This is a genomic window from Rhodococcus sp. NPDC003383 (assembly GCF_053589115.1).
Genome location: NZ_JBSFRG010000007.1, coordinates 1 through 115,343 on the forward strand (window position 1 = coordinate 1; position 115,343 = coordinate 115,343).

At 67.4% G+C, this 115,343-nt stretch carries 103 protein-coding genes and 2 pseudogenes (1 of these 105 running past the window's edge); 68 read left to right on the forward strand and 37 right to left on the reverse strand.

Annotated elements, in window-relative coordinates; genetic code table 11:
• Positions 1–56: 56 nt before the first annotated feature.
• Positions 57–1,046, reverse strand: a complete 990-nt coding sequence (locus tag ACWDTS_RS08615) for a rod shape-determining protein (RefSeq protein ID WP_450117966.1) — start codon at positions 1,044–1,046, stop codon at positions 57–59.
• A gap of 244 nt (positions 1,047–1,290) precedes the next feature.
• Positions 1,291–2,061, reverse strand: a complete 771-nt coding sequence (locus ACWDTS_RS08620; RefSeq protein ID WP_450117967.1) for a replication protein — start codon at positions 2,059–2,061, stop codon at positions 1,291–1,293.
• Positions 2,062–2,321: 260 nt separating this feature from the next.
• Between ACWDTS_RS08620 and ACWDTS_RS08625 the strand changes: the two genes are divergently transcribed.
• From ACWDTS_RS08625 to ACWDTS_RS08635, 3 genes are all read left to right on the forward strand, one after another.
• On the forward strand, positions 2,322–3,341 hold the full coding sequence (locus tag ACWDTS_RS08625; RefSeq protein ID WP_450117968.1) for an excalibur calcium-binding domain-containing protein: 1,020 nt from the start codon (positions 2,322–2,324) through the stop codon (positions 3,339–3,341).
• Between the two features lie 192 nt (positions 3,342–3,533).
• Positions 3,534–3,803, forward strand: coding sequence for a hypothetical protein (locus ACWDTS_RS08630; protein ID WP_450117969.1), 270 nt, complete (start codon positions 3,534–3,536; stop codon positions 3,801–3,803).
• Positions 3,804–4,010: 207 nt separating this feature from the next.
• Positions 4,011–4,307, forward strand: coding sequence for a hypothetical protein (locus ACWDTS_RS08635; protein WP_138998024.1), 297 nt, complete (start codon positions 4,011–4,013; stop codon positions 4,305–4,307).
• A 20-nt stretch (positions 4,308–4,327) separates the two neighbouring features.
• Here the strand turns inward: ACWDTS_RS08635 and ACWDTS_RS08640 are convergent, their stop codons facing one another.
• The gene (locus ACWDTS_RS08640) at positions 4,328–4,924 is read right to left on the reverse strand and encodes a DUF2510 domain-containing protein (RefSeq protein ID WP_450117970.1); all 597 of its coding nucleotides are present in this window, start codon (positions 4,922–4,924) and stop codon (positions 4,328–4,330) included.
• A gap of 229 nt (positions 4,925–5,153) precedes the next feature.
• A pseudogene (locus tag ACWDTS_RS08645) lies at positions 5,154–5,428 on the reverse strand (transposase); the annotation flags it as partial.
• Positions 5,429–5,592: 164 nt separating this feature from the next.
• Between ACWDTS_RS08645 and ACWDTS_RS08650 the strand changes: the two are divergent.
• The 27 genes from ACWDTS_RS08650 to ACWDTS_RS08780 all read left to right on the forward strand — a co-directional run bounded on the left by ACWDTS_RS08650 (position 5,593) and on the right by ACWDTS_RS08780 (position 35,684).
• Entirely contained in the window at positions 5,593–8,076 is a 2,484-nt protein-coding gene (locus ACWDTS_RS08650; protein WP_450117971.1) for a hypothetical protein, read from the forward strand.
• Positions 8,077–8,174: 98 nt separating this feature from the next.
• The gene (locus ACWDTS_RS08655) at positions 8,175–9,356 is read left to right on the forward strand and encodes a pentapeptide repeat-containing protein (RefSeq protein ID WP_450117972.1); all 1,182 of its coding nucleotides are present in this window, start codon (positions 8,175–8,177) and stop codon (positions 9,354–9,356) included.
• Between the two features lie 21 nt (positions 9,357–9,377).
• Complete coding sequence (locus tag ACWDTS_RS08660) at positions 9,378–9,680, forward strand: antibiotic biosynthesis monooxygenase family protein (RefSeq protein ID WP_450117973.1); 303 nt, start codon at positions 9,378–9,380, stop codon at positions 9,678–9,680.
• Positions 9,681–9,695: 15 nt separating this feature from the next.
• Positions 9,696–10,037 carry a hypothetical protein gene (locus ACWDTS_RS08665; protein WP_450117974.1) on the forward strand — a complete coding sequence of 114 codons (342 nt, stop codon included), beginning with the start codon at positions 9,696–9,698 and terminating at the stop codon, positions 10,035–10,037.
• A 9-nt stretch (positions 10,038–10,046) separates the two neighbouring features.
• The gene (locus ACWDTS_RS08670; RefSeq protein WP_248675846.1) at positions 10,047–11,084 is read left to right on the forward strand and encodes a LacI family DNA-binding transcriptional regulator; all 1,038 of its coding nucleotides are present in this window, start codon (positions 10,047–10,049) and stop codon (positions 11,082–11,084) included.
• A 129-nt stretch (positions 11,085–11,213) separates the two neighbouring features.
• A complete protein-coding gene (gene rutA / locus ACWDTS_RS08675; RefSeq protein ID WP_450117975.1) occupies positions 11,214–12,299 on the forward strand; it encodes a pyrimidine utilization protein A in 1,086 nt (361 codons plus the stop codon).
• A gap of 75 nt (positions 12,300–12,374) precedes the next feature.
• A complete protein-coding gene (locus ACWDTS_RS08680) occupies positions 12,375–13,343 on the forward strand; it encodes a carbon-nitrogen hydrolase family protein (protein ID WP_450117976.1) in 969 nt (322 codons plus the stop codon).
• A complete protein-coding gene (locus tag ACWDTS_RS08685; protein ID WP_450117977.1) occupies positions 13,340–14,992 on the forward strand; it encodes an amidase in 1,653 nt (550 codons plus the stop codon). Before ACWDTS_RS08680 ends, ACWDTS_RS08685 begins: the two co-directional genes overlap by 4 nt.
• The gene (locus ACWDTS_RS08690) at positions 14,985–16,472 is read left to right on the forward strand and encodes an MFS transporter (RefSeq protein ID WP_450117978.1); all 1,488 of its coding nucleotides are present in this window, start codon (positions 14,985–14,987) and stop codon (positions 16,470–16,472) included. Before ACWDTS_RS08685 ends, ACWDTS_RS08690 begins: the two co-directional genes overlap by 8 nt.
• Positions 16,469–17,119: an isochorismatase family protein gene (locus ACWDTS_RS08695; protein WP_450117979.1), complete on the forward strand. Its 651-nt coding sequence runs from the start codon at positions 16,469–16,471 to the stop codon at positions 17,117–17,119. Before ACWDTS_RS08690 ends, ACWDTS_RS08695 begins: the two co-directional genes overlap by 4 nt.
• A gap of 127 nt (positions 17,120–17,246) precedes the next feature.
• Complete coding sequence (locus ACWDTS_RS08700; protein ID WP_450117980.1) at positions 17,247–18,425, forward strand: sugar ABC transporter substrate-binding protein; 1,179 nt, start codon at positions 17,247–17,249, stop codon at positions 18,423–18,425.
• Positions 18,412–19,947: a sugar ABC transporter ATP-binding protein gene (locus ACWDTS_RS08705; RefSeq protein WP_450117981.1), complete on the forward strand. Its 1,536-nt coding sequence runs from the start codon at positions 18,412–18,414 to the stop codon at positions 19,945–19,947. Before ACWDTS_RS08700 ends, ACWDTS_RS08705 begins: the two co-directional genes overlap by 14 nt.
• 22 nt (positions 19,948–19,969) lie before the next feature.
• Positions 19,970–21,001, forward strand: a complete 1,032-nt coding sequence (locus ACWDTS_RS08710; RefSeq protein WP_450117982.1) for an ABC transporter permease — start codon at positions 19,970–19,972, stop codon at positions 20,999–21,001.
• Between the two features lie 266 nt (positions 21,002–21,267).
• Positions 21,268–22,602, forward strand: a complete 1,335-nt coding sequence (locus ACWDTS_RS08715; RefSeq protein WP_450117983.1) for an NtaA/DmoA family FMN-dependent monooxygenase — start codon at positions 21,268–21,270, stop codon at positions 22,600–22,602.
• Between the two features lie 123 nt (positions 22,603–22,725).
• Positions 22,726–23,514 (forward strand): GntR family transcriptional regulator, encoded by a 789-nt coding sequence (locus tag ACWDTS_RS08720; RefSeq protein ID WP_349536449.1) that lies wholly within the window; start codon positions 22,726–22,728, stop codon positions 23,512–23,514.
• Between the two features lie 130 nt (positions 23,515–23,644).
• Positions 23,645–24,394 (forward strand): UTRA domain-containing protein, encoded by a 750-nt coding sequence (locus ACWDTS_RS08725; RefSeq protein ID WP_229581852.1) that lies wholly within the window; start codon positions 23,645–23,647, stop codon positions 24,392–24,394.
• A gap of 370 nt (positions 24,395–24,764) precedes the next feature.
• Positions 24,765–25,910 carry a sugar ABC transporter substrate-binding protein gene (locus ACWDTS_RS08730; RefSeq protein WP_248675835.1) on the forward strand — a complete coding sequence of 382 codons (1,146 nt, stop codon included), beginning with the start codon at positions 24,765–24,767 and terminating at the stop codon, positions 25,908–25,910.
• Between the two features lie 24 nt (positions 25,911–25,934).
• A complete protein-coding gene (locus ACWDTS_RS08735; protein ID WP_197252905.1) occupies positions 25,935–26,954 on the forward strand; it encodes an ABC transporter permease in 1,020 nt (339 codons plus the stop codon).
• A complete protein-coding gene (locus ACWDTS_RS08740) occupies positions 26,951–28,474 on the forward strand; it encodes a sugar ABC transporter ATP-binding protein (RefSeq protein ID WP_229581855.1) in 1,524 nt (507 codons plus the stop codon). Before ACWDTS_RS08735 ends, ACWDTS_RS08740 begins: the two co-directional genes overlap by 4 nt.
• 82 nt (positions 28,475–28,556) lie before the next feature.
• On the forward strand, positions 28,557–29,870 hold the full coding sequence (locus ACWDTS_RS08745) for an NtaA/DmoA family FMN-dependent monooxygenase (protein WP_197252903.1): 1,314 nt from the start codon (positions 28,557–28,559) through the stop codon (positions 29,868–29,870).
• Positions 29,870–30,706 (forward strand): alpha/beta fold hydrolase, encoded by an 837-nt coding sequence (locus ACWDTS_RS08750; protein WP_450117984.1) that lies wholly within the window; start codon positions 29,870–29,872, stop codon positions 30,704–30,706. Before ACWDTS_RS08745 ends, ACWDTS_RS08750 begins: the two co-directional genes overlap by 1 nt.
• Positions 30,688–31,575 carry an LLM class flavin-dependent oxidoreductase gene (locus tag ACWDTS_RS08755; protein WP_450117985.1) on the forward strand — a complete coding sequence of 296 codons (888 nt, stop codon included), beginning with the start codon at positions 30,688–30,690 and terminating at the stop codon, positions 31,573–31,575. The genes ACWDTS_RS08750 and ACWDTS_RS08755 overlap by 19 nt, the downstream gene beginning before the upstream one ends.
• Positions 31,572–32,840 (forward strand): LLM class flavin-dependent oxidoreductase, encoded by a 1,269-nt coding sequence (locus ACWDTS_RS08760; RefSeq protein WP_450117986.1) that lies wholly within the window; start codon positions 31,572–31,574, stop codon positions 32,838–32,840. The genes ACWDTS_RS08755 and ACWDTS_RS08760 overlap by 4 nt, the downstream gene beginning before the upstream one ends.
• Before the next feature lie 174 nt (positions 32,841–33,014).
• Entirely contained in the window at positions 33,015–33,515 is a 501-nt protein-coding gene (locus ACWDTS_RS08765) for an NADPH-dependent FMN reductase (protein WP_450117987.1), read from the forward strand.
• On the forward strand, positions 33,512–34,012 hold the full coding sequence (locus ACWDTS_RS08770) for a flavin reductase family protein (protein WP_197252899.1): 501 nt from the start codon (positions 33,512–33,514) through the stop codon (positions 34,010–34,012). The genes ACWDTS_RS08765 and ACWDTS_RS08770 overlap by 4 nt, the downstream gene beginning before the upstream one ends.
• The gene (gene ribB, locus ACWDTS_RS08775; protein ID WP_450110186.1) at positions 34,009–35,229 is read left to right on the forward strand and encodes a 3,4-dihydroxy-2-butanone-4-phosphate synthase; all 1,221 of its coding nucleotides are present in this window, start codon (positions 34,009–34,011) and stop codon (positions 35,227–35,229) included. Before ACWDTS_RS08770 ends, ribB begins: the two co-directional genes overlap by 4 nt.
• 89 nt (positions 35,230–35,318) lie before the next feature.
• Complete coding sequence (locus ACWDTS_RS08780; RefSeq protein WP_450117988.1) at positions 35,319–35,684, forward strand: VOC family protein; 366 nt, start codon at positions 35,319–35,321, stop codon at positions 35,682–35,684.
• Positions 35,685–35,774: 90 nt separating this feature from the next.
• On the opposite strand, the gene ACWDTS_RS08785 is transcribed toward ACWDTS_RS08780, so the two are convergent.
• The 8 genes from ACWDTS_RS08785 to ACWDTS_RS08820 all read right to left on the reverse strand — a co-directional run bounded on the left by ACWDTS_RS08785 (position 35,775) and on the right by ACWDTS_RS08820 (position 42,756).
• Positions 35,775–36,617: a mycofactocin-coupled SDR family oxidoreductase gene (locus ACWDTS_RS08785; RefSeq protein ID WP_138998041.1), complete on the reverse strand. Its 843-nt coding sequence runs from the start codon at positions 36,615–36,617 to the stop codon at positions 35,775–35,777.
• A 45-nt stretch (positions 36,618–36,662) separates the two neighbouring features.
• Positions 36,663–36,989: a putative quinol monooxygenase gene (locus ACWDTS_RS08790; RefSeq protein WP_197252894.1), complete on the reverse strand. Its 327-nt coding sequence runs from the start codon at positions 36,987–36,989 to the stop codon at positions 36,663–36,665.
• 103 nt (positions 36,990–37,092) lie between these two features.
• Positions 37,093–37,599 carry an Lrp/AsnC family transcriptional regulator gene (locus ACWDTS_RS08795; RefSeq protein WP_197252893.1) on the reverse strand — a complete coding sequence of 169 codons (507 nt, stop codon included), beginning with the start codon at positions 37,597–37,599 and terminating at the stop codon, positions 37,093–37,095.
• Positions 37,600–37,633: 34 nt separating this feature from the next.
• Positions 37,634–38,686 (reverse strand): NAD(P)-dependent alcohol dehydrogenase, encoded by a 1,053-nt coding sequence (locus tag ACWDTS_RS08800; protein WP_450117989.1) that lies wholly within the window; start codon positions 38,684–38,686, stop codon positions 37,634–37,636.
• The gene (locus ACWDTS_RS08805; protein WP_450117990.1) at positions 38,683–40,188 is read right to left on the reverse strand and encodes an APC family permease; all 1,506 of its coding nucleotides are present in this window, start codon (positions 40,186–40,188) and stop codon (positions 38,683–38,685) included. Before ACWDTS_RS08805 ends, ACWDTS_RS08800 begins: the two co-directional genes overlap by 4 nt.
• Positions 40,189–40,236: 48 nt before the next feature.
• The gene (locus ACWDTS_RS08810) at positions 40,237–41,418 is read right to left on the reverse strand and encodes an NAD(P)/FAD-dependent oxidoreductase (protein WP_450117991.1); all 1,182 of its coding nucleotides are present in this window, start codon (positions 41,416–41,418) and stop codon (positions 40,237–40,239) included.
• On the reverse strand, positions 41,415–41,618 hold the full coding sequence (locus tag ACWDTS_RS08815) for a ferredoxin (RefSeq protein WP_138998046.1): 204 nt from the start codon (positions 41,616–41,618) through the stop codon (positions 41,415–41,417). The genes ACWDTS_RS08810 and ACWDTS_RS08815 overlap by 4 nt, the downstream gene beginning before the upstream one ends.
• Positions 41,619–41,643: 25 nt before the next feature.
• Positions 41,644–42,756, reverse strand: coding sequence for an aromatic ring-hydroxylating oxygenase subunit alpha (locus ACWDTS_RS08820; protein WP_450117992.1), 1,113 nt, complete (start codon positions 42,754–42,756; stop codon positions 41,644–41,646).
• A 222-nt stretch (positions 42,757–42,978) separates the two neighbouring features.
• On the opposite strand from ACWDTS_RS08820, the gene ACWDTS_RS08825 reads away from it, so the two are divergent.
• Together ACWDTS_RS08825 and ACWDTS_RS08830 are read left to right on the forward strand one after the other, a co-directional pair.
• Complete coding sequence (locus ACWDTS_RS08825) at positions 42,979–43,338, forward strand: DMT family transporter (protein WP_197252891.1); 360 nt, start codon at positions 42,979–42,981, stop codon at positions 43,336–43,338.
• Positions 43,335–43,661 carry a DMT family transporter gene (locus tag ACWDTS_RS08830; RefSeq protein ID WP_197252890.1) on the forward strand — a complete coding sequence of 109 codons (327 nt, stop codon included), beginning with the start codon at positions 43,335–43,337 and terminating at the stop codon, positions 43,659–43,661. Before ACWDTS_RS08825 ends, ACWDTS_RS08830 begins: the two co-directional genes overlap by 4 nt.
• A 105-nt stretch (positions 43,662–43,766) precedes the next feature.
• On the opposite strand, the gene ACWDTS_RS08835 is transcribed toward ACWDTS_RS08830, so the two are convergent.
• Positions 43,767–44,186 carry a hypothetical protein gene (locus ACWDTS_RS08835; RefSeq protein ID WP_450117993.1) on the reverse strand — a complete coding sequence of 140 codons (420 nt, stop codon included), beginning with the start codon at positions 44,184–44,186 and terminating at the stop codon, positions 43,767–43,769.
• Positions 44,187–44,455: 269 nt separating this feature from the next.
• On the opposite strand from ACWDTS_RS08835, the gene ACWDTS_RS08840 reads away from it, so the two are divergent.
• Complete coding sequence (locus ACWDTS_RS08840) at positions 44,456–47,593, forward strand: AAA domain-containing protein (protein WP_450117994.1); 3,138 nt, start codon at positions 44,456–44,458, stop codon at positions 47,591–47,593.
• Between the two features lie 106 nt (positions 47,594–47,699).
• Here ACWDTS_RS08840 and ACWDTS_RS08845 read toward each other — a convergent pair whose 3' ends face one another.
• Positions 47,700–48,470, reverse strand: coding sequence for an 8-oxoguanine DNA glycosylase OGG fold protein (locus tag ACWDTS_RS08845; protein ID WP_450117995.1), 771 nt, complete (start codon positions 48,468–48,470; stop codon positions 47,700–47,702).
• A 188-nt stretch (positions 48,471–48,658) separates the two neighbouring features.
• Between ACWDTS_RS08845 and ACWDTS_RS08850 the strand changes: the two are divergent.
• A pseudogene (locus ACWDTS_RS08850) lies at positions 48,659–49,165 on the forward strand (dihydrofolate reductase family protein); the annotation flags it as partial.
• Positions 49,166–49,249: 84 nt separating this feature from the next.
• A complete protein-coding gene (locus ACWDTS_RS08855) occupies positions 49,250–49,648 on the forward strand; it encodes a PPOX class F420-dependent oxidoreductase (protein ID WP_450118032.1) in 399 nt (132 codons plus the stop codon).
• A 6-nt stretch (positions 49,649–49,654) separates the two neighbouring features.
• Here ACWDTS_RS08855 and ACWDTS_RS08860 read toward each other — a convergent pair whose 3' ends face one another.
• On the reverse strand, positions 49,655–50,353 hold the full coding sequence (locus ACWDTS_RS08860) for an SIMPL domain-containing protein (RefSeq protein WP_450117996.1): 699 nt from the start codon (positions 50,351–50,353) through the stop codon (positions 49,655–49,657).
• Positions 50,354–50,400: 47 nt separating this feature from the next.
• The gene (locus ACWDTS_RS08865; RefSeq protein WP_450117997.1) at positions 50,401–50,958 is read right to left on the reverse strand and encodes a TetR/AcrR family transcriptional regulator; all 558 of its coding nucleotides are present in this window, start codon (positions 50,956–50,958) and stop codon (positions 50,401–50,403) included.
• Positions 50,959–51,079: 121 nt separating this feature from the next.
• On the opposite strand from ACWDTS_RS08865, the gene ACWDTS_RS08870 reads away from it, so the two are divergent.
• The gene (locus ACWDTS_RS08870; protein ID WP_450117998.1) at positions 51,080–52,255 is read left to right on the forward strand and encodes an oxygenase MpaB family protein; all 1,176 of its coding nucleotides are present in this window, start codon (positions 51,080–51,082) and stop codon (positions 52,253–52,255) included.
• Positions 52,256–52,355: 100 nt separating this feature from the next.
• Here the strand turns inward: ACWDTS_RS08870 and ACWDTS_RS08875 are convergent, their stop codons facing one another.
• The 4 genes from ACWDTS_RS08875 to ACWDTS_RS08890 form a co-directional block, all read right to left on the reverse strand.
• Positions 52,356–53,978 carry a CHAT domain-containing protein gene (locus ACWDTS_RS08875; RefSeq protein ID WP_450110199.1) on the reverse strand — a complete coding sequence of 541 codons (1,623 nt, stop codon included), beginning with the start codon at positions 53,976–53,978 and terminating at the stop codon, positions 52,356–52,358.
• 61 nt (positions 53,979–54,039) lie between these two features.
• Positions 54,040–54,729 (reverse strand): matrixin family metalloprotease, encoded by a 690-nt coding sequence (locus ACWDTS_RS08880; RefSeq protein ID WP_229581879.1) that lies wholly within the window; start codon positions 54,727–54,729, stop codon positions 54,040–54,042.
• A 58-nt stretch (positions 54,730–54,787) separates the two neighbouring features.
• A complete protein-coding gene (locus tag ACWDTS_RS08885; RefSeq protein WP_197252883.1) occupies positions 54,788–55,132 on the reverse strand; it encodes a DUF1036 domain-containing protein in 345 nt (114 codons plus the stop codon).
• Between the two features lie 6 nt (positions 55,133–55,138).
• Positions 55,139–55,366, reverse strand: a complete 228-nt coding sequence (locus tag ACWDTS_RS08890; RefSeq protein WP_197252882.1) for a hypothetical protein — start codon at positions 55,364–55,366, stop codon at positions 55,139–55,141.
• Positions 55,367–55,603: 237 nt separating this feature from the next.
• On the opposite strand from ACWDTS_RS08890, the gene ACWDTS_RS08895 reads away from it, so the two are divergent.
• The 3 genes from ACWDTS_RS08895 to ACWDTS_RS08905 are packed head-to-tail and all read left to right on the forward strand — an operon-like array spanning position 55,604 to position 58,220.
• Positions 55,604–57,193, forward strand: a complete 1,590-nt coding sequence (locus tag ACWDTS_RS08895) for an FAD-dependent oxidoreductase (protein ID WP_450117999.1) — start codon at positions 55,604–55,606, stop codon at positions 57,191–57,193.
• Positions 57,190–57,546 carry a 4Fe-4S dicluster domain-containing protein gene (locus ACWDTS_RS08900; protein WP_197252880.1) on the forward strand — a complete coding sequence of 119 codons (357 nt, stop codon included), beginning with the start codon at positions 57,190–57,192 and terminating at the stop codon, positions 57,544–57,546. The genes ACWDTS_RS08895 and ACWDTS_RS08900 overlap by 4 nt, the downstream gene beginning before the upstream one ends.
• Before the next feature lie 17 nt (positions 57,547–57,563).
• Positions 57,564–58,220 (forward strand): NAD(P)-dependent oxidoreductase, encoded by a 657-nt coding sequence (locus tag ACWDTS_RS08905; RefSeq protein ID WP_450118033.1) that lies wholly within the window; start codon positions 57,564–57,566, stop codon positions 58,218–58,220.
• Positions 58,221–58,297: 77 nt separating this feature from the next.
• Here the strand turns inward: ACWDTS_RS08905 and ACWDTS_RS08910 are convergent, their stop codons facing one another.
• The 3 genes from ACWDTS_RS08910 to ACWDTS_RS08920 are packed head-to-tail and all read right to left on the reverse strand — an operon-like array spanning position 58,298 to position 62,459.
• The gene (locus ACWDTS_RS08910; protein WP_248675681.1) at positions 58,298–59,617 is read right to left on the reverse strand and encodes an LLM class flavin-dependent oxidoreductase; all 1,320 of its coding nucleotides are present in this window, start codon (positions 59,615–59,617) and stop codon (positions 58,298–58,300) included.
• Positions 59,614–60,912, reverse strand: a complete 1,299-nt coding sequence (locus ACWDTS_RS08915) for an acyl-CoA dehydrogenase family protein (RefSeq protein WP_450118000.1) — start codon at positions 60,910–60,912, stop codon at positions 59,614–59,616. The genes ACWDTS_RS08910 and ACWDTS_RS08915 overlap by 4 nt, the downstream gene beginning before the upstream one ends.
• A complete protein-coding gene (locus tag ACWDTS_RS08920) occupies positions 60,909–62,459 on the reverse strand; it encodes a rhodanese-like domain-containing protein (RefSeq protein ID WP_450110202.1) in 1,551 nt (516 codons plus the stop codon). Before ACWDTS_RS08920 ends, ACWDTS_RS08915 begins: the two co-directional genes overlap by 4 nt.
• A 287-nt stretch (positions 62,460–62,746) precedes the next feature.
• Between ACWDTS_RS08920 and ACWDTS_RS08925 the strand changes: the two genes are divergently transcribed.
• The 5 genes from ACWDTS_RS08925 (at position 62,747) to ACWDTS_RS08945 (ending at position 69,317) form a co-directional block, all read left to right on the forward strand.
• The gene (locus tag ACWDTS_RS08925) at positions 62,747–64,036 is read left to right on the forward strand and encodes an LLM class flavin-dependent oxidoreductase (RefSeq protein WP_248675680.1); all 1,290 of its coding nucleotides are present in this window, start codon (positions 62,747–62,749) and stop codon (positions 64,034–64,036) included.
• Positions 64,037–64,199: 163 nt separating this feature from the next.
• Positions 64,200–65,801, forward strand: a complete 1,602-nt coding sequence (locus tag ACWDTS_RS08930; protein WP_197250763.1) for an ABC transporter substrate-binding protein — start codon at positions 64,200–64,202, stop codon at positions 65,799–65,801.
• Positions 65,802–65,824: 23 nt separating this feature from the next.
• On the forward strand, positions 65,825–66,793 hold the full coding sequence (locus ACWDTS_RS08935) for an ABC transporter permease (protein ID WP_197250764.1): 969 nt from the start codon (positions 65,825–65,827) through the stop codon (positions 66,791–66,793).
• On the forward strand, positions 66,790–67,665 hold the full coding sequence (locus ACWDTS_RS08940; RefSeq protein WP_197250765.1) for an ABC transporter permease: 876 nt from the start codon (positions 66,790–66,792) through the stop codon (positions 67,663–67,665). The genes ACWDTS_RS08935 and ACWDTS_RS08940 overlap by 4 nt, the downstream gene beginning before the upstream one ends.
• A gap of 32 nt (positions 67,666–67,697) precedes the next feature.
• Positions 67,698–69,317 (forward strand): dipeptide ABC transporter ATP-binding protein, encoded by a 1,620-nt coding sequence (locus tag ACWDTS_RS08945; RefSeq protein WP_229581886.1) that lies wholly within the window; start codon positions 67,698–67,700, stop codon positions 69,315–69,317.
• 102 nt (positions 69,318–69,419) lie between these two features.
• Here the strand turns inward: ACWDTS_RS08945 and ACWDTS_RS08950 are convergent, their stop codons facing one another.
• Positions 69,420–70,781: an NtaA/DmoA family FMN-dependent monooxygenase gene (locus tag ACWDTS_RS08950; RefSeq protein ID WP_450118001.1), complete on the reverse strand. Its 1,362-nt coding sequence runs from the start codon at positions 70,779–70,781 to the stop codon at positions 69,420–69,422.
• 306 nt (positions 70,782–71,087) lie between these two features.
• Here ACWDTS_RS08950 and ACWDTS_RS08955 point away from each other — a divergent pair, with 306 nt between their 5' ends.
• From ACWDTS_RS08955 to ACWDTS_RS09010, 12 genes are all read left to right on the forward strand, one after another.
• Positions 71,088–71,972: an LLM class flavin-dependent oxidoreductase gene (locus ACWDTS_RS08955; protein WP_450118002.1), complete on the forward strand. Its 885-nt coding sequence runs from the start codon at positions 71,088–71,090 to the stop codon at positions 71,970–71,972.
• Positions 71,973–71,994: 22 nt separating this feature from the next.
• Positions 71,995–73,227, forward strand: coding sequence for an acyl-CoA dehydrogenase family protein (locus ACWDTS_RS08960; protein ID WP_450118003.1), 1,233 nt, complete (start codon positions 71,995–71,997; stop codon positions 73,225–73,227).
• A gap of 19 nt (positions 73,228–73,246) precedes the next feature.
• Positions 73,247–74,533: an LLM class flavin-dependent oxidoreductase gene (locus ACWDTS_RS08965; RefSeq protein WP_248675676.1), complete on the forward strand. Its 1,287-nt coding sequence runs from the start codon at positions 73,247–73,249 to the stop codon at positions 74,531–74,533.
• Between the two features lie 357 nt (positions 74,534–74,890).
• Complete coding sequence (locus ACWDTS_RS08970) at positions 74,891–75,997, forward strand: ABC transporter substrate-binding protein (RefSeq protein WP_197250770.1); 1,107 nt, start codon at positions 74,891–74,893, stop codon at positions 75,995–75,997.
• Positions 75,998–76,052: 55 nt separating this feature from the next.
• Positions 76,053–76,898: an ABC transporter ATP-binding protein gene (locus ACWDTS_RS08975; protein WP_197250771.1), complete on the forward strand. Its 846-nt coding sequence runs from the start codon at positions 76,053–76,055 to the stop codon at positions 76,896–76,898.
• Positions 76,888–77,739, forward strand: a complete 852-nt coding sequence (locus tag ACWDTS_RS08980; protein ID WP_450118004.1) for an ABC transporter permease — start codon at positions 76,888–76,890, stop codon at positions 77,737–77,739. Before ACWDTS_RS08975 ends, ACWDTS_RS08980 begins: the two co-directional genes overlap by 11 nt.
• 85 nt (positions 77,740–77,824) lie before the next feature.
• Positions 77,825–79,219, forward strand: a complete 1,395-nt coding sequence (locus ACWDTS_RS08985; RefSeq protein ID WP_197250773.1) for a SidA/IucD/PvdA family monooxygenase — start codon at positions 77,825–77,827, stop codon at positions 79,217–79,219.
• Positions 79,209–79,937 carry a YcnI family copper-binding membrane protein gene (locus tag ACWDTS_RS08990; protein WP_197250774.1) on the forward strand — a complete coding sequence of 243 codons (729 nt, stop codon included), beginning with the start codon at positions 79,209–79,211 and terminating at the stop codon, positions 79,935–79,937. The genes ACWDTS_RS08985 and ACWDTS_RS08990 overlap by 11 nt, the downstream gene beginning before the upstream one ends.
• Before the next feature lie 7 nt (positions 79,938–79,944).
• The gene (locus ACWDTS_RS08995) at positions 79,945–81,552 is read left to right on the forward strand and encodes a copper resistance CopC/CopD family protein (RefSeq protein WP_450118005.1); all 1,608 of its coding nucleotides are present in this window, start codon (positions 79,945–79,947) and stop codon (positions 81,550–81,552) included.
• A 9-nt stretch (positions 81,553–81,561) separates the two neighbouring features.
• Positions 81,562–82,491, forward strand: a complete 930-nt coding sequence (locus tag ACWDTS_RS09000) for a MetQ/NlpA family ABC transporter substrate-binding protein (RefSeq protein WP_197250776.1) — start codon at positions 81,562–81,564, stop codon at positions 82,489–82,491.
• A 56-nt stretch (positions 82,492–82,547) separates the two neighbouring features.
• Complete coding sequence (locus ACWDTS_RS09005; RefSeq protein WP_450118006.1) at positions 82,548–83,783, forward strand: acyl-CoA dehydrogenase family protein; 1,236 nt, start codon at positions 82,548–82,550, stop codon at positions 83,781–83,783.
• Between the two features lie 263 nt (positions 83,784–84,046).
• Positions 84,047–85,192, forward strand: a complete 1,146-nt coding sequence (locus ACWDTS_RS09010) for an LLM class flavin-dependent oxidoreductase (RefSeq protein WP_450118007.1) — start codon at positions 84,047–84,049, stop codon at positions 85,190–85,192.
• A 3-nt stretch (positions 85,193–85,195) separates the two neighbouring features.
• Here ACWDTS_RS09010 and ACWDTS_RS09015 read toward each other — a convergent pair whose 3' ends face one another.
• The 6 genes from ACWDTS_RS09015 to ACWDTS_RS09040 form a co-directional block, all read right to left on the reverse strand.
• Positions 85,196–85,993: an ABC transporter ATP-binding protein gene (locus tag ACWDTS_RS09015; RefSeq protein WP_450118008.1), complete on the reverse strand. Its 798-nt coding sequence runs from the start codon at positions 85,991–85,993 to the stop codon at positions 85,196–85,198.
• Positions 85,990–87,042 (reverse strand): taurine ABC transporter substrate-binding protein, encoded by a 1,053-nt coding sequence (locus tag ACWDTS_RS09020; RefSeq protein ID WP_450110211.1) that lies wholly within the window; start codon positions 87,040–87,042, stop codon positions 85,990–85,992. Before ACWDTS_RS09020 ends, ACWDTS_RS09015 begins: the two co-directional genes overlap by 4 nt.
• Positions 87,039–87,920 carry an ABC transporter permease gene (locus ACWDTS_RS09025; protein ID WP_450118009.1) on the reverse strand — a complete coding sequence of 294 codons (882 nt, stop codon included), beginning with the start codon at positions 87,918–87,920 and terminating at the stop codon, positions 87,039–87,041. The genes ACWDTS_RS09020 and ACWDTS_RS09025 overlap by 4 nt, the downstream gene beginning before the upstream one ends.
• A 178-nt stretch (positions 87,921–88,098) precedes the next feature.
• A complete protein-coding gene (locus tag ACWDTS_RS09030; protein ID WP_450110213.1) occupies positions 88,099–89,442 on the reverse strand; it encodes an LLM class flavin-dependent oxidoreductase in 1,344 nt (447 codons plus the stop codon).
• A gap of 216 nt (positions 89,443–89,658) precedes the next feature.
• On the reverse strand, positions 89,659–90,804 hold the full coding sequence (locus ACWDTS_RS09035) for a thiolase family protein (protein WP_450118010.1): 1,146 nt from the start codon (positions 90,802–90,804) through the stop codon (positions 89,659–89,661).
• Positions 90,805–90,823: 19 nt separating this feature from the next.
• The gene (locus tag ACWDTS_RS09040) at positions 90,824–91,240 is read right to left on the reverse strand and encodes a Zn-ribbon domain-containing OB-fold protein (protein WP_450118011.1); all 417 of its coding nucleotides are present in this window, start codon (positions 91,238–91,240) and stop codon (positions 90,824–90,826) included.
• 187 nt (positions 91,241–91,427) lie between these two features.
• Here ACWDTS_RS09040 and ACWDTS_RS09045 point away from each other — a divergent pair, with 187 nt between their 5' ends.
• The 6 genes from ACWDTS_RS09045 to ACWDTS_RS09070 all read left to right on the forward strand — a co-directional run bounded on the left by ACWDTS_RS09045 (position 91,428) and on the right by ACWDTS_RS09070 (position 97,313).
• Positions 91,428–92,588: an acid phosphatase gene (locus ACWDTS_RS09045; protein ID WP_450118012.1), complete on the forward strand. Its 1,161-nt coding sequence runs from the start codon at positions 91,428–91,430 to the stop codon at positions 92,586–92,588.
• 120 nt (positions 92,589–92,708) lie between these two features.
• Positions 92,709–93,644: a TauD/TfdA dioxygenase family protein gene (locus ACWDTS_RS09050; RefSeq protein ID WP_450118013.1), complete on the forward strand. Its 936-nt coding sequence runs from the start codon at positions 92,709–92,711 to the stop codon at positions 93,642–93,644.
• 2 nt (positions 93,645–93,646) lie between these two features.
• Positions 93,647–94,492 (forward strand): ABC transporter permease, encoded by an 846-nt coding sequence (locus tag ACWDTS_RS09055; RefSeq protein ID WP_420750217.1) that lies wholly within the window; start codon positions 93,647–93,649, stop codon positions 94,490–94,492.
• On the forward strand, positions 94,482–95,222 hold the full coding sequence (locus tag ACWDTS_RS09060) for an ABC transporter ATP-binding protein (RefSeq protein ID WP_248676673.1): 741 nt from the start codon (positions 94,482–94,484) through the stop codon (positions 95,220–95,222). Before ACWDTS_RS09055 ends, ACWDTS_RS09060 begins: the two co-directional genes overlap by 11 nt.
• Positions 95,223–95,245: 23 nt before the next feature.
• On the forward strand, positions 95,246–96,313 hold the full coding sequence (locus ACWDTS_RS09065; protein ID WP_450118014.1) for a PhnD/SsuA/transferrin family substrate-binding protein: 1,068 nt from the start codon (positions 95,246–95,248) through the stop codon (positions 96,311–96,313).
• A gap of 43 nt (positions 96,314–96,356) precedes the next feature.
• Entirely contained in the window at positions 96,357–97,313 is a 957-nt protein-coding gene (locus ACWDTS_RS09070; RefSeq protein WP_450111694.1) for a TauD/TfdA dioxygenase family protein, read from the forward strand.
• Here the strand turns inward: ACWDTS_RS09070 and ACWDTS_RS09075 are convergent.
• Positions 97,285–98,433, reverse strand: coding sequence for a serine hydrolase domain-containing protein (locus ACWDTS_RS09075; protein WP_450111695.1), 1,149 nt, complete (start codon positions 98,431–98,433; stop codon positions 97,285–97,287). The two genes, ACWDTS_RS09070 and ACWDTS_RS09075, sit on opposite strands and share 29 nt — an antisense overlap.
• A 141-nt stretch (positions 98,434–98,574) precedes the next feature.
• On the opposite strand from ACWDTS_RS09075, the gene ACWDTS_RS09080 reads away from it, so the two are divergent.
• Positions 98,575–99,486, forward strand: coding sequence for a pseudouridine-5'-phosphate glycosidase (locus ACWDTS_RS09080; protein ID WP_197252389.1), 912 nt, complete (start codon positions 98,575–98,577; stop codon positions 99,484–99,486).
• Positions 99,483–100,511 carry a DNA polymerase IV gene (locus ACWDTS_RS09085; protein ID WP_248675708.1) on the forward strand — a complete coding sequence of 343 codons (1,029 nt, stop codon included), beginning with the start codon at positions 99,483–99,485 and terminating at the stop codon, positions 100,509–100,511. Before ACWDTS_RS09080 ends, ACWDTS_RS09085 begins: the two co-directional genes overlap by 4 nt.
• A 4-nt stretch (positions 100,512–100,515) precedes the next feature.
• Here ACWDTS_RS09085 and ACWDTS_RS09090 read toward each other — a convergent pair whose 3' ends face one another.
• On the reverse strand, positions 100,516–100,941 hold the full coding sequence (locus ACWDTS_RS09090) for a PPOX class F420-dependent oxidoreductase (RefSeq protein ID WP_197252388.1): 426 nt from the start codon (positions 100,939–100,941) through the stop codon (positions 100,516–100,518).
• Positions 100,942–100,989: 48 nt separating this feature from the next.
• Positions 100,990–101,691, reverse strand: a complete 702-nt coding sequence (locus ACWDTS_RS09095) for an alpha/beta fold hydrolase (protein ID WP_197252387.1) — start codon at positions 101,689–101,691, stop codon at positions 100,990–100,992.
• A 324-nt stretch (positions 101,692–102,015) separates the two neighbouring features.
• On the opposite strand from ACWDTS_RS09095, the gene ACWDTS_RS09100 reads away from it, so the two are divergent.
• Positions 102,016–102,666 carry a hypothetical protein gene (locus ACWDTS_RS09100; RefSeq protein WP_197252386.1) on the forward strand — a complete coding sequence of 217 codons (651 nt, stop codon included), beginning with the start codon at positions 102,016–102,018 and terminating at the stop codon, positions 102,664–102,666.
• A 9-nt stretch (positions 102,667–102,675) separates the two neighbouring features.
• On the opposite strand, the gene ACWDTS_RS09105 is transcribed toward ACWDTS_RS09100, so the two are convergent.
• Positions 102,676–103,335 carry a YoaK family protein gene (locus tag ACWDTS_RS09105; RefSeq protein WP_197252385.1) on the reverse strand — a complete coding sequence of 220 codons (660 nt, stop codon included), beginning with the start codon at positions 103,333–103,335 and terminating at the stop codon, positions 102,676–102,678.
• Positions 103,336–103,525: 190 nt separating this feature from the next.
• On the opposite strand from ACWDTS_RS09105, the gene ACWDTS_RS09110 reads away from it, so the two are divergent.
• Both ACWDTS_RS09110 and ACWDTS_RS09115 read left to right on the forward strand, forming a co-directional pair.
• A complete protein-coding gene (locus ACWDTS_RS09110) occupies positions 103,526–104,020 on the forward strand; it encodes a beta-class carbonic anhydrase (protein WP_197252384.1) in 495 nt (164 codons plus the stop codon).
• Between the two features lie 9 nt (positions 104,021–104,029).
• Positions 104,030–104,716 carry an alpha/beta fold hydrolase gene (locus ACWDTS_RS09115; protein ID WP_197252383.1) on the forward strand — a complete coding sequence of 229 codons (687 nt, stop codon included), beginning with the start codon at positions 104,030–104,032 and terminating at the stop codon, positions 104,714–104,716.
• 13 nt (positions 104,717–104,729) lie between these two features.
• Here the strand turns inward: ACWDTS_RS09115 and ACWDTS_RS09120 are convergent, their stop codons facing one another.
• The 3 genes from ACWDTS_RS09120 to ACWDTS_RS09130 form a co-directional block, all read right to left on the reverse strand.
• Positions 104,730–106,793: an elongation factor G-like protein EF-G2 gene (locus ACWDTS_RS09120; RefSeq protein WP_450111697.1), complete on the reverse strand. Its 2,064-nt coding sequence runs from the start codon at positions 106,791–106,793 to the stop codon at positions 104,730–104,732.
• A 135-nt stretch (positions 106,794–106,928) separates the two neighbouring features.
• A complete protein-coding gene (locus ACWDTS_RS09125; RefSeq protein ID WP_450109831.1) occupies positions 106,929–108,680 on the reverse strand; it encodes a sulfite reductase subunit alpha in 1,752 nt (583 codons plus the stop codon).
• Positions 108,677–114,187 carry a glutamate synthase-related protein gene (locus ACWDTS_RS09130; RefSeq protein ID WP_450109832.1) on the reverse strand — a complete coding sequence of 1,837 codons (5,511 nt, stop codon included), beginning with the start codon at positions 114,185–114,187 and terminating at the stop codon, positions 108,677–108,679. The genes ACWDTS_RS09125 and ACWDTS_RS09130 overlap by 4 nt, the downstream gene beginning before the upstream one ends.
• A 280-nt stretch (positions 114,188–114,467) precedes the next feature.
• Here ACWDTS_RS09130 and ACWDTS_RS09135 point away from each other — a divergent pair, with 280 nt between their 5' ends.
• Positions 114,468–115,343, forward strand: the 5' portion of a protein-coding gene (locus tag ACWDTS_RS09135; RefSeq protein ID WP_450109833.1) for an aldehyde dehydrogenase family protein. The gene runs 549 nt beyond the window's last position; only the first 876 of its 1,425 coding nucleotides appear in the window; the start codon lies at positions 114,468–114,470; its stop codon lies off the right edge, out of view.

The window sequence follows — 115,343 nt, forward strand, 5'->3', positions numbered from 1 at the left end:
CCGGGGGGGTGTTGTCGGTAGCGGGTGCTACCGAAACCACGCACGAGGGGGAGCGGTCAGGAGGCGAAGGCCGCGACCACCTCGGGGTGGTCCATGCAGGCGGTCGCGCCTTCTGCGACGCAGGTGAGCGGGCGCTCGGCGGTCTTCACGGGGAGCCCGAAGGACTCTTCGATCATCTGCGACATGCCCCGCAGGATCGATCCGCCGCCGATCGCCAGAATGCCTTCGGCCATGATGTCGCTGATCGCCCGCGGAGGAAGATCGTCCAGGCATGCGGCCAGCGTCTGCGCGATGCCGGTCATGGCGGGCTTTACCGCATCCATGATCTCGTCGGTTTCGAGGGTGAGCAGTCGCGCCCGGCCGGTCGCTGCGTCGCGGCCCTCCACCACGAGCGTCTGTCCGTCGGTGGTCTCCGTAGTGCCCACCTTCGCCCGCTCGGCGGTGAGCTCGCCGACGATGATCTCGTGCTTCGCACGCAGATACCGGTGGATCGCCCTGGTCAGGTCCTCGCCGGCCATCCTGCAGCTGCGGTGCGACAGGACACCGCCGAAGCAGATGGCGGTGACTTCCGAAGTGCCGCCGCCGATGTCGACGATGAGATGGGTGCGCGGTTCGAGCGGGTTGATCCCGCATCCGAGGGCACCCGCAACCGGTTCCGGTACCAAGGCCACCTTCCGCAGACCGGCCTCGTGCCCGACCTCGAGCAGTGCCCGACGTTCGAGCGGGGTGGCGCCTGCGGGAATCGCGATGATGCCCGTCGGCCGCATTACGGACCGTCGGGCCGGGGCGGCCCGCTTGATGACGGCCGAGACGTAGGCCCGAGCCGATTCGAGATCCACGATCACGCCGTTGTGTATCGGGCGAACCGGCGTGATCCCGACCGGAGTTCGGTCGACGAGGGCACTCGCATCCTGGCCGATCGCGAGCGCGCGATGCGGATCCTTCGTTCGCACCATCATCAATGATGGCTCGTTCAGGACTATTCCGTCCTCGGGCGTCCCGACGACAGTGTTGGCAGTTCCGAGATCGATACCAAATCCACGCACGTCGGCCTCCGACCGGAAATCCCGCGAGATCGTCCAGATGGTTAACAGCGGCAGCGACATTGGGATGATGTCGCGTACCACAGATTACCGCCGACGAAATCTTTCAACGTGTTGTTGGCCGGAATATCGGGTGATATCGGGGCGAAATCTACCCACGGCCGGTGCGGTTGTGAGCCGAAGTGACGAAAGTGCCCTCTGTGCTGGGATGTTTGACTATTCTTCCTCCAATCGTGGTGCACGCAAGTCACGCCGCAGTAACGGCGCGGCACCTGCACCTGACGGCACGGCCGTGTTCGTCGTCGGGTAGCCACCCGTACTCGTCGCACGCGGCGCATTTCGGCTGCGTGGCAGAAGGTTCGGGGAGTGCCTGCCAGAGCGGAATCCACGCCTGCGCGAACCTCATCGGATCGTGGGCGCGGTGAACGGACTTCGCGGCCGTGACCAGTGGCGGGATCCCGTGTGTCTCGACGAGTCGGTCGATGGCTGCGGCGTCGTCGGGCTTGAGATAGGCGAAGGTCGCGGTCAATCCGGCAGCGCTGCATTCCGTGGCGAGCCGGCCGACCGCGGGACTGGTCACGGCCTTCCGGGCTCGTGACGAGCGGTTGGTTTTCGTCCTTGATCTATCAGTACTTACTAGAGCGCCGGGTTGTCCGACGTCGGTGCGTCCGCGGGTCGGTTTTCCAGGCGTCGGGCCGGTCGCGGGTTCCTCGTACACCGTCTGGATCGTGCTCCACCGGCCACGTTCGTCCTGGATCTTCTCGCGCACGAGGTAGCCGAGGTCGGCGAGCTCGCGCAGTGCCGAGCGGACGGCGTCGCGGCCTTCCTTCGGGGACTGCGCGGCGATCGATTCGGACCGGGTGTGCCAGTCGTCCGGCTTCGACAACAGCCACACGAGCACGCCACGCGCGCGGAAGGAGAGGCGCTCGTCGTTGATGACGGCATTGCTGAGAATGGTGAAGTTGCTGGCGAGGCGCGGTCCACGACGCACGCCGCCAGCCAGGGTATTCTGGCCCACGTTCGACTCCCTTACAGTCGGACATCCGGCCCGTCGGGAGTTGCAGCTCCTGGCGGGCCTTCTTCAGTTGTGACGCCACGGTCGTGACGATTGGGCCATTCTGGCACCGGGCTTACCGGCGGCGCAAGGATTCTTTCGAACACGCATTCGCTTCGGAGTCGACGGTGTAACGCCTGGCGCTCGCGGAACGACTACACCCTGTAGTACACCGTCCCGGGCTCTCCGGGCACGGAGTGGAAGCAGTGAACGGCAGGGGCAGCATGACCGCGCAGTTGACACCGAAGGAAGCGAAGGCGATCGCGGAACGCCACCTGAAGTCGCTGGGCTTCACCCTCGACGCCCAAGGATCGGCTCGGATGCAGATCAAGGCACGCGGGGTCGTGGCCCAGGTGACGGTGCGAGCAACTCCGGTCAACCGGTCCGAGCTGGCGAAGATGTACGAAAATCGCGGGTCCGGATCTCGTGACGCGATGGCCTACTTTGCACTCAACGGCTACGGAAAGACGGCCGTCGACTACGCGACCGCCAGGGGCATCCAGCTGTACGGATTCGATTCCTCGGGACGAGTGACGGAGCGGAATCGTGTCGGGCTTCGCGGCCCGGGCGCTGTGTCCACGACAAAGTCTGTGTCGACGACGAACGCTGTGCCCACAATATCGAGTGCGACGCTCAAACCGTTCGTGTCGACGTCGAGCAGCGCGAGTTCCGGGGTGTCGTTCACCAAGCCGGTGAGCCCGTCGCCGCGCACGCCCGCGGCCGCCTCGAGACCTCCGAGCGTTACGGCCGTCAACGCGTCGCCCGGTACCTCTGCAGGCCGGCGTACGAAGCGATGGATGGCCGGTGTCGGCGTCGCGTTGTTTTCCGTGGTGGCAGGCAGTCTGATCATCGGAACGAGCGGTTCGGACTCCGGATCCGACGTGGAGCCGGCCCGGGTGGTATCGACGACGGTTCGCTCGGCAGTGCCCGCAACCACGAGTGCGCCGAGGCGTGATCTGACGCAGCCACTTCCAGGGGGACAGCCCTCGAGCGTTTCGACGACGGCGCCGACCTACACGCCGCCCCCGCCGCCTCCGGTGTACACGCCCGCGTACACCCCGCCGCCCGTGTACACGCCCACCCCTGAGTACACGCCGCCGGCACCTGCGCCGCAGTCGAGCGCCTACTACAAGAACTGTGCTGCCGCCCGTGCGGCCGGCGCGGCACCTTTGTATATAGGTGAGCCCGGTTATCGGTCCAAGCTCGACGCCGACGGCGACGGTGTCGCCTGCGAGTGGAGCTGATGGCCCATATCGAACCAGGCTGTGGGTTGATGCTGTGTCGTGCAAACGGGTAATGCCCCCGGCATCGACCGAGGGAGTTTCCGCATGCAACCCACCGGCATCACGGCAACGCTGATCCTCCCTGACGTCGAGGAGCACGGAGGTCTACACCGACTACCTCGAGCTCTCCGTCGACGAGATGAACCTGGAGTGGTGCTCGTTCAAACCCCGGACAGGCGGGCCGTCGTCTCGCTCGTCCGCAGCGACGCGACCGCGCTGGTCGATTCCGTGCTGTTCGTCCACGTCGACAATCAGGTCGAAGGCGCGTATGAGGAGGCGCAGCATCCGGAAATCGACATCGTCACCTACTCGGACGATGCTGAATGGTTGGCAGCCCATAGGCGCCCCTTCGGTCAACGTTCCTCTTGTTATGCGGCGCCGACGTCAGCGGTCGAATCGAACCCCAACTCCGGGACGGCCTAGCGGTTACGATGGCACCATATGTGAATGAGGAGAACATTTTTCGCTCTTGCCTCGTCCGCGGTCATTGCCGTACTGGCAGCGTGCGGTTCATCGGATGAACAGGCAACGCCTCCCGAGTGGACGGAAGATAATCGGGCGACCACGACTTCGAGTTCTCCATTGCCGAGCCCAATCACAACGCAGCGCGCAACGCGACAAGCAGCGTCGATGGCTGAACAGTTCGACCAAATGACCTCGACGGCGTGCGCGGACGATGTGGATCCGGTGACCTGCATGTACGAGCGGAGAGCATACGTGGAGTTCTTCGAACGTTCCGCGATGCAATCCCTCGACCCCTCATATCACGACAGCCTGAATCAACTATTTGAAATTCTCTACACTCAGCACGATGATTTTGTCTCGAAGGGATGTGCGGCGAGTCTGGACTCGGAAGGGTGCTCGCTACCCCTCATGTTTTCGGATACTTCGATGAGAACCTTGGGCGTGATGTTCTCAGTCGAGTGAACTCAGCCCTGCTGGTTCGGTTACGGCGCGCCGAACCCGTAGGTGTAACTCCCTGTCTCCCAGTTCACGGTTGCGTGATACTTGTATCCGCTTCGGCTTCCGTTCGGGTTCTCCTGTGTGGCGGCAAAGCACTCCAAAACTGTAGTGGCAGCTAGTAGATCGTCGACGGATCCACCCGCTACGGGAGAACATGAAACCGAGAGGATCGGACCGTCGATGATCGATGAGTTTGCGTGACCCGTCGCCATCTCCATGATGCTGGCCTCGACCTGATGTACGCTTGCCTGCCTCATCGATCGCTCGGCTTCTTCTTTCCGTTCGCGATCGGCAACCTCCGCCGCCCGACGTTCGGCGCTCTGCCGAGCTGTCTCGGCGGCTGCCGCCTTTGCATCGACGTCTGTGTCGTGATTGACCTTCAGTACTGCAACTGCCGTAAGAGCCAGAATTGCGCAGCACGCGGCAATGCATCCGATCATGCCGCGGCTCAATCGCTTCCGTTGATCAGGTTCCGGTCCTGGAGGTTCAGGAAGTGACAGCCATTGCGTTCCATCCCAGTAGTGCTGCTTGCCTTGGGGATCTGGATACCATCCCGGGGCGGCACTGTGTGGCTCGCTCATGGCTCGCACCTCCCGAAGGAAACGGTCGATGATTCAAGTTTGTACTGAGGGTATCGCGCAGTGCGCCGGTAGGGGGTGATTCGTGAATGGTGGGGGCTGGCTCGGTGCCAGCCTCGTACCTCGGGAAGTTCCTGTCCTGCAAGAATTCACGAGCCGAACAGCGAGTACTTAGGGTCATCGCGACGAGCGGAGCTGCCTGGTGAGTGCTGTGATCACCTTACTGACCGTGTCAGAATGATCGCTGCAACGGCGTCAAACAGATGATGCTGCAAGCGAGCTCGAGCAGTCCGTGATATAGGTCAGCTCGTACTTCGGAACGAATACGAGGACGTTTGAACTGATGTAACCAGGCAAAAGTGCGCTCGACGACCCAGCGCACCTTCCTGGGCTCGGACCGTGAGCGGCGCTACGGCGAGCGATCTTCGGGGTGATACCCCGGGCGGACAGCAGGTTCCGGTACTTGCCCGGGTCGCAGCCGCGATCGGCGAACACCCAGCGCGGTCGCGACTGCACCACCGGCACGCGGGTCGAGTCCATGGCTACGAGTAGCGGATCATTCGCCGAACGGTGAAGCAGAAATCGAGTAGTCGACTACTCATGACGATCGAGCTGATCGAGGCGTTTGCTCGATATGGCGGCGACTCGGGCCGCGACTCGACGGTAGGCGGGTGATCGATATGTACGTGGTAGTGCGTCCGGTCTACGTGGCAGTGCATCCGGTGTACGTGGTAGTGCATCCGGACCTTGTTCACACGATCCTGCACACGGAGGTGCCGGCTGATCATGTCGAGGTGCTGTGCGGAGTCCTCGGCTGTGGCAAGAGCGCGATGCTCGAGCACATCGAGTTGAATGCTCAGCCGCGAGCAGCAGTGCGGATCGACCTTAGCGAGTTCGATCCCGGACACCGTGGCGACCAAGGACCCGACGCGTCCGTTGGGGCTATTCAGGCCAGCTACCTACAGTTCGTTCGGCTCCTGGAGGCACTGATCGGGCGGATCGGCACTGACGCCGACCGGCGAGAGATCCGCGAGCTCGACTTGAGTGTGCGTAATGCCGAGGTGTACGACGCGCGGATCATTCGGATCGAGGACTTCGTCGACGAGAGATTCCGCCCGCTCGACCCGATAGTGCTGGCTGATGCGTGGCGCAATGCCGCCGGTGACATCGCCCACAAGTTTGCGACGCGTTGGAACGCGATGACCGAAGATCACGGATGTTTCCTGCTGCTCGACAACGCCGACGATATCGCCGACCAGGAGATCGGGCTCTGGCTCGGTGAACTCGTACTCAGTCTCTCCACCACCGTGGTCGTATTTGCTCAGGAATCCGATACGTTGTTGTCTACCCTCGACCAGGAACGTACCCGGATCACCCGCATCTCACAGTTCGACGAGCCGACTGTCGAGGCCTGGCTGTGCGGGGTTTCGGGGCACCAGCCGTCATCGGCGATGGTTCGGCAGATCTGCGCGGCAAGCGGAGGTCATCCTGCAGTCCTAAAGCTCCTCTACCAGTTGCTGTCGAGGCGCGGCGACCTTCAGATGAGCACTTCCGATCCGGTCTTCGATGAGCTTGTTGCCATGCCCAGTGACCGCCGTCGCGCGGCGCACCTCGCGCAGTTGCTGGTCCGGTCGGTCAGCATCGGAGGCGTCGCCGTCGGCGACGATATCGACGAACTCATGGCGTCCACGCTCGATGTCGCCGCAGTGCCACGGCAGTTCGACGCTCCCTTGCTGCGGCACCTGCTCGGCCCAAAGACCGTGTCGGGCGGCCAGGTGCGGGCCCTGCTCACCTGCCTAGCCGACTTTCCCTTCGTCGAGGACCTGTCGGCGGACGGCTCCCGTCTGCGCGTCACGTCCTTGGTCAGAAGCGGCTTGCTGGAACTGATGCGGGTATCGGACCCGGATCGGTTTGCTGACCTCAACCGTTGGGCGACGAGTTACTACCGGGCGAAGGTGTCCGGCTCGAAGAACACCAGCTACGGTGAGTCCTTCGTCTATGAGGATCCGGCGTGGCAGCGAAACAAGCGTGAGTGGCTGGTCCACAGCGGTCTGGCATCGCGATCGTCAGACCGTTCCCAGGTCATCCGGGACATCTCGCTGGTTTTCCTCGACGCGTTCTGGTGGTGGGGGAACTACGTTCACTTCGACTTCTGCGATCAGCTCGTCGCCGACCTCGGTGTCCTCGCCGGACAGCACCGCGAACCGTCGGCCGGACAGAACCGCGCGTTGTGGGACGTCGACATCCTCCCCGATGAAGCCGTCTGGCCAGAACTCGACCAACTCCACGGGGCGCTGAGGACGATCTTGCAGTCCTACCCGCTGCGGTCTGCCAAACCTGAGAACGCCGACTGGGTTTCGGTCCGACAGGCACTGTTGCAGGTCAAGCACCTGTGTGGCCTGCACCGGCACGGCACAGGCCGCCGCGCCGAAACCCTGAAAGGCAAGAAACGTCGTCTGGCGGCGCTGTTGGACATCTTCATGGCGCACACCTACCGCTACGCCCACCCCGCCGACACGCGGGCCGACTTCTACTATCTTCGGGCACTACCTCTGCTCCCCGACGACTGGAACGCGGCATGGGTCGAGTTCGAGCTAGCGCAACTGCTGGCAGGCAGGACGGCGCCGGACCCGACCACGGTGGAGAAACACTTTCGGCGCAGTAGCAAACTCATCGACGAGGACGACGAGGAACTCGCCGCTAACCTGCTGCTCTTGCGCGCAGATATGGACTGGGAGCAACATCGGCACGATATCGCTGCGGACGAGTACGGCCAGGCCGTGCGGCACGCCTACCTCTTCCACGGTGTCGAACGGCCTGACGACTACACGATGCAGTTCTACATCGATGTCCGGGGGCGCGCGCTGAACCGTCTGCTCGAACTCGCCGACCACCCAGCCGACGCACTCGACTGCGCCAGCCGAATGGCCGGTGCGTTCCCGCCCGGAGAAATCGACCGCGACGCCGTTCTCGGCGCGATGGATGCATCGTCTCCCCGGCCTTTTCAGCTGGCGCGAGCGTTGTTTCCCCGCGGGCCGGAATCGTTCGAGCTCGGCAGCCTCCAGTCGCCTTTCATGGACGAATTCCGGCTTCGACACGACTGCTTGCACGGTGAATCGTTGTCTTCAGAACTAGCCAGATTGGTGCGGCGATGACTCAGAGTGCGTGGCGGTCCCAGCTTCGGCGTAGCGCGTTCCTTCGGTTCCTCCTTACAGGAGTTGTCACTGTCGTCGGACTCGCCATCGTGGTGTGGGTGATCCCCGGACTGATGGCACCGCCCTTTCCTCCGGAGCAGCAAGACGACGAGTACAAGGTCATGGCGGATATTCGAACCGGTTTGGTGGCTGCGCTCGTCGCCGTGGGTACGTCGTTCACCGTCTGGTTCGGTCACAAAACCTATCGCCTGACGGAGGCGGGGCACCTGACCGACCGCTTCGAGGGCGCGGCCAAGCAGATCGGAGACAACAACGAAACGGTGCGGGCCGCCGGTGTGTATGCGCTAGCTCAGCTAGCCGACATCTGGCCGAACAACCGGCAGGCCTGTATCGACGTGCTGTGTATGCACATTCGATCGGACGGACCGATTCCAGGAGCGACAAGCGAGGTACCCGACTCGCATAGTAAAGCGGTACCCCCGGCACCCGACTCGCGCAGGGCGGCGCTCGAGGCCATCGTGGACCGACTACGCGCAGGCAGCGCGACGAGCTGGTCGAATTCCACCTTCAACTTGAGGGGCGCACACCTCGACAGCGTGGATTTCCGGGACGTCCGGTTCGATTCCGGAAGGCTCGACCTCCGCAAGGCGGTCTTTTCGGGCACTTCCAACTTCGGCAGTTCTCGATTCAACGGCGCGGAGGTGTGGTTCGATGACGTCATTCTCGACAAAGGGGCCGACGTTCGGTTCACAGACACTCACTTTGTCCGCGGCGCAGTGCGATTCGACAGGATGTCTTCCCCCGAGCATGGGTCGCTGAGTTTCGAGAACGTGACATTTCATCCGGGATGTTCGGTCACCTTCGCCGGCGCGCAACTCGGTCAGGGCGAGGTTTCGTTCGATCACGCCACCATCGCGGCACCCGGACCCACGTTCGCGGGCGCGCGCTTCTGCGGCACCGGGTTCGTGACGTTCAATCACGCCATATTCGCCGGCACCGTCTCCTTCGCCGGCGCATTCTTCAACCAGGACGTCACCATGGCGTCTGCGCAGCTCGGCCGAGCGAAGCTTCAATTCGCAGGTGCGAACTTTCAGAGCGGCAGGTTGGATCTCAGCGGCGCCGATATCCACAACGCGACGCTCAGCTTCGACAAGACGCGAAGCGCGGGCGGCCACATCGACCTTCGCACAGCGGTTGGTACACCGCGGGTGGACGGTGACGTGCCGATGGGTCTTGTCCTTCACTCCGGACCGCTCGGTGCTCGGCATACCACCACCTAACGACACTCGACTGGAGGAGCCATGGAGATCGTCCTGTTCCACATCAAGACCCGCACCGACGTCGACCAGGAGGAATATCAGAGGACGTTCGAACGAATGTTGGACCTCGTCTCTCAGGTTCCCGGGTTCGTTTCCATCGAGGGATTCGCAGGGGAGGACGGCTCGGAGCTAGCGGTGGCGAGGTTCGAGTCCCGCGAGGCTATCGCTCAATGGCGGGAGCAGCCGGAGCACGCTCATACCCAGCAGCGTGGGCGGGACGAGTTCTTCCTGTCGTATGAGACCACAATCGCCACCGAGTGGAAGAACTACAGCTGGCCGGCGTGACCGCCGCTGCCCCGCTTGAACGACTGGATCGACGAGGCCCGCAGCAGCAAGATCCTCCCGCTGGTCCAGATCGCCCGCGCCATCCATACTCAGTCCAACGACATCGCCGACGTACCGGAGCATGTGCCCGGCATGTCCGAATGCGCCCTGGACCTGCGTGAGCTGGCCACTCCTGCTGGCTTTGCTGATGTGGGCATCGTCGACTCGAATAGTGAGACCACCTTCGTCGAATGCAATTCGCCTCCAACTCCGAACGCCGCCGCCGATGGGTCGGCAGTGTTCGGACTGCTGCGTCAGGGGTCATTGCGGCGGGTCGCGAAATCCGCTCGCCCGGCCGTCCTCGCCGGTTGCTCCTAGAATCCCGTCATGGGCAGCAAGTCGGTCACCAGTTACGACGTCGCACGCCGCGCAGGAGTGTCGCAGTCGACGGTGTCGCGTGCGCTCAGGAACGATCCGCGGGTCATCGAGGAGACGCGGGAGCGCATCCAGGCCCTCGCGGCGGAGATGGGCTACGTCCCGCACGTCACCGCGCGGAGCCTGATCACGCGTAAGTCGTCGACCATCGGCATCGTGAGCGGCGACCTGCGCAATCCGTCGTACCCGACGCTGGTGAACACCCTGCAGGACTGCTTCGCGCGCCACGACTACCGGGTGCTGTTGATGAGCGACCGCACCGAAGGCTCCCTCGAGAAGGACATCCTCGCGCTGCGCGGGGGCCTGGTCGACGGCGTTGTGTTCATCTCGTCGCGGCTCGATTCGCCGATGGTGTCGGAGATGATCGACTGGAAGATCCCGCTGGTGATCCTCAGCCGGGACGTCGACGACCGGCATGCAGGCAGGGTCGATCGCGTGACGTCGGACAACGTCCGCGGTGGCCGGCTCATCGCCGACCACCTGGTCGATCTGGGGCACACCCGGATCGGCCTGATCTCCGGTCCGTTGCAGAACCCCAGCATCCGGTTGCGCGAGCAGGGTTTCCGTGACGGCCTCGCGGCGCGCGGCGTCGAGCTCGACGAGAAGCGGGTGTATCGCGGCGCCGTGGATGCGTCGACCGGCCTCGAGGGTGGCCTTGCGCTGCTCGCCGGCGAGGACCGCCCGACAGCGGTGTTCTGCGCCACCGACTACATGGCCTACGGCACGCTGGATGCCGCGAAGCGTCTGAATCTGTCTGTGCCGAAAGATGTTTCCATTGTCGGCTACAACGACCTCCAGCAGTCCAGCTGGTCGATCTTCGATCTGACGACGGTGCGTCAGCCGCTCGAGGACATGGCGGTAGCGGCGGCGGAGTTGCTGCTGGCGCGGATCGACGGTGCGGCAGGCGCTCCGGTGCATCGGAAGTTCGATGTGGAGTGGGTGCAGCGGGGGAGTGCGGCGGTGTGCGCCGAGCCCGTTCATGATCGTTAACATAGGCAACAGGTCTGTTACCGGACGGTCCCGGACCGGCAATAACTCCTGCATACATTCGAAGTCACAGCGAGCCGGACAGCGCGGCCCAGTTCGCTTCCTCGAATCTCCCCGCCCGTCAGGAGTGATATGGAAATCGGCGTCTTCATCCCCATCGGCAACAACGGCTGGCTCATCTCCAAGAGCGCTCCGCAGTACATGCCCTCGTTCGAGCTCAACAAGGCGGTCGTGCAGAAGGCCGAGGAGCACGGACTCGACTTCGCGCTGTCGATGATCAAGCTCAAGGGCTTCGGTGGTGAAACCGAGTTCTGGGACCACAACCTCGAGTCCTTCACGCTGATGGCAGGTCTCGCCGCGGTGACCGAGAAGATCAAGCTGTTCGCCTCGACCGCGATTCTGACCCTGCCGCCGGCGATCGTGGCCCGCATGGCCTCGACGATCGACTCGATCGCTCCCGGCCGCTTCGGTGTGAACATCGTGACCGGTTGGGCCCCGAACGAATACACGCAGATGGGTCTGTGGCCGGGGGAGGAGTACTTCGGCTACCGGTACGCGCAGGCCACCGAGTACGTCACGGTCATGAAGCAGCTGTGGGCCGACGGCGTCAGCAACTTCAAGGGCGAGCACTACACGATGGACGAGTGCGTCCTCTCGCCGAGCCCGACCGGCGGCGGAGTTCCGATCGTCGCGGCCGGACAGTCCAAGAGCGGCATGAAGTTCGCGTCCGAGATGGCCGACTTCAACTTCATCATGGGCACCGGCATCAACACCCCGACCGCGATCTCCGACTCCGTCAAGACGCTGGCCGATGCCGCCGCGACCACGGGCCGGGACGTGGGCGCGCTGACCCTGTTCATGATCATCGCCGACGAGACGGACGAAGCGGCACAGGCGAAGTGGCAGGACTACCACGACAACGCCGACCTCGAGGCCCTCGGCTACATGGCCGACCAGTCCGCGGCCGACGCCACCGCCGACGACGCCTCGACCGCCAAGACCATCTCGCTGCCCGAGGGTGCGGTGAACTTCAACATGGGCACCCTCGTCGGGTCGTACGAGACGGTGGCGAAGATGCTCGACGAGGTCGCCGAGCTCGAGGGCATCAAGGGCATCATGCTCACCTTCGACGATTTCGTGCAGGGCATCGAGAACTTCGGTACCCGAATCCAGCCGCTCATGAAGAGCCGCAACGCCATCGCGGCCGAAGCGGCCTGACCCCGATCGACGGGTGGGAGCGCGTGCAGCACGCCGCGCTCCCACCCGTCCCCATTTCTCCCCGGAGGTTCCTCCTTGACTTCGCGCACCCTCGACGTCGCCATCGTGCAGGCCGGCGAACTGACCGAGGACCTCCTCGGCAACCTGGCCAGGCTCGCCGCACTCGTCCGCACCGCGGCGGCACCCGCAGACGACGGCAGCACCCCCGACCTGGTGGTCCTCCCGGAGCTGATCACCACCCCCTACTTCTGCACGAGCCACGACGTCGACCGCACCCCGTGGGCGCAGACGATCCCGGGAGACGCCACCGACCTGTTCGGCGAACTCGCGCGAGACCTGGGCTGCGCCATCACCTTCGGCATGTTCGAGCGCACCGCCCACGACGTCACCCACAACTCCGTGGTGCTGATCGACCCGACCGGCGAGGTGCTCGCGTGGCGCACCCCCGACGGCGGAAGCGTGCCGGCCTACCGCAAGCTGTCGCTGCCCGCGAGCAAGGTCGGCGACGTCGACATCGACGAGAAGTACCACTTCTCGCCCGGGCAGGCCCCGGCCACCGTCGACGCGTTCGGCACCCGCTTCGGCTGCGTCATCTGCTACGACCGCACCTTCCCCGAATGCTGGGCGGTCGCCCGCGCACTCGGCGCGGAAGTGATGCTCGCGATCGTCTCATCGCTCGGCAGCCGTGAAGACCTGTTCCTGGCCGAATTGCAAACCCGTGCACTGGAATCGCAGACCTGGATCATCGCCGCCAACCGCGGCGGCCCCGAAACCCTCAACGGTGTGACCGTCGACTACTTCGGGCTGTCCTGCGTGATCTCCCCGAGCGGTGAGATCGTCGCCCAGGCTCCGGCCCACAGTTCGGGGGAGACCCTACGCGTCACCATCGACCTCGATGCCGTGCCCGCGCGCCGGGCGTCGTTCCCGCTGGCCCGCGACCGCCGCCCCGACGTGCTGCGCCTGCTCGCCGACCTCACCGACGGGACCGTGCGCGCCGCGCCGCTCCCGCGTCCGTCCGCTGTCCCGAAGGAGGTGGTCGGATGACCGCGACCGACTATCCCGACCTGACCGCGACCGCGGCCACCACCGTCGACGACCTGCTGCCGCAGGCTCGCGTCGACATGGCGCCGCTGCTCGACGCGTCCCGGCTCGTGCCGCTCGAGCCGGTGCCGGACGGGCCGCCGTGCGAACCCGCGCATTCCGCGGCGCTGCTGGCGTCGAGCCCGGTCCCGCAACCCCCGATACCCGCCCCCGCGGACGCTGTGTCGGTGGACGCGCCACTGCATGAACTGGGGGTTCGCGACCTCCTGGCCGCGTATGCGTCCGGGAGCACCACACCGAGCGCGGTGCTCGCCGCCCTGCGTTCCCGCTGGACCGACCCGGCGCTCGTCGGGGGAGCGGTGCTCGCCGTCGTCGACGGCGCCGACGGTGCGGCCGCGGAATCCGACCGGCGCTGGACGGACGGGACCGCCCGCCCGCTCGAAGGAATCTTCTTCGCTGTCAAGGACATCATCGACGTCGCCGGTGCACCCGTCACCGCGGGATCGCGCACCACCGGCGACCGCGTCGCCGCCGCCGATTCGACCGCCGTGGCGCGACTTCGCGCCGCCGGCGCGATTCCGGTCCTGATCACCGCGACCACCGAATTCGCGTGCGGTGCACCGCACAACGCTCGGTACGGTCCGGTCACGAACCCGTGGGACCGCTCGCGCTGGACCGGCGGCTCGTCGACCGGCTCCGCGGGAGCCCTCGCGGCTCGGCTGGTCCCGCTGGCCCTCGGCACCGACACCGGCGGATCGATCCGAGTCCCGAGCGCGCTGTGCAACCTCACCGGCATCAAACCGACCTACGGTCTCGTCCCGCGCACCGGCGTCGCGTCGCTGTCGTGGACCCTCGACCACATCGGACCCATGGCGCGCTCGGCGGCCGACCTGCGGATCGTCCTCGACCTTCTCGCCGGATCCGACGGGCACGATCCCGCGGCCGCGCCTGCGCCGGTCGCCCAGGAGGTACGGGACGCTCTCGCGGCCACCGGCATCGCGACCGTCCCGTCGCTCGCCGGTGTCCGGATCGGCATCCCGACCGCGTGGTTCACCGACCTGTGCGACGCCGCGGTGCTCGGCGCATGGGACGCGGTCGTGGAGACCTTCCGCGACCTCGGCGCCGACGTCGTGGTCGTCGACATCCCCGACGCCCAGCGCATCCACGACGACGTGACGATCGTGATGACCAGCGAACTCGCCTCGAACCAGGAGGGGTCGCTCGCGAAGTTCGCGGACTACGACATCGGCACGCAGGTCCGCATCGCACGCGGACTCGTCCCCTCCGCGGTCGACTACCTGCGCGCGGTGCGCCGCCGCACCCTCGCCCAGCGGGCAGCGGTCGACGCGTTCGACGCTGCAGGCATCGACGTGCTCGTTACCCCCGGCATCGGCGCGACCGCCGCGCGGCTGTCCGACGTCACCGTCGAGATCGACGGCGTCCGCCACCCGATGCAGCCGATCGTGGGCCGCAACACGAGCCTGTTCGACTACCTCGGTTTCCCCGCGGTCATGGCACCGGCCGGATTCGTCGACGGACTGCCCGTCGGGGTGCAGCTGGTGGGGCGGCCGTGGGCCGACGACACGTGCCTGCGCCTGGCGCACGTGTTGCAGACCGTCACCGACGTCCACACCAGACGTGCCGATGGATAGCCTTGTCACACAGCGTCATCCGCGCCCGTGGCGGGTGTTCGCCGCCCTGAGCATCGGCGTGGTCGCGGTGTTCCTGAGCCTGAGCGGTCTGACGGTCGCGCTGCCGACCGTCGCACGGGAGCTGGACGCGTCCGGGGCGCAGTCGACGTGGATCCTGCTCGGCTACATGCTCGTCACCACGGCACTTATTCTGGTGTTCGGCCGCCTCGCCGACATCATCGGCCGCCGGCCGCTCTACCTCGCCGGGCTCGCCACCTTCACGGTGGCGACCGGGCTGTGCATGCTTGCACCGTCCGCCGGATGGCTCATCGCCGCCCGCGTCCTCCAGGGTGCCGGTGCAGCGGCCGTCGTCACCAACAACACGGCCCTGCTCACGGACACTTTCCCCCCTCGCATCCTGGGCCGGGCGCTCGGGTGGAACGCAACCGTCGCGGCCGTCGCCCAGGTGGTCGGACCGCTCGTCGGCGGGGCCGCGACCGCGGCGTTCGGGTGGCGCGGACTGTTCGTGGTGGTGTTGCCCGTGGGTCTGGTCGCGATCGCGGCGTCGGTGTGGGTGATTCCGCGCAGTCCCCGCAAGGCCGTCGAGCGGGAGCCGTTCGACATGGCCGGCGCGGTGCTGTCCACGGTCCTGCTCACCGCGGTGGTCCTCGCGCTGACCCCCGGCGTGAGTTCGTTGCCGTGGCTGCCGTGGGCATGCGGTGGCGTGAGTGTCGTTCTGGCAGTTGTATTCGTGGGCGTGCAGATCCGGCGCACGCATCCGCTGGTCGACGTGACACTGTTCCGCAACCGGGGCATCGCACTCGTGCTCGCCGCGGTGCTCGTCAACGCGGTCGCCACGTACGCGGTGACACTGCTCGTGTCGTTGTACGGGCAAGCGGTGAGCGGGATCTCGGCCGTCACCGCCGGGGCGCTGGTGATGCCCGTCGCGATCGGCACGGTCGTGGCCGCCTCCGCCGCAGGGTCGCTGATGTTGCGCTTCGGTCCCCGCACGCTCACCGCCACGGGCATGGCGCTCAATGCCGTCGGACTGTTCGGCATCGCGCTGATGCTCTCGCCCGACGGCGGTTCGCTCGGCGCGACCGCGCCGTTCCTGTTCGTGCTCGGTTGCGGGACAGGGTTGTTCATGACTCCGTCGACGAGCGCGCTCATGCTGACCGCACCCGCCGACCGCCGCGGAATCGCCAACGGGCTGCGCTCGACGCTGCAGAACGTCGGCTATCTGCTGAGCACCGCACTCGCACTCGTGTTCGCGACCGCGGGCTTGAGCACCGCGGCGCGGCAGGCCGCGTACGGCGGCACCCTCGGCTCGCTCGGCAGCGGCGAGGTGACCCGGTTCGTCGACAACGTCCGCGTCGTCGGCATCGCACTCGGCCTCGTCGCTCTCGCCGGTGTCGCGGTGTGCCTTGCCTTTCCACGCCGCAATCCGGCGGCGACCGTCCACACACTCGATTCTGTTTCCACGTTGAAGGAGTCAGCATGACCATCGCCGATCGCGCCGCCCAGGCGGAGGACTACGCCCGCGCCGGCTTCGGTCAGGAACTCGAACCCGGTGCCCGCCCCGCCCTGATCGTCGTCGATCCGGCCCGCGCCTACATCGACCCCAACTGCCCGCTGTATGCGGGTGTGGAGGAGAACGTCGAGGCGATGCGCACGCTGCTCGCCGAGGCCCGCGAGGCCGGAATCCCGGTGGTGATCACCGAGGTTCGCCTCCGCGCCGACGGGTCCGACGCGGGCGTGTTCTTCAAGAAGTCCGGCACGCTCGTCGCGTTCTGCGAGGGCAGCCCGTACGGGGAATTCATCGACGGTCTCGAGCCGACCTGTGCCGAGATGCTGGTGACCAAGAAGTATCCCAGCGCGTTCTTCGGCACCACGTTGAACTCGCACCTGACCTGGCTCGGTGTCGACACCGTTCTCATCGCGGGTCTGTCGACCAGTGGGTGCGTCCGAGCGACGACTCTCGACGCCATGCAGCACGGTTTCATCCCGATCGTCGTGGAAGACGCGGTCGGGGACCGTGATTCTGCAATCCATCAGTCGAACCTGTTCGACATGCAGCAGAAGATGGCCGAAGTGTGGCCGCTGTCGCGCGCCCAGGAGTACCTCCGCGCGCTGTCGTCCGGCAATTAACACGAATGATCCACGCGCGTTGCCGCAGGCAACACGTCACGCAATACATTCGAAGTCATCATCTTCCCGGTCGGGTCCCCAACGGCGGGGACGCTCCATCGCTCACTTCGTTTCCCCAGGAGAATCCATGCGTCTTCCTCGACCCGGTCGCGCCGCCCTCGCGGCGCTCGCCTTCACCGCTTCTCTCGGTCTCGTCGCCTGCAGCAGCGACGGATCCGGCGGCGCCGACGTGTCGGACGCGGATGTCGCCGCCGGACTCGAGTACGCCCGGGCGCAGCTCGCGATGTACGAGTCCGACCCCGAGTTCACGCTCGAGGCCGAACCGTTCCCCATGAAGGACATCGCCGGCAAGACCATCTTCGCCATCCCCACCAACAGCGAGAACCCCTACAACGTCGCGGTCGACGAGGAATCGAAGAAGGTCGCCGAACGCTACGGCGCCACCTGGATCGAATACACCAACCAGGGCCAGCCCACCCAGTGGGCCACCGGCGTCGAGCAGGCCGTCAACCAGAAGGTCGACCTCATCATCCTGTCCCAGGGCGTCGACGCATCCCTCATCAAACCGGCGCTTCAAAAGGCCGACGCGGCAGGCATTCCCGTTCTCCTCACCCACACGATCCTGCGTGGCGAACCGTTGCCCGCGGACCTCGTGGGGCTCGTCGACGCCACCACCGACGCACCCCTCTCGGAAGCCAACCGGCTCACCGTCGACTGGATGATCGACCGCACCGAGGGCGACGGCAACGCGCTGATCATCACGTCCAACGAGGTGCCTCCCGCCAAGGCCGAGGTCGCGGCGATGGAGGACGAGATCGCGCAGTACTGCCCGAAGTGCACCTACAAGATCGTCAACGTTCCGGTGGCCGAGTGGGCCACCAAGATCCAGTCCGAAGTGCAGTCCGCGCTGTCGGCCGACCCGAACATCAACTTCATCCTGCCGATCTACGACTCGATGTCCCTCTACGCGCAGTCCGGGATCAAGGCCGCCGGCAAGACCGGGCAGGTCGAGATCTCCTCGGTCAACGGCACGCCCGCAGTGCTCAAGATCCAGCAGGACGACGGCATCGTCACCATGAACGTCGGCGAATCCATCCCGTGGCTCGCGTGGGCGACCCTGGACCAGGCCGGTCGTCTGCTGCTGGGCTACGAACCCGTCGCGGACGGCGCGCAGGAGACCCCGCTCAAGCTGATCACCGCCGACAACATCGACGAGACGGGCACCCCGCCGCAGCCCGACAAGGGATACGGCACCGCCTACGTCACCGGATACGAAGCCATCTGGGGGCCCAGTGAGCAGCCTTGATCCGATCGTCAACATCGTCGGGCTCTCCAAGACGTTCGGCGACCACACTGTTCTGAAGAACGTGGATCTGACGATCCACGCCGGTGAGGTGCACGGCCTGCTCGGGGAGAACGGCTCGGGGAAATCCACCCTCATCAAGGTGCTCGCCGGATTCCACGCCCCCGACGCGGGCGCCGCCCTGCAGGTGCGTGGCCGGGACGTGCCGCTGCCGGTGCCGGCGGGTGGATTCCGCGACCTGGGCATCAGTTTCGTCCACCAGGACCTCGCCCTCGTCCCGGACCTGTCCGTCGTCGAGAACCTGCGGGTCGGGCCGGTGGTCGCCGGATCCAGGCCGTGGATCTCGTGGCGACGCGAAAAGCGCACGGCACGAGCCCTGTTCGAGCGGTTCGGTCTCGACGTCGATCCGGAAGCGCCGGTGTCGAGCCTCAACGAGACCGAACGAGCACTGGTTGCGATCCTGCGCGCCACCGAGGAACTCGGCGACCGCCGGACGCTGCTCGTCCTCGACGAACCCACCGTGTTCCTCCCGCGCGAAGGCACCGACCTGCTGTTCTCCGTCGTCCGGGAGATCGTCGCCGACCGCAAGGCCGCCGTCCTGTTCGTCTCCCACGACCTCGACGAGGTGCTCGACCACACCGACCGCGTCACCGTGCTGCGGGACGGGGTGTCGCAGGGCACGCACCGCACCCGCGATCTCACCGCCACCTCGCTGATCGACCTCATCGTCGGCCGCAGCCTCGATTCCGCCGATCCCCGGATCGCCGGGCCGGTCCGCGACTTCGACGACGTGCCGCCGCTCGCACGCGTCATCGAACTGGAAACGCCCACCGTGGACGGCATCACCTTCGAGGTGCGTCCCGGTGAGATCGTCGGCCTCACGGGGATCGCCGGATCCGGCTACGACGACGTGCTGGCCGCGCTGTACGGCGCGAAACCCGCACGCGGCGGGCGCATGACGATCGGATCGGACGACGTCGCGCTGCCCACCACGACGCCGATCGACTCGCTCGCCCGGAAGGTCGTGTACGTGCCGCCGGACCGCAAGGTCGAGGGGAGTGCGCCGGAACTGACGGTCGCCGAGAACGTCACCCTCCCGATCCTCGGCAGCGGCTTCGTGAAACCGCGTGCGCTGAACGCCGTCGCGACCGCACTGGCCGAGCACTGCGACGTCCGGCCCCGCGATCCGCAGGCCGTGTACGGGTCGCTGTCCGGCGGCAACCAGCAGAAGGCGCTGCTCGGCAAGTGGCTCCAGATCGATCCGCAGCTGGTCCTGCTGGCCGAGCCCACCCAGGGGGTCGACATCGGTGCCCGCGCACGCATCTTCGAGATGCTGCGCGACACCGCGAACGGGGGAGCGGGCATCGTCGTCGCCAGTTCCGACTACGAGCAGCTGTCGGTGCTGTGCAACCGCGTGCTCGTGTTCTCCCACGGCCACATCGTCGCCGAACTCACCGGCGACAACCTCTCCAAGCAGCACATCTCGGACAGTGTTCTCGGTCTGAGGACAGTGTCCTCGGCCTGACCCGACAGGAAGTGAATGCCTGATGTCCGTCACCATCGACAAGACCGCCGCTCCGAACACCGTCGCACCTGAAGAAGCACCACCGAAGAGACGCCTGTCGCTGGGGCCGGTGTTCGAGAAGTACGCCCTCGTCCTCGCTCTCGTCGCAGTCGTCGTCTTCTTCAGCGTGCTGCGCCCCGAGGTCTACCCGACCGCCAACAACCTGCAGAACATCCTCGGCTCCCAGGCGGTACTGCTCATCCTGGCGCTCGGCCTGATCGTGCCGCTCACCGCAGGCGAATTCGACCTGTCCGCGGTCTCGACCATGTCGCTGGCGGCCATGACGATCGCGGTACTCAACGTCCAGCACGGCTGGTCGCTGCTGCCGGCCATTCTCGTCGCGATCCTCGCCTCGGTGTTCGTCGGCCTCGTCAACGCATTGCTGGTCGTGCGGCTCCAGATCGACTCGTTCATCGCGACACTCGGCAGCGGCACCGTGGTTCTCGGTGTCGTGCAGTGGATCTCGGACTCGACCTCGGTCACCGGTATCGACTCGGGGCTCGTCGACGCCACCATCGGCACCCGCGTCTTCGGGGTGTCGCTGCAGTTCTACTACGCGCTGGCGCTCGTCCTCGTCACGGCCGTGGTGTTCCAGTACACCCCGATCGGACGTCGGCTGCTGTTCGTCGGACGCGGCGCGCAGGTCGCCCGGCTGAGCGGCCTGCACGTCGACCGAATCCGCGGTGGCGCGCTCGTGACGTCGGCGTTCGTCGCCGCGCTCGCCGGCATCGTGTACGCTGGCATGCTCAGCGGCGCGGACCCGTCGTCGGGACAGTCGTTCATGCTGCCCGCCTTCGCCGCCGCCTTCCTCGGCGCCACCGCGATCGTCCCCGGCCGATTCAACGCCTTCGGCACCCTCGTCGCCGTCTACTTCCTGGTCGCGGGTGTCGTCGGGCTGCAGATGCTCGGCGTGGCCAGCTTCGTCCAGCAGTTGTTCTACGGCGGCGCGCTGGTGATCGCGGTCGCGCTGTCCGGCGCGGTCCGTCGTCGCACCGCCTCCCGTGGAAAGCGTTGAGTCGGTGCCTGTGACCCCCGGGCCGGGACCGCATGAGTCCCGGCCCGGGGGTTCTGTCTGCCTCCCTGTGTTGCGCCGCTGTCACGGTTGCGCAACACGTCGAGGCTCGTGCGTCGATGCAGCGCCGACGGCCACGACTGCCGACCACCGAGTTGCGCAACGCGTGTGTTACCGAGGCGGAACGGAATCGCCTCCCTGCCCCGAGAAGACTGCGCAGTATCCGCGAACGAGCGGGCGTCTATCGGCAGAAGTGAAAGGCAGAGAACATGTTTCATCTCGGATGGTTTCTCGGGAGCGGCTTCGGTATTCAGCCTTGGAACCCTGCGGGAGGCGACGGTGTGTACACCGGTGCGAACATGCGGGATTGGATGAAGCCCGACCTGTACGTCGATCTCGCAGCATCGCTCGAGCGCGCCTGCTTCGACTACATCCTCATCGAGGACACCGCGATGGTCGAGGACAGCTACAACGGATCCGCGGAAGTGTCGCTTCGACGGGGCTTCATGGCACCGAAGAACGACCCGATGCCGCTCGTGCCGCTGATGACCCAGCGCACCAAGCACATCGGCATCGTTCCCACCGTTTCGACCATCCAGTACCACCCCTATCTCGCTGCCAGGCTCTACACGACGCTCGACCATCTCACCGAGGGACGCGTCGGAATGAACGTCGTCACCTCCGTCACCGACCGTGTGGCCCAGAACTTCGGCTACGACCAGCATTTCGACCACGACGAGCGGTACAAGATGGCCGAGGAGTGGGTCGAGGTCGTCAAGCAGCTGCAGCACTCGTGGGACGTCGACGCGGTGATCGCCGACGACGTGAACGGCATCTACGCCGACCACACCAAGGTCCACCCCATCAACTTCGAGGGGAAGTACTTCCGCTCCCGCGGTCCGCTCAACACCATCCCCGGGCCGCAGCGGGACATCCCGGTCGTCTCGGCGGGCGGCTCGGTGCCGGGTCGCGAACTCGCGGCGCGCCACGGCGACACGCAGATGGCCATGTGCAAGACGGTCGAGGATATGAAGGCCTACCGCGAGGACATTCACCGTCGAATGCTCGCCCACGGCCGCAAGCCCAGCGACATCAAGCTGCTGTTCCTCGCGACCCCGATCGTCGCCCCCACGGACGCGGAAGCGCAGGAGAAGGCCGAGGCGCTGCGCCGCTACCGGTACACCGATGCCGCGGTCGAGTACAACCTGTGGAACATGAGCTACACGAGCGGCGGGCGGATCGACTTCGGATCGATCGACCTCGACACCCCGGTCGATCAGATCGACCTGTCCAAGGGCAACGGTGAACGGTCGTCGATCGCCAACCTCTTCCAGGACACCGAAGGCAAGACGCTGCGGGAGGTCGCGGCAGAGTCCTTCCAGATCACCGACCTCGGCTTGGTCGGCAGCCCGGACACCGTGGCCGCGAAGATGGAGGAGATCATGGACGAGGTGGGCGGGGACGGCTTCCTGCTGTACTCGCCGATGACCCGCCACAGCATCGCGGAGATCGCCGACGGCCTCGCGCCGGCGCTGAAGCGTCGCGGAGCGATCCGCGACGGTTACACCTACACGACTCTGAACGAGAACATCCACGAATTCTGACCCGGCGGAATCCGGTCGAGGACTGCATCTGCCCGGTGCGGTCCTCGACCGCGTTCGGCAGACCTGCCGGCCGCCGGGGATTCGGAACCCGAGAGGCCGACGAGTATGAACGAGAACGTCATCATGAGACAACGAGCCACCCATCCGCGAGCGGTGGGCGGATCGGCGGGTAACCGCAACACCCTCTCGCGGCGAGTGCACGACATGCTGCTGGCCTCGGTGCGGGAGGGAATCTACGCAGAAGACCAGGTACTCGTCGAGGATCAGCTGATCGCCGCTCTCGACGCCAGCCGCACCGCCGTGCGTGAAGCGCTTCGGAAACTGGCGGACGAGGGAGTCGTCGTGCGACATCCGCGCAGTGGCACGATCGTGGTGAACACCGGAGTCCGGATCGCGCTGGAGGACATTCGCGTCGCCGACGCCCCGTCGGACGAGATGGACATCGTGATCACCGAGCAACGCACCGTTCCCAGCACCTCGTTGCTGAGAACCAGACTCTCGACATCGGATCGACGACTGCGGATGATAGAGAACCACTTTGCGCTGAAGGGGGCGGTGATCGGGATTCGCACGGCGTACTTCCGATCGTCCTTCGATGCGGTGAGCTACGAGGGCCGCGCTGCGATGAGCGAGGTCGCCTCTCGATTCTTCGGCCGGACGGTGTCCCGGATCGACACGTCGATCGGGGCGACGACGGCGGACAGTCGTACAGCCCGGATTCTCGGGATATCGGAGGGCTCCGCGGTCGTCGTGCGGAACCAGACCTTCTACGACTCTCACGAACGGCCGATCCAGATCGCCTTCGATCACTACCGGGCCGATCGCGTCACATTCGTCCACGGCCGGCCGTCTACTGTATCGGTCGCGTCACCGCACCTGCACGCGACAACCGGTGGGCCACAGCGTGATTGACAACTTTCACTCCGCTGGGCGAATTCTCCCGAATCCGAGGGGCCTGTCGGTGTAACGATCCCGAAACGCCGATGGGGTAAAAAGACCCGGTACCGGCGTGACGTTCGGTATCAGGGATCCAGGAGGCACAGTGCAACAGGAAATGCTTCGGGAGGATTCGCCTGCCAGAGGGGCGACCAATCAGACACGTCGCGCATACGGCCTCATCCGATCGCTGATCAGGTCGGGTTTTCTGGTCGACGACGAGCAACTCGTCGAGGACCGTCTCGTCAAGACGATGGGCATTCCGCGCGCCCGGGTTCGGGAGGCGCTGCAGCAACTCGCCGCCGAAGGCCTCGTGGAACGTCGCCGCCGTACGGGCACGCGGGTGCGGCAGGAGTACTTCCAGGTCCCCGTCGACGACATCCTGCCGTGGCACACGCCACCGGGATTCGCGGTGCGGCAGACCGACAATCGCGTGGTGCCGTCGGGACCGTCGATCCGGTCGCGGCTGGGCACCCACGACACGCACGTGGGGCTCGTCGAGCACGTCTTCGAGCACGTCACGAGTTCCGGCGTGGAGCCGCTGGGAGTACGGATGGCGTACTACCGCGAGCAGTACCAGCAACCCAAGGTGTGGCAGCGGTGTCCGAGTCTCGCCGACGCCTTCGAATTCGTCTACGGCGTCCCGCTGGGTAAGGTGGACACGGTGATCGACGCGGTGGCCTGCGATACGGATACGGCCCGCGTGCTCGGCCTGCGCGAGGGTTCCCCGGTGCTCATGCGCGAACAGGTCCTCCGTGACGTGGAGGGGACGGTGCAGGAGTACACGTTCTCGTACTACCGAGCCGATCGGGTGTCCTTCCCGCTCAGCAGTGCTCCGGAGAAGGTGGCACTGTGATGTGCAGCTGACGATCGGCTCGAAGGCTACGTGCCCGCATTCCTTTGGAGGAATGCGGGCACTCTTGCGTTCGGGGTGGTTGAAGCTGCGGCGAATTCGAGTTCGTCCTTGGCGTTTTGATCGAGACCTACTGTGATCCGTCGCCAACTCGACGTCCGTGACCTGCGCAAATCGTTCGGTGACAGGCTGTGTCGCAGAGGGTTACACGGCGCAATCGACGCGCAAATGCCTCGACCATGCGGCGCAATCGATACCGCATTGACTGGTCGTCGTCACTGAGGCGAACGAGTTGTGTGGTGTCGCCGTGAACTCGATCCCGTGCCCGACCGATGCGCTGCATCGCGGGCGTGTCGCTAGAACCGGAGAACGCATGAAATCGATCAAGCATACGGCCGTCGGGGTGCTCTTCCTCGGTGCGTCGCTCGCACTGTCCGCCTGTACGGCGGCCACCGACGTCGGATCGGACGACACTTCGGACAAGACCCTTTCCGCCTCGGCGCAGGAATGCGTCGACGGTGTGCAGACCCGTCTCGCAGCCGCGACGGCACCGACCGAGCTGATCGCTCCGACGGCGCCGCTGGACCTGGCAAAGCTCCAGGGCGACACCATCTGGTTCATCACGGTGACGATGAACCAGTTCTCGGTGGACATGGTCGAAGGCGTCGAGGAAGCCGCCACGGCCGCCGGGATGAAGGTGGTCCGCTACGACGGTCAGGGCATGACCAACCGATTCAACGAGGGAATCGAACAGGCGGTGGCCCAGAAGGCGGCCGGGATCATCCTGGTCGGCATCGATCCGAGCGTGGTGTCGTCGGCACTCGCCTCTGCCGCGGCCGCCGGCATTCCCGTGCAGAACACCCTGAACACCGATCCGGACGACGCGATTCCGGCGGGCATGTACGGAAACCTCACGTCGGACTTCAGCGCCGACGGCGCGATGGCCGCCGACTGGGTGATGGCCGACAGCGGCTGCGCCGGCAACCTGGCGATCATCTCGTCCACCTCGGTCGCCGTGTGGGACAACCTCGCTCAGGGCGCGAAGTCGCAGATCGAGGCAGAGTGCCCCGACTGCTCGGTCACCATCATCGACGTCGACGTCGCCAACGTGGCGACCGACGTCGGCAGCCAGCTGCAGACCACGCTGCAGCGTGATCCCGACATCGACTACATCTTCCCCGTCTGGGACAGCGCGGTGACCTACGTCGATCCCGTTCTGTCCGCGGCCAATTCCAAGGCCAAGGTCCTCAGCCGGGACGGCCTGCAGCCGAACCTGGACGCGATCGCCTCCGGTTCCGGTCAGGACATGGACATCGCGACCCCGCCTCCGGGCTGGATCGGATGGCTCGCCGTCGACGACCTGGCCCGCGCGATGCTCGGCGAAAGCGCTCCCGGCTACGTGATTCCGACCCGCGTCATCGACGCCGACAACGTGGGCGATGCGAGCGTCGAGTCGATCTCGCCCGAATACGCGGACTACCAGTCGGCATTCAAGTCCGCATGGTCCTCGGCTCAGTAGCCGGCCGAACAGGAGATCCTCCGCATGACGACTTCCGCCACAACCCCTGAAGTGACCACCCCGGAAGCGATACCCGCTCCCGTGACGAAGAGTTCGTCCCGCTTCGACGGAGCGTTCGAACGTTGGGCGCTCGTCGGTGCGCTCGGGCTGCTCGTCCTGCTGTGCGTCGCCACGCTTCCACAGTTCCGCACGGCATCGCTGTTCACCACGATGCTCAACGCCCAGTCGCTGGTGCTCCTGCTCGCCCTCACCGCCACGATCGTGCTGCGCCTCGGAGACTTCGATCTGTCGGTCTCGCAGACGATGGTGGCGACCGCAGCCATCGTCGCCGTGATGACCAAGAACGGATATCCGGCCTACGTCGCGATCCTCACCGCGCTCGCACTCGGTGCCCTCGTCGGTGCGATCAACGCGCTCATCGTGGTGCGGGTGGGCGTCGATTCGTTCGTCGCGACCCTCGGCTCGTACACGGCGCTGGCAGGATTCGCGTACCTGATCACCGACAGCCGGATCGTGGCCGGCGTGCCGGACGGCTTCGTCAACTTCTCCCGTTCGCAGCTGCTGGGGCTGCCGATGATCACCTGGTACGCGTGGGTGCTCGTCGTGGTGCTGTGGTACGTCTACCAGCGCACCCCGCTGGGCCGGTACACCGTCTTCATCGGCGGCAACCGTGCCGCAGCACGCCTGGCCGGCATCTCCGTCGACCGGATCCGGACGTCGGCCTACATCGTGTCGGGCCTGCTGGCCGCGTTCATCGGCATCTGCTTCGCCGGATACTTCGGAGCGGTCGACCCCAGCGTCGGCGCCCAGTACATGTTGCAGCCCTTCGCGGCGGCATTCCTCGGAGCGACCGCGATCACCGTCGGCCGATTCAACGCGTGGGGCACCGTGGCCGCCCTCTACCTGCTGACGGTGGGTATCACTGCGCTCCAGCTGCTCGGTGCGCAGACCTGGGTGACCAACGTCTTCTACGGTCTCGCGCTCATCGTGTCGGTCACCGCCGCCAAGCTGGTCGGCAAGCGCCGGGCAGGAGCCCGGACATGACGGCCCTCAACGTCCTCGGACTGCGCAAGTCCTACGGTGGTGCGGTCGCGCTCGACGGCCTGAACCTGTACGTGCGCCCCGGTGAGGTTCACGCACTGCTCGGCCAGAACGGTTGCGGCAAGAGCACATTGGTCAAATCGCTGACCGGTGTGGTGACGCCGGACGAGGGGTCGGTCGAGGTGTTCGGCCGAACCCTGACCCTCCCGGTGGACGCTCCGCACGCGCACGGTATCGCCGTCATCCACCAGGACATCGGTCTGGTCGACGACATGACCGTCCTCGAGAATCTGGGTGCGAACGCCAAATACGGTGCCCGACTGCTGTCGCCGGTGCGTGTCGGACGCGAGAAGGCCATCTACCGCGAGCTGATGAACCGGCTCGGCTTCGACTTCCCGCTCGACGCTCAGGTGTCGACCCTCAGCCCCGCCGAGCGCGCCCTGCTCGCGGTGGTGCGGGCGATGCGCCTGATGGACGGGAATACGGACGAGCAGCTGTTCATCCTGGACGAACCGACCGCCGCGCTGCCTCGTCCGGAAGCGTCCCGGCTGCTCGGGCTCATGCGCCGGGTGGCGGACGCCGGCGCAGGCGTGATCTTCATCAGCCACCGGCTCGCCGAGGTGATGGAGGTGTGCGACCGGGCGACCGTGATGCGCGCCGGCCGTGACGTGGTCGAGGTCGCGATCGAGGACACGTCTCGCGCCGAGCTCGTCGCCCACATGCTGGGGCGACGCATGGACGACTTCTACCCGGCTCCTCCCACCGTCGAGCTCGGCGCCCCGCGCCTGACGGTGCGGGGCCTGACCGGACGACGCGTCACGGACGTCGACCTCACGGTCCGCGCCGGCGAGGTCGTCGGCGTCACCGGACTGGCGGGCATGGGGCAGGAAGAACTGCCGATGCTGCTCGCCGGTGACGAGAAGCCGGTCGCCGGAACCGTTCTGGTGGACGGAACCGAACTGCGGGCCGGTGATCCGCGGCAGGCGATCGACCACGGGATGACCCTGGTGCCGGGAAACCGGCTGCGCGACGGCTGCTGGGTGGAAGGTACCGCAGAGGAGAACGTCATCCTTCCCGTCGTGCAACGGCATCGTCGATGGAAAGGGCTGGACATCAAGGCGATGCGCAAGCGTGCCGCCGAGCTGATGACCGAGGTGAACGTCCACCCGAACCGGCCCGAACTGCCGATGTCCGCCTTCAGCGGCGGCAATCAGCAGAAGGTCGTGTTCGCGAAGTGGCTGCAGCTCGAGCCCGGGGTTCTGCTGCTGGACGAACCGACACAGGGTGTGGACCCGGGTTCGGCCAAGGACCTGCTGGCCGACGCCATGGCCGCGGCGACGAACGGCGCTGCGGTGGTGGTGTTCTCCGGTGAACACGAACTCCTCGCGGCGGTGTGTCACCGGGTGCTGGTGCTGCACCACGGATACCTGATCGACGAACTGTCCGGCTCGCGACTGACCGAACAACAACTCCTCGAAGCGTGTGAATCCCCGGCGGACGACGCGCTCCTGGCAATTCACTGACCTCGCCGTCGGATCCCGACGGCACAGACTCGCGATTCCGGCGACAGCGGAACCGCGTTCGACGAAGAGAAGGACCACGAACATGACTGCAGATCCGTTCCGTCTCGGCTGGTTCGGCAACCTCGCTGCCCCCGAATGGAAGTCGCCGTACAGTGGCATCGACGCCACCACCAACTACTTCAACGGCCGCTTCTACGTCGACATGGTCCGAAACCTGGAGCGGGCCGGCTTCGACTTCCTGATGATCGAAGACTCGCTGATGGTCAGCGACATCTACCGCGGCACCGCCGAGATCGAACTCAAGCACGCGCGTTACGCACCGAAGATGGATCCCGTCGTGACCGCCTCGATGCTCGCCGCGGCCACCGAGCACATCGGGATCATCGCCACCGCCTCGACGACCTTCTACCACCCGTACCAGCTGGCCCGGCAGTTCGCGACCCTCAACAACCTGACCGGTGGGCGAGTGGGCTGGAACATCGTGACCTCGAGCGAGGACCTCGCCGCGCAGAACTACGGCCTCGACAAGCTGCCGGAACACGACCTGCGGTACGAGATGGCCGAGGAGTTCGTCGACGTCGCGATGAAGCTGTGGGGTTCGTGGGAGGACGGAGCCATCCTTGCCGACCCGGAGAGCGGCTACTACGCCGACTACAAGAAGGTTCATCCGATCCACCACGAGGGCCGCTTCTACAAGTCCCGTGGACCCCTGAACGTGCCGCCGGGCCCCGGTGGACGTCCGGTGTTCTGCCAGGCCGGCGGGTCGCCGCGCGGCCGCGACTTCGCCGCCAAGTACGCCGACGTCATCCTCACGATCCCGCACGGCGTCGAGGGAGCGAAGGAATATCGTGCGGACATCCGCGCTCGCGCGGCCAAGTTCGGGCGCAACCCCGACGACATCAAGGTCTTCTCGGTGGTGTACCCGATCGTCGGTGAAACGGAGCAGGAGGCCAAGGAGAAGAACGCCGCTTGGTACGCCCGCAAGGAGCACAACTTCGAGGTCCAGATGGCGCACTTCGCGGCGACCATGGAAATCGACTTCTCCCAGTTCGATCCGGATCAGCCGATCCCGGACGATGTTTCGACCAACGGGCATCAGAGCCAGCTCGAGGTCTGGCGCAAGCAACTCGGCGGCCGCACCATCCGTGAAGGCTTCAGCGGAATGCGCGTCCAGACCACGGAGATGGTGGGTACCCCGGACTCGATCGCCGCGCAGATGGACGAGTTCATGCAGGAGGTCGGCGGTGACGGCTTCCTGATCTACGGACAGCCCATCAGCCGCCAGTCCATCGCGGAGATGACCGACGGTGTCGCTCCCGCCCTGCAGCGTCGCGGGCTTCTGCGCACCGACTACGCCCACTCCACGCTGCGCGAGAACCTGCGGTCGTTCGTCTGATGATGCACCGCTTCTATGTCGACACGCCGTGCGGGCAGATTCATGCCCGCACGGCGGGGTCGGGCCCCGAGATGGTGCTCCTGCTGCACCAGACGGCCGCGTCGTCGGCGATGTACGAAGCGTTCGCCGCGAAGTTCCTCGAGGCGCGATACGGCGAGCGCTACACGCTGGTCGCCGCGGACACCCCGGGATTCGGTATGTCCTACGTTCCGCGTGAGCAGTACGCGCTGGAGCGGTGGGCCGACGACATGGCCGCGGTCCTCGACGCCCTCGGCGCACAACGCGCCCACGTACTCGGTCACCACACGGGCGCCGCGATCGCCGCGACGATGGCGGCGCGCCATCCCGACCGGATCGTGAGTCTGGCGATGGTGGGTGCGACGGCCATGTCCCTGGAGGATCGGACGCGGTGGCACGCGGGGGTCACCGCGATGACACCGACCGCGGACGGCGCGCATCTGCTCACCGCCTGGGAGCAGGTCGGCACGATCGACGCCGACCTGACCTACGCGCCGGATCTGGTTCTCCGGCATCGCGAGGTGGTGGACAAGCTCCGGGCCGGTGTGCGCTGGCACGAGGCCTATCTCGCGGTCTTCTCCACGGATGTCGGGGCGCTGCTGGAGAAGGTCACCGCGCCGGCGCTGCTGCTGTGCGGAACCTCCGACGTGCTGTACCCGTACGTGCCGGAGACCGTGCGCGCGATTCCCCACGCACGATTCGTCGCCCTGGAAGGCGGCGGCTACATCCTGGACCAGGATCCCGCCGCGATCCTCGAGCACTACATCGGATTCCTCACCGACATCTCCAAGGAGGTCGAATGCCCACCAGTCCCGTAGTCGTCTGGTTCCTCGAACCGGGCAACGCAGCAACAATGCTGCGCACGATCGTCCAGCTCGATCTCGCGGGCGCCGACGCGGTGGTCCTGCCGGGCAGTGCGGACTGCCCGGAGGCGCTGCTGCTGGCAGCGGCGGCATCGCGTCGCGCCCCGCGGATCGGCGTCGTCGCGGAGATCTCCCCGTGGAGCCAGCCGCCCTTTCTCACGGCACGCGCTCTGGGAACCCTCGATGCGCTGACCCGCGGCCGGGCCGGATGGTTCGTCTCCGGTCATGACACCGGAACCGTGAGCACCGACGACAGCGGCCGGTGGTTCGCCGGCACAGCGACCGAGACCGAGCGTCAGGACGCGCTCGCCGACTATCTCGCCGCGACCGCTGCCCTCGGAAACTCGTGGGAGCCCGATGCCCTGATCGCGGACGTGCCCTCCGGCCGGTACGTGGACGCGGACTGTGTCCACGTCACGAACTATCACGGCCCCTACTTCTCCACCCGCGGTCCGCTGAACGCACCCCGCCCACCCCAGGGACGCGCGGTGCGGTTCGCCGAATACCGCGAGGGAACAGCGGAATCGGATGTCGCCGATGTTCTCGTCGTCCGGTGCGAGGAGGACATTCGCGCAGCGCGGGCGAGTGCGGACTGCGTGTTGCTGCGGGTCGCCGGGGAGGCAGCGGTGGCGCCTCCGGTGACGTCCGCAGACGGATACGCATTCTCTGCCGTATCGGGTCGACTCATCGGGCAGGTGTTGCACGAGACGCTCCCTGCGCTCGTGCCTACCCCGCGAGGCGGATTGCTGCGCGACCGATTCGGTCTGAGCGCCTCCGACTTCGAATTCGTCCCCTATCACGCCGAACAGGAGGTGTCGGCATGAGCGAGCCGATGACGCTCGGATGGTTCGTCAACTACATGCCCACCGGCTGGAACCGTCCCTGGGCGGGGCCCGATCCGCGGGCGTGGACAGATGGCAACTTCTACGTCGACATGGCGAAAGCGCTCGAACGCAGTTGCATCGACTTCATCATGCTCGAGGATTCGAGTGTGGTGCCCGAGAACTTCGGCGGCGACATGGTGGCCGAGTTCAAGGCCACCGTGAAGGCACCCAAGCACGATCCGCTTCCGTTGGCGGCGGCCGTCTCCCAGGAGACGAGCCGGCTCGGAGTGGTGACCACGATGAGTACGAGTCTCTACCCGCCGGATCGGCTGGCGCGGATGCAGGCGACGCTCGACGAACTGTCCGACGGCCGGTGCGGCTGGAACATCGTGACGTCCTTCGAGGATCTCGCCGCCCAGAACGTCGGCCTCGAGAGACTGTGGGAGCACGACGAGCGCTACCTCCGCGCCGACGAATATCTGCGCGTGGTCTCCGAGATGTGGTCCGGCAGCGGCGGAGTCGAGTTCGACGGCCGGTACTACCGGGTGAGCGGACCCGCCACTCCCATGGGCAGGCAGGAACGTCCCGTCCTGTGCCAGGCGGGTGGGTCACCGGCGGGCATGGATTTCGCTGCCGAGTGGGCCGACCTGATCGTCTCCGTTCCAGTGGGTATCGACGCCATGAAGAAATACCGCGACGGAATCCGGGAACGGATCGAACGCAGCGGCGGCGACCCGGACCGATGCCGGGTTCTGTACATGGTCACCCCGATCCTCGGGGAGACCGACGCGGAAGCGGTTGCGAAGCGGGACCGGATGTACTCTCCGGAGTCGGACAACTTCCTGCGCCGGATCGTCCAGTTGTCGAACATCTCCGAGATCGATTTCTCCACATACGATCTCGACGCACCCATCCCGGAGGATGCGACCACCAACGGGGCTCAGAGCATTCTCGACACGATGAAGCGGCTGACGCGGGAGTCCTCCCTCCGGCAGGTTCTCGGCAGCACGGGGGAGTCGACCTCGCTCGATCTGGTCGGCTCGCCGGCCACGGTCGCGGACCGCATGGAGGAGGCGATGGAGGTCGTCGGTGGCGACGGTTTCCTGCTCTTCCACGGCGGGGGAGGGCTCATCACCCGGCGCTATCTCGACGAGGTGCTCGACGGCCTGATCCCCGAGCTCCAGCGTCGGGGGCTCGCCCGCAGCGAGTACGCGGATGGGACGTTCCGGGAGCGACTGGACCGGTCGATGTCCGTCGGCCGGTAGCGGCGTTTTTCCGTATCAATCAGCCGACGTCGCGCAGTTTCCGCAGGTGATCCACGTGTGGACGCGAAGTGCATCGGCGCAATATGTACGCCACATTCAGGTCGCATTCCCGACACACACGTCGGGTCGAATACCCGGTGACGGGCGGAACGCCTCGCCCGAAAGGAGATCCACATGAAGGTCACTGTCGTTGCCGGTAATCCGAAGCCCGGCTCCCGTACTCTCGACGCGGCGAATCTGCTGGCCACCGCGCTCACCGGAGAGGCGCCTGACCACGTCGTCGACGTCGTCATCCTCGGTTCGGGCCTGCTCGGGTGGGGCGACGACGCGGTCAAGGAAGCCGTCGAGACCGTCGCCTCGTCGGATCTGGTGATCTTCGCCAGCCCGACCTTCAAGGCCACCTACACGGGCATCCTGAAGCTGTTCCTCGACCAGTTCGCCACCGGAGACGGACTGCGCGACGTGACCGCGGTGCCCCTCATGCTCGGTGCCGGACCTGCGCACGCGATGGCACCGGACCTGCTGCTCAAGCCGGTCCTCGTCGAACTCGGCGCGACCTGCCCGGCGCCGGGCCTGTACCTGATCGATTCCACCTACACCACCGACACCCGGATCGCGGACTACGCCGAACGTTGGTCTGCCGCAGTACGATCCACCGTCCGAACGGAGGCATGATGACCACTCCCACCCTCGACGGCGCTACCCTGCGTCGAGCCTTCGGTCACGTCCCCGCGGGTGTCGTCGCGATCTGCGCCGACACCGGAACCGAACGTCTCGGCATGGCCGCCAGCACCTTCGTGCCCGTCTCGCTCGACCCGCCGCTCGTCGCGTTCTGTGTGCAGAACACGTCGACCACCTGGCCGAAGCTTGCGGCGCAGCCCCGGCTCGGCATCAGCGTTCTCAGCTCCGAACACGACCGCGCGGCCCGCGTGCTCGCCGCCAAGGACGGCGATCGGTTCGCCGGTATCGGCACCGAAACCCGGGACGGCGGAGCGCTGTTCGTCGAAGGCTGTGGTGTCCGGATGGACGTGTCGATCGAACAGCAGGTGCCCGCCGGGGACCACGCGATCGTCGTGCTGCGCGTCCACGAACTGCACTGCGAGGAAGCCGAATCCACGGTTGAGCCGATCGTATTTCACCGCAGCGCATTCCGGAAGCTGGTGGCATCATGAGCCGCATCGAGGCGGCGCTCGACGCGATCCGCGCCGGACGGCCCGTCCTCGTCTCCGACGACGCGGACCGCGAGAACGAAGGTGATGTCATCCTCGCGGCGCACCACGCGACACCGGAATGGATCGCGTGGACCGTGCGGCACACGTCGGGCCTGCTGTGCGCGCCGATGACGGGGGCGCGGGCGGACGCCCTCGACCTGCCCGCGATGGTCGCCGACAACCAGGATCCGAAGCAGACTGCCTACACCGTCACCGTCGACGCTGCCCGCGGCGTCACCACCGGGATCAGCGCCGCGGACCGGGCCACGACACTGCGGGTGCTCGCCGATCCGACCGCGACCGCGCGGGATCTGATCCGGCCCGGACACATCCTGCCGCTGCGCGCCCGCCCCGGCGGAGTCCTCGAACGCCCCGGTCACACCGAGGCCGCCGTCGACCTGTGTGCGCTGGCCGGAGTGCCGCAGGTCGGTGTGATCGCCGAGCTCGTCGCCGACGACGGGTCCATGATGCGGATGCCCGCCATCGAGGACCTCGGAGCCCGCCACGACCTGCCCGTTCTCACGATCGAGGAACTGCGCAACTACCGGGCCGTGCACTCCTTCCCTGCGCCGGTCGTCCCGGCCGGCCGGATCGTGCGCGGCGACGAAACGCTCATGCCGACGCGATTCGGGACGTTCCGGGCCGTCGGTTACCTCGACCGGCACACCGGCGCAGACCACGTCGCCCTGCTTGCGGGGACTCCCAGCGACGGGTCCTTGGTGCGGGTGCATTCGGAGTGCCTGACCGGGGAGTCGTTCGCGTCGCAGCGCTGCGAGTGCGGTCCGCAACTCGACGCCGCGCTCGAACGGCTCGCCCAGGACGGCGGGGTGCTCGTGTACCTGCGCGGACACGAGGGCCGGGGGATCGGACTGCTCAAGAAGCTGGCCGCCTACCGGTTGCAGGACGACGGGCTGGACACCGTCCAGGCCAACCTCGAACTCGACGAACCCGCGGACGGTCGCGAGTACGGCGGTGCTGCGGCGATCCTGCACGATCTCGGGGTGCGGTCGGTGCGGCTGCTCACCAACAACCCCGCCAAGATCACGGGTCTGGAAGACAACGGGATCTCCGTGATCGGCCGTGAACCCCTGCACGTCGGGGTCGTGCCGGCGAACGTGCGCTATCTCGAAACCAAGCGGCGCCGCATGGGGCACATGCTGCCCGCAGCCGAGGGCTGACCGTCGGTATCCGTTCGAAAGCTCCTCGCGATGTTTCGGCCTGTAGTGGAATCGAGCATGACCAGGACGACTCGGCAGGAGTGATCGGCATGCGACCCACCGGCATCACGGCGAATCTGAACGTCCCGGACATCGAGGAAGCGAAGGAGTTCTACACCGACTACCTCGGGCTCTCCGTCGAAGAGATGAACCTGGGGTGGGTGGCGCGGTTCAAGACCCCGGACGGACGTGCCGTCGTCCAGCTCGTCAGTGGCGACGCGACCGCACCGGTCGATTCCGTGCTGTCCGTCCACGTCGGCGATCAGGTCGAAGCCGCCTACGAGGAGGCGCAGCGTCGGGGATTCGACATCGTCTATCCGCTGACGACGGAACCGTGGGGTGTGCGTAGGTTCTTCGTGCGCGCGCCCGACGGTTCCGTCGTCAACATCGTCAGTCACTCGGACGATGCCGGATAAGACGCGCTACCGGAGCGGCTGACGAGAAAGACAGCAGCGCGATGCCGGCATCGCGCTGCTGTCTTTCTCGATTGCGGCTACCAGGGGTGATCAGATCACCGACGACCCACCGTCGACCGGCAGGTTCACGCCCGTGATGAAACGAGCCTCGTCGGAGGCGAGGAAGAGCAGTGCGTTCGACACGTCGACCGGCTCCACCCACGGCGCGGGCAACGCGAGCAGCGTCCCCGACGCCTCGGCGAACTGCTCAGGGGTAACCTCCTCGAGGTCGGGACGGAAGAGCTTGTAGACGGCCTCGTTCTGGATCATGTCGGTGTTGCAGTTGGTGGGCGACACGACGTTGACGCGGATCGAGTGCGGAGCCAGTTCCATTGTGAGCGTGCGCATCAGACCGATGACGCCGTGCTTCGACGCGACATAGTGGCCGAACCGTGCGAAGCCCTTGGCGCCCGCGTCGGACGACGTGATGACGATGGTGCCGCCGCGCCCGCCTTCGACGATGTGCGGGATGGCGGCCTTGCACGTGTTGAACACGCCGTTGAGGTTGACGTCGATGACGTCGTTCCAGTCGCCGACGAGCAGGTCCGGAACCTCGTCGCCGAACTGGAAGATCCCCGCGTTGGCGGCGACGATGTCGAGACGGCCCAGCTGTGCGACCGCGTCGTTCAATCCCGCTGCGAGCCCGTCGTAGTCGCGGACGTCGGCGGTGTAGGAGACGATCTTGCGGCCCTCGGCCTCGACGAGCGCGACCGTCTCGGCGAGATCCGCTTCGGTGGCGGGATGGTAGAACTCGGCGGTGCGACCGACCTCGCCGCACACGTCCATCGCGATGATGTCGGCGCCTTCCTGCGCGAGGCGCACCGCGTGGCTGCGGCCCTGCCCGCGTGCGGCGCCGGTGATGAATGCGACCTTGCCTTCGACTCTTCCGGTCATGTCGACTTCCTTGTCTTGTGTTGCAGCAGTGGATGTTCGGTGGCGTCAGTCGCCGAGGTCGAGTTCGCCCATGCGTGCCCATTCGACGCCGGGGATCTCGGTGTTGAGGATCTGCGGGGTCCGGGCGAGCGCGGGACGCATCGCGTCGAGGCCGGCGCGGAAGTGCTCGGACGCGACGTGTGCGGACCCGGCGTCGCCATCGCGGAACGCCTCGACGAGCACGAACTGGTTCGGGTCGTCCACACTGCGGGACCATTCGAACCACAGATTGCCGGGTTCGGCGCGGGTTGCATCGGTGAAGTCCCGGGTGCGGTCGAGCCAGGTGTCGGCCTCCTCCGGCCGGACGGTGAATTTCACGACGATGAAGATCATGATTCTCCCTGAGAGGGTGGAAAAGGGTGCGGCGCAGCACGAATCGAGCGCTGCCGGCGCCGCAGGGAGTGGGGGAAGGGATTCCGGGATTACGCCCGGTGTGTCACGACAGGTTGTAGCGGTACGAGACCTTGTGCATTTCCAGTTCCATGAACGCTTCGAGGTCGCGGATCCCGCCGAGGGCGGGGATGCGCCGGTGGAGCAGTTCGTGGAGGTGGTCGTTGTCGCGGCACACCAGCTGCATGTAGAGGTCGGCGCGGCCGATGCAGGTGGAGACGTAGGTCGATTCGTCGAGCGCGGTGAGCTCCTGGACCAGCCGGTCCTGCGCGCCCGGTTCCACCTTGATCAGGACGAACGCGAGGACGCTGTACCCGAGGCGGAACGGATCGGCGATCGCGATGACGTTGAGCGCGCCGGACTCCTGCATGCGGCTCGAGCGGATGCGGACGGTTCCCTCGGAGACACCCAGCTCGCGGGCGATCTGCCGGTAGGGCATGCGGCCGTCCTCCTGGAGGAGGCGCAGGATGCCGCGGTCGATGTCGTCGAGACCGTCGCCCGGGTTCTCTCCCGAGTTCTGGTCTCCGTTCGACGGGTTCGGCATCTTGCGCATCCGCTCAGTTTAGGAGATGGTCCGGTGACGCGGGTCAGCCACGCCGACCGTCGAACTCGTCGTCGGGCACGAGCACCGCGCGACCGCGGATCCGGCCGTGGTGCAGGTCGTCGAGCGCCTGCTGGAAGTCGCTGAACCGGTACTTGACCGTGTGCAGCTTGACCTTTCCTTCCGCGGCCAGCGCCATCAGCTCGACCAGGTCGTTGTAGGTGCCGACCAGGTTGCCGACGAAGTTGATCTCGGTGCTGATGATGTCGATGGTCGGCACGTCGAGCCGACCGCCGTACCCGATGACGTAGTACGACCCGGCGCGGCGCAGCATCCCGACACCGGCTTCGATGGCGGTGCCTTCGCCCACGAAGTCGAGGACGGCTTCGGCGCCGTTGCCGCCGGTGAGGTCGAGGACCTGCTGCGTTTCGGTGCCATCGGCGACGACGGTCGCGTCCGCGCCGATCTGCTTCGCCAGATCCAGCGCATCCGGGGAACTGTCGACGACGACGATGCGCGCGGCTGTCATCGACTTCAGGACCTGGATGCCGATGTGCCCGAGACCGCCGGCGCCGATCACCACGGCGGTGTGGCCGGGACGCAGGATCGCGGCGGCCTTGCGCGCGGCGTGGTAGGCGGTGAGCCCGGCGTCGGCGAGTGCCGCCACGTCGGCCGGTTCGAGCGACGGATCGAGCTTGACGACGCTGCGCGCCGAGGTACGCAGGTACTCGGCCATGCCGCCGTCGGTGTCGATGCCGGGGAAATCGGAGTGCGTGCAGTGCACGTCGTCGCCACTGCGGCAGGCCAGGCACAGGCCACACGTGGCGAGCGGGTGCAGGATCACCGAATCACCGACGGCGACGTTGGTGACTGCCGAGCCGATCTCGGTGACGGTGCCGGCGTTCTCGTGCCCGATCGTGTACGGCAGGACGACGGAACTCTTGTCCTTCCACTGGCCTTCGATGATGTGCAGGTCGGTGCGGCACACTCCGGCGCCGCGCACCTTGACGATCACGTCGTGCGGGTCCCGCACGGTCGGCTGGGGCACCTCGTCGAGGGAAGGCTGGGTGTCGTAGGCGTGGACGCGGATGGATTTCACGGGTGGCTCCTGGAATCGGAAACGGGGGCTGGTTCGCTGGATGCGGTGTCGAGGGGCAGAAGTGGGTCGTCGTGGACCCGCCACTCGATCGTCGATTTGTCCTGAATGCGCTGGCGGTAGTACCAGAGCACGCAGGCGATCATGAGAATGCCGATGCCGGTGACGGTTTCGCTCAGGCCGCCGTAGCCGGTCAGGCCCGGGTTGAGGATGCCCACGGCGATCGCGAACGTGTTGATTGCGAACAGGGCGCACGCGATGACGACCCACGGTTTCGCGAGGCGGATCGGACGGATGATGTCGGGGCGGTCGCGGCGGAGCAGGACGAACGCGCCGACCGCGAGGGTCACCGCGGTGAGGTAACCCAGGTTGCTCGCGAGCAGGATCGCGATCGGCTCTCCGAGCACGATCAGGATGATGACGTTGATGAGCATGTCGGTGGTCAGGGCCCGGCCCGGGACGCCGTAGCGGTTGAGCTCGCCCAACTGGCGGATCGTGCCGCCGGACTGCGCGATGCCGTACAGGGATCGCCCGCCGTCGGCGGTCGCGGTCATCATCGCGATGACGAACGCGGCCATCACCGGAACCTGGCCGAGCCACGCATACGAACCGAGAATGTGCTCGAACGCGATGCCGATGTAGTTGACCGGGTTCGCGCCGATCGTCTGCTCGCCGAGGGCGCCGACCACGACGTAGGGCACGAGAATGTACAGGCCCATGATCATCAGGGCGGAGCGGCGCAGCGCGCGGGAGGTGTCCTTGACCGGATCCTTGTACTCGGCGGCGAAGCTCGCGCACACCTCGGTGCCGTAGGTCGTCCAGGCGGTGATGTAGAACCAGACGACGATCACCTTCCAGTCGAACGGCGAGCTCGTGCCAGTCCAGCTCAGGCGGGTGATGTCGAAGTCGGCGCCGGACGACAGGAATGGTCCGACGACGAGGACGGTCAGGCCGATCACCAGCAGGGCACCGGTGATGCGGGCGACGCCGGCGGCGATCTTGATGCCGAAGTAGTTCAGTGCCCAGGCCGAGACGATCGCGCCGATCGCGATGAGATAGGGCAGGCCCAGTTCGTGGCCGATGGGCAGACGGATCGCGATGTCGTTGTCGGGGAAGAACGCCTGCTCGATGAGGGTGCCGAGCACGACACCCTCGACGGACAGCGACAGCGACCAGCCCATCCAGTAGCCGAACGCAGCGATCGCACCGAGCGGCGCGAAGTGGCGCTTCCAGCCTTCGTAGGCGTAGACGGAGATGCCGCCCGAGCGGTCGGGGAACATCGCGGCCATCTCCGAGAACAGGTGGCTCTGGAGGAAGGCGAAGAAGCACGCGACGGCCCAGATGGAGATGGCGGTCCAGCCGCCGATCGCGCCGACGGTGTAGCCGAGCGTGAGGAACAGGCCGATCGGCATGTTCAGGGCGAAGACCATGCCGTCACGCCAGGTGAGCGTGCGGACCATGTGCTCGGGCGCGGGATCGGAACCCGATGTGTCGAGCGAACTCATTGGGTGGCCCCTTTCGAGTTGCCTGATGAGTGGAGGGTACGTCGGCGCTCACGGCGCGGACGAGACCCAGAGTTCGAGGTCGGCGACGGGAGTGCGTGCCGCGATCCACTGGCGGCAGCGGACCATGAGCCGGGGCTGGCCGATCAGGCAAGCACCCGTGAGCAGTCCGTCGCGGGCATACAGGTAGGCGAGGTCGTCGGGATTGCGGGAAAGTACGCGCAGGTCGTCGTGCCCGGTGGTGTCACCGACGATGTCGATGCGCCGCCCGAACTGGTCGGACCACACGTACGTCGCGGCGGTGACGGTGCGCTTGTCGTCGCACGCCAGGTTGTGCGCGACGACCTTGGCCTGTTCGGCGGCCGAGGTCCAGTGTTCGTGACGGTGCGGTGTGCCCGCGTCGTCGGTCCACGCGCAGACGTCGCCGACACCCCACACGTGGTCGCCCGCGCGTCCGGTCGCGTCGCAGATCAGTCCCGCGCGCGTGACCTCGAGACCGCTGCCGGCGAGCCACCCGGTCGCGGGAACCGCACCCACCCCGACGACCACCGCGTCGCACGGCAGCTCGGTTCCGTCGTCGAGGACGACGGACTCGACCGTGGTGGTGCCGCGAAGTCCGGCGACGGCCCGGCCGCACAGCAGGTGCACCCCGTCGGCGCGGGCGATGTCGGCGAGGACCGCTGCCGCGTCGTCGCCGACGCTGCGGGTCAGGGGCACGGGTTCGAGCTCGACGACGGTGACGTCGACCCCGAGGCGCCGCGCCGACGACGCGATCTCGAGGCCGATGAAGCCGGCGCCGATCACGACGAGTCGCCGGGACGCGCGCAGGGCCGTGCGGATGCGCGCGGCGTCGTCGGCGGTGCGCAGGGTGAAGACACCGTCCGGTGCGTCGGGAAAGGGATTGCGGGGCGTGGCCCCGGTCGCGACCACGAGTTCGTCGTAGTTCAGCGAACGGGCATCGGTGTGGACGGTGCGCGCGGCGGTGTCGAGGCGGCGGGCGGTCTCGCCCAGGTGCAGGGTGACCCGGTTGTCCGCGAACCATACCGCGTCCTGGAATGCCGTCGAGGCGGGCTCGTCGTCGAGGAGCACGGACTTGGACAGCGGCGGCCGGTCGTAGGGCAGATGCGGTTCGTCGCCGATCAGGGTGATGTCGCCGTCGAAACCTTCGGCGCGCAGGCCCTCGGCGACGCGGAACCCGGCGAGCGACGCACCGACCACGGCCACGTGCGTCATGACGCCGTCTCCTCGAGTGTGAGGGCGGCCGCGGGGCACGAACGCACCCCTTCCCGCACGTCGGCGAGGCGGTCGTCGGCGACGGTCGCCTCCAGAAGGTCGACCTTGCCGCTGTCACCGAGATCGAAGATGTCCGGTGCCGCGACGACACAGTTCGCGTATCCCTGGCATTTGCCAAGATCCACAAGGATTTTCGTCATCGTTCCGACTTTCGTCGTAGGGAGGTCAGGACGAGAGTGCCGTGACCGCGGTACGCATGAACGACTGCAGCGGGCTCTCGCTGTCGAGAAGGAGGCGACCGGACCGCACCCGGCCCGAGTTGTAGCCGATCTGCTGGATGTCGGTGGCGCGCTTGTCCTCGATGAGGGTGCGGTCCCACATGTCGAGCCATTCCTTCACGACGATCGGGTCGGCGCCCGGCTTGGCGTACATGTCGACGAACGCCCACGACTTCTGCGGCCCGACCGGCTGGATGCTGCCGATGAACCCGACATAGTCGTCGAGCGCGAAGAACGACGACGGGAACGTGAACGCGAACCGGAAACCCTTGAGGCCCTCGGGATCCACGTTCGTGGGCAGCCACTTGATCGGACCGGCGTGCCAGATCGTGTTGTCGGACGAATCGATCGCGTAGTCGTCGGGGGAGGTGTGGTACGTCTTGCCGAAGCTCGTGCTGTGCAGGGTCGGGCAGTGGTAGCACTCGACGGCGTTCTCCGCCCAGAGCTTCCAGTTGCATTCCATGTCGTATTCATAGCGGATCTGGAATTCGTAGTCGCGCAGGTCCGCGTTGAGTTCGTCTGTGCGGGAACGGATATCGGCGGTCACGGTGGCGAGGGGAGCGGCGTTCGGATCCGGGTTGACGAAGATCCACTGATCCCACCGCTCGACGGAGACGGGTTCGAGGGAGATCGTGGAGCAGTCGAAGTTCGGCTCGCGCTGCGAACGCGGAGCCGTCTTGAGCTTGCCGTCGAGGCCGTACGTCCAGCCGTGGTACGGGCACTGGAGCAGCGGCTTGTTGCCGTTCTCCTCGGCGATCGAGTGCAGGCGATGGCGGCAGACGTTGACGAAGCCGCGCAGTTGGCCGTCGCGGCCGTGCGTGACGATGATCGGGATCGCGCCGGCGCGGGTGACCGCGTAGTCGCCGGGCTTGGCGACCGCGGATTCGTGGCACGCGTACTGCCAGGACTTGGAGAAGATCTTCTCCTGTTCGAGCTGGTGGATCTCGGGTGCGTAGTAGAAGGGGGCGGGCAGGGTTTCTCCGGCGTCGAGGTCGGAGAGGAGCCGGTCGACGGAGGGAAGCGCGTAGCGGTCGCGCACGTCGTCGAGGGAAATCGCCACGAGGGGGGTCCTTTCGGTGGGGGAGCACACGGGGCTGTTGTGTGCGTCACATCGAATTGCGTACCAGCATGGGGTCACAGATACGCAATGTCAAGACAATATGCCGAATTGGCTGCGCATTGCGTAAAATCGCAGGTGCTTGAAGGTGGGAATGCGTCGCCGCGACGCGACGCGACTGCGCGGACCCGCGGGATCCGAGAGGAGGGCGGTAGGTTGGCCGGCATGAAATGGTGGTCGCTCGGCGGGGCGATAGCGTGCGAGGTCACCGCCACCCTCTCGCTGCGTGCTGCCACCGACGATCCCGTCTGGTACGTGCTCGTCGTGGCCGGCTACTGCGCGTCCTTCGCGTTCCTCGCCCGCGCGTTGCGGTTGATGCCCGTGGGTGTCGCCTACGGAATCTGGGGCGCCGCCGGCATCCTGCTGACCGCGGTTGCCGCGACCGTCCTCTTCGGCGATCCGATGACCCCGCTGATGGCGCTGGGCATGGCGCTGGTGATCGCGGGAGTGGTCATCGTCGAACTGGGCTCGCATCCCAGAATCGACCCGGTGGACGAACGTGACGACGAGGTCGCGGCACGGTGACCTGGCTGATTCTCGCTGCGGCGATCGTTGTCGAAGTGGCAGGCACGATCTGCCTCAAGTTGTCCGACGGTATGGCCCGCACCCGCTGGGTCCTGGCGACCGTCTCCTGCTACGTCGTCGCATTCGGGCTCGTCGCACTGGTGCTGGCGCGGGACGTTCCCGTCGGCGTCGTGTACGGCATCTGGGTTGCCTGCGGGGTTGCGCTCACGGCAGTCCTCGGACGCCTGCTGTTTCGGGACCCCCTCACTTTCCGCATGGTGATCGGCATTGCCCTGATCATGGCGGGAGTTGTTGCGATCGAGGTCGGTTCGCACTCCGCGTGAGGGTTACCGGAGCGGCTGACGAGAAAGGCAGCAGCGCGATGCCGGCATCGCGCTGCTGTCTTTCTCGACTGCGGGTCGTGCAGGGCGCGGCGGTGACCCCGATCGTCACGACGATGCGCGCACCGAGCGGGACATCCGCGGCCGTCCGGCCTTGACCAGCCCCGCCGCGACCACGATCTGGCCGACCATAGGCGACGTCGGCAGCGCGAGCAGTTCCCAGCCCGTCGACGCGTAGCCCAGCGCCCACACGACGATGGCGGCGGCCAGCGCCACGGTCGCGACCTGCCCGAGTGTCATGAGGTTCGCGGCCCAGTTGCGTGCGCGCTGTTTCACGAGAGTCACCGATCCAGCGATCACTCCGGCGACCGCGCACGGTAACCCGATCAGGGTCGGGAGTCCCAGCGCGAGTCCGGTATACGGGCCGACATCGACAACCCCGGAGAAGACGAGCTGCGGTACGGCGATCACCCACATCGGCACGGTGCACAACACCGAGACGACCGACACGGCCCAGAGTGTTCTCATCGCACCAACCTAGCCGAAAGATGCCCTACTGCACGGGATGACGACCGCGAGTAGGCGGCGAGGTTCGGAGCGTTTCCAGAGCCGCAAATGAGAAAGACAGGCGCGCGCGACCGGCATCGCGCTGCTGTCTTTCTCGATTGCGGCTACCGGGGCGAGGGCACTGCCACACTCTCCCGCGGCGCTTCGGATGAGGGTGTGTGCAATTGTGTTCGCTGGGCGGGCGTTCTCGCGCACCGGAACGAACCGCGGGGGAATCGACAGGGGGAGCAGTGACCGGGGAGTACCGTCGGCAGGCCGACGTCATCGAGTTCTGGCGTGCCGTGGAGTTGTTCAGTCCACAGCAGGTTCCGAAGGTCGACAGGTTCGACAGTCTGGAACCGGTTGAAGAGATGGCCGCCGAAATCCCACTGCCGTGGATGTTCTGCCGCCGACTGCGCCAGCCGTTACGCCGGAAAGGCAACGAGCGACAGTACATCGTCTACCTCGGTGTCTATCGAATCGACGAGGTGTGGACGGCCGTCGACGGGATCCTCGATCCGGGTGCCGAGAACTACGACCCCCGACCGGCCGGGGAATGTGCGCTTGCTGCGATCGTCCTGGACAAGGAGGGTTGCTACATCCCGGAGTCCGAGGTGTTGTCCGGCCTGGCGTGGGCGGCAGGTCGCACCCGCAACCCCGGACCCGGGTCACCGTCGTGGTTGCGCGGATTCCGCGAGGCGCAGGAACAATTGACAGAATTGCTCGACGACGGGCAAGAGGTCGACGTGCAACGAGGCGGCCGGCGCCCTCTGAGCGTCGGGATGCTCACCGACCTGCGGAATCGGATCGCGACCTTGACCGGGCTGGAGGGCATGGTCGACTGCGCCGAGATCAGAGTGCGGTCGGTGCAGGTCAACCAGTCCGACGGCATCGACGGCACCGACTTCCTGAACAGCTTCATCGCCGATGATCTCGATCGGGTGGCGGAACAGGTCGCTCACGGTGACATCGGCACCGGGCTCGCGCAGTACCTCACCGACGACACCGGGCTCGACTTGGCCGCCCGGGTCGACCTGAGCGCCGTCCCCGAAGCATCGCTGGCGGCCTGCCGCCCCGCCGCGACCCCGCCCGGCCGTTGGCCGAGCAAACCCGAGCATCCACTCGCGCTCGGCCAGCAGTTCGCTGTGAACACCATCATGGACGAGTTGCACAGCGGCGCCGGAATTTTCGCGGTCAACGGCCCTCCGGGCACCGGAAAGTCCACGCTGCTGCGCGATCTCGTTGCGGCGATCGTCGTCGAACGTGCCGACCGGCTCGCAGCCCTCGCGAACCCGGCCGAGGCGTTCGCGGCCACACCGCACCGCTGGAAGACCGGCGACTATACGCGGATCGTGCAGCGGTGGACCGAACCGTTCCACGGATTCGAGATGGTGGTGGCGTCGTCCAACAACGGGGCGGTCGAGAACATCAGCTTCGAGATGCCTGCCGCGGACGCAATCGACGGTGAACGATTCGAGATCGACTACTTCACCGACATCGCGACGGCGTTGCTGAACGTCGACGCCGCCGGCGATGCCGAACCGGCCCGGGCGTGGGCGCTGACCGCTGCCCGGCTCGGTCGCAAGAGCTACCGGTCCCGATTCACCAGCACCCTGTGGTTCGACGGAAAGGCCACGGGGCGGGATGCACCTGCCAGACGAGGCATCCAGTCGATTTTCAAGCAACTCGAATCCACGGGACCGGAACGTCCCTGGCGAGAGGCGGTTGCCGCATATCGTGCCCGGCGTGACGCGGTCGCGACGATGCTCGGCGAACGTCAGCGGGCCTACGAGCAACTCCGCGAGCGCGCGAATCGGCGCAGCGAACTGGGTGCGATCGAAGATCAGTTGGCGGCGCACGCGATCGCGGTTCGCAGCGCCGCCGACGCCGAGCACGTACGGCGCGGCACCGTCGAACGGACGCAGCAGGAGAAGTCCACGGCCGAAGCGGAACTCGCCGCGCACGATGCGACGCGAGTTCCGTGGTGGCGCATCGGCCGGCAGGCCCGCGAGGAACGACGGCGATGGCAGGCCCATCGCGACCAACTCGCCGAGGCCCTCGCCCGCTGGGACGAGAGTTACCGGCAGGCCTTTGCCGCCCATCAAGAAGCGACGCACGCGCTCGTCGCCCTGCAGGGCACGCAGGACGAACTCACCCACCGGTATCGCGGCACGCGCGCGCGTGTCGCAGAACTCGACCACGCGCTCGACGCGGCGCGGCAGCGGTGGGGTGCATCGGTCCCCGGTGAGGACAGCGACACCGCCCCGGCGAGGGAACTGGCCGCGCCGTGGTCGGACGAGGAGGTCACCGAGGCGCGATCACGTGTGTTCCTGGCCGCCCTCGACCTGCACCGGGAATTCCTCGCCCACGTGCCCACTCAGATGCGGCAGAGCCTGCACGGGGCGACCGACGTCGTTTCCGGAAGCGCACCTCGGGATCTGGATCCGGCCGCCGTTGCCGACGCGTGGCGCGCGTTGTTCTTCGTCGTCCCCCTCGTTTCGACGACCTTCGCGTCCTTCGACCGGGTGTTCCGCGGACTCGGACGGGAAGCGCTCGGCTGGTTGCTCATCGACGAGGCCGGCCAGTCCACGCCGCAGAACCCGGTGGGCGCGATCTGGCGGTCTCGCCGTACGGTCGTCGTCGGCGACCCGATTCAGCTCGAACCCGTTGTCACACTGCCGTTCCAGGCTCAGCAGGCGGTACGCCGCGAGTTCGGCGTGGACGAGCGGTGGCTGCCGGCGCGGTCGTCGGCGCAGTCTATCGCCGATCGCCTCAACCGGTGGGGAACGACCCTGCCCGGCGACGAGGGGCCGATCTGGGTGGGTGCACCGCTGCGGGTGCACCGGCGTTGCGACGAGCCGATGTTCTCGATCGTCAACACCATCGCCTACGGCGGCACGATGCTGCACGGCAGGGATCCGCGCCCACGCGGGTCGCTGCCGTCGTCGCGGTGGATCGACGTCACCGGCCCCTCCAGCGGTCATTTCGTGCGGGCGGAGTACGACCGACTCGTCGAACTTCTCGACGACCTGGCCCGGAGGGGACAGGACATGGGGGAGGTGATCGTGTTGAGCCCGTTCCGGGACGTCGCGCGACGGCTCACGGCGTTGCCCGCGCGGTTCGGCGGACTCACCGCCGGGACGGTGCACACCGCGCAGGGCAGGGAAGCCGATGTGGTCTTCCTCGTGTTGGGCGGCGATCCGGCGAGCGACGGTGCGAAACGCTGGGCCTCGTCGAAACCGAATCTGGCGAACGTCGCGGTCAGCCGGGCGAAGAAGCGCCTGTATGTGATCGGGGACCGCGCGGCGTGGTCGCGGCATCCGCGCTTCGATGTGCTCGCCCGGGAACTGGCTCGCCACGTCGAGCAGTCGGCCCACCCCGATGGATAGGGACGCGTTACCAGAGCCGCAGACGAGAAAGACAGCAGCGCGATGCATGCATCGCGCTGCTGTCCTTCTCGTCGGCGGATACCGTCGGGGTGAGCGTTACCGGGGGTCAGAACAGCCGCGGGGTCGCGTGCGATCCGTCCCGTGCCTCGGTGATGCGGGCGTGCCAGCGGTCGACGAGCCACATCTCAACCAGTTCGGGCCGGGTGGTCATGAGCGAGGCCCACGTGGTGAGCAGATCGACGTACCGGTGGTAGCGGCGCAGCGTGAAGTCGGCGACGGACGGATCCTCGAGCCATCCTTCGTGGACCAGCGTCGACACCCCGTGCTGGTCGAGCAGCTGCGCAGGCCCGGCGTCTGTCTGGACCCCGACCGCCCACAGGTACGTCGCCAAGAGTGGAACGCCGATCCCGGGGGTGTCCGGCCACCCGGACCACGTCTGCCGGGACGCCTCGGGCAGTTTCTTCGTCTTCGCGCAGTAGTCGAGCACCCCCTTGATCTTCGCGAGCCTGTCCCGGTTCTTCGGGGCGCGTGCGTCGCGGACGTCGGGGAATCGGCGGGCGCCGCGTCGTCGTGGATGCGCGCTGCGCCACGCCGCGCACAGGAACAGCAGGCCCAGGCCGTCGTGGTCGGCGTCGATCAGTTCGCTGCCCAGCCGAAGGTCGTTCCGCGGGACGATCGCGTCACCGTCGGTGACGACACGTCCGTCGAGGTTGCGGCCGCGCAGCCGGATGCCGTGGCCGGCCCGTTCGAGGTGGTCGTTCCACCATGCCAGGTCGACGGTGACGCCCTCGTCGAGCACCTGCAGATCGAACGACCGCGCCCGGCACCACTCCGAACATGCCTTCGGTGGCTCGAATCCCTCGTCGTAGGGGTGCATTCTGACGAGACTGCCACGACGAACCGCTAAACCGGTGGTGGGACACGCGCAGATGCCGGGACGTGGCCAGGTTGGTTCCCGTCCTCTGCCGGTTCGCGTTACGGTTGAAAGTGCCAGACTCGACAATCACCGTTCGACCCAGCGGCGAACGTACGCCCGCGTCGTCGCATGCGGAGGTTCGAAACACCATGGCCACTTACACATTCGACGTTTTCGTCAGTCTCGACGGGTTCGGTACCGCGGTGGATTGGCCCGGGTACTGGGGCAAGGAGGGGCCCGAACTCGTGGCAAGCCGTGCCGAGGCGTTCGGGTCCGACCGGATCCTCGTGCTCGGTGCCAACACCTATCGGGACTTCTATCGGATCGTCAAATCCGGGGACGATCCCACCTTCGATCTGATCGACAAGGCCCGGAAGATCGTCCTCTCGAAGACACTCCAACCGCCGTTGAAGTGGGAGAACACGACGCTCGTCGCCGAGGACGCGCTCACCGCGATCCCTCGGTTGAAGGCCGAATCCGACCTGCCGCTGTGGTCGCACGGGAGCCTGTCGATGAACCGCGCGCTCATGGCGGCCGGGCTCGTCGACCGACTCGTGATCACGATCTTCCCGGCGATCACCGGCACCAGCGGCCGCAACCCGGTGTTCGTGCCCGGTGCCGAGTTCGACCTCGAACTCCTCGAATCCCACACGTTCGACGGCCGCGTCCAGCAGCTGGTCTACGCGCCGACCCTCCACAAGGGTCCGCCTCGCGATGCCGAGAAGTCGGGTCCCAGCAGCATGCCCGGAAACGAATCGCCGGCCCTGAGACGGTTCGAGGGCGAGAAGGTCGTGCAACTCCAGACCCGCAAACGCGACGGGACCTGGGTCGACACACCCGTCAACCTGGTCGTCGACCATGGCCACGCCTACTTCCGCACTCCCGCCAAAGCGTCTAAGAACAAGCGGCTGCGCAACTTCCCGGACGTGCGCATCCGCCCGTGCACGTGGTCGGGAAAGCCGACGGGCCCGCCTGCCCAGGCGACGGCGCATCTGCTGTCCGGTGAGGAGTACCACCTTGCAGGCGCGTTGATCGACGAGAAGTTCCCCGTTGTGCAGCGCGTCGGTGTGCACCTGGCTCACCGGCTGATGCGCACGTCGGCGCTGCATTACGAATTGACCGACGTCACCGACATGTAGGGAGGGCTACGATGCCTCGAATCTCGCCTCCACGTCCGCGGTGATGCTGATGCGATCGGGTTCGAGGGCAAATGTGGGACCGCTCTCCGCGGAGGCGGGTGCCATGTCCGCGCGCATCGCCGACCGCAGCACGGGTCCACCACCCGGGTACGGGGTCGGGGGCGTCGGCAGCCCGAGCATGCCCGGATCGGCAATCGCGACCGCGCGGAAACTGTTGTATCCCAAGCTCTTCGTGTAGCCCTTCGCTTTGTCGAGGGCGTTCTGCACCGCAAGGTCGCGGACTTCGGCGAGCTTTTTCTGCCGCGACTTGCGGGTGATCCACCAGCGCAGATCGGAGACCGTGACGGCCTCGATCCCCGAGACCCGGTCCACGAACGTGGCGACCGCGTCGAACTCGTGGAACGTGACCGTGATCGACGCCGACGACGTGTACCGCCACGGGAGCGTCTTGCCCTCGTTGTTGTACGGCCGGTACCGGGTGTGCCGCACCTGGTCGAACGTCCAGCGCTTCACGGGGCTGTCGGGACGCTCACGCAGGTCGGTGACGAGACCGGTCACGGAGGCGATCGCCGCCGCGACCGGGTCGGCGGCCTGCTCCCGCGTCGCACCGTCCGCGTGCACCTGCAGGGCGACCGTGCATCGGTTCGGGGCGTACTCGCGTTCGGCGTGACCGGCGACCGTGATCGTGACGGGGAGATCGTTCATGACCGCGAGTGTGCCAGCACGACACGACCTTTGCCGGTATTCGCAGCTCAGGCGTCCTCGACGGCGGCGAGCAGCATGCGGGCGGCGACCGCGACGAGTCTGTCCCGGTCGGACCGTGGCGGGCGCAGCAGAGCGATCCGCGAGCACAGACTGGCGGTCGCGCCCATGATGATGAACACGAGGTCGTCGAGTGCGGCGTCGTCGAGATCCGGTCGCAGGCGGGCGGGGATGATCCGGCCCAGCGGCCGCAGCGGTCCTTCGATTTCGGCCCAGGCCATCCCGAATTCGCTTTCACCGGACGTGTACGACACGCGCAGCACGGCCGCGTGCTTCTCGAACGCCGCGGTGAGGCTTTCGACGACGGTGACCATCGCGACCTCGGGTTCCTGATCCATCGCCCGGCCGATCGCGGTCGACAATGTCGTGGTGATGTCGTGCACCGCCGACATCCGCAGTTCGTCGACGATCGCGTCGATGTCCGGGAAGTAGCGGTACACGGTGCCGATGCTGACGTGGGCGTGCTCGGCGAGGGCGGTCGTGGTGGGACGCACCGACGGACTCTTCGCGAGCAGCTCGTGCGTAGACGCGAGGAGGTGCTTGCGCATTTCGCGGCTGCGCTGCTGAGTCGGCGACTTACGTGCGCCTCTACCTGCAGTGTTTCGGTCCTGGTGGGAGCTCACAGAAAGTGAATAGTAAGTGAGGATTCCTCGTGTTTCCATGAGATGCATGGAGCGACGGATTCCTCGGGACCTTGCCAACGCAGACATCGCGGTGCGTCGCTACGGCGACCTCGGACACCGGTGGCTGGACGGAATGTGGCAGGCAGATCCGCTGGCCGACGCCGTGGTCGCCGACGACTTCGGTGCCTCGACGGCGACGGACGCGGTGCGGGCCGCGCTCGAAGGCGGAATCGACTCGGTCGCCGACGCCCCCGAATCGCTGCGCATGCTGTTCAAATTCCTCGACGACGAACCCGCCTGGGTCGACCACGACCGTCTCGACAACGCCGCCGACGCGCTGGTCCGGCACACCCCGATCCTCGGCATGGTGCTCGGCGCCGCCTCGCTGGTGCGCGGTGCCGGCAACGAGATCGCCGGTAAGCCATTGGCTTTGACCGGTCGGTACGTCAGCCAGCCGGCGGTGCGGTCCGTCGAGGTCGGGGAGTGGCTGCGGCACGTGCTCACCCGCGGTGGAATGCGACGTGACGCAGCCGGTTTCGCGTACACCGTGCGGGTCCGGCTGATCCATGCGCACGTGCGCCGCGGCATCCTCGCGAGCGGTCGCTGGGACGAGGAGGCGTGGGGAGTGCCGATCCCGCAGTCGTACATGGCGTTGACGATGGCGGAGTTCGGGCACATCGCCGTCGAAGCGATGGAGATGCTCGGGGTGCGGTTCACCGACGAGGAGCGTGACGACATCTACCACCTGTGGCGCTACGTCGGCCACGTCATCGGGATGAGCGACGAGCTGAACCTGTGCAAGGAAGCCGACCACATCCTCGTCGAGGAGCTGTACCGGCTGACCTCGCCCGGCCCGGGCGACGACGACCGGGAGTTCGTCGTCGCGCTCACCGACGACTACCTCGTCCCGGAACTGGCGAACCTGCTGCCGGGCAACGAGCGCATCAAGCGGGCCGTGTCGCGGACGTTGATGTACGGCCTGCAGCGCGTGTTCATCGGTGACGCCGACGCCGACGCCCTCCACATCTCGGACGGGCCGATCAAGCACGTGCTGCGCCACGTCGGCCCTGTCCTCGCTCTCGTCAACCGCATCCAGGACCGTCGCCACCCGGACCGCGAGCGGGTGACGCTCCGCGCCTACAAGGGTCGCGATGCCGCGATCGAGCGGATGCGGGTCGACTACGGCGTCGAACACGACCTGGTCGACGCGGCGCCGCGCTGACCCAGCCCTACTTCTTGCCGCCGTCGAAGCGGCGCCGATCCCTCGGTGTGCCGTTGTGGCGGTTGGAGCCGCCACAACGACACACCGGCGGCGGAGCCGCCTAAGGGATCCACTTCACCCGCAGCAGCGGATGACCGAAGTAGATGTAGGCGAGGGAGGTCGCTGCGGGGTTCGTCTCCACTGACAGGCACCGGGATTCACGCAGGAATTCGGCAGGCGATCGCACATCGGTGAACAGGGCGGGGTAGAACGCCGCCGCGAGTTCACGGGCCGCGGTGTCGTTCACCTTCCACAACGGTGCGACCACCGCTTCGGCGCCGATGTTCAACAGTGCGAACGCCATACCCGCATAGATGCCGAACACCTCGCGGCCCTGTGCGAGCTGGCAGGCATTGAGGAACGCCAGCCGAATCGGGCTCGACTCGACTCCTTCGACGGACACCGGGCTCAGATAGTTGCCGTCGACCAGGTAGATACCGTCGCGCATGCCGGTCGGGTCGAAGTTGCCGTGCACCGCGAGATGCAGCGCGTCTGCCCTCGGGGTGCCGTCGAGGCAGCGCAGGATGTCCCTCATCCGTGCGTCGACGGGCTGCGCCGCATAGTGCGCACGCAGGTGGGCGGCCTCCCGCGCAGCCTCCTCGAGATTCTCACCGCCGGAGTACTCCCCGAAGACGACGGCCATCGAATCCAGTTCGAGGCGGGGAGCGGGAGCGGGGCTCCGGCCGTTCGCCAGGTACGGCCAGCGGCCGATGACGGTCTGCGCACCGAGGAGGGGCGGGTCGTCGTGGCACCACGGGATGCGGGCCAGCTCCCACGGGATGTACGGGTCGGCGGACGCGAGCAGCACACTCGGCGGACCCTCCACCGCGTCGGCCGTGGCCTTCAATGCCTGCCATACCGGATCGGGAATCGCGTCGGCGATACGCCGGCCGACGCCGCGCAGGTAGTAGGGCAGATCGTCGAGGGTCGTGCGGTCCTCGACGCCGTTCAGTAGTTGCCGCACGGTGGTCGCGACCGTCACAGGAAGATCCGCGGCGACGAAACTGCCGTCACCGACCGTCGGATGCGGAGACCGGAAATACCAGAACAGGCGCTGCCCGCCGACGTCGTTGCCGGGCGTGACCACCAGTTCCAGATCGGGCCGCGTGTCCGGATCGGTCGGCAGCACCCAATCGACGCCGGCTCGCTCGGGCTCGGCGGGGACGGCACCGTCGCCGACCACCACCGACCTAGTGGCGATCCCGATCGTGCGACCCTCGATCGCGTACACGGCAAGGATGCTGCGGGCCGGCGTCAGGGCGACGTCGTCGATCGCACGCAACCGGATCACGTCGTACGGATAGGGATCGTCGGGATTCACGGCGATGGTGCGGACAAGCGAGGCGCCACCCAGCACCTCGAAGCCGTCGGCCGAAACCGTCACCGTCAAAGTGAATTCCGTGTCCGGAACCGAGAGAGGTTGGGGACTCGTGACGCCGCGTCCGGGTGACTCCGCGAGACCCACATCCAGCTCGAAGACACCACCCGGGGCGACTCGATCGGGCGCGTCGAGCCGCGCGTAAGCCGTGCGGGTGCCGGTCGACGGTTCGGGTGCCGGGGCGGATTCGAGGATTCGATCCTCCGGAAATGTCTCGGCCACTGTCGCATCCGGTGCCGCTTCGGTTTCGTCGAGGTCGGTATCGCGGTGGACCAGGGCAAGGAGGCGGGCGAGGACTTTCGCCACCGCCCGCACCGTACGTGCCAGGAGGCCGGTCACGGAACGACCGGCCTCCCGAGTCCGATGCTCACCACGGGTAGGCATCACGGATGAACTCCTTGTCCGTATCGGACAGTTCGGAATTGAGATCCGCGGAGAATCCGTCGGTGGTCCACCGGGCCGGAATCGGATACATCATGATCGAGTCCGGATCGGTGGGCGTGGCCGAAACCGACCGCGGGTCATACCGTTTGAAGATGTTGTGCTCGATCGTCGCGGGATCCCAATTGTTGGGCGGACCCGACAGGTCGGCGATGACGGCCCGGCGGTTCCACGCGATCGGACGGTTCGGGTTCTGATGCTCGTGGATGAGCCCGAGCGCATGCCCGAACTCGTGGAGGACGACGCGGCGCAGCTCGTCGTCGGACGACGAGGAAGTGAGCCACCCGTAGTTCATCGTGCGTTCCGCCGGAGGGATCTGCCGGCACTGGGTGCCCAGGTACGACCAGGATCCGTCGCCCTGTTCGAAGCCGATCCGGATGTCCGCCGGACCCGAATCCACAAAGCGGAAAGAGAGATTCGCCATCTTCTCCCCGGTCCATTCCTCTGCGACGTTGCGTACCCGTCGCCGCAGGTCCGGATCGCCCTCGAGGAATCGGACGGTGACCCGATCTCCGACGCCCCATTTCGATTCCTTCAGCAGCGCGGCCCGGGTCTTCTCGGTGGCCTGTGGCGGCAACACCAGTGAACAGAAATGTCGGGCATTGTTTTCGGTCATGGCATTTCCTCGATGGGTTTTCCGGCGGGACGGACGATCCCCCCGGTTCGGGTAGGGGTCAGGGGTTCAGGTTGACGATCGTGTTCTTTCCTCCGGTGTCGATCTGCCGTGTTCCTACGCGACCGATCGCGGCCGTGGATCCGATGTTGATGCACGAATCGAAACTGTTCCGGTAGACGTACATCGGACCGAAGTTCCCGACCCACCGGGCGCCGTCGCCGGCCTCGGCGTAGTAGTACATGAATCGGTTGGTGGTGTTGAGTACATGCGCCATCTGTCCGGGTGCGATGTTCCACCAGCCGCGCGTCCCCCAATTACCGTGATTGCCACAGGTTCCGGGGCTGTAGAACATCACCGCCACCGATACCGTGGCGGGATAGTTGTTGCGAAAGCGGATTTCCATCGTCGATCACCCTTCAGGTGTGTACTGGCGGATCAGGTCGGCGACGGATGCCGTGGGGATGTCACCTTCGCTGCACGGCTCGAGCGCGTGCGCGCCCTCCTCGGACGGGACGTCGGCGACGCCGGGCGAGTCGTCGAATCCGACACTCTGGTCGATTTCCGTTCCGGCGAACACGGGGGCGCCGAAATCGGCGGTGGGTTCCGGTTCGCGAGAAGAACTTCGGGAATCCGTCATGGTTCCTCCTCGTGGGGATGGTGCGGATCCTCAGTCTGTGCCGGTCCGGTAGCGACGGTCACGAGTAGCGCGCTACCTGTCTGTGGCGCCGTTCGTCCTCGACTCCGACGCGGACGGGTCGTGGACTGCGGGTAGTCGATCGGCGGCTGGGTTCGCGTCACGCTGATTCTGGTGATTGTGTCCACCGGGGTGGATGCGGAATCTTCGCGGAAGACAACGCGCGACAGGAGCCTACCCGTGACCGAACCACTGGATCTGATTACCGACGTTCTCGTCATCGGCGGTGGACCCGCCGGGACGTGGGCCGCCTTGCGTGCGCGCCGCGCCGGGGCCGACGTCGTGCTCGTCGACAAGGGCTACTGCGGGACCAGCGGCGCGACCGCACCGTCGGGCACGGGTGTCTGGTACGTCGCGCCCGAGCGGTCCGCGCGGGAGCAGGCCAAGGCGAGCCGTGAAGCGCTCGGTGGCTACCTGGCCGATCACCACTGGATGGACCGGGTGCTCGACCAGACGTACGAGAACATGAACCTGCTCGCGGACGAGGGCCGCTACCCGTTCCCCGTCGACCCCGACACCGGTCTGCAGATTCGCACCGGCGTGCAGGGCCCGGAGTACATGCGACGGATGCGCGCCTGGATCAAGCGCGCCGGCGTGCGGATCCTCGACCATTCGCCGGCGCTGGAACTGCTCGTCGACGCCGACGGGCAGGTGCGCGGCGCTGCGGGATACCGGCGCCAGGCCGACCGTGACTACCGGATCACCGCCGGGGCCGTGGTCATCGCGAGCGGGGGTTGCGCATTCCTGTCCGGTGCGCTGGGCACCAACGTCGACACCGGCGACGGCGCTCTGATGGCCGCCGAGGCCGGTGCGTCGTTCTCCGGGATGGAGTTCGCGAACGCATACGGGATCGCGGCGGCCGGTTCGACCGTCACCAAGACCGCCTACTACGGCTACGCGACGTTCTTCCACGCGGACGGTCGCGTGCTCGAAGGCGCCGGCTCGTCGCAGGGCCGTTCGGTGATCGCGCGGACCCTGCTGACCGAACCGGTGTTCGCTCAGCTCGACCGCGCCGACCCGCAGGTGCAGCGGATGATGAGGGCCGGACAGCCCAACTTCTTCCTGCAGTTCGACCGGCGCGGCATCAACCCGTTCACCGACCGCTTCGAGGTGACGATGCTCGCCGAAGGCACCGTCCGCGGCACCGGCGGTATCGACCTCGTCGACGACACGTGCGCGACGTCGGTGCCCGGTCTGTTCGCCGCCGGTGACGCCGCGACCCGCGAACGCATCTGCGGGGGATTCACGGGCGGGGGCAGCCACAACGCGGCGTGGGCGATGTCGTCGGGCAGCTGGGCGGGAACCGGCGCGGCCCGATTCGCGCGCACGGTCGCGCGGGTGACCGCCTCCGATCTGCGCCCGGCCGGTCGGGCGGGGCTGCGCCCGACCGGCCGTCCGACCCTCGACACGGCCACGGTGCTCGCCGCGGCCCGCGACGAACTGCTCCCGGTCGAGAAGAACCTGCTGCGCGACGGCCCCCGGCTGCAAGCAGCGCTGGGTCAGCTCGACGGGCTGTGGGCGGATGCGACGCGGAGTCTCGGCGCCTCGGGCGAGGAGCGGGTCCGGGCACGGCAGGCGGCGGCGATCACCGCAGTCGGCCGCTGGATCTACCATTCCGCGCTGGCCCGCACCGAAACCCGCGGCATGAGCAAGCGGTCCGATCATCCCGACCTCGACCCCGCCCAGCATCACCACGTTCTGACGGGCGGGCTCGACACGGTGTGGACGCGAACCGGGGCGGTCCGGAACTCACTGCTGGTGGCGTCATGATCGAACTGCTGATCGCCGACGCGTGCATCGGCTGCGACAAGTGCGTCGACGCATGCCCCACCAACGTGTTCGAGCGCACCGCCACCGGCATCCCGGTCATCGCCCGCCAGAGCGACTGCCAAACCTGCTTCATGTGTGAGGCGTACTGCCCGACCGATGCGCTGTACGTGCATCCGCAGGCGACGCCGGTGTCCGAGGAGGACCTCGACGCCGAACACATCGGCCGGTACCGGGCAGAACTGGGTTGGGGTAACGGTCGCGTCCCCGGCGCTCGGCGGGCGGTGGGCCCGAAACTGCCGCACGGCCCGTTGCCGCCGAGGCTTCCCGCCGCGGTTCTGGGCGGGTCGGCGTGACCGAGCTCCGCGTCGCGGTGCTCGGTGCCGGAGGGCGCGCGGGCAGTGCCGTCGTGAGAAGGATTCTGACCGAAGGTCATTCGGTCACTGCGCTGGTGCGGGCGAGGGCGCGGCACCCGTGGTTGGCCCAGCGAGGGGTCACCGTGGTCGAAGGGGATGCCACCGATGCGGCGGATGTGGCACGCGCACTCGCCGACGCGGATGCCGTCGTCAATGCCGTGACGCCGTTCTCGACCCCGCCGCCGTCGTTCGACGGGTTCGACGAGACGTTCTACGCGCGGGTGCTGGGCGCGATCCTGGCCGGGCGGCGATCACCCGACGTGCGGATCGTGACCGTGGGATTGTTCGCGAACCTGCAGTTGCCGGACGGTCGTGTCGTGTCGGACGTCGTCGATCTCTTTCCACAGGAGTTGCTTCCGTTCGCCCGCGCCCACGCGGGTGAACGCACGGTTCTGTCGCAGGCGGATCCGGCGCCGGACTGGCTGATCGTCACCCCACCGGCGGGTCTGTCGTCCGACGCGGCCGAGGTGTCGGCGTACACGCTGACCGAGGTCGTCGGCCCGGAAGCGCTGGGTGCGGCGCTGTCGTACGAGACGCTTGCGGCCGCTGTGGTCGACGAGATCGTCATGCCCACGGTTCGGCAGCGTCAGGTGCTGGTCCTGCCGGCGGCTTGACTCCCGCCAAGTCGCATCGTCGATCGATGCCGGCCGGAAAAGGCGCCGAAGCGAACCGTTTCCGGCCGGCAACGCCGTCATACGCGGTCGTCACCCCACGGGATCGGCAGGCCGAGGTTGCCGCGCAGTGTCGTCGACTCGTATTCCCGCCGGAAGATGCCGCGACGCTGCAGCTCCGGAACCAGCTGGTCGACGATCAGCTCGAGACCGCTCGGGAAGTAGTCGGCGTTGAGGTTGAAACCGTCGGCGCCGCGCCCGCGGAACCACTCCTCGATGGAATCCGCGACTTGCTCGGGTGTTCCGACGACGACCCGATGGCCGTTCGGATTGCGCGCGAGCAGTTCCCGGACCGTCAGGTCTTCCCGCCGCGCGAGATCGAGGATCGCGTTCGCGAAGCCCTGACTCACCCCGGCCCGAGCCGAAAAGTCCTCGATCTTGTCCCACGGCAACGCAGCATCGAGTGCGAGGTCGCCCGGGTCCAGACCGAGTGTCCTGCTGAGAGATTCGAGTTCCTCCTCGAATCCGGCGATCTCGTCGAGCCGGTCCTTCCGCTCGCGCGCCTCCTTCTCGGTGCTGCCCAGAACGGGGAACAGGCCGGGGAGGATGAGGATCTCGTCCGGTGAACGCCCGTGACCGGCAGCCTTCGACTTGACCGTCCGATAGAAGTCCTGCGCTGCGGCCAGCGTGTGATTGACGGTGAAGACCGCGTCCGCGTGCCGGGCCGCGAGTTCGATGCCCTGCGGCGAACCGCCTGCCTGAAGGAGGACGGGACGGCCCTGCGGTGAGCGCGGAACGTTGAGTGCCCCGCGAACCCGGAAGTGCTCGCCCTCGAAATCGATCGGGTGAATGCGCGCCACGTCGGCGAACTTCCCGGAACTCTGATCGGCGACCAGTGCATCACGCTCCCAGGAGTTCCACAGCGCCTTGACGACTCGGACCGATTCCTCGGCGCGACCGTAGCGGACGTCGTGGTCGGGCACGGCGTCGAGTCCGAACAGCCTCGCGGAGGCGAGCGCGCGGGTCGCGACGACATTCCATGCCACACGCCCACCGGACGCGTAGTCGAGGGAGGCGATCTTGCGTGCGATGTTGTACGGGTGATCGAAACTCGACGACACGGTCGCGACCAGGCCGACGTGCTCGGTCGCCCGCGCGACCGCGGTGAGCGGAACGATCGGGTCGAGCGCCTGCCACGGTCGCGTGATGTTCGGCGCGGAGTAGTCGAAGCCGTCGGAGAAGAACACGGCGTCGAGGCGGCCGCGTTCCGCGAGCCGCCCGATCTCCTCGTAGTAGCCCAGATCGAGGAACGAGAGCGGATCGTTCTGTACGCGCCACGAGGCCGGGTGCCGGCCGCTGTTGTTGACGTTGATGTTGAGATGCAGCCTGCGTTCGGTCACCGAGCGCTCCCGTAGAAGGCGACCGGATCGTCCGCGGCGTTCTCGAGGTCCGCGAGCGGGAGCAACGGCCGCGCGAGGCTCCAGGCGTCGGCGACTTCCTCGTCGATCAGCCACTTGCCGAGCGAATACGGCTTCCAGCGGACCGCATCGTGCAGGGTGTGGGTGCGGGCATCGCGCCAGTAACGGTCCAGGCCGAACGCCGGCTTGGTCGAACTCGAGCCACCGATGTCGAACAGGTCGTTCGTCACGCTCAGTGCGGTGCGGGTGCTGAGCACCTTCGCCTGGACCACTTCGTAGAACACGTCGATGACGGCGCTCAGCGCGGTGTCGGGACCGAGGGAGTCCAGCCGCCGTGCCGCGGATTCGACGAGCCGTCGCGCGGCGGTCGTTGCAATCCGCAGTTCGCCGAGGTGCGCGACGCCCAGCACGTCGTCGCGGAATTCGGCGGCACCGCTTCCGCGTCCGCCGTGGACCCGCCGAGCGAGTGCCAGCGCCTCGTACAGCGCGCCCTCCGCGAGACCGGTGTCGATCGCCGCGTGGATCAGCTGGGAGAGCGCCGAGATGCGATAGGTTGTCGCCGGATCCGAGGAGCGGGAGAGGAGCTGGATCGGCTGCACCTCGACATCGTCGAACTCCGCGGAGCCCGAACCGGTCGTCCTCTGACCGAAGCTGTCCCAGTCGTCGTGGATGACGACGCCCTGGTCGTCGGGCCGCACCACGACCGTCTCCTGCCCGCCTGCCTCGTTGCGTGCCTGGACCGCGATGAAGTCGCCGAAGAGCGAGCCGGTCGCGTAGACCTTCCGTCCGGACAGGTACAGCCTGCCGTCGCGCTCGACGACCGTGGTGTGCGCTTCACCCGGCCGGCGCTCACCCGGTTCTGCGGTCGCGTTTCCGAAGATCGCCCCGCTGCCGAGTTCGCGCAGGTAGAACTCCCGTTGCTCGGGTGATCCGGACAGCAACAGCCGTTCGACGGTCGCGAAATGGTTCTGCGGAAGCTGGCCGAGGCTTCCGTCCACGGAGGACACCGCGATGATCGCCTGGATCAGGGTCCGGCGGTCGAGCCCCAGCCCGCCGAACTCGACGGGCACGTTCAACGCCCAGAACTTGATGTTGCGCAGTTGCTCGACCTCGTCGAACGGGTAGCGACGTTCCCTGTCCCGCGACGGTGCCTCGTCGCGGAAGGTTGCGACGCGTGCCCGGAGTTCCTCGAGGAACCGGACGGATGCTTCTTCGCCGGTCGCTCCCGTCACCGTTGCGCTTGCGGCCACGAGGGAGTCCGCCTGTGCTGCGGTCACGACGCGATCTCCGCGAAGGCGAAGTGCGGATCGCCGCTGGTCGTCTCCAGAAGCGCGAGTTCCCACTCGAAATACTCTGCGTACCAGCGGTCCCGCTCGGGACCGAACGGGGGCGGTCCGGTGCGGTCGGCGATATCACCGGCGTAGTGCGGATCATCGGTGGTGAGTGTTTCCGCGGCGTCGATTCCGCCGGCCAGGACTACTACGGACGCCGGCACTTCGGAGACGACGTGTTCCGGCGAGTACCGGTCGTTCCCGACGAGCACGAGTGTCGCGTCCGGTGCCTTCTCGGCGATCTGGGTGAGTTGCTCGCGGCGGGCGTGTACCGAGCCCGGGATGTGTCCGGCGGCATAGTCGGCGGAGGGCCGCAGGTCCACGACAAGATGGTCGGTGCCGTCGGTTCGCCACTGCTCGAGCTCGGACCGGTCCACGTGCTGCGCGTCCGGAAGAGGGAGCGCACGACGCGGATGATCGAGTACCGCGTCCTCGGTGTACGCGACAACCGACAAGGGGCCGGTGTGCAGGTATCGCAGCCACTGAACGGTGCTCGCGGCCCGCACGAAGTCCTGATCGTCGACGAGGACGACGTGGGCGTTCGGGACGGCGATGTGGTTGTCGACTTGCTGCACCAGCTGTCCGCCCGGCGCGGACACGCTGACCTCGAAATGGCCGGCCGCGAACTCTGCGGGCGTGCGAACGTCGAAGACATAGGTGGTCGTGGACGCATCGGCCAGGCGTTCCTGGACGGCGTCGGGAGAGAGGACCTGCACACCGGCCTTGTCGAAGGTGGCACGCACCCATGCGGCGAGCTCGTCCGAGACGTCCTGCGGTGCCGGAAGTGCCTGCTCGTCACCGAAGGCGAGAGAACGCCCGGACTGCTCCCACGCGGGGGTGCCGTTGTAGAGGGAGAAGACCTGGTTGGCGATGCCCGTGTTGATCAGGGACTGGGCGCCCACGATGCCGCGCGTGCGCCCCGCGCAGTTGATGACGACCTTGGTGTCGGGACTTTTCACGACACTGCCTGCACGATAAGCGATCTCGGCTCCGCCGCCGGTGTCGTATCCACCCGGAATGTGGTGGTGCAGGTACTCGGTCGTCGGTCGGCTGTCGAGAATGACGACGTCGTCGCCCTGCTCGATCCAGCCCTGCACGGTCGTGCTGTCGACGGTGGGAGTGGAGAACTCGTGTTCGATCCACTCGCCCAGGGTCTTGCTGCGCACGTTCGTGCCCGTGTAGAGGCGACCACCGGCGTTCGTCCATCCGGTGAGACCGTCCTCGAGCACCCGGACGTCGCTGTAGCCGAGAGATTCGAGCAGGTCGGCAGCGGGTCCGTCGGTATCCGACTCGCCGGCCAGTACCACGGTGGTGGCAGTGCCGGGAACCAGATCGACGATGCGCTGCTCGATCTCGTGGAACGGCAGAGACGCGCTGACCGCGATATGGCCCTTGCTGCGTTCCAACGGAGTGCGCACGTCCAGTACGGCGACGGCCGGGGCGCGATCGGACACGAGCTCGAGTAGGTCTTTCCCGGAGATGTATGTGGTCATCGGTTTCCTGTGAAGAGGCGGTTGGCGCTTCGTCTCGGACGAGCGAAGAAACAAAAGGAGGCTGCGCGCAAGGTGAGCGCAGACGACAGAATCTCGCGTCCGCGGGTTCCCCGACAGGGTTGTGCTCAGTCTGGTTCGGATACGTGTCGATGCGCGGAAAAGTCCATCTCCCATCCTGATTCAGGGTGATCGGAACTCTCGGTGAACCTCGGCGCTCGACCTAGCCTCGATCACGGGTGCCGTTGCGGCCCCGCGACTGCGACCCCGAGGAAGGTGCTGGACCGATCATGTCCACATTGATTCTGAATTCGGTGATTCGTGCGATCGGATTCACGCAGGGCGGCTGGCGGCACCCGTCGGCGAAGCCCGAGGGGGCTCTCGACCTCGACTACTACCGTGAGTACGCGGCACTGTCCGAGCGGGGACTGTTCGACGGATTGTTCGTTGCGAACACCCCGGCGGTCCCGGACAACGACTGGGCCTATCTCTTCTCACCCCTCGAACCGGTCTCGCTGTTGTCCGCGCTCGCACCGTCGACATCGCACATCGGTCTCATCGCCACCGTGTCGTCGACGTTCACACACCCGTACAACATCGCCCGGCAGATCGCCACGCTCGACCATCTCAGTGGCGGGCGAGCGGGAGTCAACATCGTCACCACCGGATCGGAATCGGCGGGACGGAACTTCGGATTCGATGCGCTGCCACCCCACGCGGATCGGTACGAACGGGCCGACGAGTACATCGACGTCCTGCTCCGGCTGTGGGACAGCTGGGGCGACGACGCGATCGTCCTCGACAAGGCCGCAGGCGTACAGGTGAACACGGCGTCGGTGGTGCCCATCGACCATCGCGGCACGCATTTCGCCGTGAAAGGCCCGCTGGACACGCCGCGTTCACCACACGGTCGCCCGCTGTTGTTCCAGTCCGGTGCCTCGGACCGGGGCAGACAGCTGGCCGCCAAGTATGCCGACGCCGTCTACTCGGTCGCGCAGGACATCCGGCAGGCACGGGACTTCCGCAGTTCACTCCACGCTCTTCAGCGCGGTGGAACCTCGTCGAGGCCGCCGGTGAGGGTCCTGCCCGGTCTCATCCCGATCGTCGGCAGTACGCAGCGGGAGGCCGAGCGACTGCACGAGGAGATCAGTTCGCTCAATCCACCGGAGCGCGGAATCGCGGCCCTCGAACAGCGCCTGGGCATCGACCTCGGCGGAATCGAACTCGACTCGCCGTTCCCGGTCGATCGGCTTCCGGATCTGTCCGAGGTCGAGGGGAGCATCAGTTCGCACGAGTCGATCCGGCGGTTCGTGACCGGGCCCCAGGTCACCCTCCGTCATGTTCTGCGAGTGACCGACGCGGGCAACAGCCACCTGCGATTCGTGGGATCCCCGGAGTTCGTGGCCGATCGGATCGAGGAGTGGTTCACCACCGGCGCGGCGGACGGTTTCAACATCAACCCGGCGATCACGCCGTCGGGTCTCGTGGACTTCGTCGAACACGTGGTGCCGTTGCTGCAGGAGAAGGGCATCTACAAGCGCGCCTACGAGGGTGCGGCGCTGCGCGCCGCGTTCGCCTGAGCGCTCCACGTCGCTTTCGGTGGAGAGTTTCGGCCAGGGCGAAGTAATTCATTGAGGCCCGGGACCAAGGGCCCTACCGTCTGTCGGGAATGCGGACGGCCGTCGAGTCTCGCACGGATCGGCTGGCGCCGATTTCGAAAGTCAGCAACACAGTGAGGAATTCATGTCACGCGTAAAGAAGCTGGTCGCCGGCCTGATTGCGGCGGGCGTACTGGCAGGATGCTCGCAAGGTGGACAGTCGGCCTCGACGGGACCGTCCGGTGAACCGCAGCAGGGCGGAACGGTCGTCTACTCCGACGTCATGTACGTGACGGACGCCCTCAGCGGCTTCTACTCGACCGGCAACCTGTTCCTGCAGATCGTGGACCGTCTGGTCTACACCGATCCGAGGAACGGTGAGATCACACCATGGCTGGCCGAGAGTTTCTCCCGGAACGAGGACGCCACCGTGTACACATTTACGATCCGGGACGGTGTGACCTTCAGCGACGGAACTCCGCTGACGGCCGACATAGTCAAGGCGAACCTCGATCAGGTCGGAAAGGGCGACCCCGACAAGAAGATTCCCGCGTTCACGGACTTCGTCGGCTACGACCGCTCCGAGGTTTCCGGTAACACGGTGACCGTGTACCTGTCCGCACCCAACACGAACTTCTACCGGGTCGTGGCCGGTCACCGCGCCGGAATCCGTGCGGCGTCGACGCTCGCGCTCGACTACGAGGGCCAGGCCAAGATCGAGAACGTCGTCGGTTCGGGCGCTTTCGTCTACGAATCCCACGTGCCCGACCAGAAGGTCGTGCTGACCCGGCGCGACGACTACGCGTGGCCGCCCGCAGTGTCCCCGAACCAGGGGCCGGCGTACCTCGACAAGATCGAGATCCGTGCGATCGGCGAGCCGGGACTGCGTGCCGGGGCGGTGCAGTCCGGACAGGTCGACGTCGCGCGCGGAATCCAGCCGACCGACGAAGCGGGGCTCGCCGCCGCGGGTAAGCAGGTCATTCCCGTTTCGGCCCCATTGCTGACCTCCAACATCGCCGCTGTCCGCATCGGCAACGAGGACGTGAGCGATGTGCGCGTGCGCCGGGCCCTCCAACTGGGCATCGACCGCGACGCCCTCGTGGCCACCGTTCTGTCCGACAGCTACCGGGCAGCGGATTCGGTTCTGAACCACGACGATCCCGCGTTCGTCGACCTCGGCGACAAGATCGAGTACAACCCCGACGAGGCTGCACGGCTGCTCGACGAGGCCGGCTGGAAGGTCGGGCCCGACGGCATCCGCGAGAAGGACGGCAGGCCGCTCGAGCTGAGTGTGTCCGCGTCGGTGCAGAGCGTGGTGATCAAGCCGGCATTCGAGTTCATCGAGTCGCAGTGGCGCGACCTCGGTATCAAGCTCGTCAACAACGCAGGCGACACCACCGCCTACAACATCGCCGTCGCCGACCCGAGCAAGCCGCTCCTGGGGACCAGGACGTACTACAACGTGGGCCTTGCATTGCTGTTCGGGCGCGACAAGAACACGCTGACGTTCGCCGCGGACGACGAGCTCATCGCGCTGTCCGGTCAGGAACTGTCCGCGACCGATCCGCAGAAGCGCAACGACGTTCTGGCGCAGGTGCAGCAGCAGGTCGTCGACAAGCACCTGGCGCTGGTGCTGTGGGACGAGGTGCAGGTGCACTCCGCCTCGCCGGACGTGCACATCGAGTTCACGAACCTGACCGAGCCGCTCTTCCAGAGTGCCTGGAAGTCCTCGCAGGCGGAGGGATAGATGACGAAGCCGAGGCGCGCGCGATGACGCGATACGTGCTCTCCAGGATCGGGCAGTCGCTGCTGGTGCTGCTGCTCGCGTACACCGTCGTGTTCTGGGGTGTGAGTATCCTCCCGTCCGATCCCGCCACGATCTTCGTGGCGAAGGGGGAAGGATACTTCAACCCGGAAGTCGTCGAGCAGGTCAAGCAGTTCTACGGTTACGACAAGCCTTTGCTCGCACAGTATTTCGGGCAGCTCGTGCAGCTGGCGAGCGGCAACTTCGGCTTCTCGCTGTCGAGTGGGCAAGCAGTCACCGATCGCATCGCCGACGTCGTCGGCGAGACGTTGAAGCTTGCCGGGACCGCAACCGTGTTCGCGATCGTCATCTCGGTCGGCATCGTCCTGCTGGCGACGACCAGCCGTTTCGAGCGACTGCGCAAGGCGGTGCGCAACATCCCGCCGCTGTTCAGCTCGGTACCGACCTTCTGGCTCGGCCTGGTGATCCTGCAGATCTTCTCGGTGCAACTCGGGTTGTTCTCGCTCTTCCCGGACGGTTCGGTGGCGTCGTTCGTCATACCGGCGCTGGTGCTCGCGGTCCCGATCTCGGCGCCGATCGCGCAGGTCCTGCTGAAGAATGCCGAAGCGACCATGCGGCTTCCCCACGTCGCCACGGCGCGTGCGAAGGGAGGAACACCCGGCTGGGTCATCCGCAAGCACGTGCTCAAGAACGCGGCCGGACCGGCTCTCACCGTCACCGCAACCACCGTCGGTGCCCTCCTGGGCGGATCGGTGGTCACCGAGACCGTCTTCTCGCGGGCCGGCCTCGGCTCGGTTCTGATGGACGCTGTTGCAACACAGGATATCTCCCTCATTCAGGGACTCGTCCTGCTCACAACGGTCGCCATCGTCGCGATCAACCTCGCCGTCGACCTGATCTATCCGATCCTCGATCCACGAGTAACCAGGACCCAGAGCAAGGGTTTCAGCACTCGCCTAGGCAGGTTCCAATGAGTGAATCGACATCGGAGCGGATCGTCGTCGATCCCGAAGTCTCCGAAGACCGTGCAGGGGTGCTCGGCGTCGTGCGCGGTCTTCCGTTGCCGGTGCTGCTCTCCGCGTCGTTACTCGTCGTCGTGGTGCTCTGGACGCTGGTGCCCGGGTTGTTCACCTCGTTCGACCCGCTCACCGGCAACCATGTGGACAAGTTCCAGCCGCCGAGCTGGGAACACTGGTTCGGTACCGACCACCTCGGACGCGACGTCCTCACCCGCGTCGTGCACGGCACATCGCAGACCGTCCTGACGGCCGGTATCGCCGTCGCAGTCGGCCTGGTGATCGGCAGCGTCATCGGGATCCTCGCCGGGGTGTCCGGACCGGTCGTCGACGCCGTCGGTATGCGCATCAGCGACGTGCTGCTGGCTCTGCCGGGCTTCCTGGTGTCGATCTGGATCGTCACCGCGTACGGGGCGGGACGGCTGTCCGTCGGAATCGGTGTGGGTATCGGCTCGATCGCGATCTTCGCGCGGGTGTTCCGGGCGGAGGTGCTCCGGGTGCGCGCACTCGACTACGTCGAAGCGGCGTTCCTGTCCGGGGCGAGCCGATGGGCGGTGATCCGCAAGCACATTCTGCCGAACGCCGTGGGAGCGGTGGTCGCGCTCGCGGTCATCGACCTGAGTGCCGCCATCCTGGCGATCGCGGCGCTCGGCTATCTCGGATACAGCGCCCCGCCGCCGACTCCGGAGTGGGGCCTGCTCGTGGCCGAAGGACGCAACTACATCGCCACCGCGTGGTGGCTGACAACGCTGCCGGGCATCGTGATCCTGCTGGTGATCATCGCGCTCGGTGTGGTCAGCAGGCGGTTGCTCGCGGCCAACAGAATCTGACCACGGATCCAACCACGGGAGCCAGAATCCACATGTCCGAACCGCTACTCGACATCGAAGATCTCGTCGTCACCTACGGTGCCGGCGACACCGCCAAGGTCGCACTCGACCACGTGAGCCTGAGACTGGAGAAGGGGCAGTTCACCGCCGTTGTCGGCGAATCGGGCTCGGGTAAGACGACCTTGGCGAACGTGGTGGTCGGTCTGCTTCCCGAGTCGGCGCACACGCATGCGACCACCGCGGTCCTCGACGGACACGGCATCCTGGGGCTGTCCGAACGGCAGTGGAGCGGGTTGCGCGGCAGCACGGTCGGTTTGGTACCGCAGGATCCGGGGGCGTCCCTGAATCCGGTGCGTACGATCGGAGCGCAGCTCGCCGAGGTGTTCGAACTCCGGAATCTGAAGCTGAGCCGCAGCGAGGTACGTCGCCGCAGCATCGAGTTGCTGGAGCAGGTCGAGATCGACAACCCGGAACGACGGCTCCGTCAATATCCCGGCGAACTGTCCGGTGGTATGCGGCAACGGGTCCTCATCGCGATCGCGTTCGGCCTCAATCCGAAGCTGCTCGTGGCCGACGAACCGACATCCGCGTTGGATGTCACGGTTCAGAGCCAGGTCCTGCGGGTGCTGGACCGGCTGGTCGCCGAGCACGGCACCACCGTCCTGTTCGTCACCCACGACATCGGCGTGGCGACCGACCACGCGTCGCGCATCGTGGTGATGAGGGACGGTCGGGTCGTCGAGCAGGGCGACGTCGAATCGGTGGTCACCGAGCCCCGGTCGGAGTACACGCGCACATTGATCGGCCGGATCCGGGAGGTCACACCGCCGGCGCCGCTGCCCACCCGCACCGATTCGGACGAGGTCGTCCGGGTATCCGCGATCACCAAGGAATTCCGGGTCAAGGGCCGGATCGTGCACCGGGCCGTCGACGGCGTCGACCTGTCGGTGCGGCGCGGCGAGACCGTCGCCCTGGTCGGCGAGTCCGGGTCGGGCAAGTCGACCACCGCGAAGATGATCATCGGACTGACAACACCGACCGGCGGCACGGTCGAAGTGCTCGGGCGGAACGTCGCCCGGCTCGGGCACCGCGAGCGACGCCACCACTGGCGCGAGGTCCAGTTCGTCTACCAGAACCCCGACTCCGCGCTGGACCCCCGATGGTCGATCCGGCAGATCCTCGACGAGCCGTTGCGCTCCTTCGGGATCGGCGACGCTGCGCTGCGAAAACAGCGGATCGAACAGGCCCTCGGCAGCGTGAACCTACCGGCGGGATCCCTCGACAAGTACGCCGCCGAACTGTCGGGAGGCCAGCGCCAGCGCGTCGCCATCGCGCGGGCACTGGTGGTCCGGCCGGAGATCGTCATTCTGGACGAGCCGCTCTCCGCCCTCGACGTGGTCACACAGGACCAGATCATTGCCCTCCTGATCGATCTGCAGCGCAATCTGGACCTGACGTACCTGTTCATCTCCCACGATCTTGCGGTGGTCCGTCAGATCTCGCACAGAGTCGCCGTTCTCCGGTCGGGTCGGCTCGTCGAATTCGGCGACACGCAACGAGTGTTCGACGAACCGTCTTCGGAGTACACGCGCAATCTCATCGACTCCGTTCCGGGACAGCGGTTCCGGAGCTCGCTGCTCGTCGGAGCCTGATCACGGATAGCGCCGTCACCGATACGCGTATCGCGTGCCGCGGAACGGATCTCGTTCCGCGGCAGGCGATATGCTTTCGCGTCGGCCGCTCGGCCGGGACGCTCAGCTCTCGACGAGCAACCGGGTCGTTTCGAGACCGGGTGTGGTGGTTCCGAGACGTCGACGCAGACCGATGTCGTGCCCATTCTCGTTCTCGGGATCCCGGAAGATGCCGAGATCCCGTAGGCGCGGAAGGAGGTCGCGCCGGATCCGTTCGAAACTCGAGCCACCGAGAAGAATGAATCCGTCCGCTGCACCCTCGTCGATCCACTGCGCGATCGTCGCCGCCGCGTGCTCCGCGGTGCCGACGATCTGGAAGTGACCGAACGACGTCGCGTACCGCACGAGGAAGTCGCGCAGGGTGGCGTATTCGCCGGTCTCGATCCACCGGCGGTAGATGAGCGCTCGACTGACGCGCCGGCCCCGCTGCTCGAGTTCTGCCAGGGTGGGGAACCGGTCGAGCGGAATCGGATCGTCGAAGCCGAGGTCCGTGAGGTCCAGTTCCGGAATCTCGTAGCGGATCGCTTCACGTGCACGCTCGAGGTCCCGATCGGTCAGTTCGGCGCGGTAGGCCGCTTTCGCATCCGTTTCGGTATCGCCCAGATAGATCCGGATTCCCGGCAGCACCTTCAGGTCGTCCGGGTGCCGCCCGTTGGCGACGACCGCGTCCTTGAGCTTCCTGTAGTAGCTCTGTCCCGACGCGAGATCGGGGCTCGCGACGAAGACGACTTCGGCGGATTCGGCAGCGAACTCGATCCCGATGTCGGATGCCCCGGCCTGCGCGATCACCGGGAACGACTGGGGTGCGGGTGGAAGGTCGAGGGCCTGCCGAACCCGGAAGTTCTCTCCCTCCCAGTCGATGTCCCGGACCCGGTCGGTGTCGACGTAGATCTCCGAGTCCGGGTCTGCGATGATCGCGTCGGGATCCCACGACTTCCACAGCGCCTTGGTGACGCCGAGGAATTCCCGGGCCCTGCGGTACCGGTCGTGCGGGGCGGGAAGGGTGGTGTATCCGTAGTTGACCTCACCGTTGAACGACGTCACGACGTTCCAGCCCGCCCGGCCGCCCGACAGCCGATCGAGCGAGGTGAGTTCCCGGGCCACCGTGTAGGGCTCACTGAACTGCGTGGACAGCGTGATCACGAGACCGATCCGGTCGGTGTGTGCGGCCAGATACGTGGCCAGGGTGAGCGGCTCGAACGAGCGGGGGCCGTCGTACGCGATCTGTGTTCTGTTCAGTCCCGCGAAATCCGCGATGAACACCGCGTCGAAACCCAGGTGTTCCAGCTCGCGTGCGAACTCGGCCCTCGCTCGGTGATTGCCCTCCGATTCGGCCGGCGTCGACGAGAACTTCCATCGGGGAAAGCGATCGGCGAACCGAAATTCGGATGAGACGAAGAAGACGGACGGGTTTCTCTGGGGCACGATGTTCCTTACAGGTAGGTAAATCGCTATACGGCATGCATTTCCGCATTCGCGAGGCGGTATGTCGCAGGCAATGCTCGGACGAGCGTCGATCGAAGAGAAGCGTTTGCCTCCGCCTGAAGGTATTTCACGCAGGTCGTCTCGACGCCGGCGCGACTGCGGCAGAGGCCGGTTCAGAACCATCTCGAGCCTAACGATGGCAGGCGCCGGAATTCGGTGAGAGTTTCGACCGGTGGCCCTGGAGTCCCGGCCACGGCCATCTCTCGGGCCTGGGTACCGGAAATGCATGCGGAGGAGACGATTTCGGTGGGAACACGACCGCTGGTCGGGATCGACATCGACACTGCGGTGTTGTCGGAGTTGTTCGATCCGGCCGGCCCTTTGTCACCCCTCGAGGCGGGGGCACTTCTCGACGCGTCGGCGGTCGACTTCGCCATCCTGGGAGGCGACGTGCTCGATCCGCGGGTCGCGCCGGAGCAGCGGTTCGACGCGAGCGTCGCCGCCGCATTGCTGGCGGCGAACTCCCGCAGGATCGGTCTCGTCGTCGCAGCCGATCCTCGGGTTCATCACCCGTACAACCTCGCGCGGCGGCTCGCGTCGCTCGATCACCTGAGCGGGGGCAGGATCGGCTGGCTGGTGGGCGCCGGAGCATCGAGCGGCCCCGCCGAGGGCGTTGAGAGCCTGCTCGACCACGCGGTGACCGTCGCGCGCAAGCTGTGGGAGAGCTGGCCCGCCGACAGCATCGTCGCCGACCGCGAACGGGCCGTGTTCGTCGAGTCGGAACGCATCACCTTCATCGACCACGAGGGAGTGTTCTCGGTTTCGGGACCGCTCAACGTGCCGGAGCCGCCCCAGCGGAAGCTACCGGTGTTCCGGTTCTCGGACACTGCGCCGGACTCGATCGCGGGCGCACCCGATGTCGTGATCGTGCGCGGCACCGACGAGGGCGCCCACCAGCAGATCCTCACGCTGCGTGAGGTCACGTGGAACGGCTCGTGGGACGTCGAGGCACCCGAGCGCGGCGGCGTGGTCGTCAGGATTCGTGACGTGCACGATCTCGAATCCGTTGCGACCGTCGCCGGACCGAGACCGCCCGGGGCCGGAGACACGACGCTCCGTGAGCGCCTCGGTCTGCCTGCGGCCTCTCGCATCCTCAGCGGGCACCGTCGCAGTCTGTTTCCCGTTTCGTAACCCCGAAAATTCGAAGGACATCATGACAACGCAATCCGTCGACCTACGGCCCGGTCCGGCAGACCGACTGTCACCAGGATACGGTCGTTCACGCAGCGAGATCCTTTCGGTGATTGCCGCCGACGCACGGCGCCGCCGGGACGAGGGTGGTGGCGAACCGCCGCTCGCAGCTCTCGAACTGCTCCGCGAAGAGCGAATCGGCGCGGTGCGGGTTCCGGTGGAACTGGGTGGTGCCGGCTACTCGTTGCGCGATCTGTTCGACCTGATCATCGATCTCGCTGAGGCGGATCCGGACGTGCCGCACATTCTGCGGGTGCACTTCGCCTTCGTCGAGGAACTGTTCCGGGTACCGACCACCGAGAAGAAGCAGCGGTGGCTCGGTGAGGTTCTCGCCGGCTCCTTGTTCGGCGGCACGAATTCCGAGCTGTCGTCCCGCGCGGTGGGCAAGTACGAGTTCGATACGACGCTCACCCCCGACGGTGACGGATACCGATTGAACGGCACCAAGTTCTACAGCACGGGCACCGTGTTCTCCGACTACGTGAGGGTCACCGCAGGAGTGCCGGACGGCACCGTGCTCAGCGCGGTCGTTCCTACTCGTCGCGAGGGCGTCGAGCACCTCGACGACTGGGACGGAATCGGCCAGCGCCATACCGGCAGCGGGACAACGGTCTTCACCGACGTGCGGGTGGCAGAGGACGAAACCTTCCCGTTCCGCCTCGCCGGCGACACGCTGCGCGCACGGCAGTCGTTCCCGCAACTCGTTCTCCATGCCGTCGCAGCGGGCATTCTCCGATCCGTCGCCACCGATGCCGCCGAGCTCGTTCGCAGCCGGCGGCGTAGCTTCGCGTTCGCAACGGTCTCGGAGCCCCGTCACGATCCGCAGCTGCTGGAGATCATCGGCTCGCTGACCGCGACGGCGTTCGCGGCGGAATCGATCGTGCGCGCCGCTGCAGAAGCGCAGGACGAGGCGACCGCCGCTGCGCGGACGACCGGGATCGACCCGGCCCTCGAGGCGCGGGCCTCGATCCTGGCAGCGAAGGCGAAGGTGGCGATCGAGGAACCGGCACTGCGCGCCGCGTCCCGTCTCTTCGATGTGGGCGGTGCCTCCGCCACGCGGCAGTCGGCACACCTCGATCGGCATTGGCGAAACCTGCGCACCCTGTTCGCCCACAATCCGACGGCATACAAGGCGAGGGTCCTCGGTGACCTGTTCGTCAACGACACTCCTCTGCCCGACACCGGGTTCTTCTGAGCCGGAAAGGACATCCGAGATGACTCACTCGAACCGTCGGCTGGTCCTCAACGTCAACGTCCTCGACGTCGGTATTTCCCCGGGTGCCTGGACACTCGGCGTCGCACCGAACGCTTTTCTCGACGCATCCCACTTCGTGCGCATCGCGCAGGCAGCCGAACGGGGAACCCTGGACGGGTTCTTCCTGGCCGACAGCCCGGGATTCTGGGAGAACCCGAAGGTCAAACCCACCCGGGCCCTCGAACCGACCGCGGTCCTGGCAACGGTCGCCGCACACACGACGAACCTCGGATTGATCGGCACGGCATCGACGACCTTCAACGAGCCCTACGAGCTCGCGGAAAGATTCCTCTCGCTGGACGTCGCGAGTGGTGGGCGGGTCGCCTGGAACGTCGTGACGACCTATTCGCCGGTGGTGGGAGCGAACTTCGGGTTGCAGGCGCTCCCGGACCGCGAGGAGCGGTACGCCCGCGCCGCCGAATTCGTCGATGTCGTGACCGAGTTGTGGGAATCGGCTCTGACCGGTGTTCCCGTGAATCACCGCGGTCCCCGATTCGAGGTGTCCGGGCGTCTCGCGGTCGCGCCGTCGGCGCAGGGTTACCCGGCGCTGATCCAGGCGGGCGGATCGCCGGCAGGACGTGAACTCGCCGGACGTACGGCGCACGGGGTCTTCACCGCGGAACTCACCCTGGCCGCCGGGATCGAGCACTACCGCTACGTCAAGGACGCGGCCGCCCGGGCGGGCCGGGACCCGGACCAGGTCAAGATCCTCCCGGGTCTGATCACCGTGATCGGGTCCACCGAGCGAGAAGCGATCGAACGTCACGAATCCCTGCGCGCGCACGTGCCCGCCGATTTCGGAGCCGAGCGGCTGAGCGGCACCTTGGGCGTCGACGTCACGACCCTGGACTGGGACGAGCCGATTCCGGCGCACGTTCTCGCGGTTCCCGAGGACCTCGACGCTTACCAGGGGTCGCTCGGGTTCCGGGAATCGGTGGTCGGACTCGCGCAGGAGGGCAATCTCTCGATCCGGCAGCTGCTGCGGTCCCTGAACGGCAGCGGAGGTCATCGCGCGATCATCGGCACCCCCGAACAGGTCGCGGACACCATCGAGGAATGGTTCCTCGCAGGAGCCGCAGACGGATTCAATCTGATGCCGGACGCGTTGCCGACCGGGCTGGACGAGTTCGTCGACCACGTCGTGCCGATCCTGCGCCGACGAGGGTTGTTCCGGCACGAGTACTCCGAGAAGACGCTCAGGGGTCGGTTCGGGGCGACGTTGCCGGCATTGCACGCCGTCGGGTAGCCCCGCGGAAGCATCAGGGGGACGACAGGTCCGTGTAGGAGCAGACCGCAGGTCCGCGTGGAAAGGGACCAGAGGTCCGTGCCGTTCGGGAACACCGACGGCACGGACCTGTCGTCGTTTCGGACTCGTTTCGAAAGTCTCACGCGGGGAATCCGTCACGGAGATCCGAACTCTACGGGTATGGGACGAAGGGCTCTAGCATTGACGATATTCGGACGGTCCGCCCCGCATGTCGGGTCCTGCGGCCGCCGATTCGTATGTACATCGTCGACCCCGAGATCGGTTGCGAATCAGCAGTAGTCGATCCTCGGAGAGCCGGTGGCCATTCGGAACATCCTTCGGACAGAAAAGGTGATCATGCGCGAGACGCAGGCCGGCGTGTTCGGCAAATTGTGCCGCGGAGCAGCAACATTCGTCGTCACCGGGGTGGTGGCGGCCACCCTTGCCGCATGCGGCGGAGGTGAATCGGCCGTGGTTCAGGACGTGGACGGAAGCGTCTCGGATCCGAATAATCCGGTGTACTTCAAGTGGTCCGAGAACCCGAACAGCCCGTCGCTCGTCAAGATCGCCGACGAGCTGGGATTCTGGGACGAGGCGGGTATCCGGCCGGAGTATCTCGGTCACGTGGACGCCGGTCAGGTTCCGGCCCTGCTCGGAACCGGCGACGTCACCTTCGCCTACTTCATGTTCAACCGGGCGCTCTCGGCTGTCGCCGCCGGAGTGGATCTGAAAGTGATTGCGTCACTGACCTATACCACCGAGGACGAGCCGCACATGGAGTACTTCGTGCGCAAGGACTCGGACCTGAACCAGACGAACCTGAGGCAGCTCGAAGGCAAGACGGTCGGCTTGGCCTCCCTGAAGGGCTGCGCCGAATTCATCCTCAAGGACTACCTCGTCAAGAACGGTGTCGATGTCGACAAGGTCAAGTTCCTGACCCAGTCGGAGAGCCTGCTGCCGCAGTCCCTCGAGCAGGGGCAGATCGACCTCGCGGTGATCCATCCTCCGCTCAACGGTGTCCTCCGGACCAATGATGCGGTGCGGGTCGCCTTCTCGGACTACGACAACTCCGGCAGTGACGGTGGTCTGGCGCCGATCAGCGCGAGTGGAGAGTTCATCCGTCGATACCCAGCCCAGACAAGGGAATTCGTCGAGATCCTCGCCAAGACGGCGAACTGGGTGAATGCGAACCCGGACAAGCAGCAGGAGTTGGTGGCGCGGCTCACGGGACTGTCCGAGGATCAGGTCACCAAGTACTACTACACGAACAATCTGATCCTGGACAAGGAACAGACCGGCTTCTGGTGGGATCTGTCCGAGCGACTCGGGATCCTCACACCGGAGGAGGCCGCTCTCACCCCGGAAGACGTGGCCACCAACGAGTTCAATCCGTACGCACCGTCCGCCGCATTGATCGATTCGCAGTCGAGCAACACCGAAGTGCTGACCGATACCGAGTTCTGACCGGCCCGGTGCCGGTGACGAACGAAGGCAACCAAACGATGAGGAGGCAGCGGTCATGACCCGATCGGTCGTCGATCACCCTGCTGTTGTTCCCGATGCGGCCCGGCCGGTCAAGATTTCGGCCAGGAACCTGCACAAGGAGTTCAAGAATGTCGGCAAGGGCGCCGGCAACGGCGTCACCGAAGTCCTCGACGACTTCGACCTCGAGATACGGGAAGGCGAATTCCTTTCCCTGCTGGGCCCGAGTGGGTGCGGAAAATCGACGTTTCTCAACATCCTCGCCGGACTGGAGACCTTCGAGGGCGGCGAGTTGCTCCTCGACGGCGCTCCCGTCCGCGGCGTGAGCAAGAACATCGGTGTCGTCTTCCAGAATTACGCACTGTTTCCGTGGTTGTCCGTGCGGAAGAACGTCGAAGCAGGTCTGAAGATCCGCGGCGTCCCGGCCGCGCGCAAGCGCGAAATCTCGGAACGGATCCTCACGACCGTCGGGTTGGAGAGCTTTGCCGACCACCTCCCGCATCGGCTCTCCGGTGGCATGCGCCAGCGAGTGGCCATCGCGCGTTCTCTCGCATACGACCCGGACGTTCTGGTTCTGGACGAGCCGTTCGCTGCGCTGGACGCGCAGACCCGCGAGTTCCTGCAAGGAGAACTGTTGCGGATCTGGGAGTCCGGGGCTCGGAAGAAGACCATCCTGTTCGTGACGCACTCGATCGACGAGGCGATCTTCCTGTCCGATCGGATCGCGGTGATGTCCAAGCGTCCCGGCAAGGTGAACGCACTGATCGAGGTCGACCTGCCGCGACCTCGCAACGACGACTCCCGCGCCGCGCCGGAGTTCGGCCGGATCCGTGCCCAGGTCGCGCAGATCCTCAAGGAGGAGGCCCACATTGGTGACCGTTGAGACGCGTCCACGAACCGACGAACGCACCGAGGCGCAGCCGGAGAAGCCGTCCCGTTCGTGGAGCGAGTGGGCCGCCGATTACGACAAGTACGTGTACGGGACGGTCGGAGTCGCACTGTTCCTGTTCGTGTGGTGGTTCGCCAACACGACCGGACTGCTGGATCCGAAGTTCCTCACGCCGCCCCAGAACATCGGCACCGCATTGGTCGACGGGTTCTCCGCGGACGGCAAGCTCGGCCGGCAGGTGCTGCCGAGTCTGCGCCGCGGACTCGCCGGGTTCCTCATCGCGACGGTCCTCGGCATCTTCCTCGGGATTCTCGTGGGTTCGGTCCGGACACTCGACAAGTTGTTCGAGCCGATCCTGAACTTCTTCCGGAATCTCTCGATCCTCGCGCTGTTTCCGGTGTTCTTGCTCTTCTTCGGGATCGGTGAGGAATCCAAGATCGCGATCGTCGCTTGGGCGGCGTTCTGGCCGATCTTCATCAACACCACGAATGCGGTCAAGGGCGTCGAGAAGATTCTCGTCAGCGCCGCGCGGACCCTCGGCGCGGGACGGGTCTACATCTTCACCCGGATCGTGCTTCCCGCTGCGTTCCCCAACATTTTCCCGGGTCTGAGACTGGGCGCATCGCACGCCTTCACCGCGCTGGTGGCCGCCGAATATCTCGGTGCCACCGAAGGTCTGGGCATCTACATCAGATCCGCGCAGGAGGGCTACCAGATCCCTGCGATGTATTCGGGGATCGTGGTGCTGGGCATCATCGGCGTCACCTTGAACCTCGTGCTGGCCGGAATCGAGAAGCGCGTGACCGGATGGCAACTCGGAATCACGAGCCGCTGACCGTGGCCGCTCGTCGGCCGATGACGAATCGACAGACCAGAAGTACGCAAGAACCAGAAGTACGCAGCAGAAGGATGACAGCTCGATGACCGACCTCTCCGACAACCCCGACGACGCAGCGCAGCGATCGCTCCACCTGCTCGGCTACGGTAACGGCGACGCGAACTGGATCGCGCCGCTGGACGATACGGATCACGACGTCGTCGTCGTGGGCGGCGGTCAGAGCGGAGTGGCGATCGCCTACGCGCTGCGCCGCGCCGGCGTGGCCAGGACCTCCGTCGTCGACGCCGGCCGGGACGAGTCCGACCTCGCGTGGCAGTCGCGTGCACGGAATCTCACATTGCGCACTCCCAAGACGGTGTCGGGCCCCGAACTGGGCAACCCGGCCCTGACGTTCCAGGTCTGGTTCGACGCGACCCACGGGGAAGGCGCGTTCGACGGAATCGACCGCATCGCCACGTCGGACTGGGCGGACTACCTCGAATGGTTCCGCCGGCAGGTCGGCATCGAGGTACGGCGCGGCGTCCGGCTGACGGACATCGAGCCTGTCGACGACGGACGGCTGCGTCTGCACCTGGAGAACGACGAGCGCACCTGGACCGAGGACACCCGAAAACTGGTTCTGGCCACCGGGGTCTCGGGAACCGGGGGCCCGTACATTCCCGCCGCAGTGGCGGCCCTGTCGGACCGCGTGTTCGCACATACCGCGGACGAAATCGATTTCGACGCACTGCGCGACAGGTCCGTTGCGGTCCTGGGCGCCGCGGCGTCCGCATACGATGCAGCGGCGACCGCACTCGAGGCCGGAGCGGGCGATGTGCACGTGTACACGCGCCGACCGGAGCTGGTTGTCGCCCCGCTCGGCGGAACACGACCGAACCCGCTGGCGCAGGACGTATTCCACCTGCTCGGCGACGAGGAACGGTGGCGTCAGCGGTGGCGGACCGCCGCGCAGGGGGCCAATGTTCCTCCGGAGTCCGTCGAGCGGGCAGCGGTGTTCGAGAACTACTACCTCCACCTCGACGCAGAGTGGTTGTCGGCGTCCGAGGAGGACGGCCGCGTGATCGTCCACGCCGCGGACGGAACTCGCACCTTCGACTTCGTCATCGCCGGCACCGGCTATCAGCAGGATCCGGCCACCCGGCCGGAGCTGTCGACGATCGCGCCCTATGTCGCGCGATGGGCGGATGCCTATCCGGCACCCGAAGGACTGGAATCGGAGTTGCTCGCGTCGGCGCCGTACCTCGGCAGCGGATACGAGCTGACCGAACGCGAACCGGGTGCGGCGCCGTGGCTGCGCGACATCCACGTCTTCAGCATCGGTGCGGCTGTCAGCTTCGGCCGGCCGGTCGGCGACATCCCGAGCCTGCGCGTCGGCGTGCCGCGGCTGGTGGAGGCGATCACGCGCGATCTGGTGCTCGCCGATCTGCGACGAGCACGCTCGGCTGCCGTCGGGGGACCGGTCGACGATGTTCGGTAGACGCACGAGGCAGTTTGTCGGTCGCCTCACCGTTGTCGCGCTGCTCGGGGGTCTCGGCCTGTCCGGTGCCGCGGGCACGGCTGCGGCGCACGTCCGGGTCGACGACGGCGACCGGCCCACGCAGGGCGGATACGGCCTGGTGCGGCTCATCGTCCCGACCGAGTCGGACACGGCCTCGACGGTGCGGCTGACGATCACCGTTCCCGACGGCGTCGACCTCGTGTCGGCGCGGACACTGCCGATTCCGGGGTGGACCGCGACGATCCTGCGGGAGCCGACCGCGGACGGCGAACGGGTGACGCGCATCGATTGGGAGACGAGCGATCCGGCGTACGGGCTGAAGGGTTCGGAGTTCGGTGTCTTCACCCTCTCCGCGGGACCGTGGCCGGACGACGTCGAATCGGTGGCGCTGCACAGCGAACAGGGATACAGCGACGGATCCGTGGTCCGGTGGGACGAGGTCGCTCTCGACGCGGACAGCGAACCCGAACACCCGGCGCCCGTCGTCACGCTGGCCGCCGCAGGAGCGGGGCACGGGCACGACGGACACGGAGACCGTGTCGATGCTTCGACGGACCCGGCGAGCACCGCGTCGGCGGCAACCGAGCCACAGCTGTGGTTATGGCGTTCGATCGCCGGTGCCGCGCTGGTGATCGCGGCGGGATCGTCGATCGGAGTGCTTGTGCTGGTGCGCCGGAGTCATGTCCCGAAGCCGTGACCGATCGATGCATCGCGCTGCATGCCTCGGCTTCCTCGTATGGCTCGTGGTGTCGGCATCGACCGTATGGGCAGCGCCGGCCTCCGCGCACGCGAGTGTCGTGTCCAGCTCACCGGGCGACGGATCCCGTGTGGAGGTTTCGCCGGCCTTGCTGTCCTTCGAGCTGAACGAGGTGGTCGGCGTCGTCGAGGGCTCGCCGCAGCTGATCGACCACGACGGTGTGCGGCACCCCTTCTCGGCGGTGCGACTGGAGAACAGCGGGCGTCGGCTCGTGCTGGTACCCGCGGACGGGCTCACCGACGGTGCCTACCTTGCGACGGCGCGTGTGCTGTCCGCCGACACGCATGTGGTGTCGCTGTCGATCCGGTTCACGGTGGGGTCGGTCACCGGGCTGGGGAACGTGCCCGACGATCCCGGGGCGGATGCGGGCGCGGCACAGTTTCTCGGTATTCCGAGCAAGTGGGCGACGTATCTCGGGGTCGCGCTGTCGGCGGGCCTGTTCGTCGTCGCCCGCTGGGTGTGGCCGAACGTGCTCGGTGGCCGCCGGTTCCGATTCGTCTATCGGGTCGGTGCGACGCTTCTGGTTGCCGGCCTGGTGGGCAGGGTCGTTCTGCTGGCCGCGCAACAGTCGGGCGGACTGTCCGGCATCTCCGGATCGGCCGTCGCCGCAGTCGCGAGCAGCCGGCTGGGTATCGCGATCGCGGCCGCGGTGATGCTGAGTCTCGCGTGCGGGATTCGTCCGCCCGGCCGGGGCCGTGGGTCGGATGCGACCGGATACCTGCAGGCCGCGTCCGCGATCGTCGCGGTCACGCTCGGCGGTCACGGCGGTTCGACCGAGCGCTGGCCGGTGTCGTTCCTCGGAACAGGTGTGCACGTATACGCCGGGGCGATCTGGCTCGGAGGTGTCCTCCTGCTCGTGCTGGTGCAGGAGCAGGTGCCTCCGCTGCGGCGGTGGCACGGGTTCGCGGCCGGGCACGTGGCCCTGGTGGCGATCACCGGGATCCTGTTGGCGTTCATCCAGGTCGACCCGGTCGGAGCGCTGATCTCCACCGTCTACGGATCCACCCTGACCGTCAAGGTGTCGGTCGCTGTGCTCACGCTGATCGCCGGCTCTCTCGCGTACCGCAGGTTCAGCGTCGGTTCGGCCGGGGGAACCGAACCGCTGCCGGTCCGGCGGCGCCCGCGGATCCTCGTCGCCGAGGCAGCGCTCGCGATCGTGATTCTCGCCGCGACGTCCGTGCTGACATCTGTCGTGCCGGCCAAGGACAGTTACACCACGAACGTGCGCACTGCGCTGGACTTCGGCGCATCCGAGGTCCTCGACGTCGAGATCGACTCGGTCCGTCGTGGCGCACGGTCACTGACGGTTCGTTACCGACCCGAGGGCGCGACCGGCGGAGCGCCGATGCCGGATGTCGGCGTCGAACTCTCCTCGGCCGAGGCGAACATCGCACGCCTGCCGGTCGAGCTCCGCACGACGATGTCCGCTGACGGTGAACTCGTCTGGGACAGTGACGGTCTCATCGTTCCGGTCGCGGGGCAGTGGAAGGTCACCGTTCGGTTCGAGGGTGGTCGCGGGCCCAAGTTGGCGTCGTTCTACTACGAGGCGTTGTAGGAGGCGCACATGGGAAAATCGGATACCGGTCGCATTCGCGGAACGATTCTCGCGAGCATCACCGCGTTGCTGGTGCTGTCCGGGTGTTCGGACGAAGTGACCGTGACCTACGGCGACGGTACCGCGAGCGGGGACGCACTGACGATCCTGGTGGGCGACGAGGGTTACCGCGACGTCCTGGAGCACGTGTCCGCGCACGGGTTGGCGGACGGCGTCGAGATCGAACTCGTCGACGCCACCGACGACGCGAATCGGCAACTCGCCGAAGGACATGCGGACCTCGTGTATTTCCAGACGCAACCCGCGTTCCTGCAGGACCGGGCGACGAACTCGTTGGACACGTTGAGTGTCGTCTCCGAGGTCAATGTCGCGCCCTACGCGCTGTACTCGGCGAAATGGTCGGGTATCGAAGAGACCGACGACTGGGTGAACGCCGGACTCGTCGAGGACAGGGTCACCGGAACGAATCTGCCGCACGGGGCAACGGTCGCATTGGCCGATACCGTCACCGGATTCGCCCGCGGTCTCTACCTCCTGCAGGAGTCGAATCTGATCACACTGGATCGGGAGTTCGGCGGTCTCGCCGCGCGGGATCTCGCTGTCTCGGAGGCGAACATCCTCGAATCGCAACGTCATCTGTCGATCAGGCGGCTGGACCTGGCGAACTTCGCCGCGGATGCCTACCGCAACTACGACGCCGTTGTACTCGATCCCCGAACCGCGGCCTCGATCGGTCTGATTCCGGAACGGGACGCGCTGAAAGTGGAACCGGGACCGAACAATCCATACGCCCGCGTACTCGTCGCGCCGTCCCGGCTCGCCGGCGACCCGAGAGTATCGGCACTCGGCCGTGCGCTGGAAGGTGAGGAGGTGGCCGACTACCTCGAACAGAAGTACCGAGGAGCGTACGTCTCCGTACACGTTCCCCGGGACAAGTAGCCGAATCGATTTGTATACAAGAACATCCACCCGAACAACCTCAAGGAGAAACCGAAATGACGAGCACCCTCGATTCTGTGGAAACCCGCCCGGCACCGACCTTCGAACACCCCGTGACGGCCGGATCGCGCGAACTCGACGAACTTCTCGCCTACATCGACGCCGAGGTCGTCGACCGCGACGACGCCCACCGGCACCCGTTCGAGGAATTCGAGGTGATCCGGCAGTCACGGCTCGGCGCACTCCGGCTCCCGGCAGACCAGGGCGGCGGCGGGGCCACGCTCGTCGAACTCTTCCGGACGGTCATCGCTCTCGGCGAGGTGGATCCGAACGTGGCGCACAGCCTCCGCAACCACCTGAACTTCGTCGAGAGCACGCTGCGCCGGGCAGACGGGCCGGACGGGCGCTGGCTCGAAGAGGTCCGGGCCGGAAAGCTGTTCGGCCTGGCGTCGACGGAGCTGAGCCGCAAGCACGCCGGCCGGCGCAACCAGGATTTCGAAACCGCGGTGACCGAGACACCGGACGGGCTTCGGTTGAACGGCACCAAGTTCTACAGCACGGGTAACCTCTACGCGAACTATCTCGTCGTCGCAGCGCACGGACCCGAGGATGAACCGATCCGTGTGGTGGTTCCCGCCGACCGCGAGGGCGTCGTCCTGGAACGGGACTGGGACGGCATCGGACAGCAGTTCACCGGCAGCGGCACCACCCGGTTCGAGAACGTCGCCGTGGACCGGGAAGACTTCCTCGGCACCGGGACGTACTACGGAGATCTGCCGTACTCGGCCACGTTCCCGCAGCTGTACCTCACCGCTGTGATCGCCGGGATCCTGCGGCGGGTCACCCGCGACGCCGCCGACCTCGTCCGGACCAAGCAGCGCACGTTCTATCACGCCGCTGCGGACAGCCCCGTCGAGGATCCGATCCTGCAGCAGACCGTCGGTGTGCTCGCCAGCCAGGCGTTCGCCGCCGAGGCGCTGGTCGTCGCGGCCGCCGAAGCCCTGTCCGAGGCATACGCCGCACACGGCACCGACGAGGAACAGGAACTTTCGCTGCGAGCCGCGGTCCGTGCAGCGAAGGCCAAGGTCGTGGTGGACGAGATCGCCCTGCGGGCTGCCGGTGACCTGTTCGATGTCGGCGGTGGCACCGCAGCCCGGCGAAGCTCGCACCTCGACCGGCACTGGCGCAACATCCGTACCCTGGCAGCACACAACCCGCGCACCTACAAGGCAAAGGCCATCGGGGCCCACGAACTGACGGGTGAGCCGTTGCCGACGGGCGCGTTCTTCTGACCGGTCGCCGGGACGCACGGCAGCCGTGCGTCCCGGCCGGAACGCCCGTGTCGAATTCCGCACTCGTGCGGTAGCCTGTCGACGCCCGAATATGCACGAGTGCAGGAGTAGTGCCGTGACGCCCATCGGTGACCCGCAGCCCCGCGTGCTGCGTCCCGTGTGGCACAGCTGGCGTCTGTACGTGGATCTGTGCCGGGTCTCTGCGCTTCGCTGTCGTCGCTGACCCGCACCGGTCCACGTTCCCTCACTTCGAAGGTCTCGTCATGTCCTTGTCGTTCCACTGGTTCCTGCCCACTTCCGGCGACAGCCGCTCGATCGTCGGTGGCGGTCACGGCGCCGACCTGCGCGTTTCGGCCGCCGACCGGCCGGCCACCCTCGACTATCTCGGCCAGGTCGCGAGGTCGGCCGAGCAACTCGGATTCGAGGCTGCGCTGACCCCGACCGGCCTGCAGTGCGTCGATGCGTGGATCACCACGTCGATGCTGGTCCCGCTGACGCAGCGACTGAAGTTCCTCGTCGCTTTCCGTCCCGACGCACTCTCGCCCACACTGGCCGCGCAGATGGCCACTGCCTACCAGGATCATTCGAACGGACGTCTGCTGATCAACATCGTCACCGGTGGCGAGAGCAGCGAACAGCGCGCGTACGGGGATTTCCTGAGCAAGGACGAGCGCTACCGGCGCACCGACGAATTCCTCACCGTCCTGCGCGGACTGTGGCGCGGCGACCTGGTGTCGCTCGACGGTGAGCACATCCACGTCGAAGGTGCGCGCCTGGACCGGACGCCCGATCCGGCGCCCACGGTGTACTTCGGCGGGTCGTCGCCCGCGGCGCTCCCGGTGGCGGGCCGGCACGCGGACGTGTACCTCACGTGGGGCGAGCCGCCGGGCGCGGTCGCGCGGAAGATCGAGAGGGTGAAGTCCGAGGCTGCCGTGTTCGGCCGGTCCCTGCGATTCGGAGTCCGGCTGCACGTGATCAGCCGCGACACGTCGGAAGAGGCGTGGGCGCAGGCACAGCGGCTGCTCGACGACATGGACCCGGACGAGATCGCGCTCGCCCAAGCCGGTTTGGCGGCGAGCGAGTCCGAGGGCCAGCGTCTGATGCGGGAACTGCACGGCAGCGCGACCCGCCACGACGGGAATGCCCGCACCCTCGAGATCCACCCGGGTCTGTGGAGTGGGGTCGGACTCGTGCGCGGCGGCGCGGGAACCTCGCTCGTCGGTAGTCACGAGGAGGTCGCCGCGCTGATCGAGGAGTATCACGCCGCCGGCATCGACGAATTCGTGCTCTCGGGTGTCCCGCACCTCGAGGAGGCGTACTGGTTCGGTGAGGGTGTCCTGCCGTTGCTGGCGCGCCGTGGACTGTGGAAGCATCCTGCTGCGGCGCAGGGACTTTCACTGGTGCACTGACGGTCAGGCGTGGGCGCGGTAGATCTCGCTCGCGATCCGCTCCTTGTAGGCGGCGAACTCGGGGGTCGTGCGCACCGACGGTGATCGCGGTGCGTCGTCCTCGTCGCCGGGCAACGAGATCCTGACGTCCTCGACGATGCGGCCGGGTCGCGCGCTCATCACGAGTACCCGGGTGCCGAGGAAGACGGCCTCGCCGACACTGTGGGTGACGAACAGGACCGTGCGGTGCTCGGCGTTCCGGATCGCGAGCAGTTCGGTCTGGAGCTTCTCGCGGGTCAGGGCATCGAGCGCACCGAAGGGCTCGTCCATCAGGATGATTCGCGGTTCGTTCACCAGCACCCGCGCGATCTGCGCGCGCTGCTGCATGCCGCCGGACAGTTCGTACGTGCGCCGATCCCCGAACTCGGACAGGCCCACGGTCGCGAGGATCCGGTCGGCTCGCGCGCGGCGCTCGGCCCGGGGGACACCGCGCAGCTTCGGTCCGAGTTCGACGTTGGCGCGCACCGACTTCCACGGGAACAGGTTGGGTTTCTGGAAGACCACCCCGCGTTCGGAACCGGGGCCCGTCACCGGGACACCGCCGATGTCGACGGTGCCGGTGGTGGGGGATTCGAATCCCGCGAGCATCTGCAGCAGGGTGGTCTTGCCGCATCCGGACGGGCCGACCAGGCACACGAACTCGCCCGCCTCGACGGTCAGATCGACGGTGCTCACCGCGGGCACCGCCGACGGACCGGTGCCGTACGACTTCGAGACCCCGGTGAAGGTGACCCGGTCGGTTCCCGTCCGGACGCCGGTCACGGCTGTGCGACCTTGCGTGCCGCGTCGACGTAGATGCCGTTCCGGTACACCTCGGGGTCGCTGACCGCGGTGATCTGGCCCTGTTCGAGCAGGAACTGTGCGGTGGAGAGCAGATTGTCGGCGAATGCGGCGCCGAGGTATTCGTCCGACGCCTGATCCGACGCCCGCAGGTAGGTCAGCCCGTCGAGCTGCGGGCGCACCTCCTCCGGTGAGATGCCCAGCTGGACCGCGAGCGCGACCGATGCCTCGTCGGGGTCGGTGAGGAGTTGTTCGACGGCCCAGTCCTGGGCCCGCGTCCACACCGCGACGAACTCCGGGTTGGCGTCGACGAATGCGCGGGTCGCGCCGGCGAGGTCGAAGGTCGGCACGCCGGCGGCGGCGGTGTCGGCGCTGGTGAGCAGCACGTGGCCGTCGGTGAGTTCGGACAGGGTCGGCTCCCAGATCCAGGTGCCGTCGATCTCGCCGCTCTGCCACGCCGCGACCGTCGCGTCGGGTGCCAGGTTGACGAGGGTGACCTGGTCGGTGATGCCGGCGCGGTCCAGTGCGGCGAGCAGGCTGTAGTGCGCGGTCGAGGCGAACGGCGTCGCGATCGTCTTGCCCGCGAGCTGTTCGACCGACGTGATCGCCGGATCGCGCACCACGAGGGACTCGGCTGCGCCGATGACGTCGTGGATCCAGACGACCTGTACGTCGATGTTCAGCGGCGCCGACAGCGCCTTCGTCGCGGGGCTGGAACCGAGCAGGCCGAGGTCGGCGCTGCCGGAACCGAAGGCCTGCACCACGTCGCCACCCGACGCGAACCGGCTCCACGTGATCTCGGCGTTGGGCAGGCACGCCTCGAGGATGCCCGAATCCTTCACGAGGAGATCACCGTTCGGGATGTCCTGGTAGGCGATCCGGGCGGTGGTGGTGATCGATTCGTCGACCTCGAACGGGCAGGCGCTCGCTGCGGCGGAACCGTCGGGGGAACTGCTGCGGTCGGAGGACACGCAGCCGGCGACGAGCGTGGCCGTTGCCAGCGCGGTGACGGCAACGAGTGTGCGCTTCATGATTTTCCCTTCCAGGGCACGGCGAGGACGCCGATCCATTTGATGACTGCGTCCAGCACGAGGGCGGTGATCCCGATGACAACGATGCACGCGATCGTCAGCGGTGTATCGAGTTGTGTGCCGGACAGATACGCCAATCCGCCGATGCCGGGGATGCCGTTGTTGAGTTCGGCCGCGACGACCGTCGTCCACGCGAAACCCACGGCGATGCGGATGCCGGTGAGCACTTCGGGTGCGGTGGAGGGCAGGACGACTTCGGTGAGCACCTGGCGGCGGTTGGCGCCGAGTGAGCGCACGGCGTCGATGTGGTCGCGGGGCACCGAATGCACGCCGTTGATCGTGGCGATGGTGATCGCTGGGAACGCGGCGAGGAACAGCAGCCAGATCTTCGAGGTGTCGCCGATGCCGAACCACACGATGAGCAGGCCGATGTAGCCGAGCGGGGGGAGGGCCCGCAGGAAGTTCAGATACGGCTCGACGAGGGTGTTGAGCGGTCGCCACATGCCCATCGCGAAGCCGAGGAGCGGGCCGACGACGATGGCGGCACCGACACCGGCGGCGATCCGCTGGCAACTGGCCAGCAGGTGTTCCCACAGGAAATAGCCCTGGGCGCCCTGCACGAGCCGGTCGACACCCGGTGCGACCGGATGCCAGGTGTTGGCCAGCACGAACGCGTCCCACACCGCGCCCGGCGACGGCAGGAACAGCGGTTCGATCAGGCCGGCAGCGGTCACCGCCCACCAGAGCAGCAGGAACGCGCCCAGTGCGACGAGACGGCCTGCGACGCGGCGGAGGAACGGGTTGCCCGGTCGCGGGGTCGCCGGCGTGGCGGTGACCGCGATGGTCGGGTCGTCGCGGGTGTCGACGGGGGCGTTCACGGTTCCGGCACCTCCTGGCCGGAATTACCGGGCCCAAAACAGCTTTCGATTCTCAGAGTGGTGATCATGGGCCGAGGTGACGCCCGCGTACAGGGTTCGGATCGTCGTGATCGAAACCCTTGCCTCGTGCGTGGTTTCGGTAGCGGCAACTACCGAAACCACGCACGGGGCGCGGGGGCTAGGAGACGGGGACGGGGGATGAGCGTCGGGCGGCCGGGCGGGGCAGGGCGTAGTGGTCGCGCAGCGTCGTGCCCTCGTATTCGGTGCGGAACACACCGCGGCTCTGCAGGATCGGCACGACGTGGTCGACGAACGCGTCGAAGCTGCCGGGCAGATAGGGCGGCATGATGTTGAAACCGTCGGCGGCACCGGCCTCGAACCAGGTGACGATCCGATCCGCGACCTGCTCCGGGGTGCCCACGATCGTGCCGTGCCCGCGGGCGCCGGCGAGGCGATGCAGCAATCCGCGCAGGGTCAGGCCGGGTTCGCGTTCGACCATGTCGAAGATGACCCGCGAACGGCTCTGCGCGCCCTGCACGTCCTCGGGGTGGGGCAGCGCGTGCAGCGGAACCGGACCGTCCAGGGGGAACCCGGACAGGTCGACGTCGTCGAATCGGGACGACAGGTGCGCCAACCCGACCTCGGGTATCGACAGATCCGTCAGGTCCTGCTCGATGCGCCGTGCCTCCGCCTCGGTGGAACCGATGATGGGAGACAGGCCGGGAAGGATCTTGACGGTGTCGGGGTCGCGGCCGAACGCCGCCGCCTGGGCCTTCACGTCACGGTAGAAGTCCTGCGCGTCGCCGAGGTCGACCTGCGCGGTGAAGATCGCCTCGGCGAAGCGCGCGGCGAACGCGCGGCCCTCCACGGACGAGCCTGCCTGGACGAGTACCGGGTGCCCCTGCGGTGAGCGCGCCGCATTGAGGGGCCCGCGAACCCGGAAGTGTGGTCCGGCGTGGTCGATCCGGTGCACCCTGTCCGCGTCGGCGTAGATGCCGCGCTCGCGATCGACGACGACGGCGTCGTCCTCCCAGCTGTCCCACAGGGCAGTGGCAACCTCGAGGTATTCGGTAGCGCGTTCGTAGCGGTCGGTGTGGCCGAGCCGGCCGTCGAACCCGAAGTTGTGCGCGGCCGCGGAGGACCACGAGGTGACGATGTTCCATCCCGCACGTCCGCCGCTGATGTGGTCCAGCGACGAGAACTGGCGGGCCAGGTTGTAGGGCTCCGTGTACGTGGTGGACGCGGTTCCGATGAGACCGATGTGCTCGGTGACCAACGCCAACGCGGACAGCAAGGTCAGCGGCTCGAAACTGCTCTGCGCGACGCGGTCGGCGTGCCGTCCGACCGCCGGGACGTCCGCCAGGAAGATCGAATCGAACCGTCCGCGCTCGGCCGTCTGTGCGATCTCGCGGTAGTAGTGCACGTCGTCGACGCGTTCGGGGGTGGTACCCGGCAGTCGCCACGACGCTTCGTGGTGGCCGGTCGCGGGAACGAACACGTTGAGATGCAATCGAGAAGCCATAGCGAACACCCTCCGAAATACTGTCGGCACAAATCACCGGCAGTTCAGCAGGGTTCGGACGCCGACCCAATACTTCTGCTCGACGTGATTCCAGGGAGGGGTAGTTCAGCATCGGCGAGTCGAGGATTGCGTCCTCGTCCCTGAACGAATGTTGGTGCCCGTGCGTGGTTTTGGTAGCGGCAACTACCAAAACCACGCACGGGCACGGGGGACGGGTCAGGTGGTGAGGATGGTGGCCGCGGCGGTGCCGGGGGCTCCGTAGAGCTGTGCGAAGCCGACGCGGGGAGTACCTGAGATCTGCCGGTCACCCGCCTCGCCACGCAGTTGCCGTACCAACTCGTGGACCTGCCGAAGCCCGGACGCGCCGATCGGTTCGCCGTTGGCGATGAGGCCACCGTCGGTGTTGACGGGAAGCCGGCCACCGATCTCCGTGTGGCCCTCGGCGATCAGTTTCTCCTGGTCGCCGTCGGCGCAGAACCCGGCCTCGGCCAGGTGGATGACCTCGGCGCCGGCGTCGGTGTCCTGCAGTTGCACGACGTCGACCTCCTCGGGTGCGATCCCGGCCGCCTCGAACGCGGCCCGCGACGCGTAGACGGTGGGTGAGGTGTCCTCGTCGACGGGCGCGAACGTCGTGTTCACCTCGTAGGCCCCGTATCGCCGCGTGCGGATCTCGACCGCCCGCACGTAGACGGGGGTGCGGGTGAAGCGGTGCGCCATATCCGCCCGGCACATGACGACGGCGGCGGCGCCTTCGTCGGGCGCGCAGAACATGTAGTGCGTGAGCGGGTAGTTCAGCATCGGGGAGTCGAGGATCGTGTCCTCGTCGATGGGTTTGCGGCGGAACGCATTCGGATTCAAGGCCCCGTTGCGGTAGTTCTTCGCCGCGACCTTCGCGAGAGTGCGCTGCGAGATCCCGTGGTCGTGCAGGTATTTGTTGGCCTTCATCCCGAAGAACTGGGTGGTGAGGTACTGGCCGTTCTCCCCGTACCACCGGGGCATCCCCACGAGCGTGGGGTCCACGGTGAACGCCCCACGCGGATGCTTGTCCATCCCGATCGCGATACCGATGTCGAAGCGACCGACCCGGATCGAATCGGCACACACCTGGGTGGCGCTCGCCGCGGTCGCGCACGCGTTGAACACGTTCGTGAACGGCAACCCGGTCAGACCCAGCGTCCCGACGATCGCGTCGGGGTTCGCGATCTCCCAGCTACCCCCGACGGCGAACTGCATGTCCTTCCACTGCAATCCCGCATCGTCGAGCGCGGCCTGCACAGCGTCCGCGCCCATGTCCATCGCGCTCTTGCCGTCGAACCGGCCGAACGGGTGCAGTCCCACCCCGATGATGGCGACATCGTTCACTTCGACTCTCCTCAGTCGCTCAGACCGCGCGGAACGCGAACGTGACGGTTTCGGTGCCGTCGTCGTCGACGGCGATGGGCACCATGGTCAACTCCACCTCCATGCCGAAATGAAGCTTGTCCGGATCGTTCTCGCTGAGCCGCCCTTCGACGCGCACGACGTCGTCGAGCTGGACCAGTCCGACGCCGAACGGGGTGAACGTCGCGGCCGTCTCGCGCCCGGCGTAGGGAGGTCCGGGAAGAAAGCCCTGCGTCGTCCACGACACGAGGGTTCCGCGCCGCGGCAACACGGTCTCGGCGACGTTGCCGGAACTGCACCGCGGGCACCGCCGGTGCGCCGGAAATGCGACCGCCTCGCAGTCCCGGCAACGGCTGCCGACGAGCTGCGGGTCGGGGTCGGGCCAGGTGGAGATCTCGGGTGCCAGGGCTCGGGGCATCGGGTTTCTCCTTTGTCTCGGCGGCACATCGAACCGAACGTCGAGGAATATACGGTAAGGCATACAGTAAAACCATTGCCGGTCGTGTGGGTGCTGCTCCTCGGCGATCCGCACGGGATCCACGGTTGCCTGCCGGACCTGGTTCGGGATTGACTTCACGGACGCCCGTACAGATGCAGGAGGGTCCATGGAGTTGCGCAGGTTGGCCGGTGCGATGGCAGTGGCCCTCGCGACGACACTGACAGCGTCCGTGTCGTTCGCCGACGCACAGCCCCTCGTGCCCGCAGCCCCGGTCGCCGAGGCGTTCACCCTGCCGGAACTGATCGGGCCCTACCCGTCGGACGCTCCCGCGCGCGGCTCGTACATCGGCGTCCTCGACGGCTTCACCGAGATCCGGGACACGCGCCCCGACCTGCTGCAGCGCAATCTCGACCGCGGCGTGGAGATCAACAACGCCGCGACCCCGGTCGAACAGCAGCGCGCCCTGTTCGACGACAACCACGACCGCCTGCTCTCGCTGTCCGACGGCCTCGGCGCCGGCCTCGGCGGCATCTTCCGCGCGGCGCTCGCCCAGCATCGGCTGCCGAAAGTCGCGGCCCTGCTCGCCGGGGACCTCGCCCGCGCCGGTGGCATCGCGAACTCGACACTCGTCGAGAAGAACCACTGGAGCAATCCGCGGCCCTTCGAGGTGGTGCCCGAACGCATCGTCGCCTATCGGGGCGACGGCATCAGCGGAGGTGCCGACCCGTTCGCCGATGTGTACGGCACCGACTCGTACCCCTCCGGGCACGCGTCGCAGGCGTACTGGAAAGGCATCCTGCTCGCCGACATGCTGCCCGAACTGGCACCGCAGATCCTCACGCGCGCGTCCGAGATCGGCAACGGGCGCATCGTGCTCGGCGTGCACTACCCGCTCGACGTCATGGCTGGCCGCATCATGGGCCAGGCGGCCGCGGCGGACCGGCTCAACGATCCGGCGTTCGCGCGGCTCGTCGACGAAGCGGGTGCGGAACTGCGCGCCGTGCTCGAGACCGCCGCCGGGATGCCGCTGCGTGACTACATCGCCTCCGACAGCCCGTACCGGTCCGCGGAGACGGCCCGCGCCGAATTCCGCGAACGGCTCACCTACGGGTTCGAGCGGATCCATCCGGACGCCACGAACGGCATTCCCGCCGAGGCCGCGGTGCTGCTGCGTGCGGCCGCACCGGACCTGACCGACGAGCAGCGTCTGGATGTGCTGCGGCAGACGGCGATTCCCGCCGGATACCCGCTGGACCGGACCGGTCCCGACGGCGGCTGGCTGCGCCTCGACCTCGTCGCAGCTCACGAGGCGGTCGCCGGGAACTGATCCCATCGTTCCGATCACAGGGATTTCAACGCTTCAGCGGAATCGCGTCGCGGCTCTAGCGTCGTGGGCACAACGGGGGAGAGATTCACAGCCCGCCCACGGTGCCCGAGGAGGCGTGAAATGACCACGATCGAAAAGCGACTCACTGTCGAACCACTGTCCGGCTGGACCGGCGCCTTGATCCACGGCGCGGATCTGTCGCAGCCGTTGTCCGACGGTGAGATCGCAACGATCCGGGAGGCGCTGCTGCGCTGGAAGGTGGTGTTCTTCCGCGACCAGGATCTCGACCACGCTTCGCAGATCGCGTTCGGCAAGCAGTTCGGCGACGTCACCCCCGGTCATCCCTACGAAGGCACCACCGCGCCGGAGGGATTCCCCGAGATCCACACCGTCTCACCGAAGGCCTACGACCACCGGTACGGCGCCGACTACACCAAGCGCCGCGGGGCGGCCGGCCCCGACTGGCACGCCGAGGTCACCCCGCTGATCAACCCGCCGTCGCATTCGATCCTGCGCGCCGAGACGATCCCGCCATTCGGCGGCGACACCCAGTTCAGCAACGTCGCGGCCGCCTATCAGGGCCTGAGCGAACCGGTCCGGGCGTTCATCGACGAGCTGCGCGCCGAGCACCGATTCGGCGCCGCGTTCGACGCCGAGCGCAGTTCGGAGAAGATCGGGGACCTGGTCCGCACCAACCCGCTCGCCACGATTCATCCCGTGGTGCGGGTGCATCCCGAGAGCGGGGAGCGCGTCGTCTACGTCAATCCGTCGTTCACGCGGGAGATCGTGAACCTCGCGCCGCGCGAGTCGCGGCACGTGCTGGACCTGCTGTTCGCCGAAGTCGCACGCCCGGAATACACGGTCCGGTTCAAGTGGGAACCCGGCAGCGTCGCGTTCTGGGACAACCGGGCCGCGCTGCACCTGGCGCCGCAGGACGCCCACCATCTCGACCACGACCGGGTTCTGCACCGCATCACCCTCGTCGGCGACGTGCCGGTCGGGCCGAACGGAGTGAAGTCCGAATCGATCTCGGGTGAATGGTTCGGGGCGGCCTGAGCATGACCACCGTCCTCGAAAAGTCCTCGGCGGGAGTCGCTCTCGTCGATCCCACCGCGCTGTCCGCGCGCACCCAGCGCGCCTCGCGGGTGCCGCGGTCGGTGCAGCGCCTGCTCGGTCCGGTCCTGCTCGTCGTGGCCTGGCAGGTCGCGTCGAGCACCGGGTTCTTCGACGAACGCACGGTGCCCCGGCCGCTGTCGGTGCTGTCCGCGGCGTGGCGGCTCATCACCGACGGGTCGCTGGAGGAGCACCTGACGATCAGCCTGCTGCGCGTCGGCTACGGCCTGCTCATCGGCATCGCGCTCGGGCTGGTGCTCGCCGTGGTCTCCGGCCTGTCCCGCATCGGCGAGAACTTCGTCGACGCCAACATGGAAGTGCTGCGGGCGGTTCCGAACTTCGCGCTGGTACCGCTGCTCATCGTGTGGTTCGGCATCAGCGAGGTCCCGAAGGTCATCCTCATCGTCCTGGCGGTCGCGGTATCCATCTACATCAACACCTTCGCCGCGATACGCAGCGTCGACGCCGGGCTCGTCGAGGCGGCACGTTCGTTCGGGGTCGGCCGCGGCGAACTGATCCGCCGTGTCGTCCTGCCCGGCGCACTGCCCGGGTTCCTCGTCGGCCTGCGCCTCGCCCTCACCGGCGCGTGGCTCTCGCTGATCTTCGCCGAGACGATCAACGCGAAGAAGGGCCTGGGCCGCATGATGACCGACGCCCGCGAGTACTTCCAGATCGACGTCGTGTTCGTACTCATCGCGGTGTACGCAATCCTCGGGCTGCTCTCCATCGCGGTGGTGCGCTGGCTGGAGAACCGGCTGCTGACCTGGAGGCGAGCCTACGATGGCAACTGACCTGGTGGACAACGACACCCAGACGGTCGTTGTCGCGCGCGGTGTGCGACGGGTGTTCGGCGCGCAGACCGTCCTCGACGGTCTCGACGTCGAGATCGCCGCGGGCGAGTTCGTCGCGCTGCTCGGACGCAGCGGATCCGGCAAGTCGACCTTCCTGCGGGCGCTCGGCGCGCTGGACCCCGACGTCCAGGGCCACATCCGGGTGCCCGCGAAACAGGCGGTCGTGTTCCAGGAACCGCGTCTGCTGCCGTGGCAGAAGGTGCTGACCAACGTCACGATCGGACTGCCCAACAACGCCACGGTGCGCGAGCAGGGCCGCGCCGCGCTGGCCGAGGTGCACCTCGAGGACAAGGCCGGCGCGTGGCCGCGCACCCTCTCCGGCGGTGAAGCACAGCGCGTCGCGCTGGCGCGGGCACTCGTGCGCGAACCCCAATTGCTGCTTCTCGACGAACCTTTCGGTGCACTCGACGCGCTCACCCGCATCCGGATGCACGGCCTGCTGCTGCGGCTGTACCGCAAGTACCGGCCCGCGGTCCTGCTCGTCACCCACGACGTCGACGAAGCGATCCTGCTCGCGGACCGCGTGATCGTGCTGACCGACGGGGCGATCTCCCTGTCCACCCGCGTCGACGTGCCGCAGCCACGTTCTCGGGACTCGCGCGAATTCACCGCGCTGCGACGGCGACTGCTCGCCGAACTCGGTGTCGGCGACGAACCCGACGCTCGATAACTCACATCAGAAGGAACATGACGTTGCCTGGAATCAGACGGGCCCGGTGGGCATTGCTGCCCGCCCTCGCATTGACGATGCTCGCCTCCGCCTGCGGGCTGTCCGAATCCGAGGAGAGCGAAGCGCTCTCCGAAGCGACCATCGCGAACACCGTCGACGTCCCCGAGGGGACGGAACTCGTTGTCGCCGAGCAGAACGGGAACCAGTCGCTCGCATGGTCGCTGTCCGGCGCCGGAGCCGACGCGCCCTACGAGGTCACCTTCGCGGACTTCAGCGGCGGCCCCGCTGTCATCGAAGCGCTGCGTTCCGGCGCTGCCGACATCGGCTTCGTCGGCGAAGCGCCTGTTCCGATCGCCGTGTCCAACGGCATCGAGGACATCGTGGTCGTTGCGGGACAAGCGAATCCGGGAAGCAGCGGCGGCTACTACCTCGTCGCGCAGCCGGGCAGTGGCATCGAGACCCTCGAAGACCTGCGCGGCAAGCGCGTCGCATACCCGCCGGGCACCGGCCGTCAGATGATCACCGTCGGCCTGCTCGACCGGGCCGGTCTCGAACTCGGCACCGACGTCGAGGGCGTCGAACTCGCGGGATCGGAGGTGGTGCCGACGTTTGTCGCCGGTGCGGTCGATGCCGCGATCGTCCGCGGGAACCAGTACTACAAGATCGGCTCTCCGCCGATTCTCGGTGACGGAACCGGCATCAACACCGGCATCAGCGCGCTGGTGGTGCGGCGCGATGTCCTCGACGATCCCGTCAAGATCGCCGCGATCGGCGACTACGTCGGGCGGACGGTCGCGGCGACCAACTGGCAGGAAGCCAACCCCGGGCAGTGGGTCGAGGCGTACTACGTCGGTGTCCAGGGCATCACGTACGCGCAGGGCAAGGAACTGCTCGACAAGACCGGCATCGCGAAGTACTACCCGATCGAACCGAAGTTCACCGCACTGTTCCAGACCGTGTCGGACGGACTCCTCGACACCGGCATCATCGACCGGCCCGTCGACGTGGCTCCCTACCTCGACGACCGCTACAACTCGATCATCCAGGCGCAGAACGACACCGACGGAGTGGCGCTCACACCGCTTCCGTAGTCGTCTGCGACCGCACCCGAACCACACGAGAAGGAGCGACACCATGACCCAGGCCGCAACCCGCATCGAGGTGCGCCCGCAGTCCGGTTGGACCGGCGCCGAGATCCACGGACTCGACCTCACCCGCGAACTCACCACCGACGAGATCGCCACCGTCCGGCAGGCGCTGCTGCAGTGGAAGGTCGTGTTCTTCCGCGACCAGCACCTCGACCACGACCAGCACCTGCGGTTCGCGAACTACTTCGGCGCACCAACGCCCGCCCACCCCCTGTTCGATTCGATCCCGGACCCGAACTACCCGACGATCTACCCGATCTTCCGCGACCGCTTCAAGGCCCGGGTCGCGAGCACTTCCGGCTACGACCGGCCCGGCTGGCACGCCGACGTCACCGCCGCGGTGAATCCGCCGGCAGCGTCGATCCTGCGTGCGGAGGTGCTGCCCCCGTACGGTGGCGACACCCAGTGGTCCAACACCGTCGCCGCGTACGAAGGACTGTCGGCGCCGGTCAGGTCCCTCGCCGACGGCCTGCGCGCCGTGCACCGGTTCAGTCCCGGTGCGGGCACCACCCCCACCGAGGACTACCTGCGCAGGGTCGAGAAGCGGCCGCTCCTCACCGAACATCCGGTCGTGCGGGTGCACCCGGAGACGGGGGAGAAGGCACTGTACGTCAACCCCGGTTTCACGTCCCACATCGTCGGGGTGTCGCCGCACGAGAGCCGCCGGCTGCTCGAGCTGTTCTACGACGAGCTGGCGCGTCCGGAGTACACGGTGCGGTTCCGGTGGGCGCCGGGCTCGATCGCGTTCTGGGACAACCGCTCCAGCGTGCACCTCGCGCCGCGCGATCTCACCACCGACTACGATCGCCGGCTGTACCGGATCACCCTCGTCGGTGACGTTCCGGTCGGACCGGACGGCCGGGAGTCGGTGGCCCTCGAAGGCGAGCCGTTCGAGGCGTTCCGACCCTCCTCGGTTACTGGAGGTCCTGCTTCAGGGCGTTGACGACGGCGGTGACGGGGGCGGTGCCGTCGGCGGCAGGGATGTCGCTGTTGACCGCGGCGACCAGGATCGTGCCGGACGCCGGCAGGTATCCGGCATAGGTGTTGTACCCGGGGAGTTCGCCGGTGTGCTCGAGCCAGCCGTTCTCGATGCCCCAGCCGAAACCGTAGGCGCGTTCGGGGGTGGCCGGCGGGACGTCGTAGTTGAACGACTCGAGCCGGTACTGCTGGGTTTCGGGGTTGAGGATGCCCTCGCCGGTGCCGAGCGCCTTCGCCCAGCGCTGCAGGTCGTCGATGGAGGAGATCACGGCGCCGGCCGCCCATCCCCACGACGGGTTCCAGTTCGTGGCGTCGGCGGTCTCGCCCTCCGGCTGGCCCTGTTCGGTGATGCCGGACAGGTGCGGGTCGGGGAACGCCGCGTCGGAGGGCAGCGACGTCTCGGACATGCCGAGCGGACCGAACAGGTTCTCCTGGAAGTAGTCCGCGAGGCTCTGCCCGCTGACCTGTTCGACGACGAGACCGAGCGCGACGTAGTTCGAGTTGGAGTACTCGAACTGCTCGCCGGGCGCGAAGTTCGGCGGATCGCCGCGCACCACGTCGAGGAGTTGTTCCGGGGTCCACGGAGCGTCGGGGTTGGCGAACAGCTGTTGCTGGAACCCCTCGTCGAAGGTGTAGCTGGGGATTCCGCTGGTCATTGTGGCGAGCTGCTCGAGTGTCGCGATGTCTCCGTTGGGTAGGCCCGGCACGTATTTGCCGATCGGGTCCGTGAGTTCGAGCCGTCCGTCCTCCCACAACTGCAGGATCGCGGTGGCGGTCATCGTCTTGGTGAGACTGCCGACGCGCGTGTGGTCCTCCGCTGTCGGGGGCTGCTGGGTGTCGACGCCGGAGACACCCGCGGTCCCGGTCCATTCCCCCTCGGGGCCGATCACCCGCGCGATGACGCCGGGGAATCCGATCTCCCCGTGCAGGCTGTCGATGGTTTCCTGCAACCGGTCCGCCAGCGCGGACTCGGCGCTCTCCGGGGATTCCGTGCCCGTCGTGGGCGAGGTGGTCGTGTCGTCGCTGGTGCACGCGGAGGCCAGCGCGACGACGGCGGCGGCCAGGAAGATCGGGAGTCTGCGCATGGTGGGCTCCGATGGGACTGGATGGTCGCTTAGTCCGGTTCAGTATGCGGCGGGCTCGGCCGGACTGTCCGCGCGATCACCGAATCCGCCCGCGTCCCCGCGGCCCCGTCCTACCGTGTGGGGCGACGGATCGGAGTATCGATGAACCCGCTCATCCACGTGTCACCGCAGGTGCGGGACGCCGTCGCCGACGGGCGACCGGTCGTCGCGCTGGAATCGACGATCTTCACGCACGGGCTCACCCCGCCTCGCAATCTCGAGGTCGCGTTCGAGGCCGAACGGAACCTGCGCGACGCCGGCGTGGTGCCGGCGACCGTCGGCGTGGTCGGTGGCATCCCCACCGTGGGGTTGTCGGACGAGCAGATCACCGCGCTCGGATCGGAGCCGGGCGTCGAGAAGCTCGGCGTCCGCGACCTTCCCGCCGCCGCGGCGAAAGGCATCTCGGGTGGCACGACCGTCGCCTCGACCGCGGTGCTCGCCCACCACGCGGGAGTGCGGGTCTTCGCGACCGGCGGCCTGGGCGGCGTCCACCGCGGCGCGGCGTCGACGTTCGACGAATCCGCCGACCTGACCACCCTGGCATCGGTACCGATCCTCGTCGTCAGCGCCGGAGTGAAATCGATCCTCGATATTCCGGCGTCCCTGGAACGCCTCGAAACCCTGAGCGTGCCCGTCGTCGGCTATCGGACGCGGCGGTTCCCCGGCTTCTACGTGCGCGACAGCGGTTGCGCGATCGACTATTCCGTGGAGTCGCCCGCCGAAGCCGCGGCGATCGTCGACGCCCGCGACCGTCTCGGCTCGAAAAGTGCTGTGCTGCTGGTCAATCCGGTGCCCGAACAGGACCAGCTCGATCCGGCGCTGCACGATCGGGTGCTGCGTGACGCCGAGCATGCCGCCGCGGCCGCCGGGGTCACGGGGAAGGCGACGACCCCGTTCCTGCTCGCCCACCTGCATCACGCCACCGGTGGCCGCAGCCTCGACGTGAACGTCGCGGTCTACCGCGCGAACGTCGCCCTCGCCGCGTCGGTGGCCGTCGAATTGGCATCCGGGTGACCGGGCACTGGGTGTTGCACGTCGACCTCGACCAGTTCATCGCCGCGGTCGAGGTACTGCGCAACCCCGACCTGGCGGGGCGGCCGGTGATCGTCGGCGGTCGCGGCGACCCGACCGAACGGGGTGTCGTGTCCACGGCGTCCTACGAGGCCCGCGAGCACGGCGTCGGGTCCGGGATGCCGCTGCGGACCGCGGCCCGCAAGGTCCCCGACGCGGTGTTCCTGCCCGTCGACGCGGACACCTACACCGAGGTGTCGAACGTCGTGATGGACACGTTGCGCGGGCTCGGCGTCGTCGTCGAGGTCCTCGGCTGGGACGAGGCGTTCCTCGGGGTGGACACCGACGATCCGGAGGCGGTCGCGCGGACCGTGCAGACCGCGGTGTTCGACGCGACGGGACTGCATTGTTCGGTGGGCATCGGCGACAACAAGCTGCGCGCCAAGATCGCCACCGGCTTCGGCAAGCCGCGCGGCATGTTCCGGCTCACCCGCGACAACTGGTTCGCGGTGATGGGCGACCGCGGCACCGACGCGTTGTGGGGTATCGGCTCGCGCACCGCGAAGAAACTCGACGCGCTCGGGATCCGCACCGTGCGGGATCTCGCGATGGCGTCGGAAGCGGACCTGGCGGCGCGGTTCGGACCGAAGACCGGGCCGTGGCTCGTCGGACTGGGACGTGGGGTCGGCGGCGCGACCGTGACGGCCGAGCCGTGGGTCGCGCGGTCGCACGGGCGGGAGGTGACGTTCCAGCACGACGTGAGCGACTGGGCGGAACTCGCCGAACATGCGCGCCGGCTCGCGGTCCGCGCCACCGAGGACATCCGCGCCGAGCAGCGACCGGGCGTGCGGGTGGAGGTCAAGCTCCGGTACGCGCCGTTCACCACCCACACCACCGGCCGGGCCCTGCCCGAACCGACGTTGGACTCGCAGGTCGTCTCGGACGCCGCGGTCGCGTTGCTGGACCGGTTCGATCACGACCGGAAAGTACGGCTGATCGGGGTGCGGGTCGTGATGGTCGAGCCGTGAGCGGTCAGCGGGACATGCCGTAGAACCGTTCGACGCGCACCCGCAGCAGCAGCCGCCGTTCGGTCACCATCGCCGCGCGGAACTCGTTCCAATCCGGATGCTCGCCCTGCAGTTGCCGATACTGCTCGACCAGCTGTTCGACGGTCTCATCGTGCGGAAGTGCCGCGACCGGGGACAACTCGGCGTAACCCTCCGCGACCGCGTACGACCAGCCGTCGGCGGAGTCGACGAACATGCTCACGCGCGGGTCGCGGCGCATGTTGCGGGTCTTGGCGCGGTCGTCGGTCACCGAGACGGAGAACGTGCGGGTGCGGGGGTCGTAGTGGTGCAGGATGTTCGACAGCTGCGGCCGTCCGTCCCGCTTGAGGGTGACGAGCGTCGCGACCTTGGTGGTGGTGAACAGCGCTTCGAGCGGATCGGTCGATGCCATGCGTCCAGCCTAGAGCCGTGGTGGGTCGAGTTCGGATGATTCTGTGTATCAGACGGTTTCGAGTGACGAGCCGATGATCTCGGCGAGTTCGCGTGGCGCGTCGTTGTGCACGGTGTGACCGGCGTGCGGCACCGCGAGGATTCGCGCGGCCGGATTGCGCCGCCGGACCTCGTCGGCATCGGAATCGGACACGAAATCCGATGCGCCACCACGGATCAGCGTCAGCGGAACCCCGATGCCCGCTAGATCGTCCCACAGCGCCGACAGATCCTGGCCGTCGTCGAGCACCGCCGAGGGCGTCACGTCGAGAACGATCGCGCGGCGCACCAGTTCCGGAACGATCGCGGCGAGACGGATCGTCGTGAGACCGCCGAGGGAAGCGCCCACCACGGCTTCGGCTTCGGGTGCCCAGCGGCGGACGGCGTGTGCCACCGCGTCGGCCGCGTTCCAGGGGGAGTGGTCGGGGTGGTCGAGCGGCGTCGAATGTCCGTGCCCGGGCAGGTCGACGGCGAGCGCGGGCAGTCCCAGCGCGAGATTGAGTGCATCCCAGGTGTGGGCGTCCTGACCGCTGTCGTGCAGGAACACGATACGAGGCGGTTCGGTGGCCCAGAGCAGCGAGCTCACGTGCACGCCCTCGCGGATGTCGGTGCCGACACGCTGCACCACCGGTGGAGCATCGAGTGTCAGCCCGAGTTCGGCGGCGTTCCGGGGGAGCTGTGCGAATTCGTCGTCCTGGAAATGCGAGACCATGGGGTCCTTTCCGCGCTCGAAGCCGGTGCGCAAAGTTGACGGCAGGAACACATCCTATTTTCTCGGCGCCGTTCCGGCCGGATAGTTGTGCCCGAGCACAGACGGACGGGTGCTCGGCTGCCGGTCGCTGCCGGGGTCTCCAATCCGGTTGCGTATCGGCCCGGAACGACGGTGGACGTCCCGAAAATTCGGTACACCGACCGTCGACTCGGACCCTGCACGGCGGGTCCGGTCCTCGGATGACGGCGAAACGCCCGTGCGCATCGAGGGCCGAACCTTAAGATCGAGAGGTCCGACTGCACGCGAACTCGTCGAGGTATCGCCATGGCCGACGACATCGAGAACGCCCGACGCTCGTCCCCGCAGCAAGGTCGGTTCCCACCGGTCGTGGAGGGACTGCTCGACAGTCCGCTCGCCGGTCTCGCCCCATGGATCGTGCTCGCCGTCTTCGAGGGACCGGGCAGTATCGCGTGGGTCGCGGCCGTGGCACTGGGCCTGTCGGTCCTGTTCCTCGTCCTGGACCTGATCCGTGGCCGGTCGCTGAAACTGCTCGGTGTGGTGGACGTCGTGTTCTTCGCGGCGTTGCTGATCACCCACTTCTCGCTGAGCGTGGACAACCAGATGTGGCTCGAGACGTGGATCGGTGAGATCGCGAACATCACGCTGGTGCTCATCGCGGTCGGATCGATGCTGGCGCGGAGGCCGTTCACGATCCAGTACGCGCGGGAGGAGGTCGATCCGCAGTACTGGGATTCGCCGGTGTTCCTGCGCACCAACTACGTCATCACCGGGGCGTGGGCTCTCGCCTTCCTCGTCGCGGCGGCTGCGGGGTGGTACGGCGACGCGGTGCTCCACGACGACGACAACATCTGGACGGGATGGGTGATCCAGGTCGCGGCGATGGTCGCCGCGATCAAGTTCTCCGCCTGGTATCCCGACCGGGTCGGCGAGCGGACGGGCGACGCAACGGAATGACGGCCGCCGTCAGTCCTGTTCGTCGAGGTGGAACAACACGAGGGTGACGGTCAGGATCAGGGCGGGGACCCACGCTGCCTGCCCGCCGATCCACTGGGACACGAGTGCACCGAAGACCGCGCCGCCCGCGAACGACGCGCAGATCGCGCCGTAGACGGCGGTGTGGCGGCGGGCCACCTCGTCGTGGTCGACGAACCCGCGGAACCAGGCCTCGGTGAGCCGCATCAGATTTCCGGTCGTGGCGATGGACATGTAGGTCAGCTCGCCGATCATGCGATACAGACCCATCTGCAGTGCCGCGACGAACGCGATGGGGACGGTGACCGCCGCGGCGTGGACGCTGTCCGGCAGGAACCCCACGATCACGAGGATGATCACCTGCAGGCCCGTCGCCCAGCGCAGCGGGCGGGTGAGGCGGCGTTCGATGCGGCCGGTCTTGACGAGCATCGCGACCGCGATGCCGACGAGGAACGCGAGGATCGGATACAGGTGCGCGAGCGCGTCGCGCCATTGTGCCTCGGCGAAATCGATGCCCATCAGGATCACGTTGGCGGTCTGCGTGTTCGCGAAGACACCGTCGCGGGTGATGAACGTGTATGCGTCGAGGTAGCCGCCGACCATCGTGAGAATGACGGCGAACCGAAGGGAAGTCGAGGTCTGCGTCGCCATGAACCGGGTTCCTCCGCCCGAGGTGCTTCGACCACCATAGGGCCACCGGCGGGGAGCTTGCACAGTTTTCGGCGCCCGTCCAGAGTACGGAGCGCGCAGATCCGAATCCTGTTGCATGAACAGCCGGGCGGAGGACCATGGACCACGGTGTCCGCGCTCGCGGACGCCGGGTCGACGAGAGGCACAGCCCATGACTGTCACCGACGAATACCTCGAGAACAACAGGAAGTACGCCGAGTCCTTCACCGGCCCGCTTCCGCTGCCTCCCAGCAAGCACGTCGCGGTCGTGGCGTGCATGGACGCGCGGCTGGACGTCTACCGGGCCCTGGGAATCGGCGAAGGCGAATCCCACGTGATCCGCAACGCCGGTGGTGTCGTGACCGACGACGAGATCCGGTCCCTCGCCATCAGCCAGCGACTGCTCGGTACCCGGGAGATCATCCTCATCCACCACACCGACTGCGGCATGCTCACATTCACCGACGACGAGTTCAAGCGGTCGATCCAGGACGAGATCGGCATCAAACCGTCCTGGTCGCCCGAGTCCTTCCCGGACGTCGAGGAGGACGTGCGGCAGTCGCTGCGCCGCATCGAGGACAGCCCGTTCATCACCCAGACCGAATCGTTGCGCGGCTTCGTCTTCGACGTTGCCACGGGTCGGCTGAGCGAGGTGAAGCCCGACTGAGGGGACGCGATGGCGACCTTCGTACTGCTGCCCGGTGCCGGATCGGACTCGTGGTACTGGCATCGGGTGGTGCCGCTGCTGCAGGAACTGGGGCACACCGCGATTCCCGTCGACCTGCCGTACTCCGACGACGCCGCCGGACAGTACGAGTACGCCGACGTGGTGGTCGCCGCGGCCCGGGACGCGCAGCCGCCGCTGGTCCTGGTCGGTCAGTCCATGTCCGCGTTCACCGCAGTGATCGCGGCGGAGCGGCTGGTCGTCGACCGGCTGATCCTCGTCGCGCCGATGATCCCGGCTCCCGGCGAGTCACCCGGCGGATGGTGGAGCGCAGTCGGTCAGGAGCAGGCCCGACGTGCACAGGACATCGCGGACGGGCGTGACCCCGACCTTCCCTTCGATCCGCGCGAACTGTTCTTCCACGACGTGCCCGCCGAGATCGTCGCGGAAGCGTTCACGCACGAAGCGCCCGTGCTCTCGGATTCGGCGTTCGAACCGGCGTGGCGCGCCGACCGATGGCCGGATGTGCCGGTGCGGGTGGTCGCCGGCCGTCACGACCGGTTGTTTCCGCTCGATCTCATCCGGCGGATCGCCCGCGAGCGGGTCGGCGTGGAACCGGACGTCCTCGACAGCGGTCACCTGGTGGCGCTGGTGTGTCCGCGCGAACTCACCGATCTGCTGGTCGCGTCGGTGCCGTGACTCTTGCGTGGCCTCAGTGTCCGTTGCCGTTGCCGGCGCTCGTGTGCTGCGCGGCGAGGGATTCGGGCATCGGTTCGTGGCGCAGGTAGCCGCGCGCGAACTCGGCGGTGCCCTGCGTCAGGGCGCGCAGGTCGACGGGATAGCGCGTCAGTTCCAGTTCGGGAACCTCGGCGCGCAGCAGGGTCGTGCCCGGACCCGCGTTCTCGGTGCCCAGAACCCGGCCGCGCCGGGCCGAGAGGTCGCCGAGGACCGCGCCGAGATAGTCGTCGGGGACCACGACCTTGACCGCGTCCACGGGTTCGAGCACCCGCACCGTCGTGTGGGTGGAGGCGTCGCGCAACGCGAGTCCCGCGGCGGCCTGGAACGCCGCATCCGACGAGTCGACCGAGTGGGCCTTGCCGTCGACGAGCGTGACCTTGACGTCGACGAGCGGATGACCGGTCGCGACACCCTTGGCGGTGGCGCTGCGCACGCCCTTCTCGACGGACGGGATGAACTGGCGGGGCACGGCGCCGCCGACGACGTGCTCCTCGAACTGGACACCGCTGCCGACCGGTAGCGGCTCGACCTCGATGTCGCACACCGCGTACTGGCCGTGCCCGCCGGACTGTTTCACCAGCCGGCCGTGCCCCTTCGCGGGACCGGCGAACGTCTCGCGCAACGCGACCCGGTAGTCGACGATGTCGACGTTCACCCCGTGCCGGTTGCGGAGCCGGTCGAGGACGACTTCGGCGTGGGCCTCGCCCGTGCACCACAACACCAATTGGTGTGTGTCGGGATTGTTTTCGAGGCGCACCGCCGGATCCTCGGCGGTCAGCCGGGACAGGGCCTGGGCGAGCTTGTCGTCGTCGCTTCGGGTGTGGCCCTCGACGGCGACCGGCAGCAGCGCCTCCGGCAGCGGCCACGGATCGAGGACGACGGGATGGTCCGGGTCGCAGAGGGTGTCGGCGGGTACGGCGTTGCCGAGTTTGCCGATGCACACCAGGTCCCCGGCGACCGCCTCCGGCACCGGCCGCTGTTGCTTGCCGAACGGGCTGGTCAGCGTCGGGATCCGTTCGGTGGTCTCCTCGGTGTGGCCGGGCCCGCTCAACCGAACGAACGTGTCGGGGCGCAGCCTGCCGGAATAGACGCGCACGAGGCTGATCCGCCCCACGTACGCGTCGCCGGTGACGCGTACGACCTGCGCGGCCAGCGGGGCGTCCGGATCGGCGAACGGGGCGCCGGGCCGACGGTGCGTCGGGTCGGGGAACACCGCCGCGATCAGGTCGAGGAGCTCGGCGGCACCCACCCCGTAGTCGGTGGCGGCGGATGCGGGATGCAGTGTGCACGAGATCATTTCGCGTCGGATGCCGTCGGCGAGGGAATCGGTGTCGAGGGTTTCACCCGCCAGGTAGCGCTCCATGAGGGTGTCGTCCTGCCCCGAGATCGCCTCGACCAGACTCTCCCGGATCTGCCCCAGATCCGGGGTCTGGCCGGGGTCACCGTAGGTGCGGCCGAGCAGCACGTCCACCGACCCGCACGGCCGGGAGCCGTCGTACGCCGGTACGAACACCGGGCGCAGGGTGTCGGGTCCGAGACCGAACGCGTCGTGGCATTCGGTGAGCATCTCCTCGTAGCCGCTGCGCGCGATATCGAGTTTGGTGACGACGATGCCGCGGGGGAGTCCGGCCTCGGCGCATTCCCGCCACAGCGCGCGGGTCGCGGCGCTGATCGGGTCGGTCGCGGAGACGACGAACACCGCCGAATCCGCGGCGCGCAGGCCCGCGCGGACCTCGGCGTCGAAGTCCGGGTGGCCCGGCGTGTCGATCAGGTTGATCTTGGTGCCGTTCCATTCCAGCGGGATCATGGCGAGCTGCACCGATCGCCGGTGCTGCTGTTCGATCGGTTCGAAGTCCGAGATGGTGGTGCCGTCCACGGTGCGGCCGGCACGCCCGATGGCGCCGGCGGCGAGCGCGAGCGATTCGGCGAGGGTGGTCTTGCCGACCCCACTGCATCCGATCAGAACGACGTTGCGCAGTTGGTCCGGGCGTTCGACGACAGGCGCCCGTTCGGTTCGCGCCGAGGTTCGGTCGGGCATCGGAGTCTCCTCCCGTGGCATCCGTGCCACCGCTCGACACGGCCTCCGACCAGGGTAACCGTGCGGCTGTGCCGCCCGTGTGCCTTTGTGGCGGTTGGGGTCGCCACAAAGGCACACGGGCGGCGGAGCCGCACCTCAGTACACGTCGCGCACGTACCGCTTCTCGCGCTTGAGGTTGGTCACGTACTCGGCGGCGTCTTCCTCCGACAGACCGCCGTGCTCGGCGACGATCTCGTGCAGCGCCCGGTCGACGTCCTTCGCCATCCGGGAGGCATCGCCGCAGATGTAGAAGTGGCCGCCGTCCTCGAGCCACGCGAACAGCTCGGCGCCGTGCTCCTTCATCCGGGTCTGCACGTAGATCTTCTCGGCCTGGTCGCGGGAGAACGCCAGGTCCAGGCGGGTCAGGACACCGGACTCGACGAACTCGGTCAGCTCGTCCTCGTACACGTAGTCGCACGCGCGTTTCTGGTCGCCGAAGAACAGCCAGTTCCGTCCGGTCGCGCCCCGCGCGCGGCGTTCCTGCAGGAAGCCCCGGAAGGGCGCGATCCCGGTGCCCGGACCGACCATGATCATCGGGGCGGTGTCGTCGGCGGGGACCCGGAACGCCTTGTTCTTCGTGACGAAGACCCCGGCGATGCCGTTCTCGCCGACCCGGTCGGCCAGGAACGTCGAGCACACACCGCGACGTTCGCGGCCGTCGGTGCCGTAGCGCACCGCCGCGACCGTCAGGTGCACGCTCTGTTCCGTCGCGTTCGGGCTCGACGAGATCGAATATGCGCGGTGCTGCAGCGGCTTGAGCAGCGACAGGAACTCCTCGGCGGACAGCTCGGGAGTCGGTTCCAGGCGCAGCACGTCGAGGATGTCGCGGCCCCACAGCCAGTCGTCGAGCGCGGCCTTGTCGCCGTGCCGCAGCACGTACGTCAGTTCCTCGTTGTGCGTGCGCTTCTCGACCTCCTCGAGCAGGTCGATGTTCGGCGCGGTGATCTCGTAGCTGCGGGTGAGCAGCTCGGTCAGGGTCTGCTCGTGCCCGGAGGGGACGACCGCGCCGTCCAGGCCGAGGGTGTCGAGCAGCGCCTGCACGAGGTCGGGATCGTTGACGGGCACCACGTTCAGGGCGTCGCCCGCCTCGTACTCGAGGCCCGACCCGGCGAGGTCGAACTCGTAGTGGCGGATCTCCTTGCCGGACCCCTCACCCGACAGCAGCCGGTTGACCGTCACGGTCGCGGGGAACGGATTCCTGCGGTTCCACTGCGACTTCGCGCGGGCCGGAGCCGGGGCCGCGACGGCCGCGGTGCCGTCGCCGTGGATGCCCTCGACGGCCGCGACGAGCGGCAGGGTCTCGGCGATCCAGGCGGCGGCGACGTCCTCGTAGTCGACGTCGCAGTCCACGCGCGGCACGATGCGCTGCGCCCCGAGCTGCTCGAGCCGCATGTCGATGAGCTTGCCGGCCTGGCAGAACCCGTCGTAGCCGGTGTCGCCGAGCGCGAGCACCGCGAAGTCCATGCCCTCGAGCCGCGGCGCGGACTCGGCCGACAGGGCCTCCCAGAACAGTTCGGCGTTGTCGGGCATCTCGCCCTCGCCGTAGGTCGACGTCACGATCAGCACGCGACCGAACGTCGCGAACCGGTCGAGGTCGACGTCGTCGAGCGCGCACACCGTCGGTGCGAATCCGTGGCTGCGGGCCGCGGCCGCGGTGTCCTCGGCGACGGATTCGGCGTTGCCGGTCTGCGATCCGTACAGGATGTGCAGCGCGGGCGCCGAACCCGCCGCGGTGGCGGTGTCGGGGCCGGTGGCGAGCAGACGGGTCTGCATGCCGGCGAGGAAGCCGGCGAGCCACGACCGCTGGTCCGTGGTGAACGGGGCGTCGGTGGGGATGAACGGGGTCATGCGGAAGCCACCTCCGTGGAAAGCTCGGGCGACTGAGCGAGCAGATCCGGCACCGCGTGACGCGCGAACAGTTCCTCGTAACCGGGCAGCCGGCCGATGGAGTCGTGGTTCTTCCTGTCCTGCAGGAGAATCCACCCGTAGGTGCCGGGGGTGTACACGGACCGGACGTTGCGCAACGCCAGCGACCGCTTGTAGTCGCCGAGGCGCTTGTCGGCGACGAGCACCGCGAGCTCCTCGTCGGTGCGCTCCGAGATCGCCTCGAGCGCGTACCGCTGCAGCTTCTTGACGAGGAAGAAGTCCTCGGTCAGCAGCAGGTTGCGCACCGCCTTCTGCACGGCCGGATCGGCGGCGTCGGTGGCGCCGGGGATGCGCTGCATCGCCATCGACTGGGCGGCGGCGAGCACCGTGTAGTTGTTGAGCAGCGCGAACATCGCCTCGCTGTCCGTGCCGTCCGGGGTGACGCCCCCGGCCACCGGCGTGCCCTGCCGGTAGTCGGTCTTGAACTTGCGGACCTGGTGCTCGACGAGGGCCGCGGCGACCTCATCGGCGAGTTCCTTGCGGGACTTCGCGGCGAGGATCTGCTCCGAGTCCTGGTACTGCAGCAGCGCCCGCGGCATGCCGTACACGAAGTGCGCCTGCTCGGTCTGCCAGTTGTCCAGCAGGAAGCGGGCTTTGACGGACCCGGTGGCCTCGACGTGCCGGTGCAGCAGTTCGAGCACGGCCGCGTTGTGGACCGCCGCCTGCGGATCGTCGCCGGTGACGGAACCGAGGACGATCGAGTCGGCGCTGGCCTTGCCGGGCAGCAGGCCCTCGGGGTCGTACTGGTAGACGAACCCGCCGGACATGCCGTTGCCCAGGCCCTTGCCGAATCCGCCGAGGTTGAGCACGACACCGTTGGTCATGTACTCGCACGCGAATTCGCCGACCCCCTCGACGACCGCGGCGGCACCGGAGTTGCGGACCGCGAACCGGTCGCCGGCCTGCCCCTGGACGAACAACCGGCCGCCGGTGGCACCGAACAACGCGAAGTTGCCGATGAGCACGTTGCCGCCGTGATCGGCGGAGCCGCCGCCGGGGGAGAGCACGACGATCTCGCCGCCGCACTGGCCCTTGCCGACGCCGTCGTTCGCGGTTCCAGTGTGCGCCAGCACCATTCCGTCGTTGCAGAACGCGCCGAACGACAGGCCGGCCGAGCCGGTGGTGGTGACGGTGACGGCGCCGTCGCGCAGCCAGCGGCGGCCGCGCTCGTCGCGCAGGGCCGCGGGGATCTCGCCGAGCTGCTCGTGGCCCAGCATCCGCTCGATGTCGATGGCGAGCTGCGCCCCGACGCTCTTGTTGCGGTTGGTCAGCGCGACACCGTCACCGAGCGCGACCGCGGTCTCGCCGGCGTCGACCAGCGCCGCCCGCAGCTCGGCGATCCAGCGGTCGTCGAGTTCGTAGTCCTTCTCCAGGTACACGGGGTTCTCGACCGAGACCTCCGGCACGACGGTCAGCATGGCCCGCAGGTCCAGCTTGCCGACGGACGACGGGTGGTCGAGCAGGTGCAGCAGATCCGAGCGGCCGCGGGCATCGCGCAGCGACCGCAGACCCAGCCGGGCCAGCACTTCGCGGGTCTCGTGCGCGACGTTGAGCAGGTACTGCGCCATCGCGCGCGGGTCACCGTCGAACACCTCGGGATTGGTGGTCAGACCGGCCGGGCACTTGACGTTGCAGTTCTTGGCCATGACGCACTTGAGCATCATCAGCGCGGTGGTGCCGAACTCGAAGCTGTCGGCGCCGAGCAGCGCGGAGGTGATCACGTCGGATGCGGTCTGGTGGGCACCGGAGCAGCGCAGCACCACCTTGTCGCGCAGGCCGTTCGCGCACAGCGCCTGGTGCACCTCGGCGATGCCGATCTCGGCGGAGCGGCCCGCGTACTTGAGCGAGGTGACGGACGCGGCGCCGGTGCCGCCGGTGTTGCCGGCGACGTTGATGACGTCCGCGCCGGCCTTCGCGACACCGACGGCGATGGTGCCGATGCCCTCGGAGGACACCAGCTTGACGATGACCCGGACCCGGGCGGCCTTGCAGTCGTGGATGAGCTGCGCGAGGTCCTCGATCGAGTAGGTGTCGTGGTGCGGCGGCGGCGACACCAGTTCGACGCCGGGCGTGGCACCGCGCGCGGCGGCGATCTCCACGGTCACCTTCGCGGCCGGCAGCTGCCCGCCTTCGCCGGGCTTGGCGCCCTGCGCGATCTTGATCTCGATCTCCTCGAGCATCGGGTCGGCGAGGTAACCGGCCCAGACCCCGAAGCGGCCCGACGCGAACTGCTTGATCCGCGACCCGCGGATCGTGCCGTAGCGGGAGATGTGCTCGCCGCCCTCACCGCAGTTCGACATGCCGCCGACCATGTTGGTGCCGTGCGCGACGGCCTCGTGGGCGTTGGAATTCAGGGCGCCGTGGCTCATCGCGCCGGACGCGAGGGTGCGGGTGATCTCGTGGGCGGGCTGCACCCGGTCCAGCGGCACGCTGTCCGGGGCCTTGCGGACCAGCGCGAGGTAGTCGCGGGCCTGCCCGGTGGCCTGCACGGTGACGGTGTCGCCGTAGCAGCGGTAGCCGAGGACCTCGTCGCCGAACCGGGCGACGAGGGACTGGGCGAGCGCCTCGAGCCGGTCGGCCTCGTCGGCGCGCGGGCCGGTCAGGCGCAGCACGAACTCCTCGTCGCCGACCCGGGCCGCCGAGAGGCCGCGCACCAGCATCGAGTTGTTGCCGTAGCGGGCGAAGCGGCCCATCTCGCGGCGGAACTCGTCGGCGGTGGTGGCGTAGGTGACGTCGGCCGGGGTCGCGAGGACGTCGCGCAGCGCGGCGGGACGCTGGGCCCGCTCGTCGGCCATGGTGCGCGCGAACGCTCGGTAGCCGGGAGTGATCTCGAACCGGTCGATCTCGTCGGCGGTCAGCGCCCGGAAACCGCCGTAGCGGTAGGCGTCGTCGTCGAGGCCGTGGGCGTCGCCGAGGCGGTGCAGCGGCAGCAGCCGCAGCGCGTCGGTCAGGTCGGGTTCGCCGTCCCGCTCGCCGCCGGGCAGCGTGATGGGCTCCTCGGTCATGTCGACGAAGCCGCGCACCGCGGTGGTGCCGTACGAGTGCCCGGCCCCCTCGGCGCGCTCCTTGAACAGGCCGAGCAGCGGCACGTCCTTCTCGGCCACGACCGTCAGGGCACGCTGGTGCCAATCGGCGACCGCCTGCGCGATCGTCGCGAATCCGACGCCACCGACCGGGGTCCGCACGTTCGGGAACCAGCGGCGCAGCACCGCGTCGTCGGTGTCGAGGTAGCTGGGTTCGAAGAACTCGCCGCCGATGTACGACTCGACGGTGCACAGGCCGACGCGGCCCATCGTCTTCATCAGCGACTTCTCGGCGGCCTTGCGGAACTTCAGGAAGGCGGCGTCGGCGTCGTCGCCGTACTTCTCCTCCGCGCGCATCTGCACCGTCAGCGGGTACACGGCGGCGGCGCCGAACCCGAGGGTCGCGGCGATGTGGTGCGAGGAGAAGAGCTGGCCGGACTCGACGATCACCGAGACCCGCAGCCGCAGGCCCTCGTCGATGAGCCGCTGGTTCACGGCGGAGGTGGTCAGGATCATCGGCAGCGCGGCACGGTCGGTCGCGACGTGCCGGTCGGTGAGCACCGCGATGCCACCGGATTCGCGGGCGAACGCGGCGATCTCGTCGGCGAGGGCCTCGACGGCCGCCTCGAGCGCGGCGGCGTTCGCGGCCGGATCGTCGAACACGGGCGTGAACAGCATCTGGAAGCGGCGCACCGGGGTGTCGGCCTGCTCGCGGATGCGGAGCATGTCCAGGTGGGTGAGGATCGGCGACGGCACCACGATCTGCCGGGCCTCCGCGGCACCGGAGCCGGGGCGGGCACCGAGCGCGACCCGCAGCGTCATGCCGTCGGCCTCGCGGATCGAGTCCAGCGACGGGTTGGTGACCTGCGCGAACCGCTGCGAGAAGTACTTGGCGACGCCGCCCTCCTGATCGGACAGGGCGTTGATGGCGTTGCCGTACCCCATCGCGGAGATCTTCTCGGTTCCCGACGCGAGCATCGGGTCGAGCATGAACCTGAACGATTCCTGGTTCAGCGAGTACGACACGTACCGCTGGTAGCGGTCGAGGTCGCCGTTGTAGCGCAGCGGCGAGCCCGCCTTCTCCGCGGGGATCTCGGGCAGCGACGCGAGCTCGGCGCGGGCGTCGGCCACCAGCGCCGGGTAGTCGCGGCGCGCGGCGAGCAGTTCGAGGGCCTCGACGGTGCCGAACGAGCGGCCCTGCTCGTGGTCGAAGTACAGCATGCCGCCGGCCTCGATGCGGCCGCGGCGCAGCACGGTCTCGGGCGCGAACCCGAACTGGCCGGCCTCGGAGGTCACGCCCAGGTACTCGGCGGTCTCGACGGTGCGCAGCGGACGCAGGCCGAGGCGGTCCAGGCGGGCGCCGACGACGCTGCCGTTGCCGAAGATCAGCGCGGCGGGACCGTCGTTCTTCTCCTCGTACAGCGAGAAGAACTCGAGCATCGCGCGCACCTGCGGCGACAGGGTGGTGTCGTTCTCCCACGCCGGCGGCATCATCTGCACGACCGCGGTCACCAGATCGAGATCGTCGTACACCAGCCGCGACGCGAGGGTCTGGTCGAAGCGGCAGCTGTCGGACTGTCCGGGCGGTCGGATGATGTTGCGGCCCAAGGCGCGAGCGAGCGCGCCCTCGAACAGACGGTTCTTGCGGTCGGTGTTCAGCTCGCCGTTGTGGGCCATGAGCCGGAACGGCTGCGCCATCGTCGGGTGCGGGTCGGTGTTGGTGGAGAACCGGGTGTGGAAGAAGAGGGTGTGCACCGCGTGCGCCGGATCGGTGAGATCGGCGAAGTAGGGGATGACCTCGTGAGAGTTCAAGCGTCCCTTGAGAACCTGGGTGCGTGCGCTGAGCGAGAGCGGGTACAGCCCGGCCAGCGCCGGATCGGTGTACGCCTGCGCCTCGACCGCGAGCAGCGCCTCGTGCAGGATCCGGTCGAATTCCTTTGCGCTGTCCACGGATTCGGGGCGCGCGAAGATCCACTGCCGGATCGGCAGCTGGTATGCGACGGCGGCCGGCCGCAGCACGCTGTCGTCGACCGGGACGTCGCGCACGGCGAGGACCTCGATGTCCTGCGCCGCGAGGGCCGCGCCGATCAGTTCCTCCGCCGCGGGGCGGGCGGCGGGATCGGTGGGGAGGAAGAAGTTGCCGACACCGAATTCGCCTGCGCGAAGGTTCTTTCCGGTGAGCTGCGAGAAGAACGCGACCGACAGGTCGACGTTGACGCCGGCGCCGTCGCCGACGCCCTCGGCGGACATGCCGCCGCGGTGCGGGACCACGCAGAGGGCTTCGTGGCCGAGGGTGAGGACCTCGTGCGTCTGCACGCCGTCCTTGCGGGTGATGAATCCGACGCCGCAGCTGCTCTTGTCGAGAGTGCTGTCGTACAGGCCGGTTCCGTCGGCATGCGTAAGCAACGGACGTCCTCCTCGGGTGGATCGTGCCGGCGGCCACGGAGGGGTGCGCCCGGGAATCCGGACTTCCGATGGTGGATGCCGACGTCTGAAATGAGGCAGACGTCGTTGTCTGGCAACCCGCGTGTAGCACGTTGGAAACCCGCGAGTGCCTGGCCAGCGTACCGCACCGCGTGCCCTGCGTGGACGCCACGTTCGTCACACCGGCCGAGCGAGCGCTCGGCTAAGCTGCAGGTCGGAGTGTTCCACGCCACATCAGGACGTGCTGCAGAGAGGGAATCGCATGACCGACGTACTCGACCGCACCAAGATCTACATCGACGGGGCCTGGGTGGACTCGGACGGCACCGACCGCATCGAGGTGATCGACCCCGCGAGCGAGGAAGTCATCGCCGTCGTCGCGGAGGGCACCGCCTCCGACGTCGACCGCGCCACCGCCGCGGCGCGCGCCGCGTTCCCCGCCTGGTCGGCGCTGTCCGGCGCCGAACGCAGCGCCTACCTCGGCAAGGTCGCCGCCCTCGCCGCCGACCGCGCCGGGGAACTGACCGAACTCGTCTCCCGCGACATGGGCATGCCGCTCAAGCTCGCGGCGGCCGTCCAGATCGGGATGCCGCTGAGCAACATCGCCGCCTACGCCACGCTCGCCGGTGAATACGACTTCGACGACCGGGAGATCGGGAACGCCCTCGTCGTGCGCGAGCCCGTCGGTGTCGTCGGCGCCATCACCCCGTGGAACTACCCGCTGCACCAGGTCGTGCTCAAGGTGTTCGCCGCGCTCGCCGCCGGTTGCACCGTCGTCCTCAAGCCCACCGAGGTCGCGCCGCTCGTCACGTACGCGCTCGTCGACATCTGCGACGAGGCCGGCCTGCCGCCGGGCGTGTTCAACCTCGTCAGCGGCTACGGACCGGTCGTCGGCGAAGCCATCGCCGCACACCCGGACATCGACATGGTCTCGTTCACCGGCTCCACCCGCGCCGGGAAGCGCGTCGCCGCGGTCGCCGCCGACACGGTCAAGAAGGTCGCGCTCGAACTCGGCGGCAAGTCCGCGAACATCATCCTCGACGACGCCGATCTCGCCACCGCCGTCACCGAGGGCGTCTCCAAGTGCTTCCTCAACTCCGGGCAGACCTGCACCGCCCTGACCCGCATGCTCGTGCCC

Coding starts and splice junctions, on each gene's coding strand:
- ACWDTS_RS08625 (WP_450117968.1), top strand. CDS start 2,322: ATGACCGCGCAGTTGACACCGAAGGAAGCGAAGGCGATCGCGGAACGC.
- ACWDTS_RS08635 (WP_138998024.1), top strand. CDS start 4,011: ATGGCTGAACAGTTCGACCAAATGACCTCGACGGCGTGCGCGGACGAT.
- ACWDTS_RS08640 (WP_450117970.1), bottom strand. CDS start 4,924: ATGAGCGAGCCACACAGTGCCGCCCCGGGATGGTATCCAGATCCCCAA.
- ACWDTS_RS08660 (WP_450117973.1), top strand. CDS start 9,378: ATGGAGATCGTCCTGTTCCACATCAAGACCCGCACCGACGTCGACCAG.
- ACWDTS_RS08670 (WP_248675846.1), top strand. CDS start 10,047: ATGGGCAGCAAGTCGGTCACCAGTTACGACGTCGCACGCCGCGCAGGA.
- rutA (WP_450117975.1), top strand. CDS start 11,214: ATGGAAATCGGCGTCTTCATCCCCATCGGCAACAACGGCTGGCTCATC.
- ACWDTS_RS08685 (WP_450117977.1), top strand. CDS start 13,340: ATGACCGCGACCGACTATCCCGACCTGACCGCGACCGCGGCCACCACC.
- ACWDTS_RS08690 (WP_450117978.1), top strand. CDS start 14,985: ATGGATAGCCTTGTCACACAGCGTCATCCGCGCCCGTGGCGGGTGTTC.
- ACWDTS_RS08695 (WP_450117979.1), top strand. CDS start 16,469: ATGACCATCGCCGATCGCGCCGCCCAGGCGGAGGACTACGCCCGCGCC.
- ACWDTS_RS08700 (WP_450117980.1), top strand. CDS start 17,247: ATGCGTCTTCCTCGACCCGGTCGCGCCGCCCTCGCGGCGCTCGCCTTC.
- ACWDTS_RS08710 (WP_450117982.1), top strand. CDS start 19,970: ATGTCCGTCACCATCGACAAGACCGCCGCTCCGAACACCGTCGCACCT.
- ACWDTS_RS08715 (WP_450117983.1), top strand. CDS start 21,268: ATGTTTCATCTCGGATGGTTTCTCGGGAGCGGCTTCGGTATTCAGCCT.
- ACWDTS_RS08720 (WP_349536449.1), top strand. CDS start 22,726: ATGAGACAACGAGCCACCCATCCGCGAGCGGTGGGCGGATCGGCGGGT.
- ACWDTS_RS08730 (WP_248675835.1), top strand. CDS start 24,765: ATGAAATCGATCAAGCATACGGCCGTCGGGGTGCTCTTCCTCGGTGCG.
- ACWDTS_RS08735 (WP_197252905.1), top strand. CDS start 25,935: ATGACGACTTCCGCCACAACCCCTGAAGTGACCACCCCGGAAGCGATA.
- ACWDTS_RS08740 (WP_229581855.1), top strand. CDS start 26,951: ATGACGGCCCTCAACGTCCTCGGACTGCGCAAGTCCTACGGTGGTGCG.
- ACWDTS_RS08745 (WP_197252903.1), top strand. CDS start 28,557: ATGACTGCAGATCCGTTCCGTCTCGGCTGGTTCGGCAACCTCGCTGCC.
- ACWDTS_RS08750 (WP_450117984.1), top strand. CDS start 29,870: ATGATGCACCGCTTCTATGTCGACACGCCGTGCGGGCAGATTCATGCC.
- ACWDTS_RS08755 (WP_450117985.1), top strand. CDS start 30,688: ATGCCCACCAGTCCCGTAGTCGTCTGGTTCCTCGAACCGGGCAACGCA.
- ACWDTS_RS08760 (WP_450117986.1), top strand. CDS start 31,572: ATGAGCGAGCCGATGACGCTCGGATGGTTCGTCAACTACATGCCCACC.
- ACWDTS_RS08765 (WP_450117987.1), top strand. CDS start 33,015: ATGAAGGTCACTGTCGTTGCCGGTAATCCGAAGCCCGGCTCCCGTACT.
- ACWDTS_RS08770 (WP_197252899.1), top strand. CDS start 33,512: ATGATGACCACTCCCACCCTCGACGGCGCTACCCTGCGTCGAGCCTTC.
- ribB (WP_450110186.1), top strand. CDS start 34,009: ATGAGCCGCATCGAGGCGGCGCTCGACGCGATCCGCGCCGGACGGCCC.
- ACWDTS_RS08780 (WP_450117988.1), top strand. CDS start 35,319: ATGCGACCCACCGGCATCACGGCGAATCTGAACGTCCCGGACATCGAG.
- ACWDTS_RS08785 (WP_138998041.1), bottom strand. CDS start 36,617: ATGACCGGAAGAGTCGAAGGCAAGGTCGCATTCATCACCGGCGCCGCA.
- ACWDTS_RS08790 (WP_197252894.1), bottom strand. CDS start 36,989: ATGATCTTCATCGTCGTGAAATTCACCGTCCGGCCGGAGGAGGCCGAC.
- ACWDTS_RS08795 (WP_197252893.1), bottom strand. CDS start 37,599: ATGCGCAAGATGCCGAACCCGTCGAACGGAGACCAGAACTCGGGAGAG.
- ACWDTS_RS08805 (WP_450117990.1), bottom strand. CDS start 40,188: ATGAGTTCGCTCGACACATCGGGTTCCGATCCCGCGCCCGAGCACATG.
- ACWDTS_RS08810 (WP_450117991.1), bottom strand. CDS start 41,418: ATGACGCACGTGGCCGTGGTCGGTGCGTCGCTCGCCGGGTTCCGCGTC.
- ACWDTS_RS08815 (WP_138998046.1), bottom strand. CDS start 41,618: ATGACGAAAATCCTTGTGGATCTTGGCAAATGCCAGGGATACGCGAAC.
- ACWDTS_RS08825 (WP_197252891.1), top strand. CDS start 42,979: ATGAAATGGTGGTCGCTCGGCGGGGCGATAGCGTGCGAGGTCACCGCC.
- ACWDTS_RS08835 (WP_450117993.1), bottom strand. CDS start 44,186: ATGAGAACACTCTGGGCCGTGTCGGTCGTCTCGGTGTTGTGCACCGTG.
- ACWDTS_RS08845 (WP_450117995.1), bottom strand. CDS start 48,470: ATGCACCCCTACGACGAGGGATTCGAGCCACCGAAGGCATGTTCGGAG.
- ACWDTS_RS08855 (WP_450118032.1), top strand. CDS start 49,250: ATGCCCGGAAACGAATCGCCGGCCCTGAGACGGTTCGAGGGCGAGAAG.
- ACWDTS_RS08860 (WP_450117996.1), bottom strand. CDS start 50,353: ATGAACGATCTCCCCGTCACGATCACGGTCGCCGGTCACGCCGAACGC.
- ACWDTS_RS08865 (WP_450117997.1), bottom strand. CDS start 50,958: ATGCGCAAGCACCTCCTCGCGTCTACGCACGAGCTGCTCGCGAAGAGT.
- ACWDTS_RS08870 (WP_450117998.1), top strand. CDS start 51,080: ATGGAGCGACGGATTCCTCGGGACCTTGCCAACGCAGACATCGCGGTG.
- ACWDTS_RS08880 (WP_229581879.1), bottom strand. CDS start 54,729: ATGACCGAAAACAATGCCCGACATTTCTGTTCACTGGTGTTGCCGCCA.
- ACWDTS_RS08885 (WP_197252883.1), bottom strand. CDS start 55,132: ATGGAAATCCGCTTTCGCAACAACTATCCCGCCACGGTATCGGTGGCG.
- ACWDTS_RS08890 (WP_197252882.1), bottom strand. CDS start 55,366: ATGACGGATTCCCGAAGTTCTTCTCGCGAACCGGAACCCACCGCCGAT.
- ACWDTS_RS08900 (WP_197252880.1), top strand. CDS start 57,190: ATGATCGAACTGCTGATCGCCGACGCGTGCATCGGCTGCGACAAGTGC.
- ACWDTS_RS08920 (WP_450110202.1), bottom strand. CDS start 62,459: ATGACCACATACATCTCCGGGAAAGACCTACTCGAGCTCGTGTCCGAT.
- ACWDTS_RS08925 (WP_248675680.1), top strand. CDS start 62,747: ATGTCCACATTGATTCTGAATTCGGTGATTCGTGCGATCGGATTCACG.
- ACWDTS_RS08930 (WP_197250763.1), top strand. CDS start 64,200: ATGTCACGCGTAAAGAAGCTGGTCGCCGGCCTGATTGCGGCGGGCGTA.
- ACWDTS_RS08935 (WP_197250764.1), top strand. CDS start 65,825: ATGACGCGATACGTGCTCTCCAGGATCGGGCAGTCGCTGCTGGTGCTG.
- ACWDTS_RS08940 (WP_197250765.1), top strand. CDS start 66,790: ATGAGTGAATCGACATCGGAGCGGATCGTCGTCGATCCCGAAGTCTCC.
- ACWDTS_RS08945 (WP_229581886.1), top strand. CDS start 67,698: ATGTCCGAACCGCTACTCGACATCGAAGATCTCGTCGTCACCTACGGT.
- ACWDTS_RS08960 (WP_450118003.1), top strand. CDS start 71,995: ATGACAACGCAATCCGTCGACCTACGGCCCGGTCCGGCAGACCGACTG.
- ACWDTS_RS08965 (WP_248675676.1), top strand. CDS start 73,247: ATGACTCACTCGAACCGTCGGCTGGTCCTCAACGTCAACGTCCTCGAC.
- ACWDTS_RS08970 (WP_197250770.1), top strand. CDS start 74,891: ATGCGCGAGACGCAGGCCGGCGTGTTCGGCAAATTGTGCCGCGGAGCA.
- ACWDTS_RS08975 (WP_197250771.1), top strand. CDS start 76,053: ATGACCCGATCGGTCGTCGATCACCCTGCTGTTGTTCCCGATGCGGCC.
- ACWDTS_RS08985 (WP_197250773.1), top strand. CDS start 77,825: ATGACCGACCTCTCCGACAACCCCGACGACGCAGCGCAGCGATCGCTC.
- ACWDTS_RS08990 (WP_197250774.1), top strand. CDS start 79,209: ATGTTCGGTAGACGCACGAGGCAGTTTGTCGGTCGCCTCACCGTTGTC.
- ACWDTS_RS08995 (WP_450118005.1), top strand. CDS start 79,945: ATGCATCGCGCTGCATGCCTCGGCTTCCTCGTATGGCTCGTGGTGTCG.
- ACWDTS_RS09000 (WP_197250776.1), top strand. CDS start 81,562: ATGGGAAAATCGGATACCGGTCGCATTCGCGGAACGATTCTCGCGAGC.
- ACWDTS_RS09005 (WP_450118006.1), top strand. CDS start 82,548: ATGACGAGCACCCTCGATTCTGTGGAAACCCGCCCGGCACCGACCTTC.
- ACWDTS_RS09010 (WP_450118007.1), top strand. CDS start 84,047: ATGTCCTTGTCGTTCCACTGGTTCCTGCCCACTTCCGGCGACAGCCGC.
- ACWDTS_RS09020 (WP_450110211.1), bottom strand. CDS start 87,042: ATGAAGCGCACACTCGTTGCCGTCACCGCGCTGGCAACGGCCACGCTC.
- ACWDTS_RS09030 (WP_450110213.1), bottom strand. CDS start 89,442: ATGGCTTCTCGATTGCATCTCAACGTGTTCGTTCCCGCGACCGGCCAC.
- ACWDTS_RS09040 (WP_450118011.1), bottom strand. CDS start 91,240: ATGCCCCGAGCCCTGGCACCCGAGATCTCCACCTGGCCCGACCCCGAC.
- ACWDTS_RS09045 (WP_450118012.1), top strand. CDS start 91,428: ATGGAGTTGCGCAGGTTGGCCGGTGCGATGGCAGTGGCCCTCGCGACG.
- ACWDTS_RS09050 (WP_450118013.1), top strand. CDS start 92,709: ATGACCACGATCGAAAAGCGACTCACTGTCGAACCACTGTCCGGCTGG.
- ACWDTS_RS09055 (WP_420750217.1), top strand. CDS start 93,647: ATGACCACCGTCCTCGAAAAGTCCTCGGCGGGAGTCGCTCTCGTCGAT.
- ACWDTS_RS09060 (WP_248676673.1), top strand. CDS start 94,482: ATGGCAACTGACCTGGTGGACAACGACACCCAGACGGTCGTTGTCGCG.
- ACWDTS_RS09070 (WP_450111694.1), top strand. CDS start 96,357: ATGACCCAGGCCGCAACCCGCATCGAGGTGCGCCCGCAGTCCGGTTGG.
- ACWDTS_RS09075 (WP_450111695.1), bottom strand. CDS start 98,433: ATGCGCAGACTCCCGATCTTCCTGGCCGCCGCCGTCGTCGCGCTGGCC.
- ACWDTS_RS09080 (WP_197252389.1), top strand. CDS start 98,575: ATGAACCCGCTCATCCACGTGTCACCGCAGGTGCGGGACGCCGTCGCC.
- ACWDTS_RS09090 (WP_197252388.1), bottom strand. CDS start 100,941: ATGGCATCGACCGATCCGCTCGAAGCGCTGTTCACCACCACCAAGGTC.
- ACWDTS_RS09095 (WP_197252387.1), bottom strand. CDS start 101,691: ATGGTCTCGCATTTCCAGGACGACGAATTCGCACAGCTCCCCCGGAAC.
- ACWDTS_RS09100 (WP_197252386.1), top strand. CDS start 102,016: ATGGCCGACGACATCGAGAACGCCCGACGCTCGTCCCCGCAGCAAGGT.
- ACWDTS_RS09105 (WP_197252385.1), bottom strand. CDS start 103,335: ATGGCGACGCAGACCTCGACTTCCCTTCGGTTCGCCGTCATTCTCACG.
- ACWDTS_RS09110 (WP_197252384.1), top strand. CDS start 103,526: ATGACTGTCACCGACGAATACCTCGAGAACAACAGGAAGTACGCCGAG.
- ACWDTS_RS09115 (WP_197252383.1), top strand. CDS start 104,030: ATGGCGACCTTCGTACTGCTGCCCGGTGCCGGATCGGACTCGTGGTAC.
- ACWDTS_RS09120 (WP_450111697.1), bottom strand. CDS start 106,793: ATGCCCGACCGAACCTCGGCGCGAACCGAACGGGCGCCTGTCGTCGAA.
- ACWDTS_RS09125 (WP_450109831.1), bottom strand. CDS start 108,680: ATGACCCCGTTCATCCCCACCGACGCCCCGTTCACCACGGACCAGCGG.